76 protein-coding genes and 1 tRNA gene (1 of these 77 cut by a window edge) are annotated in these 102,681 nt (G+C 50.9%); 46 read left to right on the forward strand and 31 right to left on the reverse strand.

Annotated elements, in window-relative coordinates:
* The 5 genes in view from ABD852_RS17265 to ABD852_RS17285 are tightly spaced (at most 59 nt apart) and all read right to left on the reverse strand, a layout consistent with a single transcriptional unit that may run on beyond the window.
* Positions 1-1,010, reverse strand: partial view of an ATP-binding protein gene (locus tag ABD852_RS17265; protein ID WP_345031172.1) — the 5' portion only. 1,606 nt of this gene lie to the left of the window's left edge; 1,010 of the gene's 2,616 nt are visible here — the first part of the coding sequence; it begins with the start codon at positions 1,008-1,010; the stop codon falls past the left edge of the window.
* A gap of 59 nt (positions 1,011-1,069) precedes the next feature.
* Positions 1,070-5,518 carry a carbohydrate-binding protein gene (locus ABD852_RS17270; protein WP_345031173.1) on the reverse strand — a complete coding sequence of 1,483 codons (4,449 nt, stop codon included), beginning with the start codon at positions 5,516-5,518 and terminating at the stop codon, positions 1,070-1,072.
* Between the two features lie 33 nt (positions 5,519-5,551).
* Entirely contained in the window at positions 5,552-6,319 is a 768-nt protein-coding gene (locus tag ABD852_RS17275; protein ID WP_345031175.1) for a glycosyltransferase, read from the reverse strand.
* A 10-nt stretch (positions 6,320-6,329) separates the two neighbouring features.
* The gene (locus ABD852_RS17280) at positions 6,330-7,220 is read right to left on the reverse strand and encodes a glycosyltransferase family 8 protein (protein ID WP_345031177.1); all 891 of its coding nucleotides are present in this window, start codon (positions 7,218-7,220) and stop codon (positions 6,330-6,332) included.
* Between the two features lie 31 nt (positions 7,221-7,251).
* Positions 7,252-8,103 carry a glycosyltransferase family 2 protein gene (locus ABD852_RS17285; RefSeq protein WP_345031178.1) on the reverse strand — a complete coding sequence of 284 codons (852 nt, stop codon included), beginning with the start codon at positions 8,101-8,103 and terminating at the stop codon, positions 7,252-7,254.
* A 398-nt stretch (positions 8,104-8,501) separates the two neighbouring features.
* On the opposite strand from ABD852_RS17285, the gene ABD852_RS17290 reads away from it, so the two are divergent.
* The 3 genes from ABD852_RS17290 (at position 8,502) to ABD852_RS17300 (ending at position 11,471) form a co-directional block, all read left to right on the forward strand.
* Positions 8,502-9,422 (forward strand): glycosyltransferase family 2 protein, encoded by a 921-nt coding sequence (locus ABD852_RS17290; protein WP_345031179.1) that lies wholly within the window; start codon positions 8,502-8,504, stop codon positions 9,420-9,422.
* 65 nt (positions 9,423-9,487) lie between these two features.
* Positions 9,488-10,672, forward strand: a complete 1,185-nt coding sequence (locus ABD852_RS17295) for a glycosyltransferase family 2 protein (RefSeq protein ID WP_345031180.1) — start codon at positions 9,488-9,490, stop codon at positions 10,670-10,672.
* A 550-nt stretch (positions 10,673-11,222) separates the two neighbouring features.
* A complete protein-coding gene (locus tag ABD852_RS17300; protein WP_345031181.1) occupies positions 11,223-11,471 on the forward strand; it encodes a hypothetical protein in 249 nt (82 codons plus the stop codon).
* 166 nt (positions 11,472-11,637) lie between these two features.
* Here ABD852_RS17300 and ABD852_RS17305 read toward each other — a convergent pair whose 3' ends face one another.
* A complete protein-coding gene (locus ABD852_RS17305) occupies positions 11,638-15,258 on the reverse strand; it encodes a DUF6923 family protein (protein WP_345031182.1) in 3,621 nt (1,206 codons plus the stop codon).
* Between the two features lie 488 nt (positions 15,259-15,746).
* Between ABD852_RS17305 and ABD852_RS17310 the strand changes: the two genes are divergently transcribed.
* Positions 15,747-19,634, forward strand: coding sequence for a BspA family leucine-rich repeat surface protein (locus ABD852_RS17310; protein WP_345031184.1), 3,888 nt, complete (start codon positions 15,747-15,749; stop codon positions 19,632-19,634).
* A gap of 135 nt (positions 19,635-19,769) precedes the next feature.
* On the opposite strand, the gene ABD852_RS17315 is transcribed toward ABD852_RS17310, so the two are convergent.
* Positions 19,770-20,756 (reverse strand): virulence RhuM family protein/type II toxin-antitoxin system death-on-curing family toxin, encoded by a 987-nt coding sequence (locus tag ABD852_RS17315; RefSeq protein WP_345031186.1) that lies wholly within the window; start codon positions 20,754-20,756, stop codon positions 19,770-19,772.
* A gap of 486 nt (positions 20,757-21,242) precedes the next feature.
* Positions 21,243-21,315 (reverse strand) — tRNA-Phe (locus tag ABD852_RS17320).
* Between the two features lie 212 nt (positions 21,316-21,527).
* Between ABD852_RS17320 and ABD852_RS17325 the strand changes: the two genes are divergently transcribed.
* The 10 genes from ABD852_RS17325 to ABD852_RS17370 all read left to right on the forward strand — a co-directional run bounded on the left by ABD852_RS17325 (position 21,528) and on the right by ABD852_RS17370 (position 29,782).
* The gene (locus ABD852_RS17325) at positions 21,528-22,886 is read left to right on the forward strand and encodes a 4Fe-4S dicluster domain-containing protein (protein ID WP_345031187.1); all 1,359 of its coding nucleotides are present in this window, start codon (positions 21,528-21,530) and stop codon (positions 22,884-22,886) included.
* Between the two features lie 5 nt (positions 22,887-22,891).
* Complete coding sequence (locus ABD852_RS17330) at positions 22,892-23,671, forward strand: (Fe-S)-binding protein (RefSeq protein WP_345031189.1); 780 nt, start codon at positions 22,892-22,894, stop codon at positions 23,669-23,671.
* 83 nt (positions 23,672-23,754) lie between these two features.
* Positions 23,755-24,264 (forward strand): hypothetical protein, encoded by a 510-nt coding sequence (locus ABD852_RS17335; protein WP_345031190.1) that lies wholly within the window; start codon positions 23,755-23,757, stop codon positions 24,262-24,264.
* A 2-nt stretch (positions 24,265-24,266) separates the two neighbouring features.
* Positions 24,267-24,752, forward strand: a complete 486-nt coding sequence (locus ABD852_RS17340) for a gliding motility lipoprotein GldH (protein ID WP_345031192.1) — start codon at positions 24,267-24,269, stop codon at positions 24,750-24,752.
* Between the two features lie 98 nt (positions 24,753-24,850).
* Positions 24,851-25,975, forward strand: coding sequence for a bifunctional histidinol-phosphatase/imidazoleglycerol-phosphate dehydratase HisB (hisB, locus tag ABD852_RS17345; protein ID WP_345031194.1), 1,125 nt, complete (start codon positions 24,851-24,853; stop codon positions 25,973-25,975).
* A 242-nt stretch (positions 25,976-26,217) separates the two neighbouring features.
* Complete coding sequence (locus ABD852_RS17350; protein ID WP_345031195.1) at positions 26,218-26,523, forward strand: hypothetical protein; 306 nt, start codon at positions 26,218-26,220, stop codon at positions 26,521-26,523.
* Positions 26,524-26,812: 289 nt separating this feature from the next.
* The gene (gene can / locus ABD852_RS17355; protein ID WP_345031198.1) at positions 26,813-27,472 is read left to right on the forward strand and encodes a carbonate dehydratase; all 660 of its coding nucleotides are present in this window, start codon (positions 26,813-26,815) and stop codon (positions 27,470-27,472) included.
* Positions 27,473-27,541: 69 nt separating this feature from the next.
* Positions 27,542-27,712, forward strand: coding sequence for a hypothetical protein (locus tag ABD852_RS17360; protein WP_345031199.1), 171 nt, complete (start codon positions 27,542-27,544; stop codon positions 27,710-27,712).
* A 69-nt stretch (positions 27,713-27,781) separates the two neighbouring features.
* Complete coding sequence (locus tag ABD852_RS17365; protein ID WP_345031201.1) at positions 27,782-27,928, forward strand: hypothetical protein; 147 nt, start codon at positions 27,782-27,784, stop codon at positions 27,926-27,928.
* A gap of 276 nt (positions 27,929-28,204) precedes the next feature.
* Positions 28,205-29,782, forward strand: a complete 1,578-nt coding sequence (locus ABD852_RS17370) for a SulP family inorganic anion transporter (RefSeq protein WP_345031203.1) — start codon at positions 28,205-28,207, stop codon at positions 29,780-29,782.
* 70 nt (positions 29,783-29,852) lie between these two features.
* Here the strand turns inward: ABD852_RS17370 and hslV are convergent, their stop codons facing one another.
* On the reverse strand, positions 29,853-30,401 hold the full coding sequence (gene hslV / locus ABD852_RS17375; protein ID WP_345031204.1) for an ATP-dependent protease subunit HslV: 549 nt from the start codon (positions 30,399-30,401) through the stop codon (positions 29,853-29,855).
* A 255-nt stretch (positions 30,402-30,656) separates the two neighbouring features.
* On the opposite strand from hslV, the gene pyrG reads away from it, so the two are divergent.
* The 4 genes from pyrG (at position 30,657) to ABD852_RS17395 (ending at position 36,910) form a co-directional block, all read left to right on the forward strand.
* Positions 30,657-32,297: a CTP synthase gene (pyrG, locus tag ABD852_RS17380; protein ID WP_345031205.1), complete on the forward strand. Its 1,641-nt coding sequence runs from the start codon at positions 30,657-30,659 to the stop codon at positions 32,295-32,297.
* 128 nt (positions 32,298-32,425) lie between these two features.
* Positions 32,426-34,261: a membrane protein insertase YidC gene (gene yidC, locus ABD852_RS17385; RefSeq protein WP_345031206.1), complete on the forward strand. Its 1,836-nt coding sequence runs from the start codon at positions 32,426-32,428 to the stop codon at positions 34,259-34,261.
* Positions 34,262-34,353: 92 nt separating this feature from the next.
* Positions 34,354-36,084: an ABC transporter substrate-binding protein gene (locus ABD852_RS17390; protein ID WP_345031208.1), complete on the forward strand. Its 1,731-nt coding sequence runs from the start codon at positions 34,354-34,356 to the stop codon at positions 36,082-36,084.
* A gap of 115 nt (positions 36,085-36,199) precedes the next feature.
* Positions 36,200-36,910: a DUF1361 domain-containing protein gene (locus ABD852_RS17395; protein ID WP_345031210.1), complete on the forward strand. Its 711-nt coding sequence runs from the start codon at positions 36,200-36,202 to the stop codon at positions 36,908-36,910.
* Positions 36,911-36,920: 10 nt separating this feature from the next.
* Here ABD852_RS17395 and ABD852_RS17400 read toward each other — a convergent pair whose 3' ends face one another.
* Together ABD852_RS17400 and ABD852_RS17405 are read right to left on the reverse strand one after the other, a co-directional pair.
* On the reverse strand, positions 36,921-37,352 hold the full coding sequence (locus ABD852_RS17400; RefSeq protein WP_345031211.1) for a hypothetical protein: 432 nt from the start codon (positions 37,350-37,352) through the stop codon (positions 36,921-36,923).
* A 59-nt stretch (positions 37,353-37,411) separates the two neighbouring features.
* Positions 37,412-39,796, reverse strand: coding sequence for a TonB-dependent receptor domain-containing protein (locus ABD852_RS17405; protein ID WP_345031212.1), 2,385 nt, complete (start codon positions 39,794-39,796; stop codon positions 37,412-37,414).
* Between the two features lie 307 nt (positions 39,797-40,103).
* Here ABD852_RS17405 and lepA point away from each other — a divergent pair, with 307 nt between their 5' ends.
* The 6 genes from lepA (at position 40,104) to ABD852_RS17435 (ending at position 50,425) form a co-directional block, all read left to right on the forward strand.
* Entirely contained in the window at positions 40,104-41,891 is a 1,788-nt protein-coding gene (gene lepA, locus ABD852_RS17410; protein ID WP_345031213.1) for a translation elongation factor 4, read from the forward strand.
* A gap of 3 nt (positions 41,892-41,894) precedes the next feature.
* Complete coding sequence (folK, locus tag ABD852_RS17415; protein WP_345031215.1) at positions 41,895-42,395, forward strand: 2-amino-4-hydroxy-6-hydroxymethyldihydropteridine diphosphokinase; 501 nt, start codon at positions 41,895-41,897, stop codon at positions 42,393-42,395.
* Between the two features lie 80 nt (positions 42,396-42,475).
* On the forward strand, positions 42,476-43,909 hold the full coding sequence (gene uxaC / locus ABD852_RS17420) for a glucuronate isomerase (RefSeq protein ID WP_345031217.1): 1,434 nt from the start codon (positions 42,476-42,478) through the stop codon (positions 43,907-43,909).
* 306 nt (positions 43,910-44,215) lie between these two features.
* The gene (locus ABD852_RS17425) at positions 44,216-47,368 is read left to right on the forward strand and encodes a SusC/RagA family TonB-linked outer membrane protein (RefSeq protein WP_345031218.1); all 3,153 of its coding nucleotides are present in this window, start codon (positions 44,216-44,218) and stop codon (positions 47,366-47,368) included.
* Between the two features lie 101 nt (positions 47,369-47,469).
* Positions 47,470-48,954 (forward strand): SusD/RagB family nutrient-binding outer membrane lipoprotein, encoded by a 1,485-nt coding sequence (locus ABD852_RS17430; protein WP_345031219.1) that lies wholly within the window; start codon positions 47,470-47,472, stop codon positions 48,952-48,954.
* A gap of 175 nt (positions 48,955-49,129) precedes the next feature.
* A complete protein-coding gene (locus ABD852_RS17435; RefSeq protein WP_345031221.1) occupies positions 49,130-50,425 on the forward strand; it encodes an MFS transporter in 1,296 nt (431 codons plus the stop codon).
* 5 nt (positions 50,426-50,430) lie between these two features.
* Here the strand turns inward: ABD852_RS17435 and ABD852_RS17440 are convergent, their stop codons facing one another.
* The 9 genes from ABD852_RS17440 to ABD852_RS17480 all read right to left on the reverse strand — a co-directional run bounded on the left by ABD852_RS17440 (position 50,431) and on the right by ABD852_RS17480 (position 66,554).
* Entirely contained in the window at positions 50,431-52,773 is a 2,343-nt protein-coding gene (locus tag ABD852_RS17440) for a hypothetical protein (protein ID WP_345031224.1), read from the reverse strand.
* Between the two features lie 24 nt (positions 52,774-52,797).
* Positions 52,798-54,945: a c-type cytochrome domain-containing protein gene (locus ABD852_RS17445; protein WP_345031226.1), complete on the reverse strand. Its 2,148-nt coding sequence runs from the start codon at positions 54,943-54,945 to the stop codon at positions 52,798-52,800.
* Between the two features lie 29 nt (positions 54,946-54,974).
* A complete protein-coding gene (locus ABD852_RS17450) occupies positions 54,975-56,429 on the reverse strand; it encodes a DUF1501 domain-containing protein (RefSeq protein ID WP_345031228.1) in 1,455 nt (484 codons plus the stop codon).
* A 7-nt stretch (positions 56,430-56,436) separates the two neighbouring features.
* Positions 56,437-58,803, reverse strand: a complete 2,367-nt coding sequence (locus tag ABD852_RS17455; RefSeq protein ID WP_345031230.1) for a DUF1553 domain-containing protein — start codon at positions 58,801-58,803, stop codon at positions 56,437-56,439.
* 174 nt (positions 58,804-58,977) lie between these two features.
* Positions 58,978-59,841, reverse strand: coding sequence for a DMT family transporter (locus ABD852_RS17460; protein WP_345031318.1), 864 nt, complete (start codon positions 59,839-59,841; stop codon positions 58,978-58,980).
* A 106-nt stretch (positions 59,842-59,947) separates the two neighbouring features.
* Positions 59,948-60,412 (reverse strand): META domain-containing protein, encoded by a 465-nt coding sequence (locus tag ABD852_RS17465; RefSeq protein ID WP_345031232.1) that lies wholly within the window; start codon positions 60,410-60,412, stop codon positions 59,948-59,950.
* 287 nt (positions 60,413-60,699) lie between these two features.
* Positions 60,700-62,121: an HmuY family protein gene (locus ABD852_RS17470; protein ID WP_345031233.1), complete on the reverse strand. Its 1,422-nt coding sequence runs from the start codon at positions 62,119-62,121 to the stop codon at positions 60,700-60,702.
* Between the two features lie 41 nt (positions 62,122-62,162).
* A complete protein-coding gene (locus ABD852_RS17475) occupies positions 62,163-64,490 on the reverse strand; it encodes a TonB-dependent receptor (protein WP_345031234.1) in 2,328 nt (775 codons plus the stop codon).
* Between the two features lie 243 nt (positions 64,491-64,733).
* Positions 64,734-66,554, reverse strand: coding sequence for a glycosyltransferase (locus tag ABD852_RS17480; RefSeq protein ID WP_345031235.1), 1,821 nt, complete (start codon positions 66,552-66,554; stop codon positions 64,734-64,736).
* Between the two features lie 224 nt (positions 66,555-66,778).
* Between ABD852_RS17480 and ABD852_RS17485 the strand changes: the two genes are divergently transcribed.
* Positions 66,779-68,371: a glycoside hydrolase family 10-like protein gene (locus ABD852_RS17485; RefSeq protein WP_345031236.1), complete on the forward strand. Its 1,593-nt coding sequence runs from the start codon at positions 66,779-66,781 to the stop codon at positions 68,369-68,371.
* Between the two features lie 84 nt (positions 68,372-68,455).
* On the opposite strand, the gene ABD852_RS17490 is transcribed toward ABD852_RS17485, so the two are convergent.
* Complete coding sequence (locus tag ABD852_RS17490; protein WP_345031237.1) at positions 68,456-68,839, reverse strand: TraR/DksA family transcriptional regulator; 384 nt, start codon at positions 68,837-68,839, stop codon at positions 68,456-68,458.
* A gap of 337 nt (positions 68,840-69,176) precedes the next feature.
* Between ABD852_RS17490 and ABD852_RS17495 the strand changes: the two genes are divergently transcribed.
* Positions 69,177-70,451, forward strand: a complete 1,275-nt coding sequence (locus ABD852_RS17495) for a Glu/Leu/Phe/Val family dehydrogenase (RefSeq protein ID WP_345031239.1) — start codon at positions 69,177-69,179, stop codon at positions 70,449-70,451.
* A gap of 69 nt (positions 70,452-70,520) precedes the next feature.
* On the opposite strand, the gene ABD852_RS17500 is transcribed toward ABD852_RS17495, so the two are convergent.
* Positions 70,521-71,696 carry an acetyl-CoA C-acyltransferase gene (locus ABD852_RS17500; RefSeq protein ID WP_345031240.1) on the reverse strand — a complete coding sequence of 392 codons (1,176 nt, stop codon included), beginning with the start codon at positions 71,694-71,696 and terminating at the stop codon, positions 70,521-70,523.
* 198 nt (positions 71,697-71,894) lie between these two features.
* Between ABD852_RS17500 and ABD852_RS17505 the strand changes: the two genes are divergently transcribed.
* A complete protein-coding gene (locus tag ABD852_RS17505; RefSeq protein ID WP_345031243.1) occupies positions 71,895-72,848 on the forward strand; it encodes a D-2-hydroxyacid dehydrogenase in 954 nt (317 codons plus the stop codon).
* 37 nt (positions 72,849-72,885) lie between these two features.
* Here the strand turns inward: ABD852_RS17505 and ABD852_RS17510 are convergent, their stop codons facing one another.
* Together ABD852_RS17510 and ABD852_RS17515 are read right to left on the reverse strand one after the other, a co-directional pair.
* Positions 72,886-73,971 carry a glycoside hydrolase family 18 protein gene (locus ABD852_RS17510; RefSeq protein WP_345031246.1) on the reverse strand — a complete coding sequence of 362 codons (1,086 nt, stop codon included), beginning with the start codon at positions 73,969-73,971 and terminating at the stop codon, positions 72,886-72,888.
* Positions 73,972-74,192: 221 nt separating this feature from the next.
* A complete protein-coding gene (locus tag ABD852_RS17515; protein WP_345031249.1) occupies positions 74,193-75,425 on the reverse strand; it encodes a sialidase family protein in 1,233 nt (410 codons plus the stop codon).
* A 635-nt stretch (positions 75,426-76,060) separates the two neighbouring features.
* On the opposite strand from ABD852_RS17515, the gene rnk reads away from it, so the two are divergent.
* Positions 76,061-76,468: a nucleoside diphosphate kinase regulator gene (gene rnk, locus ABD852_RS17520; RefSeq protein WP_345031252.1), complete on the forward strand. Its 408-nt coding sequence runs from the start codon at positions 76,061-76,063 to the stop codon at positions 76,466-76,468.
* A 72-nt stretch (positions 76,469-76,540) separates the two neighbouring features.
* The gene (gene yidD, locus ABD852_RS17525) at positions 76,541-76,768 is read left to right on the forward strand and encodes a membrane protein insertion efficiency factor YidD (RefSeq protein ID WP_345031255.1); all 228 of its coding nucleotides are present in this window, start codon (positions 76,541-76,543) and stop codon (positions 76,766-76,768) included.
* Here the strand turns inward: yidD and ABD852_RS17530 are convergent, their stop codons facing one another.
* Positions 76,769-77,422, reverse strand: coding sequence for a carbonic anhydrase (locus tag ABD852_RS17530; protein WP_345031258.1), 654 nt, complete (start codon positions 77,420-77,422; stop codon positions 76,769-76,771).
* A gap of 149 nt (positions 77,423-77,571) precedes the next feature.
* Here ABD852_RS17530 and ABD852_RS17535 point away from each other — a divergent pair, with 149 nt between their 5' ends.
* The 8 genes from ABD852_RS17535 (at position 77,572) to ABD852_RS17570 (ending at position 86,717) form a co-directional block, all read left to right on the forward strand.
* On the forward strand, positions 77,572-79,347 hold the full coding sequence (locus ABD852_RS17535) for an ABC transporter ATP-binding protein (protein ID WP_345031261.1): 1,776 nt from the start codon (positions 77,572-77,574) through the stop codon (positions 79,345-79,347).
* A 16-nt stretch (positions 79,348-79,363) separates the two neighbouring features.
* Entirely contained in the window at positions 79,364-79,924 is a 561-nt protein-coding gene (locus tag ABD852_RS17540; protein WP_345031263.1) for a DUF4126 domain-containing protein, read from the forward strand.
* A 139-nt stretch (positions 79,925-80,063) separates the two neighbouring features.
* Positions 80,064-80,978 carry an AraC family transcriptional regulator gene (locus tag ABD852_RS17545; RefSeq protein ID WP_345031265.1) on the forward strand — a complete coding sequence of 305 codons (915 nt, stop codon included), beginning with the start codon at positions 80,064-80,066 and terminating at the stop codon, positions 80,976-80,978.
* Positions 80,979-81,087: 109 nt separating this feature from the next.
* Positions 81,088-82,476, forward strand: coding sequence for a glycosyl hydrolase (locus ABD852_RS17550; protein WP_345031268.1), 1,389 nt, complete (start codon positions 81,088-81,090; stop codon positions 82,474-82,476).
* 35 nt (positions 82,477-82,511) lie between these two features.
* Positions 82,512-83,327 carry a sugar phosphate isomerase/epimerase family protein gene (locus tag ABD852_RS17555; RefSeq protein ID WP_345031271.1) on the forward strand — a complete coding sequence of 272 codons (816 nt, stop codon included), beginning with the start codon at positions 82,512-82,514 and terminating at the stop codon, positions 83,325-83,327.
* A 170-nt stretch (positions 83,328-83,497) separates the two neighbouring features.
* A complete protein-coding gene (locus ABD852_RS17560; protein WP_345031275.1) occupies positions 83,498-84,640 on the forward strand; it encodes a Gfo/Idh/MocA family protein in 1,143 nt (380 codons plus the stop codon).
* A gap of 9 nt (positions 84,641-84,649) precedes the next feature.
* Positions 84,650-85,423, forward strand: coding sequence for a 3-ketoacyl-ACP reductase (locus ABD852_RS17565; protein WP_345031278.1), 774 nt, complete (start codon positions 84,650-84,652; stop codon positions 85,421-85,423).
* Between the two features lie 34 nt (positions 85,424-85,457).
* Positions 85,458-86,717, forward strand: a complete 1,260-nt coding sequence (locus ABD852_RS17570; protein ID WP_345031281.1) for an MFS transporter — start codon at positions 85,458-85,460, stop codon at positions 86,715-86,717.
* Positions 86,718-86,759: 42 nt separating this feature from the next.
* Here the strand turns inward: ABD852_RS17570 and ABD852_RS17575 are convergent, their stop codons facing one another.
* Entirely contained in the window at positions 86,760-87,680 is a 921-nt protein-coding gene (locus tag ABD852_RS17575; protein ID WP_345031283.1) for a sugar phosphate isomerase/epimerase family protein, read from the reverse strand.
* 11 nt (positions 87,681-87,691) lie between these two features.
* Positions 87,692-88,585 carry a 1-aminocyclopropane-1-carboxylate deaminase/D-cysteine desulfhydrase gene (locus ABD852_RS17580; protein ID WP_345031285.1) on the reverse strand — a complete coding sequence of 298 codons (894 nt, stop codon included), beginning with the start codon at positions 88,583-88,585 and terminating at the stop codon, positions 87,692-87,694.
* A 29-nt stretch (positions 88,586-88,614) separates the two neighbouring features.
* On the opposite strand from ABD852_RS17580, the gene xerD reads away from it, so the two are divergent.
* The 5 genes from xerD to ABD852_RS17605 all read left to right on the forward strand — a co-directional run bounded on the left by xerD (position 88,615) and on the right by ABD852_RS17605 (position 93,305).
* The gene (gene xerD, locus ABD852_RS17585; protein WP_345031287.1) at positions 88,615-89,508 is read left to right on the forward strand and encodes a site-specific tyrosine recombinase XerD; all 894 of its coding nucleotides are present in this window, start codon (positions 88,615-88,617) and stop codon (positions 89,506-89,508) included.
* 215 nt (positions 89,509-89,723) lie between these two features.
* Complete coding sequence (locus ABD852_RS17590) at positions 89,724-90,512, forward strand: PhzF family phenazine biosynthesis protein (RefSeq protein ID WP_345031290.1); 789 nt, start codon at positions 89,724-89,726, stop codon at positions 90,510-90,512.
* A gap of 214 nt (positions 90,513-90,726) precedes the next feature.
* The gene (locus ABD852_RS17595; RefSeq protein ID WP_345031292.1) at positions 90,727-91,512 is read left to right on the forward strand and encodes a LiaF transmembrane domain-containing protein; all 786 of its coding nucleotides are present in this window, start codon (positions 90,727-90,729) and stop codon (positions 91,510-91,512) included.
* 16 nt (positions 91,513-91,528) lie between these two features.
* On the forward strand, positions 91,529-92,563 hold the full coding sequence (locus ABD852_RS17600) for a sensor histidine kinase (RefSeq protein ID WP_345031294.1): 1,035 nt from the start codon (positions 91,529-91,531) through the stop codon (positions 92,561-92,563).
* A 4-nt stretch (positions 92,564-92,567) separates the two neighbouring features.
* Positions 92,568-93,305 carry a LytR/AlgR family response regulator transcription factor gene (locus ABD852_RS17605; RefSeq protein ID WP_345031297.1) on the forward strand — a complete coding sequence of 246 codons (738 nt, stop codon included), beginning with the start codon at positions 92,568-92,570 and terminating at the stop codon, positions 93,303-93,305.
* A gap of 4 nt (positions 93,306-93,309) precedes the next feature.
* On the opposite strand, the gene ABD852_RS17610 is transcribed toward ABD852_RS17605, so the two are convergent.
* On the reverse strand, positions 93,310-94,110 hold the full coding sequence (locus ABD852_RS17610; protein WP_345031299.1) for a phosphatidylinositol-specific phospholipase C/glycerophosphodiester phosphodiesterase family protein: 801 nt from the start codon (positions 94,108-94,110) through the stop codon (positions 93,310-93,312).
* Between the two features lie 467 nt (positions 94,111-94,577).
* Here ABD852_RS17610 and ABD852_RS17615 point away from each other — a divergent pair, with 467 nt between their 5' ends.
* A complete protein-coding gene (locus tag ABD852_RS17615) occupies positions 94,578-96,929 on the forward strand; it encodes a TonB-dependent receptor (protein ID WP_345031302.1) in 2,352 nt (783 codons plus the stop codon).
* A gap of 26 nt (positions 96,930-96,955) precedes the next feature.
* Positions 96,956-97,867 (forward strand): DUF4249 domain-containing protein, encoded by a 912-nt coding sequence (locus ABD852_RS17620; protein ID WP_345031304.1) that lies wholly within the window; start codon positions 96,956-96,958, stop codon positions 97,865-97,867.
* Between the two features lie 17 nt (positions 97,868-97,884).
* On the opposite strand, the gene ABD852_RS17625 is transcribed toward ABD852_RS17620, so the two are convergent.
* The gene (locus ABD852_RS17625; protein ID WP_345031307.1) at positions 97,885-99,957 is read right to left on the reverse strand and encodes a ComEA family DNA-binding protein; all 2,073 of its coding nucleotides are present in this window, start codon (positions 99,955-99,957) and stop codon (positions 97,885-97,887) included.
* Positions 99,958-100,058: 101 nt separating this feature from the next.
* Between ABD852_RS17625 and ABD852_RS17630 the strand changes: the two genes are divergently transcribed.
* Together ABD852_RS17630 and ABD852_RS17635 are read left to right on the forward strand one after the other, a co-directional pair.
* On the forward strand, positions 100,059-101,114 hold the full coding sequence (locus ABD852_RS17630) for an NHL repeat-containing protein (protein ID WP_345031310.1): 1,056 nt from the start codon (positions 100,059-100,061) through the stop codon (positions 101,112-101,114).
* Between the two features lie 56 nt (positions 101,115-101,170).
* Positions 101,171-102,088 (forward strand): PfkB family carbohydrate kinase, encoded by a 918-nt coding sequence (locus tag ABD852_RS17635; RefSeq protein ID WP_345031311.1) that lies wholly within the window; start codon positions 101,171-101,173, stop codon positions 102,086-102,088.
* Positions 102,089-102,220: 132 nt separating this feature from the next.
* Here the strand turns inward: ABD852_RS17635 and ABD852_RS17640 are convergent, their stop codons facing one another.
* Both ABD852_RS17640 and ABD852_RS17645 read right to left on the reverse strand, forming a co-directional pair.
* Positions 102,221-102,373: a hypothetical protein gene (locus ABD852_RS17640; RefSeq protein ID WP_345031313.1), complete on the reverse strand. Its 153-nt coding sequence runs from the start codon at positions 102,371-102,373 to the stop codon at positions 102,221-102,223.
* A 69-nt stretch (positions 102,374-102,442) separates the two neighbouring features.
* A complete protein-coding gene (locus tag ABD852_RS17645) occupies positions 102,443-102,577 on the reverse strand; it encodes a hypothetical protein (protein WP_345031314.1) in 135 nt (44 codons plus the stop codon).
* Between the last annotated feature and the right edge of the window lie 104 nt (positions 102,578-102,681).

Here is a 102,681-nt window from a genome sequence, read left to right on the forward strand (position 1 = left end):
ATGATTTCCCCGTTGTAGTCGCAGATGGGCCTGATATTGCTCTCGAATACAATTAATTCTCCATTCCTGACGAGGTGTGTTTTTTTGCCTACAAGCTCGGCGCCGTTCAGGGCGGCGGAAAGGCTCAGGTTGTTCGAATTATAGCGGTGGTTGTCGTTTACATCGGTCAGTGTAATCCGGGTGGTAAGGGCCTCAAGGTCAGGCGGTGTATCCTCCGTGATACCCAGCATTTTTTTTCCGCTGCCGTTAAGCATCAGGATTTCCTTTTGGTTGTTGATCACCATCACACCATCGGGAATTGCCTCTATGTACTGGTTCAGCATCCGCTCTTTCCTATAAATTTCCCGCTTGAGCGCGCGTTGCCTTCGTTGGTCTCTCGACAAGAAAACAATGGACAGAATCGTTATGAAAAAGCCGGTGATACCCGTCCCGATCATAAACAGGATGGTATGGTGCCGGCTTTGTGACGAAAGCAGCTTGTGATATCCCATGCGCCTGCCCTCGATTTCCTGGATCTCGCTGATTTTGGTTCCCAGTCGTTTGAAAAGCGTAATTCCCGCTCCGCCCCTGATCAATGCGGCTGCGCTGTCGAGCCCGTACTGATCGTACACATCGGTAGAAAGCTCGGTAAAGGCGATAATCTGCGAGGTGATTTCCCTGACTTCATTTACCCGTGCAATCTGGTCGGGGGAATGGCTTACCAGGTTATAGAGCGTGTCGCCGATGGCCGTGATCTGGCTTTTCAGAGATTTGTTGGAAGTTAACAGCTCCGTATTGCCGGTCACGATATAGCCCCGTACGTTAGACTGCAGGTCCTTTGTCTTCAGCGCAAAGTTGGCCGTTTGATTGAGAACACTGATTGTATTGTTTACGCCGTTGTTCTGTGAGGCCAACTCTTCAAGGCTGGTATAAGAAAAGTAAAGCGATATGAAGACGAGAATCATCCCGAATGCGATGCTTATCACACCGGACCATCTTCTGACTAACTTGACAAAGCTCGACATTTGCATCAACCAAGAGGGTTAACAAAGTATTTCAGTCACAAAGGTAAACAGGGAATTGCGGGCTATCAGTTGGCGGACTTTACAATTTTGCGGTAGGCGATGGCCTGGCCCTGTTTCAGCTCGACAACATATATCCCTTCGGGTATGTCGGTAACATCGATGCGGGATCCCTTTATCCGGGCGCCCCGGAGCGCTGTAGATTTGTACAGGCGGCCGGCCGCAGGGTCGAAGATACGCACCTGCAAATCGCCGGCGGATTCGTTTTCAAGACCTATCGTGATATGGGTCGTTGCGATGTTCGGGTATACAATGAGCTTATCGCTGAAGTCCTTGCGAGCATCGGTGCCGTCTTCGGCTAGTCGTGCAGCAGACCGCTGCTCGAAAACGCCAACCCCGGTATCTTCATAAGCGGGCACGACAAAGACGGGAGTTTCACCGACCGAAACGGTAAGCTGGCCGTTCTGGACATTGGCTTCTAGCATGGTCATGTTTTCTTGTCCGGGGGTAGGCGTGTAGATCCTGGCTTTGGGGTACCCGCTGAGCGAAAGTGTATAGCTGCCCGTCAGCCCGCTTTCAGTCGGCATTACCAGGACATACATGCCTTTACCGTTGTCGGAATACCGGTCAACCAACGGATATTGCGAGATCGTTTCGTCAAAATGATATTCACCGAACAGCTTCCGGGTTTGGTACAGGAAGTCTGCCGCCGGCCGGCGGGTAAGGTTCGAGGCTTCGATCAGGCCGGAAGTCCCGAAAATTCCTCCCGTCGAATTGTCGTCGAACATCTGGTAGAAAAAGACTTTGCCTATTCCATGCCGTGCCGAAAACAGCGACATGCGCAGTATCCAGTCCGCCTGGGTTTCCAGTGCAGTTTTGTTCCCTATCGGAATTGCTTTCAGCGGGCTGTCCTGGTGGGTGTCAAAACCGGTTTCGGTAATCCAGACCGGCATGCCGTAGCAAAGTTCCTTCGCAACCTGTATGAAAGCGTCGGTCTTGACGTTTGCGTTGGTTACCTCTACGGCGGCGCCCCGGTCGGAAGTGCCGCTTTGCGATGACGACGTGTTGTCGGTGTAGATATGATAGTTGATCACGTCCCAGCAAAGGTTCACTTCGCCGTTGGTTTTGTAGCCTCGGAATTCCTTACACCAGTCGACCATGGCGCGGATATACTCAGGACCGGAAACAAGCCCGGCCACTACTACTTTCATAGACGGATCTGCATTTTTTACACCCACACCCTGGCCCATGGTATTTTTATGGCCATCGTAGAAAGCAGACAGGTTGGCCGCATACTCCCGGGCGGTCTGATAGGCCGGACGACCCTTCCACCATTTGTCGCGTTCGTTATCGCACTCCATGTATTTGACCAGGTCTGTACCGATCTTGATGGTGTTCGGGTTGTCGCCGGGCCACCTGGGTATGCTGTAAACGCTCAGCAGGGTAGAGTCTACCTGGGTATTGCTGCCGTAGCGCGCTGCAAACTGGAAAGCAACCCGCGCCTGCTGTATGTAGGATTGTGGTAGTGAAATGTCGCTTCCGTATAGCGCCGGGATGTTTTCATGATCTCTTATGTTCTGAGGGTATGAGCTGGCCATCCAGCCGGGGAGGGTTTTGATACAGGCCAGCACCTCGATGCCTTCCAGCCGGCACCTTTCGTAAATCTGGTCGTAATGCCAGCCGCCGCTAAGGGTCGGATTGAAGCTATACACCCCCTCCGACGATTCGAGTTTTTCCCAGTCGATATAATGACGGATGCCGGAGAAGCTTTTCGCCATATTCATTTTGTCTTCATTGATCTGCCAGGGGGTGTTGCCGTCCTGGAAATTCCATTCATAGGCGTTGACCCCCAGCATATCTTTCAACTTCGCCTGCGCGTTCCCGGCCACAGGAGCCGGCGGTGTTCCGGGGGTATGGGTGCCGTAGAACTCAAGCTCGGTTGGGAGGCCGCTTCTTATCTTAAGCACCAGGTAGCGGATATTGGTAACGGCAGAATCAAGGTTAAAGCGTGCTTCACCGCCGGTGTTCCGGTCGGGGTAGGGACCGGTCCAGGATCCGTAGCTTTCTCCCGTGAAAGTAGCGACCGGTATGCGTTGCCACTGGTCGTTGATCACTGATATGGTCATGGGTTTATCCGCAAATATGCCTTCGAAATCAAACATCCTGATCTTTTCAAGGGTCATGGTTTCATTGTCATAGAGCGGGTAGTAGGCTTCGTATTCTTCCATCACCATTCCCCATCCTATATTTACGTTTGCGTTTGTAACCCCGTCAAAAAGGTCATCCAATCCTTTTTCAGCGTTGTTCAGAATGTACCATCTGGCAGGGTCCAGCGTAATTTTCTGCGCGCCGGCGCTGTTGGCAGGCAGAATGGTAACGGGCCTGGAGACCGGGTCCGCGGCCAGGTAATGGGTGCTCGTTCCTTGCGTGACGGTAAGCGTGGCTGTTCCCGCCGCAACAGGCGTTGCGTACCAGGCCCCGCCGGAGAGATGGACGGTTGCTACCGTGGTGTCTGAAGAGGCGACTTGTATGGGGCTTTCCGTATTGTTGCTTGAAATACCAAGGTCGAACGGCGCAGTACCCGCTTCTTTGTCGGCCGGGGCGGGAAATACAATTACCGAGGCGGTTTGCGGAATGCTTCCGTAAGCGACGTCAGCCCAGTTGAAGTTGAAGGCTCCTCTTTTGGCATGGAAGCGCAGAAGCTGGTTCCCGGCGGGCAGCGTTGCCGTCGTGCTGACACTGCTCCAGTTTTGCCAGCCCCCGGTTTGGGGAACATTCACTTCTCCGAGGACAGTTCCATTGCTGTTCCTGATTTCAATAATACCATTGCCGTAGGCGTTGGCGATACGGAAGTTGAAAACGTGGCTTCCGGCCTGCGCTACCGACACGTTGTATTCCATCCAGTCATTGTCATCGATAGAATGGATGTTTACCCCGTTGTCCTGGTCGCTGTTTTGCTCGGTACCGACGTCCGATGCCAGGTCGAAAGATTCTGCTTCGATACGTCCGGGAATTGCTTTGATATTCTGCTGCGCTTCAAACCAGTTGAGGCTGAAAAGCCCTTTGGGGATGTCAATCCTCAATATCCGGTTGCCTGCAGAAAGCCAAACCATTAAAGGGACCGTCTTCCAGTTATTCATACCGCCCGTTCGGGGAACGGCAAGCCGTGCCAGTTCGGCGTGGTCAGCAGACAAAACCCGCAGAGCAGCCTCGTCGCTGAAGCCGTTGGCTACTCTGAAAGTGAAAGTATAATACCCGGAGACCGGGATATGTACAGGGTAATCCAGCCAGTTATTATCGCCTATCCAGCCTATGTCCTGGTTTCCGTTGTCGTCTGAAGTATTGCCTGCGGAAAGGCCGCTTGATGCATAAAAATTTTCAGCTTCAATCCGGCCGGGGAGCGAAAGGTAGACGGGAGGCGTAAGGATCTGGATCGGTTGTGAAGCCGTGGCCGCCTGAAAATGGGTTCCTGCTGCCTGCGAGGCGGTAATCGTGGCATTTCCAGCCTGTCGGGGCGTGGCTTTCCAGGACCCGTTTTCAAAAGCAACTGAAATTATAGTGGTGTCGGAGGATGAGAAAACCAATGGACTTTCTGTGTTGTTGCTGGAAGCGCTGAGTGTAAAGGGGGTGTCAGTCACGAATTTTGAAGCGAGGGGGGCAAAGGTGATCACGGTAGGAGCAAGCAGGCGGTCGGTTTCCAACCAGTTGAGGTTAAAGGCGCCTCTGCCGGCGAAAATCCTGAGCACCTGCTGACCGGCTGTCAGTGAGGCCGTTGTTTCGATCGAGCTCCAGCTTTGCCAGCCCCCGGTTTGGGGTACATTTACGGTAGCGAGCGTGTCGCCCTGTAGGTTGATCACCTTGATAATGCCGTAGCCATAAGCATTGGCCACCCGGAAACGAAGGGTATAATCGGCGGTTTCAGTGATGTTAATGAGGTAGTCCATCCATTCGCCGTCATCGATGTTGTTGACATTGAGCCCGCCGCCGGCATCGGAAGTATTTTCGGTATTTACCTGGTAGGAAAGGTCAAAATCCTCTGCCTCAATTCTGCCGGGCACCGGCTTTAGCGGTTGGCTCACCTCAAACCAGTTCAGGCTGAAAACACCCTTATAAGTAAAAAGGCGGAGCGACTGGTTGCCGGCAGGGAGCCAGGTAAGCAGCGCAACGGTTTTCCACTCATTCATGCCGCCGGTGCGCGGTACGGGGGTATGCGCCAGTACCGATCCGGCTGTATTTCGGATTTGGAGCGCGGCATTATCGCTAAAGCCATTGGCTACGCGGAATTCAAATTTGTAGTATCCGGCAGCTGCAACCGAAACCGCATATTCCATCCAGGTGCTGTCGCTCATCCAGCCTATCTGCATGCTGTTTTCTTCGCTGGCCGCAGAAGGCGTTACCCCGCTGCCGGCAGTAAAATTTTCGGCTTCAATGCGGCCCGGAAGAGGTACCGCAGATTGGCAAAATCCCTTCAGCGTTACCAGAAGGAATAAAAGAACAGAGGTAAAATTTTTTTTCATAAACATTGAGGTTGAGAATTGAAAGGTCCGGGCTCAGACCCTTTTGGTAAACAGGTAATCCAGGTTAAACCGTGTGTACCGGTAGAGGTGCCGGACGCCGGAGATCAGCGGGTTTTCGGATTCCCGCCAGAAGTTGCGCCTGACAGTACTCGGTTCGGAGGTAGAGTTGATTTGTTCAAAAACGGTAGTATAGCGATCGTAAAAAAGGGCCTTCCCTTTGTTGGCAAGGAAAGACATCATCATCCGGTATTCAGTGGCTTCGACTTTAATACCTTCGCGGTATCTTCCGAACCTGGAAAAGAAAGTGCTTCTCCGCAAGTGAGGGTGGTCGCTGTAGTAGTAAAACTTCCGGTATCCCGGCAGGGTCCATTTGAAAATCATTTCGGAGAACCCGTTGCGGACGGGTTCCAGGTAAGGGTAGACAAAATAGGCATAGAACCTCACGACATCGAGGTCCGGCTTCTCCCGGATCAGTTCCATTGCGTCAGAAAAAACACGCGGGAATATTTCCTGCGGAACAAAATCTTCCTGTACATACAGGGTATAAGGCGTAGCGACGGCATCCTGCCCCTTATTGATATTGTTCCCCAGCCCTTTGTTGACCGGTGTGGTAACGAGGTGGAAGGCGTAGTGCGCCTGCATGGACCTGATATGCGCCAGGTGCTCTGGTCTGCTGCCGTCGTCTGACACGACTATGTTTTCAAAAGAGCAGTCCAGCTGCCTGAAGGCGGCGAGGAGCCGTTCGAGCGAAGCGCTCCGGTTATAGTGGGTCACAAGCAGAGTAACATCCGGGAAGTGCATGATGCGGCGATTATTTCAGGAGTCCTAGTACGTTTTTTCTGAGCTTGTTATAGGCTTTCCTGGCAAGCCGGCGGTAATCGCTTACCGGTTCGAAATCCTTCCAGGGGGTAAGGCGGAGGTATTTGTAAAATTCTTCGCGGTAGAGAGGATTGGAACGATAGGTTTTGAAAATAGGCTTGATGTCCAGGAAGTGGATCAGGTAAGGGGCCTTGATATCCAGTGCCGAGAACGCGTTCCATCTTTCGTCCAGCGGAAGCCATTGGTTATTGAGCACTACGTTCAGCCCGTACTGATCCGCCAGGTTCACTTCATCGAGGTTGTCGGTGATGGCTTGTATCACCTTGTTCGAGATGTCCTCTTTCCGCCACCTGATCGGATCGCCTATGATCAACCCGGCATTGAAATAGAGGTCGTCGGCTTTGAAACCGAATTTTTCGTAGCGCGGTATTCCGCCCCAATCCGAACCGACGGTTTTGGACAGATCCTGTACCGCTCCCAGCAACTTTCCCTGCAGGTCTGTGTGCCAAAGTTTCGAGATGTCCTCGAGCACGATCATGTCGACATCCAGGTAAATAAACCGGCGGGCTTCCGCGGGTATAATGTAAGGTGCAAATAACCTCAGGTAAGTAGTGATCGGAAAAGCGGATTTGTCTACCGGGATCCGGATACCCGGAGGCAGTACTTCGCGGGTCTTGAACCAGAAAAGCGTAGTGACCGCGGGCGTAACCGACTCGCTGATGCGTTTCCGGTTGGAATCCGAAACGCCGTCATCTATAATATAGAGGTCAATTTTTTCTGAAGTCTTATGATTTTCCTCAATAGACTTTATAAGTGCGCCGAGCAGAATTGCATAGTGGTTGTCGGTAGCAACTACGAGTGTGATGTTGTCTGGGTGACTCATACCGGGGCGGTAATTTATTGAGCTGTCGTATTTATTTGTTTTCGAGCTGTCTTCTGAACCTGTTTATAAACGCTTTCCATATGCTCCCGTCATCTATCAGGCGGCGCGAAGACGTGAATACGGTTGCTTTTTTGGCGGTTACCCTGTGAAGCCGGCCGTACGACATAAGATTGAGCGCCATTCGTCCGTCTTCGCTTTCATTTATAAAATCGCTTCCTTTAATATTGTCGTATTTCCGGGGGCCGCTTATCCTGAACCCTCCGCTTTGCAGTCCTTTTTGCGTTTCAAAACCCATATTGAAACCATAGGCATTTACAAATTCATTTCCTTGCTGACGAAGCCGGGTGACCATTTCTCCTGCCAGCTCGTAGAGGGCAAGACCCAGTCTGCCCTGGCCTTCCGGGGGGAGAAAAGCGTAATTTCCATACACACATGAAACCCGTTTGTCGGTCATCAAAGGTTTGATCATACAGTTAATCCATTCCGGAGGGTAAATAGTATCAGAGTCAGCGCATAAATGATATTTTCCCCTTGCTTTTTCCAGTCCCATCTGCCTGGCATGCTGGGTGCCCTGGAGGGTCTGGACATAAGTTTTTACGCCCAGGGTGTCCAGCACTTGTTGGGTACTGTCGGTCGAGTTATTGTTGATGACAATAATTTCCGTAGGGAGGTGGGGACCGTTAGCAGCCAGTGAAGAAAGGGTCCGGTGAATATTGTTTTCTTCATTCCAGGCTGGAATAACTACTGAAATCTCAGGATCCGGCCTGTTGAAGGGTTGTAATTTCTGCCTGAGCGTTTCGATCTCAGAAGGCGTAAGGTCGGAGAACCGCTTCCGGTTGTAGAGGATCGGTTCAATCCAACGGGGAAGTTGGAATAAGTTCATTCGTTTTAAAAAGAATCGGAATGTGAAATCATTGAGCGAATCCGGCCGGTGGAAAGTCTTTCATCGGAGCAAAGGCTGTCAATCTTCAGGAGTCGGTCGTGCAATACGAAAACCTGCTTCGTCAACCGCAGAAACGCTGCTGCCTGCCGACCTCCGATTTCCGACTACTGATTTCCGATTTCCGACCTCCGACTACCAGCTTCCAATCACCGTTGGCTCCCGGCTGTTTTTTTGAATGTTACGTTGAGTTACTGTTTCTTATAGCGGGCGGTTGCTTATTGATAGCCGTTCCGCTTTAAAAACAGTTTAAAATTATACATAAATGGCTATTTTTGAAAACGGCCGAAACCAGTTTTCCCGGTTGCCGGGCAGGCCCGTACTCAACGTTTGAAAATTGAATGAAGCTTGTCTCCATTATTACGGTTAATTTTAACCAGCACCTGGTCACGGAAGCATTGCTCGAATCTGTTATGGGTGAGAACTTGTATGAAAATATCGAGCTCATCGTGGTTGATAACGGAAGCCGGTACAACCCGGTGCCAGCCTGGGAGCTGAAGTACCCGCAGTTCCGTTTCATCAGGTCCGATATCAACCTGGGCTTTGCCGGCGGGAATAACCTGGCAATCCGGATGGCCGGGGGAGCCTATGTATTCCTGGTAAATAATGACACGGTTGTCACTGCAGATCTGGTATCGAAGCTCGTACGGGTATTGGATTCTTCTGAAAATGCCGGTGCGGTTTCGCCTCTTATCCACTATTATGATCAGCCGAAGACCATTCAATATGCGGGGTACACACCTGTGAACTTCTTCACGGGCAGGAATTCGTGTATCGGTCAATTCGAAACGGATACGGGCCAGTATGATGGCCCTCCGCGTGAGACTGCCTATGCGCATGGAGCCGCCATGATGGTACGCCGGGAGGTACTGGAAAAAGTCGGGTTGATGGACGAGCGTTATTTCCTGTACTACGAAGAACTGGATTGGTGTGAGCGGATCAGGCGGGCCGGTTACAGGATATTCATTGAGCCGTCGGCGCTGATCTACCATAAGGAATCAGTTTCCGTCGGGAAAGCCACCGGGTTAAAGGAGTTTTTTATGCACCGTAACCGCATCCTGTTTGTACGGAAAAATGCAGGCACTCCGGTCTTTGTTCTATTTTTTATGTACTACCTGATCGCAGTAGTTCCTAAATGTGTGATCCGCTATATGGTTGGCGGGCGCGGCGACCTTGTGCCGTTGATGTTCAGGGCAATCGGCTGGCATTTGACACACCATAAGGAAAGTGCCGATCCCGGCTACTCCATTCCGGTTGCCTGACGGAAATGGCCGGGGAGATTCCTTTCCGTAAATTTTTAATCGATTATATACCGTGTAAATAAAGGATGAAGCTTATATTCTGGTTGTCTCTCGGTTTGGTATTTTACACCTTTTTAGGCTATGGTATAGTGCTGTATATTCTGGTAAGGCTGAAGCGGGTGCTGGGGTTTTCCGGGCGTAAACCTCGCCGGGCAGACGATCTGTTACCTTCCCTATCGCTTGTTGTTGCGGCGTATAACGAGGAAAGTATCATTGAAACGAAAATCCGGAACACGCTGGCGCTTGATTATCCCGCCGACCGCCTCCGTATTATTTTCGTAACCGACGGCTCTTCCGATCTTACCCCGCAGATTGTTTCTTCTTACCCGGAGGTGGAGCTGATGCACGCGCCGGAGCGTAAGGGAAAGATTCATGCCATTCACCGGGTTATGGAAATGGTCGATTCCGAAATTGTCGTGTTTACCGACGCGAACGCAATACTTAATCAGCCGGCGCTGGTACTGATTGCGGGGCATTATGCGGATCCGCTTGTAGGGGCGGTTTCCGGTGAAAAACGTGTCAGTCTCGAGCGTTCGGCTGATGCAACGGCTGGGGAGGGGTTTTACTGGAAATATGAATCGTTGCTGAAGAAGTGGGATTCCGAGCTCTATTCGGTCGTGGGAGCCGCTGGCGAGCTGTTCAGCGTACGCCGTGCCCTTTACAACCCTGTTCCCGGTGATACGATACTTGACGATTTTATGATATCGATGCTTATTGCCGGTCAGGGGTATCGCATCGTATATGAACCGGATGCCTACGCGGTGGAAGATACATCGGATAGTATAAAGGAGGAGCTCAAGCGTAAAGTGAGAATTGCGGCCGGCGGGATACAGTCGGTATTGCGCCTGTTGCCGTTATTGAATCCGCTGAAGTTTCCCGTGTTGTTTTTCCAGTATGTAAGCCACCGGGTGCTGAGGTGGACGGTTACACCGTTTGCGTTAGTACTGGCGCTTGCGACCAATATCCTGATTTGCCTGGGTAGCCCGGAGCCTGTGTATCGGTTGCTGCTGGCAGGACAGGTCCTTTTCTACGCGATGGCACTGCTTGGCTGGTGGTTAGAGCGTCGAGCGGTCAAGATCAAGGCGTTTTTTGTGCCTTATTACTTTTGCATGATGAATTACTCCGTACTGGCCGGGATTTTTCGCTTTTTGTCAGGGAACCAAAGTGCAGTATGGGAAAAGGCGAAGCGGAGAGACGGCGCGGGGGGCTAGAAAGGCCGGGCATCGCCCCTCAAATGTCCGGATTTGAAGACGCTTTTTTAGAATGCTGATAATGGATTGTAAGCCAGCCTGTTGTTATGGCGCCTGCTAATCATTTCGATACAGGTAAATGTTCGTGACGCAAAGTAGCAGAACGGATACATGAAGTTTTATCATGCGTTCATATACTACCGATCGCTATAAGTACTGGATACTTTTGTAATATTGCATTTTCCTCTATCATAATTAACTCACTAGATGAACTTATTACACGGCCTTTTAGACGCCCAGGGTAGATATTGTACATATATCGTTTAGCCTTGACAGGGCCAAAACTTCCCTGGTGAAGAGGTAATTTTTTCCTGGTTTTATTACGCCACAAAGGTTGACCTGTTTAGAGAAAACAGGCTTTGTGATGAAGAATTTATGGCAGACAGGTTGAAGTTCTTCGGAACCTGAACGTGATCTGTATACCTGTGGTACGAGAAATATAAATTAAGCGTGAAAGCTTCTTTTTACGACTTAATAGTCTGATTGAATATAATGTAAACAACCTCAAACAATGAAAACTTCAAGAAAAATTGCATTGATTTCGTTACTGTTTTTTATCCTGTTTATAGTCTTTGCTTTTGTGTTACCTCCGTATACCTTATTTCCCAGAATGGCTGCCGAGGAATATGGAGGTGTATCTAAACAAAAATTAATAGGGAGAGTGTTTTTCCTGGTAGCTTTTACCGGTATGTTTATTCTGCTCCCTGTTTCTTCTGCACTAAGAAAAATGAAAAGAAGAATGAAAGACCGGCGGGTATAATACTGCAGGTCTATTTAAAGACAAGCAGGAAATCCGAAAGGGTTTCCTGCTTGTCACTACCGCCATAATAGCGTTTTAGAAGATTTTCAACAGCCTTGAGGTTCGACAGCGCCGCCGCTGGTCAACTTCAAGGCTGTCGTAATTTACTGGTTATTGGTCCAGGTTTTTACTGCACCACAAAAGTACTGGTCTGAACTTCACCGCCCGGAGCCTTGATACGCAGCACATACATGCCTGATACCAGGTTCCCTACATTCAGTTCATTGTTTTGCCCGAGATCCGATTGTAATACGCGTAAACCGCTCAGGTTGTATACCTCTACCTTGCGCGTACCCGTACCCGGTGCACCTCCTATCGAAAGTTTACCGTTGACGACCGGGTTGGGATAGGCAAACATAGTTTTTTGGCCTCCTTCTCCCCGCAGCGCATCGATGTGGCTATAGGTATAGGTACCATCCAGGTCCACCATTTTCAGGCGATAGTAATTCCATCCTGCGAGCGGTTGTGGATCGGTAAAGTTGTAATTCAGTTGGCTTACGCTTTGACCTTTCTGCGACTGCGTTTCTACGAACCCGATTTTTGTCCAGTCAGAGGCGGTAGCGCTGCGCTCAATTTCGAAGCCTTTGCTGTTTACTTCGCTGGCGGTAGACCACCTCAGGGTAGCAACCTTCCCTTCACGGCTGGCTTTGAAGCTTATGAGCGTAACCGGTAATGCCGGCGACGACGCCAAAGAACAGAACGCACCGTCATTGTTGCCGGACGGGGAGGCAGCAACGTTAGTGAATGTGGTCGCGGTTTTGGTTGTGATATTGATGAGGTAGAAATTTCCCGTTGTGTTACCGAAGACAATGAAGTTTCCGCTGCCGTCGATAATGGAAGATCCGAAGCTCTGGTCACCGGTTTGCAACCCGCTACCCGTTACCTGTCCGGGCTGAAGCGTGGTGGCTCCCGTAAGCGGATTGACTTGAAGAACGCGATACGGAGTAGCACTATTGCCGTCTGTCAGCGCATAGATCTGGCCATCTGAAATATTGAACGACCAGTCGGAAATTCCCTGGGCGCCGCCTGAGAGTGCAGTGCCCCAGGGCGCTGCCGTTTTAATGGCGAAGCCTGCTGTCGGATCCACCACTTTCAGGTACGTTTCTGCATTTGCAGGGTTAATATCAATTGTGATGTATTGTGACGCGTTCTTTTCATACAAATACAGGTAGCCGTTTGCACCTACAGTACCCACACTGTAACCGTCGGGATGTGTCGTAGCCGGGATATTGGAGATGCCGAACCGTTGAATAACGCCGTTTGCACCCAATTTGAAAACCTGGCCCGAGGCGTTGTCATACCCCCAGAGGAAGTTATCGGTCGTGCTGTAGCCTATCGCATCCAGGCTGCCTGACAACGACGCCACCAATGAACGTGTTCCGTTACCATCGATGCTGTAGAGCTCATCCGTTTCCACCTGGTAATAAAGGTTGTTACAAGTGAATGACGTCGGCGCGGTAAACTGAAGGCATGTTGCTCCGTCGTTGCCAAGTGAAAGCGGCTCCGACTTTGATCCGAGGTCTGTCACTTCGTTAGTCACCGGGTTAACCGAGTACCAACGGCTTGCATAATACACAATCAAATTGCCATTTGGATCAAAAAATTGTGAGTCGTAGATCGCATTACTGGTGGTGATGGTCCCGTTTACCGCAGTAGCGGACAGGGTTGAAGTGCCCGTAACCGGGTTGAGCGACGAAATATAAAAAGCGTTGCTTCCGCCGCCATTGATCAGTGCATGGATCTGGCCGGTAGCGGGGTTGTACGCCCAGTCGGATATGTTCCGGGGTGTTGTAGCGGTTCCCCAGGGTGCCGCGGTTTTAGCGGTATAGGAATTGGTCGGATCTACGATCTTCAGATAGGTGGCGGCGCGCGCGGGATTAATATCTACGGTGATATATTGTGCCGCATTCGGTTCATAGAGATACAGATAGCCATTCAAATCGACGGTCCCTACCGTTCTGCTTTTATTGGTGGCGGGAGCCGGCATATTGGGTATTGCATAGAGTTCCGAGCCGTTTGCCCCGAGTTTAAACACCTGATCCGTGGCACGGTCATAGCCCCATAGAAAATTGTCGAGCGTACTGTATCCTACTGCGTTGAAATCACCGGTCAGGTTTTGGATGATGGTGGTTGATCCGCTGCCTATGTGTCTGAGGGTACCAATATTAGGTTGAAAATAATTGATTTGATAATACCCGTCGGTACAGGCAAGAGGGTTCAAAGCGGTGGTCCAGGCGGCACTGGCTTCGCGGTACGGCTTGGGGTTGTTTCCCTGCCGGATGCCCAGGAAGCCCTGATTTTCATCTTTCGGATAATCGTCACATGGTTCATAGACCAGGAGATTATTGATGTTCCAGAAATTTGATTGATTGTACAGGACGCGTAAGGTAGCGGTTCCGGCTGACGCATTGGTTACCGAAACTGTAGCGGAGGCCGGTGAGGATGCAAAAGTAATGGTTTTGTTTCCGGCGTTATAAGTCACACCCGTACCGGTGGCTGAATTAATGGTGACGCCGGCGGGAACTTCCAGTGTGAATACCATCGGGCCTGTGCCCGGATTTGTGAGATTGACTGTAAAGTTTTGCGCGCTGCCCGCAGAAACGGTAGACCCGGGACCGGTAACGGAAAAATCCGGTTCTACAGGAGAAGGAAGGGAAGGTATCGCATCCTGAGCGTCTCCGGCAAGCCCACTCAGATCACCATTGGGGTTGTCGCTTAACTGATCTATTGCGCTCTGTACTGCCATATAGTTGGCCTCTACCGAAATCGGTTGAGGGGCATTGGATATTACATACAGCATACGGGCTGCAGTAAGTTGGTCGATAGGCTGAACGGAGCCATTTTCATCAAAATCGGTGCGTACGGTAGGATGAAAAATCATCTGGCCAGGGTACTCATTACCCAAAAGAGGGGCGCCCTGCCCGTAGTCTACGCAAAAGGATATCTCAGAAGAAACCAGCTGCTTGGACTCATTAAAGTACGCGATTGCAATGGGCACGGCGTGGTCCGGATGTGAGTCAATGAAGACGGGGGCATTCGGTGTTATAAAGCTTTTCCAGTACGCCACCTGAAAGCCAAAGGGCGATGTGATGACCTGATCGCCGGTGGTATATACGATGTCGATATCGAAATTGCCGCTCGCTGCCGCTATAGGGCTTTCAAAGGTAATCGTAACGGGCCCTGCATAGGTTCGGGTCGTCCACAGGTAGGAGGCCGTGTTGTCATTGTTAATGGTTTCCGCCGGGGTACCCGTAGCTGTTAGTCCCGGGTAGACTTTGATAAGGGCGCCCGGTGTCATTCCCAACTGGTTGAACCTGATGACAGCGCTGCCGACGGTCCCGTCCGTAAACTCGGGATTTATGGTAACGGTGCGCAGGGGATAGGAAACCGTTTTTGTAGCGTCATTGAACAAATGACCCGCGGTAGCCCGATCTGAACCGGTTTTTCCGGGTGGTAACGCTGCCGGGAAAAGCACGTCGTTGGGTGAAGATCCGAAATGGAAATAACCGTAACCTCCTCCCGGGGAAGGACATTCTGTCTGCGCTTTTGCAAAAGTCAGCGTAGCTGTCAATAAAAGGAGCGTGCAAGTGATCTTCTTGAACCAATTGATTGAATCTTTCAGGGGATTCCCGTCGCCTGGAGCAGGCAGTTCACCGCGGTTATTTCCGTTGCGTGTGTACCCGTCTGGAACGGGTTTCCCGACAAACCTTTTACTATAAAGGAATTGAGGAGGAAAGTTTTTTGTCATGAGATATGTTTGATTGTGAATTTTGTATAGGGGGGCAAAATCATTAGGGGAGTTCTGTTGAGGAAATTTGAAAACCTTTCCTCAACAGGCCAGTAAATACAATTCCTTAAGCATATATATAGCTTTCTGGCCATGGCTTTTTCGGCTGCCAGGATACTCGTGCAATTCGTGGCGTGAGTTGCACGGTTCACTTTGAACGCAGGGTGTTTTTTCTTGTCATTTAAGGTAGAGAAAGCTGTCTCCGGGTTTTGAAGATTGCTTTTACCTGTTTTTCTTTTGGAATTGGTCGGTTTTGCGGGGTTTTGTTTACCAGTCAGTCAGTTGCAGCTGATTTTTTCCTTTCACCGGTAAGCCAGTTCGTATTCAGGTCGTGTCAGATTTCCCGGGCTTTGAACTGGCAGGAGAGGTTTGTGTGGAGTGTATATCACCCCTCATCCCCCCCACATGAGGGATACCCCCGTATTGACTAATTCCTTCTCTTTGCCGGTATGAAAAGACTTCTGCTACTACGCGTCAGGCACCTTGCGGCTTCATTCTTAATTCTGCTGACCGTTTCGGCCACCATGGCGCTTCATGCCCAGCGCCCTTTCATCACCACCTGGAAAACCGAGGCAGCGAACGAAACAATCACCATTCCCGTACACAGCGAGGTAACGGGTTATAACTATGCCGTAAACTGGGGAGACGGTACAACGTCCGCCGCGCAAACCGGGAATGCTACCCACACCTACGCGGAGGCTGGCACCTATACCGTATCTGTCAGCGGGAATTTTCCCGCTATAAACTTCGAGAGCTCTGCCAGCAATGATGCAAATGATGCCAGGCTGCTTACCGTTGAACAATGGGGAGACCAGGTGTGGCAGGGTATGAGATGGGCCTTTTTCAAGTGCAAAAACCTGACGACCGTTTCCGGTACGGACGCTCCGGTTTTCGCCGCTGGAAGTTCTCTGGACGGGATGTTTGCAAGATGCGGCTCGTTTAACTCGAACCTCAATCATTGGGATATGTCAAATGTAGTCAATACCGCCTGGATGTTTAACTATGCGACCTCTTTTACCGGGGCGATCGGACAGTGGAATGTCAGTGCGGTCATCACGATGGAAGCCATGTTTGAGGAGGCCCATAGCTTCAATTCCGATATTTCGGGTTGGAACGTTTCAAACGTGACCAACATGAGCAGGATGTTTTTCATGGCAAAAAAGTTCAACCAGCCAATTGGTGGTTGGGATGTCTCGAAGGTCACGACCATGTACGGTTTGTTCGATAAAGCAGAGGTCTTCAATCAGGACATAGGTGACTGGAATGTTGCCAACGTTGAGGTGATGAGTTATATGTTTATCGGAGCGAAGGCTTTCAACCGGAACATAGGTGACTGGAATGTGTCGAAGGTCACCATCATGATGGCCATGTTTGCCGAGACGGACGCGTTCAACCAATATATAGGTGACTGGGACGTGTCGAAGGTAACTGATTTCAGCTGGATGTTTTCGTACGCGAAAGCATTTAATCAGGATCTTGACTGGGATGTCTCCAGGGTAACCAATTTTCAAGGAATGTTCAGGGGGGCTCAGCAGTTCAATGGAAATATAAGCAACTGGAATTTAGCCAATGCACAGCGTGTATCTTGGATGTTCAATGAAGCGGTTCTCTTTAACCAGGATTTGAGCAGCTGGAACCTGGCGCGTGTCAACACCACAGAGAGGATGTTCATGGGGGCGTCTTCGTTTGACAAAAGTTTGGGCCAATGGAATTTGTCGAACGTAAGCGACGTAAGGAATATGCTGAGCAACTCCGGCTTATCGCGCGAAAGTTACGACGCTACCCTCATGGGTTGGGTGGAAACCGGCAATCTGCGTACCAATCTTAATTTAGGCGCCGCCGGCTTGAAGTACTGTCTGGGGGAGGCGGCCAGACAGCGCCTGATTGACGATTTTAACTGGACTATTACCGGAGACGCCCTGAATTGTCCACCGGTCATAACGCCCGGCGAGCACCTTGTACTCTATGTAGATTTAAATGTCAATACCGAGGCGCCGGCCTATACCGGAAGCGGCAACTCCTGGTCAAATGCTATTCCGCAACTGGCTGAGGCCTTGAAGTGGGCGCGCGAGCAGTATGCCGGCGGTAACCCGGGCTGGGATGGAGCCGATCCGCTGAAAATATATGTCGCCTCCGGGACTTATCTCCCGGCCTTTCATGCCGGAGATGAAAGCTATACCACAGGCGGCGGCCGGCATAACGCCTTTGTGCTTGTTCCCGACGTTCAGCTCTACGGTGGGTTTGACCCGGCCAACGGCGTGCAAACCCTGGAAGACGAGCGATTGCTGCCGCAGCCGGTAAACGTTACCCGGGGAACTGTCCTGAGCGGTGATCTCGGAAGAAACGACCACGCAACTGATTTTAGCGGGCATACCGAAAATGCGCATCACGTCGTGATCGCCGCCGGTACGCTTGGTGTAGCGAAGATGGATGGCTTTATCATCACTGCCGGTGCTGCCACGGAAGAGGGAGCGTCGTTGACCGTGAACGGGCAGTCCGTATCGGCCGCCGCTGGTGGAGGAACCGCCGTCGTGTTTTCGCGTCTGTGGCAGAATGATTGCCTCTTTTTCCGAAATACCTCTATTCGGGGCGGCGGGATGAGCAATGTTGGTGGGAATTTCCATTCGGTCTTCACCAAAACTGTCTTCTTGCAGAACGCTGCCGGAGCGCGCGGGGGCGCCCTCTATAGTAACCAGGCGTCCGTTACCCTGGAGAATAGTAAAATAATGAACAACACCGCGGCAGAAGGCGGCGGTGTGTACAATGAATTGAGTCCTTCAGTTTTGTTGTCCAATTTTGTGTTCTCCGGTAACTCTGCGATAACCGGCGGAGCTATGGTGAACGCGAACTGCGGTTCAACGAAGTTGATCAATGGTACCGTTACCGGAAACGCCGCTACGCTGTCGGGGGGAGCTTTGGTGAAGCTTCAGTCACCAGCTGTCCTGACCAATCTCATCATCTGGGACAATGAAATTGGCGGCATCGCGACTTCTCCCGAAGCCTCTGTCTACACAATATCCGGAGACCTGCCGGTCGTCTCGCACAGTCTTGTTGCCAACTGGGGCGGAAGTGACCGATGGAATCCGGGACTTGGGACAGATGGCGGCGGAAATATGGATACAGATCCGGTTTTCACCGACGCGGCCGGCGGCGACTATACCCTGCAGGCTTGTAGCCCGGCTATCAACAGCGGCGATAACAGCGATATTCCCGGTGAGTCAGTCGATATAACCGGGCGTCCGCGAATGGTACACACGATTGTAGATCTGGGTGCTTTTGAGTTCCAGGATGCGGTACAGCACGGAGGCCTTGCCCAGTCTGAAGATGAAAGTACAACACCAATTAATGGCGTTACGAGCTTTTACGGAAACGGGGAGGCCTGCCGGTTGATCGCGCGTATAGCTCCGGCCGGGGTCAATCCTGTCAGTGGCAGCGTGACGGTCCGGGTAAGTCTTGACCCGGAAGTAGCCTTTCATAACAATTCCCCGTATGTGCAGCGGCACTATCTGATCAGTGCGCCGGCGGGAGGATCGGCGAAGGTTACCCTCTATTTTACACAGGAAGAATTTGACAGCTTCAATGAAGTTCTGCCGGAGGGCCCGCTGCCTGCCAACGCCTCGGATGCCGTCAATAAGAAAAACCTGAGGGTTTTTAAATATGAAGGGACGAATGGAACGAGTCCGGGCGACTATGAAGGGGCGCCGCTGGCGATCATTCCAAACGAAGAAAATATTCTCTGGAATGCCGTGAGTCATCGTTGGGAAGTTACAATTGACGTCGACGGTTTCAGCGGCTTCTTCATCGGGTCGGCGGCGAAACCGCTGCCGGTGAAACTGGTCTCGTTTGCCGGCTCTTCCGATGAGCACCAGGCGGTGGCGCTTCGCTGGGGGGTGACGGAGCAGCAAAATATGTTCGCCTATGACGTTGAACACAGCCGCGACGGGCGGACCTTTGTGCGCGTGGGAACTGTGCCCGCTTCCAAGGAAAGCGAAGACTCCTTTGCCTTCAGGCATCTTCCGCCGGCGGGAGGCATTGCCTATTACAGGCTCCGTCTCCTGGAAGCGGACGGGCGTAGCAACTACAGCAAAATCATCAGCGTGCACCTGGCACAGCGCCCCGGGGTATCGGCTTACCCCCTTCCGGCCGGTGATGTGCTGTGGATAGAAGCCAGACAGATCGCCGGTACCACCGGGACACTCCTCAACGTGCAGGGGTTGGTATTAAAAACATTGACTTTCCATTCGGACAAGCAACAGGTAGATCTCGGCTTGCTACCGCAGGGAATGTATTTCATCCGTTTACACGATGGGACTTCTCTGAAGGTGGTGAAGAAGTAGGTTGAGACATCTGTCAAAAAAGGCCTGTCGCGGAAAAATTCCCTGTGACAGGCCTTGATGCTCAAATGAGACCTGGTATTATCAGGAAAAAGAAGTCAATCTTCGGCGCGATCCAGTTGCTTCCAATCCGCAAACCTACTCAGATGCTAACCACCACGACCGTTGATTCCTGTTCAGTACGCTTATAATCAGCTTTTTGACTGTTTCCATTTCTTCTGGTTTGCTGGAGGCAATAAATAGCGTCAGGCTGGCCAATGCCTCGTTGCTAACGAGGGCATGGCCACCCTTGCCGTAGAGCCCATCATTGGCATTGAGAAACAAAAGGAAGCAGGCGGCGGCAATGCGTTTGTTGCCATCTGCAAATGCGTGGTTTTTCACGACCAGATAAAGCAGTGTGGCGGCTTTTTCTTCGATTGAGGGGTAAAAATCTTCGCCTTCAAACCCTTTTGCAATTTGGGCGATAGCGCTTTGAAAGCCCTGATCCTTTTCCTTCCCAAATATGGGGGATTCGAAATCGGCCTTCATTGACTCAATCACGGCGAAATATTGCTTTAGAGCGGGATAAATCGTTTCTCGTTTGGTTAGTCCTCTTTCATCAAGCCGCTCGTGATCATAGTCATCCAATAGTTCAAGTCCTATCGCATATTGGTTTAGCCAATTGAGCTCGCCTGTGGTGCTTTGACTTTCAATAGCCCGGCTAAGTATACGGATGCCTTCTTTAAGGGTTTGGATTTCTAGCTGTTTTTGGGCCAGGCGTTTTTCGTTAATGGCGTAGCCTTTCACCAGAAAATCCTTTAGCCGTCCCGTAGCCCACTGGCGGAACTGGGTTGCTTTAGGGGAATTAACGCGATAACCTACCGAAATAATCATATCCAGATTATACAGGTTCATCTTTCGTTTCTTTCCATCTGAAGCAACCTGTTCCGAAATAGAACAGGTTGCTTCAGCAATCAATTCGCCCGATTTATAAATGTTCCCAATATGTTTAACAACAGCGGGCCTTTGAACATCAAAAATAGCGGACATGGCGTGCGCATCCAGCCACACAGTGTCCTGTTCAAACCTTACTTCAATATTCAGTTGGCCGTCACCACTCTGATAAATCTCTATTTGCTTGTCCATATTCCTGTCCGAAATTTTATTAAATCAGAGAAGATGTACAGCCACCCGATATTCAGGCCGTCTCTCTGGAATGTAGCACAAAAAAAAGAGGTTAGAAAATACTAAAAAATTCCATTTCGGAATATCTTACCAGGCGAACTGCTGCTGGGCTCCATTTTTCTCAATACCGATATTCGTCACGACAGCACTGTCGCATTTTATAGTGGAACAACGGGGATTGGTTACGACCAAACCGGCTGTCAATGGTCAAAGAGATGGATGTGCAGCCTTTCAAGCTGGTATTCTTTTAAAGTGATCGTATGTAGCTTTACTATTTTGGATTAACGTGGATTTTGAAGCTTTTTTAGTTTGTCAGGTCGATGGAGTTCCACGACTTTTACGCTTGATCCAACTTTTCAGCTTGATCCCCTTTTTTACCTGACATAAAAATGTTGCCCAAAAACAAAGAAGCCGGTTACAATTTTCATCGTAACCGGCTTCTTTTTGTGGTGATGGACGGAATCGAACCGCCGACACAAGGATTTTCAGTCCTTTGCTCTACCGACTGAGCTACATCACCAAAACCCTTTTTCTTTGCGTTTGGGACTGCAAAGGTAGAAAACGATTTTGCTAATCCAAGCGAAGCGCGAAAAAAAATCGCATAAATTTATTTTTTTAAAATAGTATGCTTGCATAACAAATTGGTTTGGGATATTTTTACCTAACTTTCGTCTGTGGCCGCCATGATATATGTAACACCATCCGGCCAGGCCGATATTGTTAACCTGACCTATGAAAGTTTTCCAGCAACTGTTGTTTCTCATCGCGCTCGGCACGGCCGCATTACTGCTCTACAGGCGCGCCTCGATGATCTACAAGGCGATTCGCCTGGGTAAAGCAGAAGACCTCTCTGACCGGCCTTCAGAACGGTTTGGCACCATGCTGCGGGTCGCATTCGCCCAGAAGAAAATGTTCGACCGGCCTTTTGCCGCCACGCTGCACCTATTGGTGTACATCGGTTTTGTGCTGATCAATATCGAACTCCTGGAAATTGTACTCGACGGTCTTCTGGGGGCGCATCGCCTGTTTGCTGCTTCTCTTGGCGGATTTTACCCGGTTCTGATCAGCTTTTATGAACTCCTCGCACTAGGCGTAATAGTGGGATGTACGATTTTTCTGTTCCGGAGAGCGCCCGGAGGTGTCGATCGCCTGCAGGCGCAGCGCCACCGTGAGCTTAAAGGCTGGCCCGCCCTGGATGCACGTGTCATCCTGTCGCTCGAAATCGTACTGATGCTTGCACTTTTCACAATGAACGCGTCTGATCTGGTGCTTCAAAGCAGGGGAGAGGCGCATTATGCGGCAACCGGTGACTTTCTTGTCAGCAGCTTCATCAAACCGTTGTTCGAAGGGCTGAGCACCACAACGTTGGTCGTTGTTGAACGAATTGCCTGGTGGCTGCACATTCTGGGAATCTTTTGCTTTGCAGTGTACGTCACCTATTCCAAACACCTGCATATCCTGCTCGCCTTTCCCAATACTTATTTTTCGAGGCTGACGCCGAAGGGACAAATGAAGAATATGCCTGAAATCACCAAAGAAGTCAGGCTAATGCTCGGCCTGGAGCAGGCAACCCCTCATGAGCCTCCAGCAGAAATGAACCGTTTCGGGGCAAAGGACGTCAATGACCTGAGCTGGAAAAACCTGCTTGATTCTTATTCGTGCACGGAATGCGGCAGGTGCACTTCCGCTTGCCCGGCCAACCAGACGGGCAAGCTGCTGTCACCCCGCAAAATTATGATGGATACCCGTGATCGCCTGGAAGAAGTGGCGCGGAGCATGCACGAGTCAGGCGGCGTATTCAGGGAAGATGGAAAGAGCCTCCTCGGTGACTATATCACGCAGGAAGAACTGCTGGCGTGTACTACCTGCAATGCGTGCGTAGAGGAGTGCCCCATCCTGATAAACCCATTGGATATTATCTTGCAGCTCAGGCGTTACAAGGTCATGGACGAAGCGCAGGCGCCCGCTTCCTGGAACATGATGTTTCAGAATATGGAGACCAACCAGGCACCCTGGAAATTTTCTCCTGCTGATCGCTTCAATTGGGCGGATACTGTCTCCGCGACTTTTCCGGACCATCCAAAAGAATAAACTTTATGTCAGCAAACGTAAAAACAATGGCCGATTTTGCGGCAGAAGGGAAAATGCCCGAAATTCTGTTTTGGGTAGGCTGCGCCGGCGCCTTTGATGACCGGTATAAAAAAGTCACCGCGGCATTTGCCACGCTACTGAACCATGTAGGGGTTTCTTACGCAGTGCTCGGTACTGAAGAGGGGTGTACCGGTGATCCGGCGCGACGGGCGGGTAATGAATTCCTTTTCCAGATGCAGGCGACGGCCAATATTGAAGTGCTCAACGGCTACGGGATAAAAAAGATCGTGACCGCATGCCCGCATTGCTTTAATACGATCAGGAATGAGTATCCGGATCTGGGCGGCCAATATGAAGTAATTCACCATACTCAGTTTCTGCAGCAACTGATTGCCGAAGGACGGATCAGAATTCGCGAAGACCGTCAGAAGGGGAGTGTCACCTATCATGATTCCTGCTATCTCGGGCGGGCCAACAATGTTTATGAAGCGCCGCGGGAAGTCATTACGGCGCTTAACATGGAGTTGAAGGAGATGAAGAGGAGCAGGGCGAAAGGCTTTTGCTGCGGCGCGGGCGGGGCACAGATGTTTAAAGAGCCGGAAAAAGGGAATAAGGATGTGAATGTCGCCCGAACGGAAGAAGCGCTGGAAACGGGCGCCGGAACAATCGCGGTAGCCTGCCCGTTCTGCATGGTGATGATGACCGACGGAATAAAAAACAAGGAAAAGGAAAACACTGTGGCCGTAATGGATATCGCAGAGCTCGTTCTCAAGCAATTGTCCTAAACTGTTTCAGGCGTAATAGTTTTAATAAATGCACTTTTCTATATTAGACGCAGTTTTTACCATTAAGAAACGGAAATTGCCTTATGTATATCCCTTTTGACGAAATTGATTTTGAAGCACGGATCTGGATTTACCAGGCCAATAAAGTGCTCAACCATGATCAGGCCGGTACCCTTCTTGAGACACTCAAGGCTGCAACCAACAACTGGGACGCACACGGTAAGCCCCTGGTGGCATCCGCAAAGATTTTTTATAACCGGTTTGTGGTGCTGGCTGTGGATGAGGCCAATGAACTGCCATCCGGGTGCGCAATAGATAAATCGGTGAGCTGGATGCGGGAGGCTGGAATTGCTATGAATATAGACTTTTTCGACCGCTCGGTGGCCTGGATAGACGGGCATGGGGACATCCAGTTAACCGCCCTTCCGGCTGTCAGGGACCTGATTTTCCAGGAGGATATTCTCCCGAACACGCAGGTTTTCGACAACCTGGTAAAAACCAAGGCCGAATGGATGACCCGCTGGAAAGTTCCCGCCGCCTCAACCTGGCTGAAAAAATATTTTGAAGAGAAAAACGCGCAGATTCCCGGGTAGTTATGCTGTTAAAAAGTGCTTGGGGGATATTGTTTTCGCTGGTATTGCCGGGCCTGGCGCTGGTGGGATGCGACCGGAAGACTATTTATAAATCCCACGAAGAAATTAAGGATGCGCAATGGTACGCAGACGTAAAGCCCAGATTTACGGTCAATATTGAGGATACCACTGCCCGGTACAACGTTTATTACCTTTTGCGGAATGCAGTGCAATACCCCTACTATAACCTGTATCTGACCCGGAAGATCTCCGGTCCCGATAACCGGGTATTGTCGCATGACCTGGTTGAGCTGAAAATATCAGATGAAATCACCGGAAAACCCTATGGGAAGGGCTTGGGGGACCTTTTCGATCAAAAGATCCCGTTTCTTGAAAACCATACTTTTCCCGCGTCAGGTCAGTATACCTTTGAAATCAGCCAGTCGATGCGGCAGAACCCCTTGCCTTTTATTATGAGTATCGGGATTTGTGTAGAGAAGGCCAAATGAACAGGGGCGGCTCCGCGGAAGTTTGTGCGACAGAATTCCCGTTTTAAAGTTATTGGTACTATTTTTGCTCACCTTTGTGTGTGAATTAATCAGAGATAGTGAAAAAAGTACTTTTTATAGATCGCGACGGAACGATCATCTGGGAACCGCCAACCGATTTCCAGATTGATTCGCTTGAAAAACTTGAATTTCTTCCGAAAGTCATTTCCAACCTGCGCCGCATTGCCGAAGAAGGTGAATTTGAATTGGTGATGGTGACCAACCAGGACGGATTGGGAACAGCGTCTTTTCCGGAAGACACTTTCTGGCCGGCCCAGGAAAAAATGCTGAAAACGCTGGCAAACGAAAATGTTCATTTTGCCGCCATCCATATTGACCGCCACTTCCCTGAGGATAATTCCCCGGATCGCAAGCCGGGCACGGGCCTGCTGCAGCAGTATTTCAGCGGAGATTATGACCTGGCCGGAAGCTATGTGATCGGCGACCGGTTAACCGATGTGCAGTTGGCTGTGAATTTGGGGGCGAAAGCTATTTTTATAGGCGCAGATTCGGCTGTGGACGAAATGGACGAGCGTCAAAGGCAGGCGCTGAGTTTCGTGACAACAGACTGGGATGAGATTTACGGGCGGCTCAAAGTGTCGGACCGGGTATCGCGCGTGACGCGCAACACGAAAGAAACGCAAATTAATATAGAGCTGAACCTTGACGGTACCGGAAAGGCAAATATTCACACCGGGCTCGGCTTCTTTGATCATATGCTTGACCAGGTGGCGCGACACGGCGGGCTGGACCTTTCGATTGAGGTGAAAGGCGATCTCCATATCGACGAGCACCACACCATTGAAGACACCGGCCTGGCACTAGGCGAGGCTTTCAGGCAGGCATTGGGCGACAAACGGGGTGTAGCACGGTATGGTTTCCTGCTTCCGATGGATGAAGCACTGGCCCAGGTAGCGGTAGATTTTTCGGGCCGCCCATGGATGGTCTGGGATGCGGAATTCAAAAGGGAGAAGATCGGGGATATGCCGACAGAAATGTTTCACCATTTCTTTAAATCCTTTAGTGATACTTCACTTTCCAACCTGAATATCAAAGCGGAAGGGAGCAATGAGCACCACAAAATAGAGTCCGTTTTCAAAGCATTTGCAAAAGCCGTAAAAATGGCTGTGAAGCGTGATTTGGCGGCTTTGGATGTGCTTCCTTCTACGAAAGGAGTACTATGATTTTTTTGTTAATGCGATGTTAAAATGGTAGCCTGTTCGCATTTTTATGCTACTTTTGTAAAGTGTTAAACTAAATTTTCGTTGAGTGTTATGGGAATGACTATCATCATGATCGTCTTTTACGTAGTGTTACTATCGGTTGCTTTTATGGTAGGTCGCTGGTTAGAGCGGCACGAAAGAAGCTACAAGCCCTGACCGGGGCTTTGGTTGCCGGACCCAATCCACACTAATCTTTTTCTCTTGTGAAACTTATCAGGCCACTTACTTACATAGCGATGATGCTGTACTTCCTGGGTGTTGTAACCGGGGGTGTACAGGCATTGGCTGCGAAGTATAAAGTGGCTTGCAATTTTGTTTTGGAAGGGGAAGATGAGACCAGTAGTGCGCGGAAAGCGCCCCCCCTCCTTGAGGAAGACGTAATTGTTCACGAGAACTATTTTACGCTTGCCTCTTTCCTGGAATTTACCCCTTTAAATTCCGCTTACAACTCCGCAGACGTCCCCGACGTGCTGTTGACCATGGTTGCCCCGCCTCCTGAACGGGCCTAGCTATTCTTTCTTTGTTTTTTGGGGTTCATAATCTGAACAGGTAGTGCTTTGCCGCACTGTTTCCCGCTTATCGCGTCATGGGAGAATTGAATTCAAACTGCATTCAGCACTCATCCGACGGCGTAACCCCATTTACAGTTTCATTTTATTTGAAATAGCTGTCAGCTTTCTGCAATCGGCGTTCTATCTGACTACAGACAGAAAAGCTCCGGTCACGATTTCCGACGTCCGAATTCTGATTTCCGACTTCCGATTCCCCAAACTGCTGCAGCGCTAAACAACCAGAATTATGGCTAAGTCATTAAAGGATCTATTCCTGAATAATAAAAAATGGGTCGCAAACAAATTGGAGCAGGACCCGACTTATTTCGAAAAGCTAGCAAAAGGCCAGGCGCCTAATTTCCTTTGGATCGGCTGTTCGGACAGCAGGGTCCCGGCAAACGAAATTACCGGGACTGAATCCGGTGAGATCTTTGTCCACAGGAATATTGCCAATATGGTAGTTCACACCGATATGAACCTGTTAAGTGTGCTCGATTATTCTGTGAATGTTTTGAAAGTGAAGCATGTCATGGTAGTCGGGCATTACGGCTGCGGCGGGGTAAACGCCGCTTTGGGAAACCAGCAGGTCGGGTTGATTGACAACTGGCTGCGGAATATCAAAGACGTGGCCCGGCTGCACAAAGACGAGCTGGATCAGATCCTGGACGTGCAGGAGAAGAGCAACCGGCTGGTTGAGCTCAATGTACAGGAACAGGTATTTAACCTTTCCAAGACCTCAATTGTCCAGAATGCCTGGGCGCAGGGCAATGAGCTCGCCGTCCACGGGATCGTGTATGATGTAAAGAACGGGATTTTGAAGGACCTTGGAATTTCGATGGGCGACGTAGGTGCGCTGGATAATGTATATGTATTTAACGTTGAACAGGCGTCTTCCGGCGCGGCATAGCCAGAACGGCTGTTTGTGTGCCCGTCATTCCGAGAAAGAAGTTTTTTGCGAAAACACCTTGTAGCGGAGATGACAAATAGATGTTGTCAATGGAAGTCAATGGTAGCCGGAGGTTACCACCCGGACGGTCATCCTGAAGCGCAGCGCAACGGAGTCGAAGGATCTCCTGTTTTTATAAAAAGTCCTCTGAAAGGGATTGGGTACTGGGAGCGGGAGATCCCTCCGCTGCGGTCGGGATGACGTTCCGGTTGGTGCGGCTCCAAACCTGTTGTTGTCAATGGTAGCGCATCTGCCGGACGGTCATCCTGAATGGAACGCAGTGGAACTGAAGGATCTCCTGTTGCTATAAAAAAGCCCTCTGAAAGGGATTGGGTACCGGGAGCGGGAGATCCCTCCGCTGCGGTCGGGATGACGGTCCGATTGGTGCGGCGCCAAACTTGTTGTTGTCAATGGTAGCGCATCTGCCGGATGGTCATCCTGAATGGAACGCAGTGGAACTGAAGGATCTCCTGTTGCAAGAAAAAAGTCCTCTGAAAGGGATTCGGTACGGGGAGAGGGAGATCCCTCCGCTACGGTCGGGATGACGGTCGGGTAGCGCAACGCAGTGAAGCCGGGGGATCTCTCAGTGTTAGCGGTTTTATAAGAGATCTCACCGTTCCGCTGCGCTTCAGTCGAGATGACGGTTGGTACCCTCAGCAAATTTTGAAATAACTACAAGTCAACAAGAACATCATGTCTGTGAATAAAAATAAATTGCTATCGAATTTAAAGTCCGATTTCCCGGCAGGTATCGTGGTATCCCTGGTGGCGCTTCCACTCTGTCTCGGGGTGGCGCTTGCCTCGACCGGACGACCCGATTTACTGTTTTCCGGATTGATAGCCGGTATTGTGGGTGGAGTTGTGGTCGGGTTCACCAGCCAGTCATCGCTGGGGGTCTCCGGTCCGGCCGCGGGTTTGGTCGTGATCGTACTGAATGCCATTGCAACGCTGGGTAGCTTTGAAGCCTTCCTGCTGGCGGTTGTGCTGGCCGGGCTGCTCCAGATACTGGCCGGCTTTTTGAAAGCCGGTATTATAGGGTATTACTTCCCTTCCTCTGTAATCAAGGGGATGCTGGCTGCAATCGGACTAATCCTTATCCTGAAGCAAATTCCGCACGCACTCGGCTTTGATGCGGAGTTTATGGGCAACCAGGCCTTTGATGCGCCGGAAGGAAAAAATACTTTTACCGAACTCTGGTACGCCGTGAAGTACAGCACCACCGGAGCCATTATCATTTCAGTGATCTCCCTGGCCGTGCTGCTGCTCTTCGACCGGCCGTTCATGAAGTCCATACAGCTGTTTAAATTCGTGCCCGGAGCACTGATTGTCGTACTTCTCGGGATCGGGATCAATTTGCTTTTTGGAGCAGTAGCGCCGCAGCTGGCTTTGGAGGGGCAGCACCTGGTACAATTGCCGGTAGCCGGCAGCGCAGAGGAATTTTTCGGCTTTTTCCGGCTCCCGGACTGGTCGGCTTTTACCAACCCTGCCGTATACACTGTAGCCATTACGCTTGCCATAGTAGCGAGCCTTGAATCGCTGTTGTCAGTTGAAGCAACCGATAAACTGGATCCTTACAAGAGAAATACACCGACGAACCGGGAATTGATCGCCCAGGGGCTGGGTAATGTAACGTCCGGCCTGATCGGCGGCTTACCGGTCACCCAGGTAATTGTACGAAGCTCGGCAAATGTTGAAGCCGGCGGAAAAACCCGTATGGCCACCATCACCCACGGGTTGATCCTGTTGGTTTCCGTGATTTTGATCCCCAAATTTCTGAATCTGATCCCATTGTCTACGCTGGCGGCTATCCTGCTGCTGGTAGGCTTTAAACTGGCCAAGCCGGCTTTGTTCAAAGGCATGTACAGGCTGGGGTGGGAACAATTTATACCGTTTGTCGTAACGGTGACGGCTATTTTGATGACTGATCTCTTAAAGGGAATTGCGATCGGGATGGTAGTGGCAGTCTATTTCATTCTTAGAAAGAATTATCAGCACTCTTATTCTTACAGGAAGGAGAATAGCCAGTCCGGCGATGTAATTACGCTGGTTCTGTCAGAAGAGGTAACTTTCCTGAACAAGGGGAGCATCGGGCAGACGCTTGACAACCTGCCTTCGGATTCAACAGTAGTGATTGACGGAAGTCGTTCGGTGGATATTGACTATGATGTCCTGGAAATTATCCAGAATTTCAAAAGTCACACGGCTCCGTTGCGCAATATTACCGTCCACACCAAGGGGATTTCGGAAGTGAACTCCGTGGGCGGACATTAGTAAGTCTGGTAATTTTGTTGACAGGTAGTGTGGACAGCCGGAGAGGGGGCTCCTTCTCCGGCTGTCTTAGTCACGCGCCCAGCTCCTCTATCACGAAATTGTGATTGGTGTAAATGCAGAGATCGGCTGCGATGGTGAGCCCTTCTCTGACCATGGCGGGCGCAGACAGGTGCGGTGCATGCTTTTTCAATGCACTAGCCGCCGAAAGGGCGTAGTTGCCGCCTGAGCCTATGGCTGCAATGCCGTTTTCAGGTTCCAGCACGTCGCCGGTACCTGAAATAATAAGTATTTCGGAGCTGTTGGCTACGATCAGCATGGCTTCCAGTTTTCTCAGGTAACGGTCGGTCCGCCAATCCTTCGCCAGTTCAATGGCCGCGCGTTTCATATTGCCCCCGAAAGCGTTGAGCTTCTCTTCAAATTTTTCCAGTAGGGTAAAAGCGTCTGCTGTACTTCCCGCAAAGCCCGCCAGTATTTTGCCGTTCTGAAGCTTTCTCACTTTTTGAACATTGCTTTTCGCTACCGTATTGCCCATGGTCGCCTGCCCGTCGGCGCCGACAGCCACGGCGCCATTATGGACAATTCCAAGAACCGTTGTGGCGTGTATGGTTTGATTCGACATTCTGATTTGAAGTAATGTTTGACACAATGATAAAACGTTTTGACGACAAACGCAGGTAAAATTTATAAACCCGGTACGGGGCTGCGAAAGTGCTTGTCCGGCAACCGGCAGAAGATGAGACCGCTAAAGCCGGGGCACCGAAACCAGAATTACCCTGCCGGAAAAAAAGAAGCAGGTTTACCCCGGCGACCCGGTTCGGGAATCGCTTTTTTGCCTACCTTTGTATCCCGTAATCTAATTTATAGCATTCGTCTGATGGCTTCCAAAAAGCAAAAGACCGCAAAGTATATTTTCGTTACGGGCGGTGTAACTTCTTCATTGGGTAAAGGTATTATTGCCTCTTCTCTTGCCAAACTTCTCCAGTCCAGGGGATTTTCGGTCACTATTCAGAAATTTGATCCCTATATCAACGTCGATCCGGGAACCCTTAATCCCTACGAGCATGGCGAGTGCTATGTGACAGACGACGGGGCTGAAACCGATCTTGATCTCGGGCACTATGAAAGGTTTCTGAACGTCAATACCTCTCAGGCCAACAACGTTACGACCGGCCGGATCTATTACAATGTGATCAGCAAGGAGCGCGCGGGAGATTACCTCGGTAAAACCGTTCAGGTGGTGCCGCACATTACCGATGAAATCAAGCGCAACATGCTGCTTCTCGGCAAGTCCGGGAATTACGATATCGTGATCACGGAAATAGGCGGTTGTATAGGTGACATCGAGTCGCTTCCCTTCGTGGAAACGGTCAGGCAGATCAAGTTTGAGATGCCCAAGCAGGATACGCTGGTCATTCACCTCACGCTGATCCCCTACCTGACGTCCGCCGGGGAGCTTAAAACCAAGCCTACGCAGCATTCGGTAAAGATGCTGAATGAAGCGGGCCTGCAGCCCGACATCCTGGTTTGCAGGACCGAGCATCATCTGCCGACTGAGCTTAGAAATAAAATCGCGCGTTTCTGTAATGTGCAGGAAAGCTCGGTTATAGAGGCGATGGACGCACCCACCATTTACGATGTGCCCATGCTGATGCGGCAGGAACGCCTCGATCAGCGGGCTTTGTATATGCTGGACATGTACTCCGAAAAAGACGCCGAATTGAAAGACTGGGAAGGGTTCCTGTCCAGGCTGAAATATCCGAAGCATACCATCCGCATTGGTCTTGTCGGCAAATACGTTGAGCTCAGAGATGCCTATAAGTCAATCGTAGAATCGTTTATCCACGCAGGCGCAGAGAATGAGACGAAGGTGATCATCGAGTGGATCCACTCCGAATCGCTCAAGAAGGAAAATGTGGAGCAAACCTTTGCGAACCTGGACGGCGTATTGGTAGCCCCCGGTTTCGGAGAGCGTGGAATTGAAGGTAAAATTGAAGCCATCCAGTATGTCAGGGAAAACGGGATTCCTTTCGTGGGGATCTGCCTGGGGATGCAGATGGCGGTTATCGAATATGCGCGGAACGTGCTCGGCCTTGCCCAGGCCCATTCGGTGGAAATGAATGAAAATACGCCGGAACCTGTGATTGCGCTAATGGAAGACCAGAAAAAGGTAACCAACAAGGGCGGTACCATGAGGCTGGGAGCATTCAATTGCAGGATCAAGAAAAATACACTTGCGTTTTCTGTCTACGGAAAACAAAATATTTCGGAGCGTCACCGTCACCGGTATGAGTTCAACAACCAATACCTCGAGCGTTTTGAAAAAGCAGGTATGAAGGCCGTCGGCGTAAACCCGGATACCAACCTGGTAGAAATAGTGGAGCTTGAAGGGCATCCGTTTTTCATCGGGGTTCAATTCCACCCGGAGCTGAAAAGTACCGTTCAGAACCCGCATCCGTTGTTCGTGAATTTTGTCAAATATGCATTGGAGTATCATTTGAAAAAGCAGATGAAGTAGTTTCGGCCTCATACCTGGCTCCGCATCGCTTACACCTTATAAAAAATAGTGTAATTTTGCCTCCTCAAAAAATGCAGAACACCTTGGGGCGTCTTGTTAGTGGGGATCTTTTCAATCGATTGAGTTAAATGGATAAAAACAATATTATTGGAATTGTAATCATATTCCTGATGCTGATAGGGTATACCTATCTGGCGCCAAATCCGGAACCGCAAGTGTCGACCGAGACCAGCGGGCAGGTAGTGGAACCAAAGGAAAAGACACTTGCCGATGCGGGCACGGCTGATTCGGTTACGGTTCAGAGCGGAGATACTACCCGGCGCGTACCGGTAGCATTTTCGGACGTGAAAGTCAAGACCAAAGACCTTGAAGTCGTTTTTTCTGATAAAGGCGGGGTGATCAGGGAGGTCAGGCTGAACCAGTACAAGACCTATGACCAAAAGCCGCTGTACCTTGTGGCGGAAGGGCATAACCGTTTTCAGTTGGAATACCCGACGGCCTCGGGCACGATCAACCTGGAGAATGCCTATTTTGCTGCTGATCAGAAAGGTGAAATCCAGTTGGGAGAAGCCGATTCATTGCAGCTGAAATTCAGACACCAGCTTCCCAACAATGAATGGGTAGAGCAAAGCTACGTTGTGAGAGGGTCGGGATATCTTATCGGATATTCGTTGAAGTCGTCGTCAGGAGCGGGGCAATACGATAAATCTCTGCGGTTTGTGTGGACCAATGACATGCTCCAGTTGGAGAATGACATGAAGGAGAACCGCAAGGTAGTTACGGTCAACTATTATACGGACGCCCTGGATGATCTCGGGATTTCGCCTGACGGCGCTCTGGAGGAGTCCACTGCAAACCCGGTCAAATGGTTTACCATCAAACACAAATATTTCCTGTCGGGTCTTATCGCTGATAATACGCCGTTCCAGTCGTTTCGTGCAGGGAGCAGTGTAAATCCTGCCAGCCTGGATGTTGTGAAAACCGTGAATGTGGAAACCGCTATTCCGGTGGCTGATATCCAGAAGGGGAACGCCAATTTCCAATACTACTTCGGGCCGAATGACTACCATGTAGTCGGAAAGGTGAATGCCGAAAATTTTGAGCAGAATGTATACCTCGGCTACGCTTTCCTGAAGCCGATCAACAAGTATTTCCTGGTTCCGCTCTTTAATTTCCTGGAGCGTTTCTTCTCCAATTACGGGCTGCTCATTATCTGCCTGGTATTGATTGTGAAAACCATCCTGATGCCACTTACCTACAAATCGTATGTAAGTATGGCCAAGATGAAAGTGATGGCGCCCGAGATAGAAGAAATCAGGAGCAAGTACCCTGACGACATGGCGAAACAGCAGCAGGAGCAGATGAAGCTGTACCAGCAGGTAGGTGTTAGCCCCTTAAGCGGCTGTATTCCTGTCCTGGCTACCATGCCGATTTTGTTCTCCCTGTTTTTCCTGTTCCCGAACCTGATCGAATTGCGCCAGAAAGCATTTCTCTGGGCAACCGACCTTTCGACCTATGATGCCTTTGTCAAATTCCCGTTCACCATTCCGTTTTATGGTGACCACCTGAGTTTGTTTACAGTGCTGATGACGGTTTCAAGTATCGGGTATGCCTATTACAGCAACCAGATGACGCCTGCACAGCCGGGCCCGATCAACATGAAGTACCTGAGCTACGTGATGCCGGTAATGTTCATGTTTTTCCTGAACTCGTTCCCGGCCGGACTTACCTTCTATTATTTCGTCTCCAACCTGGTCACCATTGTTCAGCAGCTGATCATCAGGAGAATGGTCGACGACGACAAAATCAGGGCGATCCTTGACGGCAACCGTCAGAAGTTCAAAGACAAACCTCAGAAACAGTCCAAATTCAGGAATTATATAGAGAAGTCCCTGCAGGCAGCGGAAGAAGCCAAAAAGAAGCAGGAAGAAGCGCAGCGCAAGGCAGGAGGGAAGAAGAAATGAGCAGTAGATTCAGGAGTTTTTCCCGGATAACAGGGAAAAACTCCTGGTTTTTTTTATCCACATCACAGCGACCGGCTCGGAATTAGAAAGGAATGAACAGACTAACCGGAATACTGTTTTTTTTAGCGCTGGCCTATACCGCATCAGCGCAGACTACCAGAAAAAAAGGCGGTGACGCTGAATACAGCGCAGCAATACAGGCCTTTAAAGCGGGCCGTTATGGTGAGGCGATGAACAAATTTGCGCCTCTTGCCCGCGATTATACCAACCAGGAACGCAGCGTATTTGCCCACTACTACTATGCAAATGCCGCGCAGCGCCTGGATAAGGACAAGGAAAGTTTTGGCATGCTCCAGCAGCTGATGAACCGCTACCCGGGTTGGGGAAGGCGTGACGAAGTCTATTACCTGGCAGGCCTGGTTAATTTTAAAATGAAAAATTATTACCGGGCACTCGATTACCTCGGGAAAATCTCGGTATCGTCGTTTCAGAACGACGTCGCGGGCCTGAAACAGAAATTCCTGGCCAATGTCACCGACATGCCGACGCTCAAAGGGCTATTTAAGCAATTCCCCGATGACCGGGTGGTGGCCAGCTACCTGGTGAAGGCAATCCGGGAAAGAAAAAGTGCGACCGCCCAGGACCGGGAAATGGCGGAGAATCTGGTTCAGCAATTCAAGCTGAGCGAGGAACAGCCGCGCACCAAAGAAAAGGCCGGCAGCAAGACGGACTGGGTCCGGAAAGCCAGGGAGGAGAAGAAGTATTACGACGTAGCGGTTCTTTTGCCGTTTCGCGTTAGTGCCTTCGATGCGTCAAGCAGGAACCGGAATAATCAATACGTATTTGATTACTACACGGGGCTGCTGATGGCTCAGAAAGCGCTGCTTAAGGAAAAAATTGATGTCAGGCTGACGCCATTCGATATCGGGAATGTGCGGAATTCCGTTTCCGGCCTCGCAAGCGATGAGGCTTTCGGTCACGCAGACCTGGTGCTAGGGCCGCTGTATCCGGAAACCAGTGAGGAAGCCGCAGAGTTTTCACGTAAATCGGGCGTCCCGGTGATTAACCCGCTTTCTACCGACAGTAAGCTGCTGGCGGAAAAATCCAGCCATTACTACCTGGCGCATGCCAGCCTGGATCTTCAGTCGAGGCAGGTTGCGGATGTAGCAAAAAGCATTGATCCGAACGTGACGGCGGTAATTTATTGGGGCGATTCGTCCAAAGATTCCACGCTGGCGGCACTGTACGCGAAGGAGGTACAGGCAGTTGGGGGCAAAGTGCTTGCCTTGAAGAAGATAGGCGGGAGCGGGGAGACCATCAACCCCTCTATCGCAAATGACGGTGCTTTGAAACCGAGCCACGTCGCTTTCTTTTCTACCGACCCGAGGTCAGGAAGGGCCCTGCTGAACGCCATGCGAAGCGCCGGGTATGAAACGACGCCGGTGATCGCAACCGCTACCAGCTTTGACCGGTATAATACCGATTTTGATATCTATGGACGGGATTTGTACCTGCTCGATACCGATTTTGTGGATTACGGAAGACCGGAAGTGAAAAGGTTTCAATACGATTATTTCCTGGCCAACGGTACACTGCCCTCCGTTTACGCTTTCCAGGGATATGATCAGCTTCTTTTCTTCGGACGGAAGCTGGATAAATTTAAGGACAAGATCACTGAAGGTATTTCCCAATCGTCGGCGTCTGACGCGGAGGGGTACCTGATCGCCGGCTTTGATTACCGGAAAACCCGGGAGAACGCTATATTCTCCGTTCGGAAACACCAGGGCAATAATAGCTGGGTACCGGTCGCAATACACCGTTAACAGTTTTTGCCGTTTGCAGGCCTCCCCTTTGAGAGAATGTGCTAAAGTTTGGCAGGCCGGAACACCACTTTGACGGGTTTTACGTTATGTGTAGGTATCAGCCATCCAAGACATTTTGTTTTTCTCCAGGTACAGGCTTTCCCGCATTGATTTCCATCGCGACAAGGAGTCGGTTGTCACCATTGAGGGGGTGGTAGCCCTGCTTTTGTTGTTGATATTGAGCCTTGCTGCGGTAGTTTACCACCTGATCAGGATTCAGTATAACGGCGCGGTCGATTTTTCGCTCGACTGGAATCTTTTCCTGAGCTGGATTCCGCTGCTGATCGCCTATGTGGCGCGGGTCCACTCCAGGGCGCGCCCCAAGCAGTACCCTGTTACCATTTTACTGAGCTTTTCGTGGCTGCTGTTCTTCCCGAATGCGCCTTACATGATTACCGACCTCATACATTTGAGCGTCGATTATGGCAGAAACATTACCTGGCACGATGCGATTATGTTGTTTTACTATGCCCAGGTCAGTCTCATCAACGGGCTGATTTCGTTGTATTGGGTGCACCACGCCTGGCTTCGTGTTTTTGGCGGCAGAATCGGAAATATACTGCTGTTGCTCTCGCTGCCCCTGGCAGGGTACGGAATCTACCTGGGGCGGATCAAACGGCTGAACAGCTGGGACATTATTACGGATCCTGTCCGTCATCTCGGGCTGGTGGTGAAGGACATAACGGAAAAGACGGCTATCCTGTTTGCCGCTGAGTTCGCGCTTCTGCTCGGAATGCTCTACCTTGTATTATGGGTATTGTTACGGTACCGGATACGCAAGGTATAATAAACCCGGCCTATTGATCTCTGAAACGGAGAAAATCCCAGAAACCACTTTTAGACAACTGCTGCAGTTTGTGCTGTTGCTCGTAATCGAGTACGGCAATCATCCTTTCTCTTTTTTCTTTTTGTAAAGCGCGCAGGTGTTTTCGCTTGGTTGAGGGCCGGCTGGCCATTTTGGCTTCTTTCCTGCTGTATTTACGCTCAATCTTATTGATCTTGCGGACCTGCTTCGGCCGTAATTCCAGCTCGGCGGCAAACTTCTCGAGATTTTTCTGAAAGTTACGGTTGTTCAGTCTGGAAGGCTTGCTGATTTCCTGGTCCGAAGCAAGGGTTTCCTGTTCATACCTGCTCTGCGAAAACACAGTCGCGGGAGCAACGAGACAAAGTAAAAGCAGCATCCCGAAAGAAAGCATCGGGAAAGAAACCGGGAACCTGGATGGGCGCATATTGAAGCTGGTTGATTTAACCCTCAATTAACGAAGCACCGCCTTAAAACGTATTCCTCCTAGCCTTGCTGTGCCATAATTTTTCCGAACTTGTAATTGGCTGTTATCCCGATGTACCGGTTGGTCCTGTGCCATTCCGAATGCTGGATATAGGTAGGGGTAGCGAGGTTATTTCTGTAACGACGCGACAGGAAGATGTCCTGGATGTTGAGAGAAATAAAGGCCCGCTTTTCAAAGAAGCTTTTGCGTATGCTCGCATTGCCCTGAAATACCCCCATCCGCGTACCTTGGGCAATTGCTTTCGGCCCGTCATAGTTCACATAAACAGAGCCTCGTAGTCCGGCAGGAAGCTGGAAAAAAGTATTCAGGTTACCGGAAAAGGACCATCTGCGGTTGTCGATTTGGGCAGGCACCGATACAATCTCATTCCTGAAAAAACGTCCGCTGGTATTGATTTTGAGTTTATCGCCCAGCAGCTTGAGCGAAAGGTCTGTTTCAACGCCGTATGAAAGGTCGCGGCCCACGTTATCAAAGCTGGTATAGGAGATCCCCTCCTCGTCGATTGTCCGGATGGTGGTAATGGCATTGTTCGAATAGCTGGTAAACAGCGATGAGCCGATACCTAGAACTTCTTTGTAATTGCTGTATCCAAGGTCCATGCGGTGTGTAAACTCGGGGCTCAGGTTCGGATTTCCGGTCCTGATATTTCTCGGGTCGGTGATGTCGGTATAGGGGTTAAGCCAGTCGGCATTGGGGCGTTGCACGCGCCTGCTATAGTTGAGTTTGACGAGAGAAGCGTCGTCGATTTTTCTCGATACTGAAAAAGACGGGATCATGTTCAGGAAATGAACCGAAAATTTGCGGTTCATACTGACCTGGTCGAGGTACTGGGTCATATTGCTCAGCCGCAGCCCGGCACGGAACCCCCAGTCTTTCCACTTTTGCGTGGCGCTCACATAGCCGGAGTACAGGGCATCGCGGTAACCGAAAATGTTACTGATCCTTTCGTCGTAGATAAAATCCCCGGTTTCGCTGTCGTAGGTATAAAGCAGGTTGTTGTTGTTCCGGGTATTTTGGCGGGTATGGCCGCCCGCAATCAGGGTAAGGTTTTCATTGACGGGCCATGAGAAATCAATTTTGCCATGCAGCGACCGGCTGTTATTGTCGCGCTGGTTGTATTGTTGCCGCTGCAGTTTGATCTCGTCACTTTCCTGGATCAGGTCGGAACGGCCGTCGGAACCGCCGGTTGTATAGTTCAGGCTGGCGGTGAGGTTGTGTTCGCGCTGCGAGAATTCCTGCCTGAAATCCAATCCGTAAGTGATGTTCTGACCATCGGTATTCCCCCGGTTAATCCGGTTGAATTTTTGTTTCACGACGTCATCGGGATAAACGGTCCGGTTGGCAGTGAACCCGCTGCTTTCGTTTTGATTATTACTGAAGTTGATCGAAGCCCCCACATTGGTTTTGGGCGAAAAGTCATAGCCGGCCTGGATCCGTCCGAACCCGTTGGCGTTTTTGTTGACCCCGTTGCCTTCCTGGAAAAGTGTTGAAGGTACCTCACCCAGCAGATTCTGGCGGTTCAGCCGGCGGGTGTTCAGTACCTGGGAGGTCTGGTAGCTTCCGGAAGCCCTCAAAACAAGTTTCTCTGATTTGTAGTTAAAGTTTCCGCCCGCATTATAATGGTCGTAGTTCCCCGCGCTCAGCCTTACGTTACCGTTCATACCTACGATGGTGGCCTTTTTCGTGATGATATCAATTACCCCGCTGGCGCCGTCTGCTTCGTATTTGGCAGAAGGCGAGGTGATTACGTCAATTCTTTCAATCAGGTCCGAAGGAAAGCTCTGCAGAACGGTGGCCAGGTCGCTCCCGTACTGGCTGGAAGGTTTTCCGTCGATCAGCACAACAATGTTCGACATCCCCCTTATCATCGGCGAGCCGTTTTCATCCATGGACACGGCCGGGAGCTTTTCAAGCAGCTCGCTCGCATTGTTGCTGGAAGCCAGCAGGTCCTGGCCTATGTTGATGGAAGTTTTGTCTATATCGGTGACAATCATCGATTTCTCTGCGACAATCTTTACCTCCTGTAACTGGTTGGCCTCGTTCCTAACCTGGATAACACCCAGGTTAATCAGCCTGGACTCTACCGGTACCTGAACATTCGGCACCACTTCCGGCTCAAACCCGATAGAAGATACTTTGACCAGGTAGTTGCCCGGAGCTACGCTGACGAGTTCAAATACACCATTCTCATCGGCGGAAACACCCATTACCACCGATGAATCAGGGCGCAGGAGCGCAATGGTGGCAAAGGGTACCGACTCGCTGCCGCCTTTTTCGACTACCCGGCCGGTCACTTTAGCGCCATTCGCCTGAAAGGCCGACACTGGAGCAGAAATCAAAAGCAGGAAAATCAAAAAAGCCAGGGGAGTTTGAAAAAACTTCACTTTAATTGGGGCTGTTACAAAAGAAACTATCATGACTAACGAAGCACGTCGTATCTAGCTTAAACGCATGGAAACGACGATCATACTCAATTGCTTAGTTAAAGGTAGCGAAAAAAAGGGAAACCCGGCCAACCGCAGGGTAATTGCGGCTTAAAATATATGCGGCTCAATGTCAATACTATGAATCGCTACAGGTAAATTTGTAGGAAAAAACGGCTTTTTTTATTTTATAATTGCAGCGTGATTGCTGACTCACTGGTTTTTTAACAAAAAAGTATATCCCCCGGGATTGGTATTGAATTATTGAATGAAGAATATTCGCAACTTCTGTATTATCGCGCATATTGACCATGGTAAGAGTACCCTGGCCGATCGTCTGTTAGAATTTACCAAAACGGTTTCTGACCGCGATATGCAGGCGCAGTTATTGGACAATATGGACCTTGAGCGTGAGCGTGGCATCACCATCAAGAGCCATGCTATTCAGATGGATTACCAATACAAGGGAGAGAAGTATACACTCAACCTGATTGACACGCCCGGGCACGTTGACTTTTCCTATGAAGTTTCGCGGTCTATCGCAGCCTGTGAAGGAGCGCTTCTGCTCGTGGACGCCGCGCAGGGAACAGAAGCTCAAACCATTTCCAACCTGTATCTCGCTATGGGATACGACCTGGTGATTATTCCCGTATTGAATAAAATTGATCTTCCGGGAGCGATGGTCGAGGAAGTGAAGGATGAAATGGTGGATTTGCTGGGGTGCTCACGTGAGGAAATTATCCCTGCCAGTGGTAAGGCGGGGATTGGTATCGAAGACATCCTGAATGCTATCGTGGAACGCATCCCACCGCCGCAAGGCGACCCCAAAGCAGCTTTGCAGGCGCTTATTTTTGATTCGGTTTTTAACTCTTTCCGGGGAATAGAAGTTATTTTCAGGGTAAAGAACGGGAGTATCAGGAAGGGTGACAAAGTAAAATTTATGGCTACCGGGCGGGAATATGAAGCCGATGAAATTGGCACCCTGCGCCTTCAGAAGGAACCCAAAGAGGTAATTGAATGCGGTGATGTAGGATATCTCATTTCCGGCATCAAGGTGGCAAAAGAAGTAAAGGTAGGGGATACCATCACGCATACCCAGCGGTCGGCGGCAGCTCCTATACAGGGTTTTTCAGAGGTCAAACCTATGGTTTTTGCCGGTATTTACCCGGTTGATACCAGCGAGTTTGAAGAGCTGCGCGAAGCGATGGAGAAGTTGCAGCTCAACGACGCAGCCCTGGTTTGGGAACCTGAGACCTCGGCTGCACTCGGCTTCGGTTTCAGGTGCGGCTTCTTGGGGATGCTGCACATGGAGATCGTGCAGGAACGCCTGGAACGCGAGTTTGATATGACCGTTATCACCACGGTTCCATCCGTTCAGTTTGAGGTCATTACAACACGGGGCGAGCACCTTAAAGTAAGTGCACCCTCCGAGATGCCCGAGCCTACCTACATTGACTGGATCGAAGAGCCTTTTATCAACGCTCAGATTATTACCAAGTCGGAGTACATCGGCGGGATTATGTCGCTTTGTATGGACAAGCGGGGGACCTTGAAAAACCAGGTTTACCTGACTGCCGAACGCGTCGAGATCCAGTTTTCTATGCCGCTTGCGGAGGTGGTTTTTGACTTCTTCGACAAATTGAAAACGATTTCGAGAGGGTATGCGTCGCTTGATTATGAGCTGGCCGGCTACCAGGAGTCAGACATGGTGAAGCTCGATATTATGCTCAACGGGGAACGCGTAGATGCGCTCTCGGCCATTGTTCACCGGACCAAAGCCTACGACTGGGGGAAAAAGCTGTGCGAGAAATTGAGGGAGCTTTTACCAAGGCAAATGTTCGAAATTGCCATCCAGGCAGCCATCGGTCAAAAAATTATCGCGCGTGAAACGGTGAAAGCCATGCGGAAAGACGTTTTGGCCAAATGTTACGGCGGTGATATTTCAAGGAAGCGCAAGCTGCTCGAGAAGCAGAAAAAAGGAAAGAAACGGATGCGCCAGGTAGGAAACGTAGAGATTCCCCAGGAGGCTTTTATGGCAGTTCTCAAAATTAATTAATCCTTGCAGGAGACTGAGACGACCGCTTATCTGCTGCTCGGGACGAACCAGGGTGATCGCGAACACCACCTTGAAAGTGCCCGGCACGCGATTATGCGCCTGCCAGGCGTAATAACAGGGGTGTCAGGTATATATGAAACAGAAGCCTGGGGAACGGTGGGACAATCGCCGTTCCTCAACCAGGCGATCGCTTTTAGAACTTCACAGGACCCGGAGGCGCTCCTCGGGCGCCTTCTTCAGATTGAAAGGGAGCTGGGCCGTGTGCGGCGCGAACGGTGGGGAGACCGGACGCTTGATATCGACATCATCTATTACGGTTCCCGTGTTTGGCACAGCCCTACGCTCGAAATCCCGCATCCCAGGCTCCATTTGAGGAACTTTGCGCTCTACCCGCTCGCCGAACTGGCCCCGGACTTTCTGCACCCCGTTTTTAATAAAAGCAATGCCGAACTTTTAAGGGAGTCCGTTGATACGCTGCGCTGCTGCCTTTGTTCGGCCGGATAGTTGGCGGTCTTGTTAAGGGCGTATTGGCGAAATTTCGTCCTTAACATATACGGATTAAGAAAAAACTACCAATACAATACATGATGCATACAGCGAAAGAATCCAGGTTGACCACGGCGAAAGCTTTCATGGATGATGACTTTTTGCTACAAACGGAAAGCGCACGTGTACTCTACCACGAGTTCGCGGGCAGGATGCCCATAATCGACTATCATTGCCACCTGCCGCCGGATGAAATAGCAGAAGATAAGGTTTTCGAAAATCTTAGCCGCATCTGGCTGTACGGCGACCATTATAAGTGGCGCGCCATGCGAAGTAACGGGGTGGGCGAGCACTACTGTACAGGTGGGGCGTCTGATCGCGAGAAGTTTCTGAAATGGGCTGAAACCGTACCTTATACGATGCGGAACCCGCTCTATCACTGGACACACCTGGAGTTGAGGAGGTATTTCGATGAATACGAGTTGCTGTCGCCCGCGAACGCGGAACGTATTTACAATGCGTGCAGCGAGAAAGTGAATACCCCCGGCTTTTCGGTACGCAACCTGTTGAAGCGTATGGACGTTAGGGTGGTATGCACGACCGATGATCCGCTCGACAGCCTGGAGCATCACCGCCAGATCAGGTCGGAGGGGCTGGATTTGCAAGTCCTCCCGACATTTCGTCCCGATAAATTTATTTTGATTGAAAACCCCGCCTATACCCGGTTCATATCGGCATTGGGAGAGATTGTTAACGAGGAAATCGCATCATTCGAAGCGCTGACCAAGGCACTTCGGCAACGCGCGGATTTTTTTGCTTCGCTGGGCGGGCGCCTGGCCGATCATGGCCTTGAACGGCTTTCGGCCGTGGACTTCACCCCTGAAGAAGCAGACCGGATCTTGAAGAAACGGCTCGCGGGAAATATCCCGGCCCCGGACGAAACGGAAGTCTTTAAATCTGCTCTCCTCCATGAATTGGGTAAGATGTACCATGCCCTTGGCTGGACACAGCAGTTTCATATAGGCGCGATGCGCAATAACAACCGGCGGGCGCTCCGCACGCTTGGGCCCGACACGGGCTGGGATAGCATCGGGGATTATCCGCAGGCGCTTTCACTGTCGCGCTTCCTCGGACGTCTTGATGAGCACGACCAGCTGGCAAAAACCGTGATCTATAACCTGAACCCCGCCGACAACGATGTGATTGCCACCATGATCGGGAATTTTAACGACGGTTCAGTAGCCGGGAAAATCCAGTTCGGGTCAGGCTGGTGGTTCATGGATCAGAAACAGGGAATGGAAAACCAAATGAATGCGCTGTCCAATATGGGCCTGCTGAGCCGCTTTGTCGGCATGCTGACCGACTCCAGAAGTTTCCTTTCCTTCCCGCGGCACGAATATTTCCGACGCATCCTCTGTAACCTGTACGGCAACGATATCGAGAACGGAGAACTTCCCAACGACCTCGAATGGATCGGGCAGACCGTACAGAATATCTGCTACAACAACGCGAAGAATTTCTTCGGCTTTTGAGGGAAATCAGGAGGAGGAATCGGAAATCGGAAATCAGAAATCAGAAATCGGAAATCGGGCCGGCAGGATGCTGACTTCCGATTTCCGATTTCCGATTTCAATCCCCTGTTGTTTTCCTTACTTACTTATCAAATTAACATTCAGGAAATATCTGCCTAACATCGGAAGGTTAGCTTTGCCGCCGGTTTTATACAAATTGATGGACGAATAGTCCGTACGGTATAATATTTTGTATTATTCATAACAAACGTATATATTAACACAGGAAATCCTATTCTATAAATTTTTGTCCCAAGAAAAATGCTTATGAGGAAATCTTTTCTATTGCTCGGAGTCTTCATGTCTCTTTGCTGCGGCATTTCATTTGCCCAGATTGAGATAAAAGGCACTGTCACCAGCTCGCAAGGCGCCAAATTGCCCGGTGTCAGCATTATGCTCAAAAGTACGAACCAGGGAACGATTACCGACCAGGAAGGCCGGTATGCGATCGATGCCGGAGAAAATGCAGTTCTGGTTTTCTCCTTTATCGGGTTTGAATCACAGGAGATTATGGTCAATGGACGCAGCACTATTGATGTGTCGCTTAAGGAAGATTTTAAAAACCTTGAGGAAGTGGTCGTTACGGCGATTGGTATCAAGCAGCAAAAGAGAAGACTGGGATTTACCACCCAGGAGGTAAACACCGAGCAGCTCGCGAACTCACGTACGATGAACCTCGGTAATGCACTTTCGGGGCAGATCGCCGGTCTGACCGTCACGAACCCTACCGGGATGTTCCAGGCGCCATCGTTTACACTACGTGGTAAAACTCCACTGATTGTTATTGACGGTGTACCGGTGGAAACCGATTTTTTCGACGTTACAGGTGAAGACATTGAAAATATTAACGTTCTGAAGGGGATTGCCGCTTCGGCGCTTTACGGTTCGCGCGGTAAGAACGGCGCGATCCTGATCACCACCAAAATGGCCAGCCAGGAAGGTCTTTCAATCAATGTTTCGACCAATAATATGGTCACGGCAGGCTTTACCGTATGGCCCAAAACCCAGACCGAATACGGCAGCGGATCCAACGGCCAGTACGAGTTTTGGGATGGCGCCGACGGCGGAATCTCGGACGGGGACATGACCTGGGGGCCCAAGCTTAACGCAGGGGTGAAAGTGCCGCAGTGGAACAGCCCGATACGCAATAAAGTAACCGGGGAAACTATTGAATGGTACGGAGATGTGAAGGGTACCGTATATGATGACCGTTCAAAGTACGAGCGTGTCCCGACTGATTTCGTTGCGCACGACAACCTCAGGGATTTCCTGAGAACGGGTGTAGTGAGCACCAATACTTTCTCGGTTGCCTACAAAGGAGACAGGGCCCGGTATTACGCCTCCGGAAAATATGCCTATCAGCAGGGACAGGTACCCAATATGTCGCTTAATACCGGAAGCGTTAACTTTAATGCTTCTTTTGATCTGACCAAGAAACTGAACCTGGAGACCTCCCTGTCTTACAACAAGGTGTTTTCTCCCAACTACCCCAGGTACGGATACGGGCCGAAAAACCATATCTATACCATACTCCTCTGGATGAGCGATGACGTAAACGGGGAGGACCTGCGCAAACATCTTTATCGACCCGGTTCGGAAGGGTTTGTACAGGCCAATTATAACTATGCCTGGTACAACAACCCATATTTTGCTTCTTATGAGCTCGAACAAAGCCAGAACCGCAACGTGGTAGACTCGCAGATGAAGCTGTTGTGGAAAGCGAATGACAATTTTAATATCCAGGCCAGGGGTTCCGTCAGGAATGTCAACCGGCTCGACGCTATGAAAAGCCCGAAGTCGTACATGAACTACGGCGATTCGAGAAATGGCGATTATAAAATCTGGAATACTCACCAGGTCAATTTCGATGCCGACGTACTGGCTTCTTATGTAAAGGATGTTTCAGATAACTTCCAGCTGGGACTAAATGCGGGGGCATCCGTTTTCAATCGCTCCTACTCCGACCAGTACCAGTCTACTGACGGTCTTATTGTTCCTTTCGTATACAGTCTCAATAATACAGCCGGCCCCGTTCAGGCAGCCAACTCTCTTTACGAGAAGTCGATCCGAAGCGTTTATGGCGCCGCAAATGCAGACTTCTACAATACTGTTTTCGTTAGCTTCACAGCCCGGAATGACTGGTCCTCGACTTTGCCGAAGAAAGGTAACTCGTATTTCTATCCTTCTGTGTCACTCAGCACAATGATTTCCGAGATCCTTCCGATGCCCAAAGCGATTGATTACCTGAAGCTTTACACCTCATGGGCGCAGGTTTCGAGCGATCTGGCGCCATACAGTATTTTTTCTGCCTACAACAAGGGAGTTACCTACGGCGCCACGCCATCGGTTTACTATCCCTCCGGAATTATCAACCCGAATATCCTGCCGGAAAAATCGTCGTCTTATGAAATCGGCCTTTCATCCGCGCTCTTTAAAAACCGGCTCACACTCGATCTCACCTATTATAACATCATAGATGAGAACCAGATTATGGACCTCGAGATATCGGAAGCTTCCGGCTTTACTTCAAGAAAGGTAAATGGCAACGTGTATAAAACGAATGGCTTCGAGATCGTAGCCGGCCTGAAAGCAATGCGCAAGAAAGACTTCTCCTGGGATGTAAGCGCCAACTGGTCGAGATACGTACGGAAAATTACCGAGATATACGGTGATAAAGCCCGTTTTGGCAACCTCAAGCTGGGTGACCGGACCGACAGCTATTATGCTCAGGTGTGGATGAAAAGTGCAGACGGACAGTTGATTTTGGACAAAAAGGGGCTTCCCATCCGGGATTCGTACCTGCAGAACCTGGGTCATTTCGATCCGTCCTGGCGTCTGGGTATCCAGAACAAATTCAAGATCAAAGGTTTTGACGTAGGTGTGGATATTGACGGTGTGTGGGGAGGTATTATGAACTCCAGCACCATCGAAAAGATGTGGTGGGCCGGGAAGCACCCGTCTTCCACAGAATTCCGCGCAGCTGAATATGCAGCCGGCAAGCCGGTATACGTTCCCACCGGTGTAGTGGTTGAAGGCGGTGAGCTGGTAAGGGATGTGCTGGGTAACGTTACTACCGATACCCGTACCTACACCCCAAATACAACCGCAGTGAGCTGGCAGACATGGGGGCAGCAATACCCTTATCGTGCCCGGGTAACGGAGAGCGAAAACAAGAAATTTGCCAATACTTTTGACCGGTCTTTCTTCAAGTTGAGAAGGGTAGCCATCGGTTACGATCTTGGTAAAATCATTAACCTGGGGTCGAAGATAAAAGGGTTGAATGCGCAGGTGTTCGCCTATAACCTGGCGATGTGGAAGAAGATGCCGATTCTCGATCCGGACTTCAAAGAAGGTAATGACTCTGATTTGCAGGATCCGTCGCCAAGGTACCTTGGGGTAGCCCTGAATCTTAAACTGTAGTTGTCGAAACGTCTATCATGATCCTGGAACGAGCAGGAGGGCGGAGACACCGGTAGCAATGCGCCGACACCTCACCGCTCATCGCTCAAAACTTTATACAAATGAAAAAAATATTCTTATCGACTGCGCTGCTGCTCCTGTGTATGACGGGCTGCCAGGACCTGGCCGAAATAAACGTCGACCCGAACCGGGCTACCGAAACCCACCCACAGCTTCAGCTTACTCAGATCCAGTGGAGCGCTTTTCAATATAATGGCGGCACGGGGCCGCTCTATGTCATGAAGATGCTCGTGCAGACCGACGGCGAAAGCTCAGGCCAGTACTACAAATGGGACCGGTCAGATTTTCAGGCCTATTCACGCATGCGCGATGTAACGAAAATGATGGAAGAGGCCGAGCGTATCAATGCTCCGGCATACATTGCATTGGGTAAGTTTTTCAGGGCGTACTACTTTTTTGCGCTTACCATGACCTTTGGTGACGTCCCTTATTCGGAAGCGCTGAAAGGTGAGAAGCAAGAAATCTATTCGCCGCCCGTTTATGACCCTCAGAAAGAGGTATTCAAAGGGATCCTGGTCGAGCTGGAGGAAGCGAATTCGATTCTTGCAGGACAGAACACCATTATTTCCGGCGATATTATTTACGGCGGCAGCGTAGCAAAATGGCAGAAACTGGTGAACGCCTTCCGCCTGAAAGTGCTCCTGATGCTTTCAGGAAAAGAAGGTGACGCCGACCTCAATATCAAATCGGCATTTGCCGGTATTGTGGGCAGCCAGCCGCTTTTCAGCAGCAACGACGACGACGCGCAGCTTGTGTTCCGTGATCAGCAGGGAAACCGTTATCCTGACTTTAACTCTTCAGGCTTTGGTTCCGGGATGTACATGGACTCCACGTTTATCCGCCGCTTGCAGGACCGGAAAGATCCCCGGTTGTTTATCTATTGCACGCAAACCAAAAATGCGGAAGACGCCGGCAAAGATGTTGCTGACTTTTCCGCCTACGAAGGGGGAGATCCCGCTGCTCCCTATGCCGAGGTAAATACGAAGGCCGCAAAAGGAAATACTTCCAAAGTGAAAGAAAGGTATCATAAAGACGCCACGACCGAACCATACGTACTTCTCGGGTACTCGGAACAGCAGCTTATTATTGCCGAGGCCATCGTAAGGGGGTGGGTCACAGGCGACGCTGCCAAGTACTATAAGGAAGGTGTGAAGGCCTCTTTCAAATTCTATGAAACTTATGCAAAGGGCCTGTCTGCTTTCGTAGCGCCGGAAAAGGCAGATGCATACCTTTCCGAACCGATCAATGATTTTTCGAAAGCAACTACCACGGCTGAGAAAATTGAAAAAATCATCATGCAACGGTACCTGCGGTCTTATTTCCAGTCCGGTCTGACGGCCTTTTTCGATCATCTGAGAACCGGTTACCCGTCGTTCAGGCGCCCCGCCGGTGTTGCCATTCCTTTCCGTTGGATGTATCCGCAGGCAGAATACAACACCAACACCGAAAATGTGTCTGCGGCTATCAAAACTCAGTTTGGTGAAGGAAACGACCGGATAAGCTCCAAACCCTGGTGGTTGAAATAGTTCTGGCGTATCGTTCATAAGGGCAAGGCTGCCCCGGGATAACCCCGGGACAGCCTTTGCTATTTGTCGGGTGGATTTTTTAGCTATATTCGGAGGTGTAAAGCGTAGCCCTTCTCATTGATCCAACCGACCCGTCAATGATGGGGGGACCCACCGGTAATCAATAAATGCACTTATGGAAAAAAAGACCAACTTCAGATGGACGGTAGTAGCGTTGCTCTTCTTCGCCACCACGATCAATTATCTCGACCGCCAGGTATTGGGCCTGCTCAAACCCGCGCTGGAAGTAGAGTTTGGCTGGACTGAGACCGACTATGCCACCATCGTGATGGCCTTTTCGGCCGCCTATGCGGTTGGGTTGCTTTTTTATGGCGGGTTTGTCGATAAAATCGGGACCAAGCTCGGATATGCCATTTCAATAACCGTCTGGAGTATAGCGGCTATTTTTCACGCAGCGGCGCAGTCCACCATGGGCTTTATTGCGGCACGCGCGTCACTGGGCCTTGGTGAAGCCGGGAACTTTCCTGTTGCCATCAAGGCTACAGCCGAGTGGTTCCCGAAAAAGGAACGGGCCCTCGCCACCGGTATTTTTAACTCCGGGGCGAATATCGGCGCTGTCGTTGCGCCCATCATGGTCCCCTGGATCCTGGGCGCTTACGGCTGGCAGGAAGCATTTATTATCACGGGGGCTATCGGGTTTATCTGGCTCGGGTTCTGGTGGTTTCTATACGAAGTGCCTTCCCGGAAAAAGGGAATTTCAAAAGATGAGTATGATCATATTCACAGCGATGATGACGAGGAGACAGAACAGGCTCAGGAGAGCCGCCCCGAAGAAAAAGGCGGCTGGCTCAAACTCTTCCGTATCCGCCAAACCTGGGCTTTTGTTTTCGGGAAATTCCTGACCGACCCGGTTTGGTGGTTTTTCCTGTTCTGGCTGCCTTCTTATTTCGCAAGCAACTTCGACCTGGATCTGAAGAAGCCAAGTTTGCACCTGGCGATCCTGTATACCGCTACTACTATCGGGAGCATCGGCGGCGGCTACCTGTCGGGTTATTTTATCAGGAAAGGAATGCCTGTTTTTAAGGCGAGGAAAACCGCGATGCTGTTGTTTGCAATAATCGTTGTGCCTATTGTGTTTGCGCAGTATTGTACCAATATCTGGCAGGCTGTGGCGCTCATCAGCCTGGCTGCTGCGGCCCATCAGGCCTGGAGCGCCAATATTTTTACAACTGCTTCCGACATGTTCCCCAAAAAGGCCGTAAGTTCGGTGGTGGGCATCGGGGGGATGGCGGGTTCTGTGGGCGGAATCCTTTTTCCACTGCTGGTAGGCAATCTGCTTGACGCGGCCAAAGCCGCCGGAAATATCAATACCGGTTACAACCTGATATTTATCATCTGCGGATTTGCATACCTGCTAGCCTGGGGAATTATGCATTTGTTTGCACCCCGTATGGAAAAAGTGAAGCTGTAGGAAGCTTAATCGTCCTCCAGTTCGTGGTGATTCCTGATCCCCTCGAGGAATTTCCTGTTCAGCCGGGTCTTGCTCTTCGACAGGTGATTCAAAATATCACCGCCAAGCCGGGTATTGAGGTGGTTGAATCGCACAACCCCGTTGACAGACAGCATTTCCAGGCGGTCGAGATACTCCGGAACGGGTTTCCCGTTCTGCAACGGCAGGTTGATTTCGCAATTGGTGAAGCTGATACCGTAGCGGGTCTTCCATAGAAACATCGGGAGGGCAGAATTGCCGGGGACGCTTCCCTGGAACCGGCAGCGGTCGTAGAAAATACGGCCTTCGAACCCTTTGGGTCCGCCGGCTCTGAATTGCCGTACAATGGAAAGATCTATGCTGATCAGTGCTTTTACTGACCCCAGCTCTACATTCAGGTAATCACAGCCGATAATACGCACAAACGGATACAGCGCTTTGTCGTCCGCGTAAGGAGCCGGAAGATCAATCCTGAGATTGGGTACGTCCGGATCATCATCAAGCGCTATATTTTCGAAGATCAGGTTGGCATTCGTTTTGAGTGTTCCATCCCCATCTCCGCCTTTGCGGGATTCATTCAGAAAGGATGAAACGTCGGGCAGGTCCAGAAGCTGGAAACCCCTGGCCCTGCCGTGGACCCTTACGTTCCGGAATTCGGTGTGGTCGGGAAACACGAGGCGAAGCCCCTCTTTGGTTTTAGAAAATTTAGGCAATCGTATGAGGTTGTACCGGGCGTTGGACCACTCTTCTCTCGAGTCTGCCACGAAATCATTTACCACAATCTGCCTGCCGAAAACTACGGGGTATCCATAGTCAAAATCACCGGCGAGCATTGAAAGTATCCAGGCCGGGCCATCGTTTTGCGGAATCATCCGGCTATTCGAGATCCGGATCGGACCGTCCCATTTAGCGCCGTAATCCTGGCGCAGGTTGAGGAAGACGTTATTGAAGACGCGGGTGTTTTCGATCAGCAATTCGCCCCCGCCTGTCAGTGTAAGCCCGTTCGCCCCTATTTCGGAGTCTTTGATGGTGATATTCCAACCATGAAAATGCACGTCTACCCGATTGAGCCTGCAGTTTTCGATCCTGAAATTCTTGTACAGGTTGGTGCCGAACACACCCCAGTGAATGGGGCTTCCTTCCGCAGTGATGTTTCGGAAAGTGCCTGAAAGCACGCGTGACCCGCCTATGCCGTAGGTGCCGGCCCAGAGATCCCGGTCCGTTCCCGGCCGGTTCTTTTCCCAGGGAATCAGCCTGACGTTCTCAAGCAGGATATCATAGGTGTGGCTGAAAGAATAAAATCCCGATCTCGGGGTCATTGAGATGTCGGAGCGCCCCTTTTCAAGCCCCACCCATTGGTTGCGTATGATGGTGCGGCTGCGCCGTACGGTGATGCCTTCGTCGTGGTAGGGGCCGCGTGCAGCGCCCGGGTTGTCGCCAGACAACAGGAAGACGCCGCCTTCGATGGTCAGATAGCTTTTGTCGCAGGGATAGGCGGTAAGTTCGGTATAATCTGAAAAGACCCACGCGATATCGCCGATAACCCGACCGAATTCTTCTACGTAAAAGAACTCTTCTTTTGCCCAGCCTTTAGGGCTATAGTCCACGCCGAAGCGACGGCCTATCCGGTCGGTTTCATCTTTTACGATGATCAGGCAGTTTTTATAGGCGGCCAGCTCCGGGATGAGCTTCGCGCCGGGGCGTAGTTGTTTAACCAGTGCGGCTTTATCGGCAGCAGAAAGCCTGACGGGCATCGGCCCTTCGGCCGGGAGCACTTCGAAGTGGGGTTCCCTGGGAACGTTTTTTGATTCGTCAAGGTGAAAAACGGTGCTGCCCCAGTGAACATCGGTTTGTACAGGGATGGACCGGGTGTCGCCGACCCAGAACGATCCGGACGCATTTACTACCGGTGTCCCGGTCAGGTTGGCAAAGTGATGTGCCTTTTTAATTGCGATGCCGTCGTCCGATTTCCCGTCGGCTCGGGCCCCGAACATCCGGTAGTTGACGGATGAGCCGGGGAGCATCCTGACGGAATGACCGGTTGGAAGTTGTCCGGCGTCTGTTTCAAGCGTATCCCGCGTGATTTTATAGATGGCGCCGCCGGTATCGCCAGGCTCATAGTAGCCGAGTGTTTCTACCAGGGTTCCCGGTTGCAGTGTAGTTTCCGATAAAAGGGCAGTGAAGGTGGCGAGGGTTTTAATACTTTCCTGTTTTTTTTCAGCACCTGTATCGGGTGCTGCAGCTTTTGCCACGCCGGTTGAGAATACGCCGACGCCTAACGCGGCCAATAGATTTCTTCTGGTGGGTAAGCTGGTTTTGATTTCGGTCATTAGGTAGGATTAAGGCCGTTCGGGCTAGTTAATAAGTATTTCATCAATAAAAAACCAGGCGGGTTGTCCGTGCCTGGCATGCCAGCCCGGCATTTTAGGAAGCGGTGTAACGATGACCCGCAGGTGCCCGAAAGTGCCGGAAGCCGGCAGTGGACAGCGAATTATTTGTTTTTCAACAGGGGCTTTTTTCTGAGGGAGATTGGGGGTAACCCTGGCGATCAGTATGGTGTCACCTCCCGGACCCGACGCCCTGATTTCAACCGAAGCCGGCGGGAATGCATCCAGTGCCACGCTGGTGAGGGTACTGAGCAATATTTCCCGGGCGCCGACCGGCTTGTCGAATTTCAGATCGGCAATGAAGGGTTGAGATTGGTAACCCAGCCACTTTCCGTCGCTCGCGTAGAGTATATCCGGACTGCCGTCCTGCAGATCAAAAAGGCTGGCCGCGCCGTTTCCTTTGTGGAGTGGATGCGGTTGGGTAGCCAGCGAAAATGACGTCGGAATCATAGCGCCCCGCTGGTAAGTCTTTTCGACAATCTCGCTTCCCGTCCATCCGTCTTTGAACGCCTGCGCTTTTACTACCGTATTTTGGGTAATGGTAACGGGTTTTTTATTGACGACCTGGTCAGCGGGACCGGGATCTGCTCCGTTTACCGTGTATCGGATGGCAGCGCCGTATACCGGATGACTGATTGACAATGCGAATGGCTCCCTGAAAAAGGAATTGGAGGGCACAAAAAGCGGCGGGTTGAGTTGTAACAGGGTGCTGTCACGGTTTTCGGGCCCTACGTCAAATTTCGGGCCGTTTTTTTGCAGACGGTCGGCTTCCGTCCTGGCAAGTCGGGTATTCCAGGCATAAACGCGTTTCAAATTCGGGAGCTTTGCCAGCTTTTCGAATGCGCCTGGCGAGAGGTTGGTGCCCGTCAGCATAATCACCTCCAGTTTTTTTAATTTCTGCAGCTCCGGTATTGCCTTATCCGTAATAGCGGTTTGATTGAGGTTGAGTGTGCGGAGGTTGATAAATGGGGTGACCAAAGCCATGTCCGGGTCTCCTACCGGCATGCCGGACAAATTGATGGAAACGATCTGCTCGCCTACGCGGGTCAGGGTTTCCAGCGTTTTTTTGTTGAAGTTACTTCGTCCGAAAAACGATGCATCAAGACCCGGCGAATTGTAGCTAACCGGTGCGAGCAACAGGTTGCTGGTAGCGAGCCCGGCAACTACTTCGGGGTCGGCGGGGGCGAAGTCATAACCCGGTTCCCGGGTTTCTCCGTAAATGCTTGCAGCAAATGCGCTGATTGCGCTTGCTTGCGACGACGTTTTCAAGCTGCTCCGAAAGTCGGCTCCGTCATCAATCCATGCTTTGATAAGGCCAATTTCCGCTTCGGTAAGCTGCGGTTTCCCTTTGGGGGGCATCCGGTGTTTGTGGTTGAGATCCAGGAGCAGGCGTTCCGTCAGAAGGCTGCCGGAAGCATTGCCGGCTATAAAAAGCTTGCCGTTTTCACCGCCCTTGACCATAGCAGCAGTATCGGTAAGAACGAGCCCGCCCTTGGCTTTGTCAGGATTGTGGCAGCTTATGCATTTCTGTTTCAGGACCGGCGCAACCAGGTCGGGGTAGATCAGCGCTTTTGAAAGGTCTTGTATGCCGGTAGATTTCGGCCGGATGGGTTCCAATATGAAGTTTTCGCCATGCGTAATGGCCGCGCCATAATGCCCGGCTCCCGTCAGTGCGATAGCCATTACGGCCATCGAGATTACCGCCGCCGTTCTGCCAAGGCGGCTGTAGCCGATACAAAGCCCGGCAGAAAGCCAGCAGGTAACTACACCCAGCCATTTGTGGTATAAGACGAGTTCCCCGGAATACCCGTCTTCCTTCGAAAGGAAAAGGCCGAAAATAACCGTCACAGCTGCGGAAATGGCGCCTGCGTAGAGAAAAAAGCGGACCAGCCATGTGGAGACTGCGCCCTCCCATGGGAATTTTTCCCGGGCGAGCTCGAATAACACGGCCAGTAGAAGCAGTACAATCGGAAAATGAAGTATCAGCGGGTGCAGCCTGCCCACCGTTTCCAAAATAGGGGGCGCAGAAATACGCGCTTCGAAAAAGAGAAAAAAAAGGATGAATGAATTAAGTCCGATGATCAGATGGATGGGCAGACTCTTTATGTAATTCATACTTCCGTTAATATGGATGGGACTGATGATCAGGCAAGTATTCCCTGAACTATTTTTCCGTGAACATCGGTAAGGCGGTATCGCCTCCCCAGGTGTTTGTAGATGAGTTTTTCGTGATCTATACCCATCTGGTGAAGAATGGTAGCTTGGAAGTCATGTACGTGCACGGGGTCTCTGGTTATGTTGTATCCGAAGTCGTCGGTTTCACCGAAAACTATACCGGTTTTTACACCGCCGCCGGTCAGCCAGACGCTGAAAGCGCGCGGATGGTGGTCGCGTCCATACTCGTTATGCGCGAGTTTTCCCTGGCAATAGTTGGTACGGCCGAATTCCCCGCCCCATATCAGAAGGGTGTCTTCCAGTAACCCGCGCTGTTTCAGATCCTGTACGAGCGCCGCCGACGCCTGGTCTACGTCTTTGGCCTGTCCGGTCATTTCTGTCGGCAGGTTGCCATGCTGGTCCCAGCCCTGGTGATAAAGCTGTATAAAACGCACGCCGTTCTCCGCCAATTTCCTGGCGAGGAGACAGTTGGCGGCATAGGTGCCGGGCACGAGGCAATCGGGGCCATATAACTTGATAATATGGTCGGGCTCGCGGGACAAATCGGTAACCTCGGGAACCGAAGTTTGCATCCGGTAGGCCATTTCATATTGCTTGATCCGGGCCAGTATCTCCGGATCCCCGAGTTCTTCGTAGCGCATTTGGTTGAGCTGTTCCAGGTTGTCCAGCATTTTCCTGCGGCTTGTCCCGTCTGTTCCCCCGGGATTGCCCAGGTATAGCACGGGGTCGGCCCCCGGCATAAACTGAACGCCCTGGTGAATGGAATCCAGGAAGCCGTTGCTCCAAAGTTTGGCATACACCCCCTGTCCGTTCCCCTTGCCTTTGGACACCAGCACGCAAAACGCCGGCAGGTTCTGGTTCTCGCTCCCCAGGCCATAGCTCATCCATGCGCCCATGCTCGGCCTGTTCCCCTGCTGTGCACCCGTCTGGAAAAATGTAATGGCCGGATCGTGATTAATAGCTTCGGTAAAAAGCGACTTGATAATACAGATGTCATCGACTACGCTGGCTGTATGGGGGAAAAGCTCGCTGACCCAGGCCCGTGCCTGTCCGTACTGCTGGAATTCGAATAGTGAGCCGACAAGCGGGAACCGCGCCTGGTTGGCGGTCATCCCCGTCAGCCTTTGCCCGCCGCGTATGGATTCAGGCAGGTCTTCCCCCATTTTTTGACGAAGCAGCGGCTTGTAGTCAAACGATTCCAGTTGTGAAGGCGCTCCGCTTTGAAACAAATAAATAATGCGCTTGGCTTTGGGGGCGAAATGTGGCTTGCCCGGCAAAAAAGCTTCGCCGGACCCCGCTGATCCTGAAAATAAGTCCGGGATGAGGAGAGAACCCAAAGCCGCACCACCTATGCCGGTGCTCAGCCTGGAGAAAAATTGCCGGCGGTTGATGTTCAGACTCGTTTCTTTTAGGATATCGTGCATAACCGGCCTAGTTTTTGGTAATGGTTTCTTCCAGGTTGTAAAGCGAGTGGACAACAGACATCAGTGCTGCCTGCCTGGTTTTATCGGGGTTGGGGGTGGCAGGATACTCGCCCGCGTTGAGAAATTTCTCCGCAAGCGCGGGATTTTTCCCATAACGGACCGCTTCGGATTCCAGGTAGGCGAGGAGCAGCTCTTTCTCCTTTTCCTGCGGAGGCCTGCACAGAATCCTGCGAAAAGCTTCGGTAATCCTGTCGGTATCCGTCTGGTTCCGGTTGGCGAGCAGCTGCCCTGCCAGAACCCGGGAGGCCTCCAGGACGACAGGGTCGTTCATCATAACCAGGGCTTGCAGGGGCGTATTGGTGCGAATTCTGGCTACCTCACACTGATCCCGGTTGCTCGCATCGAAAATCAGCATATTGGGAGGCGGAACGGTCAGCTTGATAAAGGTGTAAAGGCCGCGGCGGTATAAATCCGCGCCGTGGTCCTGCACGTAGCGTTTGAGGTTGCCTCTCCCGGAGCTGGTTACTTCCCAGATTCCGTTGGGTTGATAAGGCTTGAAGCTTGGTCCCCCGACGCGGTCCGTCAAAAGGCCGCTGCTGGCCAGTACGTGGTCGCGGATAAGCTCGGCCGGGAGCCTGATGCGGTTGGCGCGGGAAAGATAAATGTTGTCGGGATCCCGTTCCTTCTGCGCAGGGCTTTGCCGGGCAGACTGCCGGTAAGTTGCCGAGGTAACGATTTGTTTCACAAGTCGTTTGATGTTCCAGCCATGCTGCACAAAATCTACCGAAAGCCAGTCCAGCAGCTCCGGGTGGGAGGGGAGGCTACCCTGGCTGCCGAAATCGCCAACGGTTGATACGAGGCCCCGTCCGAAAATCTGCTCCCAAAGTTGGTTGACCAACACCCGGCTGGTTAGCGGATTCTGCGAATCGACGGTCCATTTTGCCAATCCCAGCCTGTTCCGGGGATACTTGTCCGGATTCATCTCCAGGATGGACGGCGGTGTAGAAGGGGCTACTTCATCACCGGGAGCGTCATAAACGCCCCGGTTAAGGACGAAGGTTTTCCGCTGTTCGGGCAGCTCTTCCATCACCGAAACGGCAACAGCCGAAGTGTCGGGCATGTTGACAAACTTCAGAAGGCTGGAGGCTTCGGCCCCGGATATTTCCAGGAATGGATACTTGCGGGGTTTGGACTCCCTGGAATTTGCAATTTCGATTCCTTTTTCGGGTGTATTATTGAAAAACGCGAATAGTTCGTAGTAATTCTTCTGCGAAAACGGGTCGTACTTGTGGTCGTGGCATTGCGCACATTCCATTGTAACGCCCAGGATACCCTTGGCGTAGGTGTTGGTACGGTCGAGTACGTAAGTAACCCGGTATTCCTCGTCGATGACACCCTGCTCTTCCGTAATTTTATGGTTGCGTCCGAAACCGGTAGCGAGTATTTGTTCCATCGAGGCGCCCGGCAGCATATCACCGGCAAGCTGCCAGGTGAGAAACCGGTCATATGACAAATTCTTGTTAAAAGCATGGATCACCCAATCCCGCCAGGGCCACTGTGTTCTTAACTGGTCATCCTGGTATCCGTAAGAATCTGCATAACGCGCGATATCCATCCAGTGAAGCGCCATTTTTTCCCCGAAATGAGGGGAGCGCAGAAGCTGGTCAACCATCTTGTCGTACGCATCGGGAGAATCATCGGCAAGAAATGCCTCCATCTGCTTTAAATCCGGCGGCAGCCCCGTAATATCTGTGCAGATCCGCCGGAGCAGGGTAGCTTTATCCGCTTCGGGATTGGGCTTCAGTCCTTTTTCCTGCATTTTGGCCCATACAAAACGATCAATGCTTCCTGTGGCCCAGCCCGCATCGTCGGCAGGAGGAGGCGTTACCTTTCGGGGCGGGATAAAGGCCCAGTGTTTTTCATATTTCGCGCCCTGTTTGATCCATTTTCCGATCAGTTTTATTTCATGTGGAGTAAGCGTGAGGTTGGACGCGACAGGGGGCATCCTCTGGTCGGGGTCATCGGTGACAATTCTTTGGTACACACCGCTCAAGTCTGGTTTTCCGGGTACAATTCCATGTAGCCCCGGCGTGTCTTTCAAAACGCGGTAGGCGTCTTCGGCAAGATCGAGACGAAGACCGGCTTCACGGTGATTCTGGTCTGGGCCATGGCAAGCAAAGCAACGGTCGGATAAAATAGGTTTGATATGGAAATTGAAGCTGACCGTCTCCGGCATTGCCTGTTCTCCTATCTCAGTGGTAGCGCCTTTTCCCTGGAAATAATAATAGAAACCACCGGCCGTCAGTATGGTCAATGCCGTTATCAGCGCTATTTTTCCAAAGCGAAAGACAGCTCTTTTTTTGTGTGGGTTCATATTCGCCAATCCTCCGGAACGTCCCGCCAGTAAATCCACCTGGGAGCGGGATCCGCCTGTTTTGCTTAATTGGGCTTAACTTATAAAAAACTTTGAAATTTTTAGTTATTTATCACCAATTATTTCCGCCCCTCACCCCTCATCCCCCATCCCTCAAACCTCAAACCTCATACCTCAAACCTCCCCCCTCGGAAACGCCGTTACTAAAACGCCGCCGCCTACGATCAGCGCCATGCCTGTTATGGTTGCCGGGTCAGGAATGGACTCGCCGAGGGCGATGCCGATAATTGTCGAAAAGAAGATGCTGGAATAGCCGATAGGCGCGACCCGGGTAACGCTGCCGGCAGCGAAGGCATGGGTCATCAACACCTGACCTGCGAGGGCGGTAAGCCCCATTGATAGGAAAAGAAGCCAGTGAAATCCATTTTCGGGCCATTTGAAATGCCCGATAAAAAAGCCGGCATCACTGCTTGCGAAGGCTTGCCCGCCGATGAACGACAGTATGGGTAAAGCGAGGCCGCTCAGCATAAAGGAAAGTACAATGTACCGGGCATCGTAGTAGCTGCTGAGCTGTTTGATGGCGAGATAGGCAAAGGTGGTAAGGAGCGCATTGGCCAGTCCGATCATGTGGCTTTCGGGGGGCATGGTCATGTCCGGCTTGAAAATAAACCAGACTCCCGCCATGCCGATCACAATGGCTGCTACTTCTCTTTTAGCCGGTTTGTCAGCAGTAAAAAGGTAGGAGAAAAGCGCCATTAAAAGCGGGTAAGTATATTGATATGTGATGGATCGGGCCATTCCAAGCGTGCTGACCGCGTAGAAAAGGAGATATAGAGAGATGGTGCCGATGATTCCGCGCGATACGAGCAGCAGCGGTCTGCCGCCGACATGGCGGGCGGGTCTCCGGACAAGGCTTCCCAGTACGAAAATCACGCCGATCAGGTTTCTGAAAAACACCTGCTGCGGCGTGTCGTAGGTAGCACCCAGCACCTTTGATGTAGCGACCATTGCCGAGAAGCATAAACAAGCCCCCAGCATTAACAATGTAGCCCTGTTAGTTGCGCGGAAGGAACTCAATGGAGTAATAAATTGGCCGGGCCGGCCACGTAAGGCTGTCGGCGCCGGCCATCTGTATTAAGGATAACTACTGTGCTGTAAGCTTTGCCGTAACTTTTTGGTTGTCGTCTTTGAGCGTCAGCAGGCCGTTTTCTACCTCGAACGTTTTGGCTCCCTGCAGCACTTCCGTAAAGGCCTTCTCCACCTCCAGGTTGGCACAAGCCATTTGCGTGGATAGAATATTTGAAATGGCAATCGTTCCGTCTTCCTTTATTTTGTAAACGCCGCCGAAACCGTTGCAGCCCAGGTTGCCACTGAGGTTGTCGTCTTTTTCAAACACCAGGACCGGCTTTTTAGGGAAATTCGGATCAAGTACAATGGGAGCCCCGTTCAGTTCCTGAAGACTCCATTCCTTACCGAGAAGATCGCTTACCGACACCTGTTTGACTGGTTTTTCTTCTGCGACCTGCTGTTCTTCCCGGCCTGGTTTTTCTCTGCTGGCGCAAGCCGATGCAACAATAACTGCGAGAAAGATGAAGATGTTTTTTTTCATGTGTATAAAAAGGTTTGAGCCGCAGCGGCGGACCGCTGTGAGCTGTGAGGGGTGAGCTATTTATTCATCAGCCGTTTGTGTGCCGCTTGTAGCTAATACCTCAAAGCTCATGGCTATTTCATGATACGGAATATTTAATGATAGCTTGTTGCCCGCCCGCAAAGGCTGGTTCATGCAGCCGGCGACATGCGCCCGGATCAGTAAATGTATCATTTTTTATTGTAACCGGTGGCTACCTGGCGGCAGGGATGCCGGGAACCCGTAGTGATCCCGGCATCCCATATGCCTTACACACCTTTTTTGACCAATTTGTACTCGGTTTCGGGCTTGCCGCGGGTCCCGCCTTCATCACCGTGGAAACGAATAAATTTCAGCTTGTACACATTCCCGGAGGGGTCTTTGATGACATAAAAGCGGTCGGATTTAACAGCAGATGCACCTGAGGTTGCACTGGCTGTCCGCCAGGCTGTACCGATTACGTCGAAGTTGGATTTGAACTGAACCGCAGCGAGGTGCGATTCTCCAAAGGCGTCGTAACTCACGGTACTGGTGAGAACTTCTGCCGCCTGAACGCCGCCCCGATTATTGATGGCAACAAAATCGGAGCTGCCGTAAGGGATCATCTCGGTCGGCGATAGCGCGGTCTGAATAAGCTGGTATCCCCATTTGATGTCCCATTGTGATTTTTGGGGCTCTGCATTTACTTTTTTGACAACTGTTCCGTCAAAACCTGCATACACAAAATTGAATGAGGCGTCCTTGGTAACGTCGATTTCTCTGACGGTCGTGTCTTCTATACGTGCATATTGAAGCTTATAGCCGGTCGCGCCATTTCTAAGTACGCGTATTTTTAACCAGGGACGTGGTTTCAATCCGCCGCCAATGCCCCGGTTGATGATGTAGACTTTGTTGGTTGCATCGTCAGCGGCTATTTCAGCGATAATTGTCTTGGTAAGATCGCCGGTTACATTGTCAACAAGACCCATTTCTTTCGGGTTGTACGCGCCCACCGTCCAGTCGGCGGCCGGGATGGTGTCAGCGGCGGTGACTGCTTTCAGATCGGTTTTGTTGAGCATCTTTGCCGACGCGCTGGTTGTGTTGTTGAGGATGACTCTGAATTCGCTGCCGCAGTAGAAGCCCAGGTCCCAGGAAGAGCGCAGTACCGCCGTTTGCGAGTTGTTGCTGAAATCGACGTAAACGCTATTGGCGGCCGAGCTTCCCGGTTCGGAGCCTGCCAGACCGTTAATGGTCATTTGCGATCCGGTGGAAATGATTTGTGCAAACTTGAGGCTTAACTGGTTCATTTTCCCGGCCAGTACCGGTGCGGTGGCTGACTTGAGGGTAAGTTCAAGCGTTTCCGTCCCGCCTAACAGCACCCCCTGTGCTTTAACAATTTTGAGCGATCCTTCCGTGCTCCCGGCCGGAAGCGGGAGTGAAACACTGTTGTTGGCCGCCTCCGGTACCGTGGTAAATTCCTTCCCGTAGGTGATGCCTGTGGGTTTCAGATCAACGACAACGGTAGTGGCCGCTTCCGTGGCCCGCGAGAGCTTTACCTTGACTGTAACTTCCTGTTCAGTTTCCGGCACACCCTGCTGTGAAGCTTCGAACTGGATGAGGTTATCAGGTAGTGGCGGCTCGTCGTCTTTGCAGGCGTTGGCGGCAAATAGGAAAATCAGGGTCAAAAGAGCGCCGGTTATCTTGTTTTTCATCTGGCAATTAAATTATTATGAATTGATATTGTGTCCAAAAGTTATTTTCCCCTGGCCCAGTTGAAAGTCAGCCCGCAAAAGTAGGACCTGCCGTAGGACATGGGCACGCTGCCATTGCCGGTATGCGCGCCGCCGGTCGGGGTGGAGTCGGCAAGTTGGGTAATGTTAAACAAATTTCTTACGCCGGCGTTCAGGACGAGCAATTTACCCAGGGCTTTGTTCAGGGAAAGGTCTGCTATCTGGTATGAAGAAACAGATGTTTTCTGAACGACGACCGGGTCGGATGAAACCAGGAAGTGCCCCGGTTTGGCGCCCGTATACTTGTAAGCAATATGAATGCCCGTTTTGATCGGGGTGATGGTATAGGTCAGGTTGAAATTTATTTCCGGGGTCCATTCGAAAGACTGCCGGCTTTCGGGAGAAAGCTCCGCATACTGGTTATAGGCGCCCAGCCACTGGAAGCCAAGGGAGGTTTGCAGTGATTTATGATTGAAAGCGGCGTTCAGATTAGCGCCTGTCGTCTTGAATTTCGCCAGGTTGAAATAAGACCAGTCAGTTGGCAGGGAAGGGTCCTGGGCCTCGGCGATCCGGTCTTTGAAATGGTTGTAAAAGGCCCCCAGTACGAAGTTTAGCCCGGCGGTTTTCAACGAAGTTACCCGGTAAGTCAGGAAACCGTTGACGCTGTTGGATGACTCAGCCTTCAGGTTCGGGTTGCCTTTGATGGAATGAGAGGCGTCGTAGAACCAGAAAAACAATTCCCGCAGGGTAGGAGCCCGGAACCCTTTGGCATAGGCTATGCGCAGATCCAGGTTGCCGGATAACTTCCATTTGGCATTCAGGCTGGGAACGGCCGGAGGTGCATTGTAAATGGAATTATGTATCAGCCTGACGCCCGGTATCAGGTTGATTTTATCATTGACCAGCCGGATTTCCGGCGCCAGGAAAACTGCATAGTCATGAATTTCCGGAGTAGCTTGTATACGTTCACCGGCGGCTTTGTTGAAGTTATATTCCAGTCCGCCGGTCATGTGTACCGAAGCAGAAAGCTTATAGTTGACAATAGCCCGCCCGAACACCGATTTGAAGATGCTTTTGTCCTGCGATCCGGGCTCAACGCTCAGGGTGGTCCTGCCGGTGGTAAGATTGGTAACGGTACTCTGAGTCCTTCTTGAATAATCGGTATAGGCGCCTGAAACATTGATAAAAAGACGGTTGCCGGGCCGAAAGTCGGACCTGAGCTGATGAAACCATCGATAGGTAAGGTATTTTTTGTCAGCCGCCACCAGCTCGTTGTCGATCTGCCTGGTAGCTCCGAGTTTGTTCAGGGATTCATCGGTCCCGTTGAACCGGTGGGAGAGGTTGAACCCGTTCTTCCGGAAACCGGCAGAAGCGTTAAAAAGCCACTGTTCCTTCGGCATCCAGGTTTTGGCGCGACCGGCGCTGTCCCCCTGCCATCCGCCGAAATTGTTTCTTGTAGCACCACCTGAAGCTTCCCAAGCCGATTTCCTTAGTGCGAGATTTATACTTTGGTTGTGTATTCCGTTGCCGCTCAATGGATGATATTCCCTTTGGACGGTCTCTTCCTGAAGCCGCGCAGTCAGGGAAACATGCTGATCTTCCCGGTTTTTTTTGGTAATAAGGTTGATTACACCGGCCAGGGCATCCGTTCCGTAGATGACCGACATGGGACCTTCTACAATTTCTATCCGATCGATAGTATTGATGTCAACTTGTCCCAGGCTTTCTCTTATCTCACCCCGGTCGAGCAACGGAACGCCATCCAGGAGTATTTTTACACTTTGTCCGTTCATGCCCAATAGCTGGATATCACTGGTTCCGAGGGTCATATCGTTGGATAACCTGATGCCGAGCTCTGTGTTCAGGACCGTTTGAAGGTTGGTGGCGCCCCTTAGCCTGATGCGCTCGCTACTGATCGTTCGGACCTGGTAAACCGATTTTTTCAGGGCGGTTGGTTCGGATTGCCCCGTTACCACCACCTCCGAAAGGTCCCGGGCGCTGATAGACAGGATGGCTTTCGCAATACTGGTTTCGCCCGCTACTACAAGGACTGAATCTCCGCCGCTTCTATGTCCCAGCATCTGGTAGCTCAGATAATGAAGACCGGTATTCAGGCCGGTAAGAACAAATTCGCCCTGGTTGTCGGTTAACGTAGTTGCGTTTCCCGGATTGCAGACCACCGCGGCAAACGCGGCGGGGCTTCCGTCAGAGAGGCTGACAGACCCTCTTATGCTTCCGGTCTGCGCTCCGGCCGGGCCTCCCGTTACCAGGAAGAGAACGCCGGGAATAAAAAGAAGGCAGCGTTTCAGACGCGAAAGCTTCGGCGGGGAGTATTTAGCCTGCCGGTACAAACCCGGTATATGTCGTAAAAAGCACACCCAAATAAGATTGTTATAATTTAGACTAGTTATAGGTAATGGCAAAAGTAAACCTTATTTATAATTAGTCAAAATTAAAATGATTTTTTGTGATTGCTGAAACCGGTAGCCTGGGAGTGATTCATCAGGCAACAGATACGAAAAAACGACCGGGCTCCTGCCGAAAATGAAATTTCAGTTTCGGCAGGAGCCCGGTCGTTCATTCAGGGCCTGTTTTCAGGCGCCGGGTTTCTTTCGTCTGGCGGCCAGGTCATGGGCCGTATCGTAGTAAGAGCGGAGGCTGTTCCAGTCAAACACGTCAGCAATATTCTCAACGCGGTTTCGCTGGCTGATCCGTTCCCGGCGGGTCATTCTTACGAAGCGGAACAGGATATTAGCCATCTGTTCAGCGGCCTCCGAAAAGGTCTGGGATTTCCTGTTAATCACGTAAATGCCACGATTTTCGAAATCCCGCATGATCTGCATGATGTAGTCGCCGAACCCGGAAAGATCGCTCGTTACCGTCGGTACGCCCCGCACCACGCATTCAAGAGGAGTATATCCCCAAGGTTCGTAATAACTCGGGAAAACGCCAAGGTGGCACCCCCTTACGAACTGGCCGTAATCCAGCCCGAACAAGGGGTTGGTGTAGGTAATGAAATCAGGGTGGTATACGATTTTTACGCGGTCCTGCTCGTTGTTGGTGAGCCCGGCTTTTTCGCAATAATCCACAATATCATCACGATTTACCAGGTCATGGGTCACGAAGGCGGGTTTGCGCGGGGTTTTCCAGGTTTGTATAGTGCGTCTCAGCCGTAAGCGCCAATACTCATCAACAAACTGGTTCAGGTCGGGCAGGTGGTTATCGTCGCCGGAAGCGGCCGATAAAAAGAGGCGTTCGCCTACCTGTTTTTCAATAGCGGTGCAGGTCTGGTGAATCTCTTCCAGCATGGCCCGCGACTGAAGCACATCAGGATTGATGGAATGGTAAGGCTGTTTGGTCACAATAAAAAGGACAACCGTGGTGTCCATATTGGCCTGTACCATTTTCCAGTTCAGACGGGCCATGGCCTCAAGTGTCAGATCGTAGCCTTTGTTGCTGAATTCAAACCGGCCTGAGGTAAAAAAGTAAAGTGTTTTGTCAAGATCGAAACTGTAGTTCTGGAAGAAATGACCCATTACGAATTCGTGGATCTTTTCCTTGTATTTAACATGAAGATTGTGAAATTCATGGTCGGCCTGGAACCTTTGCACATTAAGCCCGTTGGGCGTAACCAGGTCGGGTTTCCGGCCGAGAAAAACCTCACATTCACGTGCGGTTACATCAGAGACGGTTGTCAGTACCTGTGCCGACTGCGCTGCCTTCCGTTCAATGCCGGCCTGTGCTTCTATCCCGAAGTTTTTAGCTTCCTGCTGCCAGTCAAAGAAAGGAAGCTTGCTGTAGAAGCCCTGCACGTTCTGGGCGAGATAGCGGCCCAGCATGGTGGCATGGGTGGTGAACGTTGATGCCATGCGGGTATCGTCGGCCACCAGGTCAGGCAGGGAGCTGCTGGCCATCCATTCATGAAACTGGGAGAGAATCTCCTGCTTCTTGTAGTTGTCGGCACAGTAAACTTTCAGGAACTCCCGGATACACTCTCCAAAGAGAACCACCTGGTTAACCAGGTCTTCCGAATGAAGCGTAGAGATTTTGTGGTTTTCCCATAGGCGGAATTTGATGTCTTCGAGGCGGGTGCGTATGGAATTAAAATCGAAAAGCAGCACGCGCGGTTTACCCGTCACCAGCCAGTATCCGTAATGCACATCGATGCCGCTGTCGTGCAGTTTTTTAGCTGCTTTTCCGGCCGGCGAGTCATTCCAGTCGGTAATGGGTTCAAATTCCGAAGCGGCTTTCGCTGCAAAGTAGGGGCCAAGCAAAAAATAGTTTTCTCCCCATTTTTCGACCATAGACGGTACTTTGGTTCGAATAACGGTATAGATCCCTCCAACCTGGTTGCACACCTCCCAGGCGGCTTCAAACAGTACTTGAACTCTTGGTGTTTTTACAAATGGCTCCAATAGACGTCAACAGGTTAATAGAATTTGCACAATAAAAAAGGGATGAGTAAGGTACTATTATTTGCTATAATAGCAAAAAACGTACATTTTTTTTTATATTTTTTGCTGCTATGCACTCATCTCGGATTTCGCGGGGTATTTTTGGAGAAAAATATTCTGTCAGCAGAATCAGGAGTGTTAAGTTGAAGTATTCGTTTCGCGTCCGTTTGTCAATGCCCCGTTACTTGAGTAAGAATATAAAAAAAGTTGCCCTGAGGCAGACGGTTCCCGTTTTGTGTACATGGCTGCTGATCCTGACACTTTTTAACGGCAGAACCAGGTTTGAAGACGAAACGGGGCCGGCGACGGCGCCCAAACGGGAATTCAGAGGGGTCTGGATTGCCACCGTCGACAATATCGACTGGCCAAGCCAGAAAAACCTGAAACCCGAAAAACAGCGGGAAGAGTTTAAGGCGCTGCTTGATTTCCACCGTGGCAACGGGTTAAACGCTGTGTTCGTACAGGTAAGAGCAGCAGGTGATGCTTTTTATGCGAAGAGTGCCGAACCGTGGAGCGAGTGGCTTACCGGCCGGCAGGGAAAAGAACCTGTGCCATTCTATGACCCGCTTGAATTCATGATCGAGGAAAGTCATTCGCGGGGGCTGGAGTTTCATGCCTGGCTCAACCTGAACAGGCTGGTACACAAATCGTCGGTAAGTGTTTCGCAATACAACCTCTGTTACCTGAAACCGGAATGGGTGCTGGAGTATGACGGCTATAAGCTGTTTGATTTCGGCATACCGGAGGTCCGGGATTTTATTGTAGAATCGGTGGTGAATGTGGTGCGCAACTATGATGTTGACGGCATCCATTTCGACGATTATTTTTATCCCTACCAGGTAGCAGGGAAGACGCTAAGGGACGACGGTACATTCAGAACCTACGGCAAGGGGTTTTCCAATAAGGCGGACTGGCGGCGGGATAACGTCGATAAGCTGATAAAAGCCGTGCACGATGGGATTCAGCAAACCAATGCCAGGGTAAAGTTCGGCGTAAGCCCGTTTGGGGTCTGGCGCAACAAACGCGACACCCCGGAAGGCTCGGAGACCTTCGGCGGCATGACCTCTTATGATCACTTGTACGCCGATGCGAGAAAATGGCTCCGGGAAGGGTGGCTCGACTACATAGTTCCGCAAGTTTATTTTTCTTTCGGGTTCGGCAGGGTTCCGTATGCCAACCTGGTGGACTGGTGGACGGAAAATGCTTTTGGAAAACACCTCTATATCGGGCATGCGGCCTACCGGGTCGGCGCCGAGGACGTGGACAGGAACTGGAACAGTAAAGTAGAGCTTCCGAACCAGCTTCGGTTCCTGAGAGAAAAAGGTGCGCTGGGCAGCGCATTCTTTAGTTCAAGATCACTGAAACGCAATACCTACGGCATTACTGACTCACTGCGGAATGAGTTTTACCGGCTTCCGGCCTTGGTACCGACGATGCCCTGGAAGGACAATATCCCGCCGCAGCCCCCGCTGAACCTGCGAGCGGAAATTAACGAGAACGATGTCCTGGAACTGGAGTGGGACACCCCCGAAGCAGCACGTGACAATGAAAAGCCATGGTACTACGTATTGTATCGCTTTGATGCCGACGAACGTCCTACCAACCATGACCCGGCCAAAATAAAGGGTATCGCCTATAAGGGCAATAAAATTACCGACCCGGATGCACGTCCGGGGGGGCGCTACCAGTATTTTCTCACGGCGGTGGACAGGCTGCACAATGAAAGCCGTCCGGCCGGGCCGCTTAAACTGAGGCTCCAGGCAGCTGACAAAGAGTGAAAAGGGTCACTTTCCATAACCGAAGGCGATGCTATACCAGGATGCCGGTGTGCGCGTAATCCTGTCTGCTGTATGCGGTTCGCTTCAGGATTTTCGCTTCAGTTTTGCCTCAATGGTCTGCTGGGTGTGAGGGACCACTCTCAGCCTTTCTTTCGGAATTAATTTTCCGGTATCGATGCAAACGCCATAGGTCCCGTTTTTTATACGGATCAGTGCGTTTTCTAATTGGGAGGAATACTTCTGAAGACGTGCAGCTAACTGGCTCAGGTTTTCCCTTTCGCTCGTATCGGCCCCGTCTTCGAGCAATTTAGCCGTCCCGGCAGTATTGTCGGTACCGCTGTCATTCTTTTTGCTAAGCGACTCCTTAATGTAATTTAACTCACTTTTTGTCCCTTCGAGTTTCTCAAGGATAATTCCTTCGAACTCCTTCAGCTCGTCCTCAGAATATCTCAATCTTTCGTCTTGCATAGTACCAGGTTAAAAAAAACGGTGCTCTAATAAATCGACGCAAAAATAAGTTATTAATCTGAAACTTGGAGGGAACCGTTCAACAGAAGAAGGAAAACTGATTATTTTTTGATTTCTTTTTAGCGGTCTATCCTGAAATATACTTCTAGTTTTTAGGAAGCTTATTTTCTTTTCATTGGAGTTGTTAAGGAATTGTAAAATTTTGTTTCGGGTTGTTCCCGGGCGTCCGGAAGGTGGGGCCAGCCGGGAAAGTGGGAAATTTGAACAAAAGATTTAGTTTTGTGGACTTTATATATATAGGCATTCAACAAGCTTTAAATCAAATATTTAATTCGCAATGGGATACATAGAGCCTGCTCCAATTAAGGACAAGGAAAATCCTCTGGAGTCGATGATGCAGCGCTTTGACAAAGCGGTGGAACTGCTCGGAATCACTGAAGAAATGTACAATATTCTGAAGGTTCCGAGAAAGCAGGTAATTGTTGGTTTGCCGGTTACGCTCGACAACGGGCGGATACATACATTTGAAGGCTACCGAGTGATTCACTCCACGATCCTCGGGCCCGGAAAAGGAGGGATCAGGTTTGACCCGGATGTCAATCTCGACGAAGTAAGAGCGCTCGCCGCCTGGATGACCTGGAAGTGCGCTGTTGTAGACATCCCTTACGGGGGTGCAAAGGGCGGTGTGGCCTGCGATCCCCGGTCTATGTCGGCGGGAGAAATAGAACGCCTGATGCGCGCCTACACAACTGCTATGCTGGACGTATTCGGGCCTGACCAGGATATCCCGGCGCCCGATATGGGAACCGGGTCCCGGGAAATGGCCTGGTTAATGGACGAGTATTCCAAGGCCAAAGGTATGACCATCCAGGGCGTTGTGACCGGGAAGCCGCTCGTATTGGGGGGCTCGCTCGGCCGGACGGAGGCGACCGGCCGGGGTGTGATGGTATCGGCACTTGCCGCGATGGAAAAGCTGCGGCTCAATCCGTACAAAGCTACTGCCGCAGTGCAGGGCTTTGGTAATGTAGGCTCATATGCCGCTGCGCTGCTGCGGGAAAGGGGGGTGAAAGTGCTGGCAGTCAGTGATATTACGGGGGTTTATTACAATGAAAACGGGCTTGATATCGAGGATGCGCTCGCCTACCGTACCCGCAATAATGGTATCCTGGAAGGATATAAGGAAGCAGAGGTGCTGCCTGCTGAAGAGTTGTTCAGGTTGCCGGTGGATGTATTGGTACCGGCGGCCAAAGAAGATGTGATTACCCGGAAAAATGCCGCCGATATCCAGGCCAGGCTAATTGTTGAAGGGGCAAACGGACCCACTTCGGCGCTGGCAGACGACATTATCAACGATAAGGGAATTATGGTTGTGCCGGACATCCTGGCAAATGCCGGCGGGGTGACCGTATCCTATTTCGAGTGGGTACAGAACCGTATCGGTTACAAATGGACATTGGAGCGAATCAACAGGAGAACGGACCGGATTATGAAGGATGCTTTCAACCACGTTTATGAAACATCGCAGAAGTATAACGTCTCGCTCCGGATAGCGGCTTATGTGGTAGCCATAGACAAAGTAGCAAGTACTTACAAATACCGCGGCGGTTACTGATTTTCATCAAGAAACAAGGGGCGGGTCGGCATATGCCGGCCCGCCCCTTGTTTGTTGATGAAGTTTAATTTAAAGCAATTCGTATATGCCCGCAACTCCCTGCCCGCCGCCTACGCAGGCTGTGACCATGCCGTAGCGCTGATTCCGCTTGCGCATTTCATTCAGGAGCTGTACAGAAAGCCGCGCGCCCGTAGAGCCGAGTGCATGTCCTAGTGCAATTGCGCCTCCATTCGGGTTGACAATCGCAGGATCCAGGCCTGCTTCCTGTATAACGGCCAGCGCCTGAGCTGCAAAAGCTTCGTTCAGTTCAATCTGCTGGATATCCGCCAGCTTCAGACCGGCCTGGCGAAGGGCCATCGGAATGGCCGCAACCGGCCCTATACCCATAATACGGGGATCGACGCCCGCAGTAGCATACGAAAGCATCCGCGCGATCGGTTTGAGATTCAGCTCGTTGACGAGCCGCTCCGACATCACCAGCACAAAGGCGGCGCCGTCTGATGTTTGCGATGAATTACCGGCCGTTACCGAGCCACCGGCAGCAAAAACAGGTTTCAGCTTTGCAAGCGCATCCAGGGTAGTATCTTCCCGCGGGCCTTCGTCTTTACTGACTACATATTCCTTTGTTTTTTTCTTGCCGGTGTTTTTGTCGAAAAAAGTTTCTTTCACCGCTATCGGCACGATCTGCTCTTCAAATGAACCGTTCTTCTGGGCTTCGAGGGCCTTTCGGTGGGAGTTAAAGGAAAATTCGTCCTGTGCTTCGCGGCTCACCTTATAGTCTTTGGCAACCTGCTCGGCTGTAAGCCCCATGCTCAGGTAATATTGGGGATTGGTATGGGCGATCTCGTAGTTCAAGGCAGTTTTCCACCCCATTACCGGCACCAGCGACATTGATTCGGTGCCGCCGGCCACGATACAATCCGCCATGCCCGCAGCAATTTTTGCAGCTGCGATGGCAATCGTCTCAATACCTGAGCCGCAATACCGGTTGACAATCATGCCCGACACGTTTTCGGGTAGGGCCAGCAGTGAAATGTATCGTCCCATTTGCATGCCCTGCTCCGCTTCGGGTACGGCATTCCCTACTATCACATCATCTATCCGTTTGGGATCGAGGGCCGGAACCTGCCCGATCAGGTGTTTGATTACACTAACGGCCAGATCGTCGGGCCGCGTGAATCTCAGCCCGCCGCGGCCGGCTTTCCCGACAGCTGTCCGATACCCGGAAACAATATATGCGTTCATAACGAATGATCTCGATCTAGTAAGTAATGGGGTTGATACTCATAGTATGCAAGCATACCAATTGTAAAATTACCCACTTTATTGAAATATTAAAATTTTCAGCGAGCTTTTTATGGTCGCTCCTTCTTAATTTCAGGGTTTCAAACAAGTACCTTCGGGTTGCTGCCCTTGTTTAACCCGGATAAATCAGATAAAATTATGAATATCGTTGTATTGGATGGTTATACGCTGAACCCCGGCGACCTGAACTGGTCCGCGCTGGAAGCGTTGGGTTCGCTTTCTGTTTATGACAGGACAGCTCCGCAAGAGGTAGTCGAAAGAGCCGGGGAGGCTGATGCTGTCATCGTCAACAAACAGAAGCTGTCGGCCGAAACGCTGGAGATGTTGCCGAACCTCAAGTATATTGGTGTAAGCGCTACCGGCGTCAATAATGTTGACCTGGACGCGGCGAAAAGCCGGGGAATACGCGTGACCAACGTTGGGGGGTACAGTACTTTTTCGGTGGCGCAGCACACTTTCGGCCTGATCCTGGCACTCGCCAATCATCTCGAGCTCCACGGGCAATCGGTGCAACGCGGGGAGTGGGTGAGTGCGAAAGACTGGTGTTATAAACTGACCCCGCTGGTTGAGTTGAACGGAAAAACGCTTGGGCTGGTGGGCCTGGGGGCGATAGGAGAGGCCGTGGCTCATATCGGGCGCAGCTTTGGTATGAGAGTAGTCGCGTACAGAAGGAATGCGGCTAAAGGTTTCCCAGACGGAATCGAGCCGGTATCGCTCGAAGAACTGTTCGCGACAAGCGATGTCGTAAGCCTTCATTGTCCGCTTACCCCGGAAACGCAGGGACTCGTCAATGAAAATACGCTGGCACTTATGAAAGAAAGCGCTTACCTGATTAATACGGGCCGCGGACCGCTCATCGTCGAAGAAGCGCTGGCGAATGCCTTGCGGGAAGGGAAAATAGCAGGCGCAGGGCTCGACGTTTTGTCGGAGGAACCGCCTCGCGCAGACAATCCGCTTCTGAAGGCGCCGAACTGTATCATCACTCCTCACATTGCGTGGTCTACTTTTGAAGCCCGTACCCGCCTGATGAAAACGGTTGCTGAAAACCTGGAGCACTTTATTGCAGGAAACCCCCGGAACATCGTCGTATGACGTGTACCGGGGGTTTCCTGCCCAATTATATGACTGGTTAAAGTGCATCCGATATCGCCTGCAACATTCCGTCCTTCGGCGTATCGAGCGTTAATTCCCAGAACATAATTCCGCCAAGTTTCTTTTTGCGCGCGTATTCGGTTTTCAGCCGGACAGATTTCGGGTTGTCACCGGTGGCGAACCTTTTTTCAGCTGCATTGTACCAGAACGGCGCCTGCGCCTGGTCATCCCAATGGTAGGCCCAGCCTTTTTCCGGGGTCAGCTGGGCGGCATAATTCCTGAAATTAATTCCGTTGGTATGCTCGCCGCTCTGGTACAGGCCATTCCCGGTAGCGGCAACGTCTTTCCATACCCGGGTATAAAAGGCTGCACCGATTACCAGTTTGTTTGCGGGTATGCCCAGGTCAAGCAGGTATTTAACGGCTCTTTCGGTCGATTCCTCATTGGGCCGGGCACCATAAATCGGTGTGTGGTGGCCGGTTACCTTGGAGTAGCCATTCACCAGATCATAGCTCATGATGTTGACGCGGTCGACAAGCGGCATTACTTTCTTCCAGTCGACCGAATGATCCAGGAACTTCTTGAAACCGCCTGCTGCAAAGCTCAGTTCGTTTTTGGAGCCCAGTTGCTTGCGAAGTTCCCGGACCAGCTCCGTGAAATTGTTATAGTCCTGCGGCTGGAAAAGGTGTCCCGGGTGCCCCTCGATGGTGGGGTATTCCCAATCGAGATCAATACCATCAGTTTTGAAATAGGCGTTGGTTTTTTTGACGGACGCCGCAAATTTTACCCGGCCGGCCTCCGTTGAAAAAGCTTCCGAACAGGGGGCACATCCTCCCCAGCCGCCCAGCGAAAGCATAATCTTCAGGCGCGGATTTTTCTTTTTCAGTGAAACCAGGTGCCGGATGGTCGATGAATCCTGCCCGCTGTCAACGGAGAGTAAACCGTCTTTTAAATGACAGAAGCTGAAAATAATATGCGTCAGATGCTGTACATTATATTGGTCAATGGTGGCAGCATCGCCCATGTAATAGGCAATAACCGAAAAATCTTTGGGAACGGGCGGCTTCGACCAGCCATTCAGAGAAATCGAAAACAAGAAGACAAGAGTAAGCCAATGTTTCATTTGGTTGGTGTTTGAGAGGTGTGAGGTAAGGTATGAGGTGTGAGGTGTGAGGCGTGAGGGCGGAGAACCGGCCTGGCTTGCCTTTACACCCTTCAAATCTCATACCTGTTTCGCCCGGAAAGATAGAGGTAATTTTTAAAAAAATTTATAAAGTTAACCTCGCTCTTTAAACCTCACCCCTCAAACCTCACTACTCATCCCTCACTACTCATCCCTCACTACTAAATACCTACCCTCGTCACTTTAAGCGACGATTTCTGGTTTTCCCCTTTGGTTTCATAAGCCACAATAAGCGACTTGCCGCTGGCGACGCCCGTGAAATTAGCGCCCTGTCCGAGTATTGAAGTGGTCTCGCTGGCTGAATTCAGGCCGGTCGAGAGCTTTTTATATACAATGTTGGTAATGGGCTGGCTGTCGCTTTCCTGGACTTTGTTTTCATACAGGACCCAGGCACTGTTTTTATCCCCGGCAAGCCACGGGTTGGCTGCGGAAGCCTCAAGTGTCATCAGCTTTTTACCTTGCTGGGTGGCTATGCGTACGCCGGGGGCATGGGTTGTGCCGGAAAACCAGCCTATAATATTGTTGCCGGCCAGGCCGAGGGAGACTGGTCCGGAATGCGGGCATCCCTTGATCTCCCATTTGTCGTCAAGGATGGACTTGCTTTTGGAGAAAGTTTTACCGTTGTCGGAGGAGGTCATTACGGCCATGTCCCTGATATTCTGGATGTTGGCTCGGTAGTATACATTAAGTTTTCCCTGTCTGTCGACCAGGAGGCTTACATTGCAGCAGTCGCAGACAAACGGGTCTATTACCTTTTCCTCTCCGAAAATCCCATTCACCGTAGTGGTAAGGCGGAGGTCTCTTTCGTGGGGTTTACCCGTATCTTTCAGAAAGGCAACTGCGATTTCATCGTTGGCCAGGACGGTAGCGTCGTAAAAGCCGCGGATTACATTAGGGGCAAGGTCGCGGTGCACAGGCAATGGCGAAGACCAGCTCTTTCCATTGTCTTTTGACACGGCGTAGTGAATTTGCAAATCAGTAGGCCGCTTGCTTTTCTCCGCCGGCTTCTTTTCTCCGCCGGTACCATGATGGTGGCTGTGATCGGCGGCAGCCGGCTGAACCGGTGCGGCAGCCGGCCTCAAGCCAAAAATAGCAACCATTGCGCCATCTTTTTTGTAAAGTACCTTAGCCCGCATCAATCGTGAATTTGCAATTCCATTCGCTTTGTAAATCAGGTTTTTGCTGCCGAAGCTCACGCCCTGGTCCTTTGACTCGGCCCAATAGAAATAGTTGACCCCATCGTTGTCGGTTTCGGTCCACGACATACCCACGGTTCCCCGGGGCGTGGTGGAAAGGTGCGGAAAAGCATAAGTACGGGTGGTGTCAGTAAAATCATTACCTGCCTGCGCGTAGGCTGAAATAAAGAAGAAAGAAATCCAAAAAAGGTATTTCATGTAGATAAAGTTTGAGTAATTAGCCACAGCCGCTGTATATATAAAGATGTGCCGTAAGCCATCTGTGGTCACTGCCCGGCGGGGCAGGCGGACTGGCGGTCAATTCTTGCTGATGTTTGATTAATTTAGACTAATGCAAATTTAAGCGAAAGACTTTATTTCCTTTCTACTTTGTCGGATTTATGTTTTAGTATTACGGTGCCGGGGGGCCGGATAAAAACGGCAGACGGGTTCCATTTCGGCCCGGTTGGCTTGGTTATCTGAAAAATACAAAGGATATTTAGAACTTTCGGGCAGACCTTGCTGTTTACCCATCTATAGAATTTGAAAATGAAAGGAAGGCTCGCTTGTCATGCGCTAAGAGTATCTTCCGGGCATATTTTGCCCGGAACGAGCGCGGTATTGCCCGGCGTCATCCTGGATTGCGGTTGTCTTTTCAAAAAGACCCGTTTTTATCCTTCTCACAAGGATTTTGTTCTTTAATCCCGAACTAAGGTAAGGTCTTTACGTTGTTCGGGAACTCCCGCTTATTTTTCTTTATAGAAGTTCTTTTCCCTGGCCGGGGCCGGGGCGAGAGGCATTTCAGCGAGAAAAACGTTACAAAAAATTGTTATACAAAACATCCAAATCCAATCATGAACGCGGAAAATAACCAGGTAATTCTGAGCGAAGACGATTTCAGACAGCTATCCAGCTTGACAGAAAATGTTTCGGCTCAGGGAAACAAGCAGGAAATGACCTTGTCCTATGAACTTTCACGGGCAAAGGTTTTAAAAAATGAAAAAATGCCAGAGCAGGTAGTCCGGCTGAATTCACGGGTAAAGGTAAAAGACCTCGACAGCAAGCGTGAAATGGTCTTTGATATTGTACTCCCTCAGTTTTCGGATGTTAAAGCCAATAAAATTTCGGTATTGACGCCTATGGGCTCGGCGTTGATCGGCCTGGCGGCCGGGAGCAAAATCGCCTGGAAAATGCCGGCCGGAATCAGGAATCTCGAAGTGATGGAGGCAATCTACCTTGGCGAGCAGGCGCAAAACGCTTGAGATGAGATTTTCGTCGGGGTGTGAACCCGGTCGGTTCGTGGTGCGTTATCAGATAAAATAAAACGGCACAGTGTGTTAAAATGGTTGGTTATCGGGCCGGTGAAATTCTACCAGTGGTGTATTTCACCTTTTTTGCCTTCTTCATGCAGGCATTCGCCAACCTGTTCGGAATATATGATCCAGGCCGTAAGGGAATGGGGCATTTTGAAGGGCACCCGCCTGGGGCTGAAACGCCTTTCAAAATGCCATCCCTGGGGTACGCATGGCTATGACCCCGTTCCCAAAAAGGAAGAAAACTGATTATGCCTGGTTTTCAGGTGCGTCGCCCAGGTTATAAATCTGCCGGATTTCGGAAAGTATCTTTTTGAAATCCAGTTCCAGGTCTTTCAGCAGCCCGGTTCGAACGTCAAAAACCCATCCGTGAACGGAAAAATCCTTGTTTTTCAGGTAAGCTTTCTGTACGACTGCGAGTTTGGAGACGTTGATGCATTGCTCCTGTACGTTGAGTTCAACGAGGCGGTCGTAGCGCGCTTCGGGGTCTTCGATAGCGTTCAGTTCGGTCATATGCAGCCGGTACACATCCCTGATGTTGCGCAGCCAGGGGTTCAGAATTCCCATATCGCTTTGCTGCATGGCGGCTTTCACACCGCCGCAATTGTAGTGCCCGCATACAATGATGTGCTTGACGTCAAGGTATTTCACCGCATAGGAGATCACTGAAATGGTGTTAAGATCGATGGTCGCCACAATATTGGCAATATTCCGGTGTACGAACACTTCGCCGGGACCCGCTCCCATCAGTTCCTCCGCCGTAACCCGGCTGTCACTGCAGCCTATATAGAGGTAATCCGGATTCTGATTAGCGGCCAGCTTCTCAAAAAAGGCGGGGTTGTCGCCTATTTTTTCGCGCGCCCAATTTCTGTTATTTGCAAAAATTTCATCGTAGGTGATCATTCGGTTGGTAGTAATAAGAATTGCGTGAATTTAAAGGGTACTGTTTGTAAAGGCTTTCTGGTACATAAGCGTTATGTTGTACGCCGGTTCTGTAACTTTTCCTTTAATTTTGTTGTTAAGCCCAGACGGGAGAAAGTAAAAATACACAAGTGAACGAAGAAACCAAAAGCGGCCAGATTTTTGATTTGCCCACGCTGAAGCGACTGTACAAGTTTGTAAAACCCTATCAGAAACAGTTCTTTCTTTTGATAGGAGTGATCATCGTCAGCGCAGTTCTGTCGCCGCTTTTGCCGCTGCTGATTAAGTATACCGTCGACGGCCCTATTGCCGAGAGAAATCTCGGGGGGCTGCTGACGATGATGGCTTTAATGGTGGCGACTCTTGTTTTGCGTGGTATCGTGCAGTTCTCCAATACCTATCTCTCGGGCTGGCTGGGCCAGAATGTGATCATGGACGTGCGGATGCAGGTATATGAAAAAATCATTAGCCTGAGGCTCAAATACTTCGACAATACGCCGGTCGGGCGACTGGTCACCCGTACCATTTCCGATGTGGAGACGCTATCCGATGTTTTCAGCGAAGGAATGGCGGCCATCGTAGGAGATATTCTCCAGTTGATCCTGATCATCGGCGTGATGTTTTACACGGACTGGAAGCTGTCGCTGGTCAGTCTCTCCATGATCCCGCTGATGCTTTTCAGTACCTATGTATTTAAAGAAAAAATAAAGGATTCTTTTAACGAGGTGCGTGCGGCGGTGGCCAATCTCAATACGTTTGTACAGGAACATATTTCCGGTATGAATATTGTCCAGATTTTCAGCAATGAAGACCAGGAGTACCGGAAGTTCGTGGATATCAATACCAAACACCGCAAGGCCCATATCCGGTCAATCCTGTATTATTCCGTGTATTACCCGGTAGCCGATGTCATTTCGTCGGCGGGCATCGGCCTGATCGTTTGGTACGGGGCCAACCAGATCATGGACCTTCAGATGAGCTTCGGTACGGTGCTGGCGTTCGTAATGTTTAACAACCTGTTCTTTATGCCGATCCGTCAGCTGGCCGACCGGTTCAATACGCTGCAGATGGGCATAGTGAGCACTGACAGAATTTTGAAAATCCTGGACACCGACGAGATAACTCCCAATACGGGTACCCACATACCCGGGAAAGTGGAAGGGAGTGTCGCTTTTGAAAATGTATGGTTTGCCTATAATGACGAACAGTATGTATTAAAGAATATTAATTTCAGCGCGCGCTCAGGAGAAACGGTAGCCCTGGTGGGTGCAACCGGCGCGGGCAAGTCGTCCGTAATCAACATCCTGTCGCGGTTCTACGATATCAACAAGGGTGAAATCAGGATCGACGATCTTCCTATAAAAACCTACGATCTGGATGCACTGCGCAGATCGATCGGCATTGTTCTCCAGGATGTTTTTCTTTTTTCGGACACGATCGAGAATAACATCCGGATGGGCGACCAGTCCATTACCCATGATCAGATCGTGGAAGCGGCCAAATTGGTAGGGGTTCATGATTTTATTGAACGACTGCCCGGCGGCTACACCTACAACGTGCGGGAAAGAGGAAGCAGCCTGTCAGTAGGGCAGCGCCAGCTGATTTCATTTGTGCGGGCGATGGTCCATGATCCGAAGATCCTGGTTCTTGACGAAGCCACGTCGTCGGTAGATTCAGAGACCGAAACGCTTATTCAGCAGGCCATCGAAAAACTGATGAAGGGCAGGACCGCCCTCGTGATCGCTCACCGGCTCAGCACGATCCAGGAAGCCGATAAAATCCTGGTATTCGATAAAGGTGAAATTGTGGAATCCGGTAGTCACGCAGAGCTGCTCGAAAAGGGTGGCGTCTATGCGGAGCTTCACAAGATGCAATACAAAGAGGTGGAAAAGGTCAATTTGGATTAGTCAACCGGCACATGAAATGGAGCTGTTTATCAGTATTTGCCTCGGGATAGGGCTCAGCGCCGCTACCGGCTTCCGGGTTTTTGTTCCCGCATTGATTGCCAATGTCGCGACCATGAACGGCTGGATCAGCCCCTCGGATGGCTTTGCCTGGCTCGGCACCTGGACGGCCTTTATCGTGCTCCTTTCTGCTACTGTGGCAGAAATCGCTGCCTTTTATATTCCTTTTGTTGATAATTTACTGGACGCCGTAGCGGTACCGGTTTCCGTCATCGCCGGGACGCTGTTGACAACCTCTTTTATAGAAGTAGACCAACCGGTGCTGCAATGGGTGTTGGGGATCATTGTGGGAGGCGGTACGGCCGGTGTTGTGCAGGCGGGTACGGGATTGCTGCGCGTATTTTCGTCGAAAATGACGGCAGGAGTCGGAAACCCCGTAGTTTCAACGACGGAAAACGTAGCTGCTTTCGGCCTTTCAAGCCTGGCGGTCATGGTACCGGTAGTTGCTATGCTGTGCGCAGTCTTTCTGCTCATCCGGATCGTCCGGGGCTTCAGAAGGTTTGGGGGAAGAAGGGGGTAAATCGGAAATCGGAAATCAGAAATCGGAAATCGGAAAATGAGATTGGAAAATAGGAATTGGAAAAAGACAGGCCGTTAGTAGTCAGAAGTCAGCACCTGATTTCTGATTTCCGATCTCCGATTTCCAAACAGTAAACTTCATGGAAAACATACCGGTACACTTTCTTCCTGAGCTTATGTCTGATCTGCCTGACCTGCAGATTTTCAGATTTAAGAACACGCCTCAGATGCCGGGAAGCCTGCCGATTATGCAGTTGCCTGTGACGCCGTTACCCACCGATCTCCCTCACCGGCATTCCTATTGCGAGATTCTTTTCTTTGAAACAGGGAGCGGTTTTCATGAAATTGACTTTCATACCCATGCTATACAGGCCCCCAGTGTCCATTTTGTGGCGCCCGGGAAAGTCCATCTGCTAACGCCGACCGAAGATTGTGTCGGGTATATTATTACTTTTCCCAAGGACTACTCCGCCTTTTACGGAGCGGTGAAATTGACAAAATCTACGGTTTCCGGGCATTGGAATTCCGAATGGCGGCAGCCGGTGATCGACCTGGAAGCCTCGTCATATCCCTATTTCAGGAACCTGTTGGAAAACATGCTTTCGGATTACCTGGGTGGCGGAGGCGGGAAAAACATGGCGTTGGCGTCGTACCTGCATATCTTTCTGGGCAAATGCCAGCAATTGGCTGGAGATTCCAGCGAAGTGCAGCCCGATCCGGCCAATGATGTGCCGACGCTTTTCAAAGAATTGGTCGAACTGCATTATAAGGAAAAGCACAGCGTCCAGGAGTACTCCGAGCTGCTATCTGTCACCGCTGATTATCTCGGTAAAACCGTCAAACGGGCGTTGAATGTGACGGCCAGTGATTATATTCTCGACCGTCTATTGCTTGAAGCCAAACGCCTGGTGGTCTATACCAACCTATCGAGCAAAGAAATTGCTTACCAGCTCCATATAGAAGATCCTTCCTATTTTAGCCGTATGTTCAAGAGGAAAACCGGGCTCTCGCCCAACGAATATCGTTCCTCGATGCGGAAAAGTGCCACTAAATGACAATATTATACCTTGTTGTGTGAGGTTGTCTTCGGTATTTTTGTATTTTCCGATTACTAAAAAGTATTTAGTAAAGTATAGCCGGTGCCCGGCAATATAATCAGCAAGTATGAAAATAGACGAGCAACTTCAGGCCGGTGACCTGAAGAAAGGTATCGACAGATTCTGGGATCTGTCCGGTGAAAAAATCAACCTCATCAACAAAGAATATGACACCACGCAGGGATCCCCGGTGTTCACCGTAAACGGCAAGTACTCGGTACGCGGCTGGACGGAATGGACAGAAGGGTTTCGCTATGGTTCGGAGGTCTTACAGTTCGATGCTACCGGTGAGGAAAAATTCCTCCAGTCGGCAAAAGCCCAGACCGTGGCCAGGATGGCGTTCCACGTCGGGCATTTCGGTGTACATGACCACGGTTTCAATAACGTGAGCACCTACGGGAATCTGCTCCGCCTGATGAATGAGGGCCGGATAGGGGAGAATGAGTGGGAACGTAATTTTTACGAGGTAGCGCTGAAAGTGTCCGGTGCCGTTCAGGCTGACCGGTGGACGGCCATTAAAGACGGCGGCTATATTTATTCTTTCAACGGGCCGCATTCGTTGTTTGTAGATACCATTCGTTCCGTACGCGCCCTGATGGTGAGTCACTTGCTCGGGCATGCGCTGATGGGCGAAAATGACAAGAAAATAAGCCTGCTGGAGCGGGGAATCTGGCACTGTTTCAATACCGCCCGCTACTCGGTATATTATGGGGAAGGACGCGACCAGTATGACCAGTGGGGACGGACTGCTCACGAGAGTATTTTCAATATTAACGACAAGAATTACCGTTGTCCTAACTCCCAGCAGGGGTTCTCGGGTTTTACAACCTGGACCCGCGGGCTCGCCTGGGCAATGACCGGTTTCGCAGAACAACTGGAAACGCTGCCGCTTTTTACCGATGATGAATTGAACGCCTTTGGCGGTAGAAAAACGGTAGAGGAAATTTTCCTGAAAGCAGCCCGGGCAACCTGCGATTTTTATATCGATCACTCTTCACTCGACGGCGTACCTTACTGGGATACGGGCGCTCCTAATCTTCATAAGCTCGGCGATTACGCCGCCAAATTGTCGGATCCTTACAACGATTTCGAGCCGATTGACAGCTCGGCGGCCGCCATCGGCGCACAGGGCCTGCTCCGGCTGGGCCGTTACCTGTCTGAAGGCGGGGATACCCAAAACGGGAACCGGTATTACCAGGCCGGCCTGACGGTCGTCAAAACCTTGCTTCAGGAGCCGTACCTGTCGGTAGACCCTGCTCATCAGGGACTTTTGCTCCATACGATTTATCACCATCCGAACGGCTGGGACCATACCCCCGAAGGCGCGAAAATACCTGCCGGGGAATCCTGTATGTGGGGTGACTACCATATTCGGGAAGTGGTGCTTTACCTGCAAAGGCTGATTGAAAACAGGCCGTATTACCGGTATACGGGAAGTGTGCGGTCTTCGCATTGAGCTTATTGTCAGACAGGTATAAACGAGTAAATCAAATGGAATTAAACCGTTGCTGTATCCATAGCATCACCAACAAGCCGTGGAAACTGGATGAAGCGCTTGATAAGTATGCCCGTGCCGGAATTGGCGGCGTGAGCGTATGGCAGAGCAGCCTGGAGGGATTTGGCGCCAAAAAAGCCGCTTCACTCGTAAAGGAGGCTGGGTTGGAGGTGGTTTCTTACGTAAGAGGCGGCTTTTTTGCGCATCCGTCAGGCGCCGAACGACAGAAGGCAGTCGATACCAACAAGCGCCAGTTGGAAGAGGCCGCTGAACTTGGGGCGCCGCTGATCGTCCTGGTTTGCGGAGCGTCGCCTGAACAATCGTTGGACGCTTCGCGTGAGCAAATCAGGGCTGGGATTGAGGCCATTCTTCCCGAGGCGGAATCATTGAATGTCAGGCTGGCGATCGAGCCGCTTCACCCGATGTATGCCGCCGACCGGTCAGCCATCAATACCCTGGGGCAAGCCAACGATATGGCCGAGAAAATCCAGTCCGATTTTGTTGGTGTAGCAGTGGATGTTTACCACCTCTGGTGGGATGAACATCTGAAACAAGAGATCCTCCGCTGTGGAAAAAACGGAAATCTGCTTGCTTATCACGTCTGCGACTGGAAGACACAAACCGCCGACCTGCTAAACGACCGGGGACTGATGGGTGAGGGGTGCATTGACCTCAAACTGATCCGTTCCTGGGTAGAAGAAGCCGGTTTCCAGGGCTTTCATGAAGTGGAAATTTTCTCTAACCACTACTGGCAGATGGACCAGGATATCTACCTGGAAAAGATTACACAAGCTTTTTTGAAGAGTTGTTGAAAATGAAAAAGGGAGGGCGGACGTCGGAAATCGGAGGTCGGAAATCGGACGTCGGGCCGGGTCGCTGAGACCCGGTCGCGGAGAACGGGCCGAATAAACGGGGCTGATTTCCGACTTCCGATTTCCAATTTCCCGCATAACAAAGAAATTAAATCTATAAACTGATCATAATGGTTCATAAAATTGGAATTATAATGAACGGCGTTACGGGCCGTATGGGGACGAATCAGCACTTGATGCGTTCGATCAAACCGATCATGGAGCAGGGGGGGATTAAGCTTCCGTCCGGAGATGTGATTGAGGTAGACGCTGTGTTGGTGGGCCGGAGCGAAGCAAAGCTTGCGGCGCTCAGCCGGGCGTCCGGAGTAAAAAAATACACCACCGACCTCGATTCCGTCATGTCGGACCCCGCCTACCAGGTTTATTTTGACGCGCAGGTTACGGGAAGAAGGGCTGCAGCGGTAAAAAAGGCCATTGAAGCAGGAAAGCACGTGTACTGCGAAAAGCCAACCGGCACCACTACGGAAGAAGCGTTGGAATTGTATGCGCTGGCTACGCAGGCAGGCGTAAAGAACGGGGTTGTGCAGGACAAGCTATGGCTCCCCGGACTGCTTAAAGTAAAGCGCCTGATTGAAAGCGGCTTTTTTGGTGAAATACTATCCGTTCGCGGCGAGTTTGGATACTGGGTATTTGAAGGACATTCGATTCCCGCCCAACGGCCTTCCTGGAATTACCGCAAGGAAGACGATGGTGGTATTATCGTCGACATGCTGTGCCACTGGCGCTATGTGCTGGATAACCTCTTCGGCGAAGTAAAAGCAGTGTCCTGTTTGGGCGCAACGCATATTAAAGAAAGGATTGACGAAGCCGGAAAACCTTACGCCTGTACCGCAGATGACGCCTGCTATGCCACTTTTGAGCTGGACGGCGGCGTGATTGCCCATTTTAATTCGTCATGGACGGTCCGTGTGCGCCGGGACGATCTGTTGACGCTGCAAATCGACGGTACGAAAGGCTCGGCAGTAGCCGGACTCCGCGAATGTTACATCCAGCATTATGGCAACACACCGAAGCCGGTCTGGAATCCGGATATCAAGCAACCGATCGATTTTTATGAAGGCTGGTCGCTTGTTCCGGAACAGGAAGCTTTTGACAATGCTTTCAAAGTTCAGTGGGAATTATTCCTCAAACATATCGTGCTTGATACACCATTCCCCTGGAACCTGAAAGCGGGTGCGAAAGGGGTCCAACTGGCTGAAAAAGGACTGGAAAGCTGGGAGAAACGGGCGTGGGTGAATGTAGAAGCTCTTTAAAATAATAGCATGAGTAATTCGTGTGCGCTTATTACAGGGGGAAGCCGGGGCATTGGCCTCGGCATCGCCCATTCGCTGGCTAAAGCCGGTTTTAATCTGGTTATCAACGGGGTAAGGCCCGAAGCCGATGTCAGGGAAACGCTGGAGGAGCTCCGGTTGCACGGGGTAAAGGTGGTGTATGCCCGCGGCAGTATTTCGTCAAGGGAAGATCATGAAAGTATTATCGGGGTTGCGACGGAAGCTTTCGGAAGCATCAACGTGCTGGTCAACAACGCGGGTGTGGCGCCGAAACAGCGGCTGGACCTGCTTGAGACTACGCCCGAAAGCTACCGGCACGTGATGGATACGAATCTGGAGGGGCCATTCTTCCTGACCCAGGCCATTGCCCGTCATATGGCAGAGAAAAAAGCCGCTGACCCCGGTTTTGAGGCATCGATCGTTTTTGTAACTTCCATATCTTCTACCGTAACTTCGATTAACCGGGGTGAGTATTGTGTTTCCAAAGCGGGACTCTCAATGGTTTCGAGCCTTTTTGCAGTCAGGATGGCGGAATATGAAATTCCGGTTTACGAAATACGGCCGGGGGTCATTGCTACCGACATGACCGCTAAAGTGCAATCTAAATACGACCAGCTGTTTGAAGGCGGAATGGCCTTGCAGCGCAGGTGGGGCACGCCTGAAGATGTGGGTAAGGCCGTGTCGGCAGTAGTCACCGGTTCGTTCCCGTATTCCACCGGGCAGGTCATCCTGGTCGATGGCGGAATGAATATCCCACGATTGTAAAACCACTTCCCAACCGATACCCATAAGCCCGAACATGAATTCCGATACCACAACCGCCTTTCAGTCCGCTGCCAGAAGTTCACAGACTTATATCATTGTCACAACATTTCTGGCGCTCTTCGCCGTTGTGGGATTTGGTATTTACGGATTGCCCTTCTTTTATGATTTTATCATGGAGGAACGGGGCTGGTCCAGGGCGGTAATTACTTCCGGAAATGCAGTAGGAAAGCTTATCGTAGCCCCTTTGTTCGGCTTTCTGGCGGGTTGGCTGATCGATAAATACGGCCCGAGGAGCCTGATGATGACCGGAGCCCTCATGCTGTTTATCGCGTTTGCGGGTATCGCTTTTTCCAGTTCGCTGGAAATGTTTTATGTATTTTATGTTTTTAACGCGCTGGGTTATGTTTTTGCCGGGCCTTTGCCCTCCCAGGTACTGATTTCCCGTTGGTTTGACAAGAACAGGGGCAAAGCCATGGGCATTGCCTATCTCGGCATCGGGGCCGGGGGGGCGGTGGTCCCTATTCTGGCCGCCCGGTTGGTGGCCATGTATGACTGGCATACTGCGTTGGCTATATTGGGTGGAATCGGTTTTGTACTGGTATTTGGCGTTGCCTTCTTCATCCGGGATAATGCGCGTAAACAAAATGTTGTCACGCAGAAGGGCGCGGCGCCGGCGGTCGAAGGAACACCCATGAAGGAGATTCTGAGGAACCGCAATTTCTATTTGCTGGCCATAGGAAGCATGTGTTCCATCGGCGTTGTCGGCGGGATTAACCAGCACATTAAGCTCTACCTGAGAGACCTTGATTACACGCAGGTGGAAGCTGCGCGGGTGATGTCGTTTGTGCTGCTTTCCAGCCTGGTCGGCAGGGTCGTGATGGGCTACCTGGCCGATATTTTCAACAGGAAATATGTGATGCTGCTGATCTACCTGATCGTAGCATCAGCCATACCCCTGCTTTTGGTCCCCGATTTTGGCGGGCGTATTTATATTTTTGCCATTATCTTCGGCATTGGACTCGGCGGAGATTACATGATCATACCGTTGATGGCCGGGGATCTATTCGGTTTAAAAGCGCTGGGCAGGACCATGGGGATCATCCTGGTGGCCGACGGAGTAGCCGAGGCGCTTTTCCCGGTTCTTTTGGGGCTCATGTATAACGAACAAACCCAGAGCTATGCCCTGGGCTTTTCGGTGTTGATCGCAGTTGCCCTGCTGGGGGCTGTTTTTATCTATTTTCTCCCCAAAACCAACCAGCACAAAGGCATGGAAGGAATGGTGGAGAACGGGTAGCGGTGACTCTCGGTAGAAAAACGGTAGCTGAGCCTGTCGAAGCTATCCTAAAAACTGGGTTACATAATTCCGGCTGGTAAGAATGGCGGATTTTACGTCATTGATATGTCCCTCATAGGCCTTGTCTTCTACTTCAATCACTACCGGCCCGCGATAGCGTACGTCGGTGAGTGCTGTAAAGAACCCGCGCCAGTTTACATCGCCCAGCCCGGGAAGTTTTGGAGAATGATACTCCAGCGGGTTAGCCATAATGCCTACCCGGTTCAGCTTGTCACGGTAGATTTTTACATCTTTAAGGTGGATATGGTGCAGGCGGTCTTTGTAGTCGTAAATGGGTTTGATCTCATCCATCATCTGCCACACCATGTGTGAGGGGTCATAGTTGAGACCGAAATTGGGGCTAGGGATAATGTCAAACAGCTTGTCCCAGATAGCCGGCGAAGTTGCCAGGTTTTTGCCGCCCGGCCATTCGTCATCGGTAAAGAACATCGGGCAGTTCTCAATTCCGATCTTGATCCGTTTCTGTTCGGCGTATTTTACAACGTCGGGCCAGACTTCTTTAAAGCGCGCCAGGTTATCGGCAAGGTTTCGGGAAGGGTCCCGCCCGATAAAGGTATTCACCACCGGGATTTTCAACTTGACGGCCGCGTCGATTACCTTCCGGATATGGTCGATATAAAACTTGGATTTATCCGGGTCCGGATCCAGCGGGTTGGGGTAGTAGCCCAGCGCCGAAGCGAATACACCTGAGTTGCGAAACATATACCCGATTTGTTTCAGTTCTTTTTCGCCCAGCGCATCTACATTGATATGGGAAACCCCCGCATAGCGGCGGTTATCGGCATTGTTTTTAGGCCAGCACATGATTTCCACGCATTTGAAACCGTGGTTGTGCGCAAAGGTCAGGACGTGGTCCAACGAAAAATCTGCCAGGATGGCGCTAACGAAGCCAAGTTGTAACATTTTAGAAGAGATTATAATTCAAGTTTTCCCTGCAGCCCGCCCGTGTGAACGGCCAGCAATGTAGTTCCCCGTGCAAAATAGCCCCTTTTAGCCAAATCGTATAACGCGAACATCATTTTTCCGGTATAGACCTGCTCCAACAGTATTCCGTGCGCCGATTCAAACCGGTGAATAAATGAGCGCAGTTCTTCCGTATGCTTTCCATACCCGCCAAAATGGTAGTCCGTGAGCAGATCAAGGCGCTCGGATTGCTGGGGAGAAATCCACTTCTCTATGTCTCTTTGCAGGAACCCCGCATTTTTTAAAACCGCTACTGCAAGTACTTTCCGATCGCGGGCAAGCAGCCCGGCTGCGGTGCCGCCGGTTCCGGCAGGCACGACATAAATATCCGGTTGTATACCGGCGCTTTCCACCTCGTCGGTCATTTCCCCGACACCCCGGAGGGCCATTGCATTGGTGCCGCCTTCCGGTATTAGAAAGGTGTTCGCAGGCAATCCCGTGAAATGCCGGAATTCCGGAGATTTTTCTTTTTCGCGGTAGGCGGTCCGGCTGATAAAATGGAGTTCCATTCCTTCGCGGGCACAATGGCGGAGTGTGGCCGATGATTCCGGGCCGAGCTCATCGCCGCGTACAAAGCCGATGGTTTTGATTTTCCAAAGCCTGCCGACGGTAGCGAGCGCGTAGAGGTGGTTGGAAAATGCACCCCCGAAAGATACCAGCGCTTCAGCCTTTTGCTCCAATGCATGGAGCAGGTTGTACTTCAGTTTGCGCCACTTGTTGCCCGATATGGCCGGGTGGATCAGATCGTCCCGTTTCAGGTATACCTGTATGCCTGCCTGCTCAAAAACCGGGTCAATAAGCTGAAACACCTGCGAAGGGAGCTTCAGGTCTGCGTATTTCGTCATAAATTTGTAGCGGAATGCTCCTGTGCAATATGCAAAAATATATCGTCGATTTCCGGAATTTCCTGCTCCTGGAGCGTTCTATGTCGGCCCACACGATTGATGCCTACATCCGTGATGTCGAAAAGCTGGCTGAGTTCCTGGAGATGACCGGCGTGGATTGTGCGGTGGACGAGGTCAATGAGCAGCACCTGCTGCATTTCCTGCGATATGTTGCCGAACTGGGTATGACGCCGTCTTCACAATCCCGCATTTTGTCGGGAAACCGGGCATTTTTTAAGTTTTTGCTGAACGAAGAAATCATCCGCGAAGACCCCACCGAATTGATAGAATCGCCCAGGTTATCGCGGAAACTCCCGGAAGTGCTGGATTACGAGGAGATTGTCAGTATACTGGAAGGCATTGACCATAGTACCGCCGAAGGCACCCGAAACCGCGCCATGATCGAGGTTCTGTACAGTTGCGGACTTCGTGTAAGCGAACTCACCGGGCTTAGAATCACCGATTGCTTTTTTGATGAAGGTTTTATCAAAGTCACCGGGAAAGGGAGTAAAACCCGCCTGGTGCCTATCGGAAGGGATGCGGTCCGGTACGTAACGGTGTATATGGAACATTACCGGCGACTAATGACGGTTAAGAAAGGAGCGGAAGATATCGTTTTTGTGAACCGCAGGGGAGGTGCGCTTAGCCGGGTTATGGTATTCCTGGTGGTAAAAGAAGCATGCGCCGCCGCCGGTATAGCCAAGACGGTCAGCCCGCATACTTTCCGGCATTCATTTGCCACACACCTCATTGAAGGGGGAGCCGGGCTGAGAGCGGTACAGGAAATGCTTGGCCATGAATCGATTACGACTACCGAGATTTATACCCACCTCGACCGCGATTACCTGAGGCAGGTCATTACTGAATTTCATCCCCGTGCATAAATCAAAGCGATATTGTGAAGTTTTTGTATTTTTTTGTGACCGCATTTGAAAAATTGAACAATACTTGTTTAATTGCTGATGCGGGCGTGAGGTGTAAGCGAAGGACCATAAGGTGTTGGTTCAAACTGCACGATTAAGGTTAAAAGCTTATTCTCCGAAGCTCAAAGCTCACACTTCAAAGCGGCCCGCCGCTGCGGCTCAAACCTTTTATACACATGAAAATACCTATCTATCAGCTCGATGCATTTACAGATAAGCTTTTTGGAGGAAACCCGGCTGCGGTGGTTCCACTCGAAGAGTGGCTCTCCGACGAAATTCTTCAAAAGATTGCATCCGAGAATATGGTGCCTGAAACGGCATTTTATGTGAAGGATGGTGCCCGGTATGCTTTGAGGTGGTTTACTCCGGAGCTTGAAGTGGACCTCTGCGGTCATGCAACACTGGCTGCGGCATATGTGGAGTTTTCCAAACTGGATGGCGAGGTAACGCAACTTTTTTTTGATTCCAGAAGCGGCGTTTTGAGTGTAACGAAAGAACCTGACGGCTGGCTTACCCTCGACTTCCCCGCCGACACTTACCAGGTAGCCGTACCCCCGCCCGCATTGCAGGAGGCCATCTCCCCGGTTCTGGCAGTAGGGGTTTACCGCGGACAGTCAGACTATATGGTGGTATTGGAATCGGAAAAAGAGCTTGCTGAATTAAAGCCCGATATTATCGTGCTTTCTACCGTTCCTACCCGCGGTATTATTTTTACGGCGCCCGGTGAAGAAGTAGATTTTGTTTCCCGCTTTTTTGCCCCACAGTCAGGGATTGACGAGGACCCGGTCACCGGATCGGCTCACACTACCCTGGTACCTTACTGGGCGCATCAGCTCGAGAAAACCAAATTTACGGCGGCCCAGATTTCCAAGCGGGGCGGAAAGCTCCGCTGCCGGTTAAACGAAGACCGGGTGTTGATTTCGGGCCAGGTACGGGCCTATTTGCGCGGGGAAATCGAAATTTGAACGTCGCCGGTTCTATCCCGGTCGTTCGTCTACCGGAGATAATCCGTATTTTACCGGTAATCACAAGTGTTTGACCCGGCACATATTGGAACCGCGCCCGCTTTCCACTAGTTTTGACTCGTTAACCAGAGGACATAAGCAGTGAGCAGCGAGGTGTGAGGCGGTAAACCCGCGCCCGGATCTCACCCCTCATGCCTCATACCTTTTATACATTATGAGAGATTTTGAACCCGGCGGAGGTCCGGCTTTTGACGGAGAGCGAAAGAAGTTCAGCAATAACAAAATCACAGGCGGTATCCTGCTGGTGGTGGGCGTAGCCATTTTACTGAGAAACGTGTTCCCTGATTTCCCGAGGTGGGTCTTCAGGTGGGAAATGATCCTGGTAACGATAGGACTCATCGTCGGCATCAGGCAACAGTTCCGGGGAGCGGGCTGGTTTGTTTTGGTGGCAATCGGCACGATCTCCCTTCTGGACGAAATTATCCCCGCTTTTAACCGCCCCCAGTTTACCTGGGCAACCATTGCGATTGCCTGCGGTATTTACCTGATCCTTAAACCCGGGTTAAGGCTAAGGGCGCTACGGGAAGCAAATCCTCCGGCTGATGGGATTCCGCCGTCAAGAGATCGTGACTTTTTCGGCAAGGGAACCGGGTATGTGAGAACAGACGTAATCGATGCAACTTCTATTTTCGGAAGTGTTAAAAAAGTAGTGGTTACCAAGAATTTTCGTGGCGGTGAAGTCGTCACCATTATGGGGGGAACTGAAATAGATCTTTCCAAAGCAGATATTACCGGAACCGTGCGGCTGGATGCAACCAATATTATGGGGGGCACCGAATTGGTCGTGCCGGCTACCTGGGATGTACAATCGGATGTCGTAGCGGTGCTGGGTGGAGTGGAAGATAAGCGGGATCCCCATTTCCTCAGAACAGAACCGGGAAAACTGTTAATACTTGAAGGAGTATGCCTGTTGGGAGGCATAGAAATCAAGAGCTACTGAGCCGACCGCCCGCGCCATGCAATCTCCATTTTCCATACTCCGCTTTCGACTGGCATTTGCCGGTATCTGGGTGATCTGGATAGCCGGTCACGCTGCTATTCTGTATTGGTACGACTTTTCGGTCAGGGCGGCTCTCATCGACAGCGTGGCGAGCAACACCCTGCTTATGCTGGCTTGCATAGCAGTAAGCAATAATCTCCGTTATTTTCAACCTTCGCAGAAAAGGTACAGCTACATTTTCTGGCTTTGCTTTGTGATGACGCTGATCTGGTTTTTCGTCAGCAGGTTTTTGATCACGCTGCTGCTGGAAAACTCCTTCGAGTATGTGAGCTTTTTCGCGCAGTCGACGCCGGTCAGGGCTTTATTTGGCTTTTTTATTATCGGTATCGCCGGCCTGAGCAGCGTGCTGTGGTACAGTTTGCAGAACCAGCAGGAGGCGGAAAGAAGAAAGAAAGAGGCTGAAAACCTGGCAATCGAAGCAGAACTTTACAACCTGCGGCAACAATTACAGCCGCATTTTTTGTTCAATAGCCTTAATTCGATTAATGCGCTTATCGGGTTCGAGCCCGATATGGCCCGGAAAATGATCCAGCAGCTTTCGGATTTCCTGAGGGGAACGCTCCGGAAGGAAAGCCGGCAATGGAGTACCCTCGCAGAGGAACTGACCCATTTGCAACTGTACCTGGAAATTGAAAAAGTCCGTTTCGGGCACCGCCTGTCTACCCGTGTGGAGAGCAATGACATCACTGATAACATGCGGTTGCCCGCCATGTTATTGCAGCCGGTTGTTGAGAATGCGATCAAATACGGGCTTTATGACACCATGGGGGATATAGAAATTACCATTGTTGCGGAGGCCCGATCGGGGAAGGAGCTTGTTATTACGGTAACAAACCCTTACGATCCCAAAAATAAAGGTAAAGGAACCGGGTTCGGACTGAGTTCTATACAGCGCAGGCTTTATTTGCTGTTTGCCGGACAACAGTTGCTGAAAACTTACGGGGAAAATGGTATTTTTACAACCGTCATGAATATTCCGCAAATAGCTTGATCCGATGCCGAATGTATTGCTGATAGACGATGAGCCGTTAGCGAGAAGGGTAGTACGTGAATACCTGAAGGATTTTCCGGAATTGGTGGTCTGTGGTGAGTGCGGGGACGGGTTTGACGGATTAAAAAGTATCAGGCAACTCCAGCCTGACCTGGTTTTCCTGGATGTACAGATGCCGAAAATCAACGGTTTCGAGATGCTGGAGCTATTGGAACAACCGCCGCCCGTTATTTTTACCACTGCTTTTGATGAGTATGCCATGCGGGCTTTTGAAGCCCACGCTGTAGATTACCTGTTGAAACCTTTCAGCCAGGAGCGCTTCGCCCGCGCTGTTCAAAAATGGCAGACGCAACAGCCCGGACAAGCGGTAAAGGTTGCAGAAATGCTCGGCCAGTCTCCGGCGTCCCCGGTTCAGGCAGAACGGATCGTGGTTAGAAACGACGGTAAAATAAAGATTATCCCGCTGGAAGAAGTTCATTTCCTGGAAGCGGCAGACGACTATGTAAACATCGTTACCGCCGAAGGCAGTTTCCCGAAGAACAAAACCATGTCCGACTTTGAGAAGTCGCTGCCGGCCCATTTGTTTGTACGCTGCCACCGGTCCTACACCGTCCAGGTCCGACTGATCACCCGGATAGAACCCTACGAAAAAGACAACTATACGGTCAGCCTGAGCACCGGGGAAAGGGTGCCGGTCAGCCGGAGCGGGTATATTCGCCTGAAGGAGGTACTGGGGCTTTGACCGGTTAGTTTCCGGGGGCGGCAAGAAACGCTGACAGCTCTTCTATTTTGTCGGTATTGAGAAAATCCGCCCCGATCATCAATAGCGTTTTCCACGTATTTTTATTATCCGGGCTTGCCCAGAAACGGAAAGGCTTGCCTTTTTTATGAGCTTCCCCGACTATTTTTTGAAGCTTTGCCAAATCTTCGGCAGGAATTTGCCCGTCTCCGTCCCAATTGCTGTACTTCCGGAAGGTTTGACTGATTAAGCCCAGCCTGGCAAGGGCGGGTGCGGGGTAGTCGATCTCCGGCCGGCCGTCAAAAAAAATATAATCGGGGTATTGCCCGAACGCTGAGGGCGGCGGTGTGTTGCCGCTGACGACGATTTTTACTTTACCTGCAGGGGACAGGAATTCACGGTACGGCGCCAGTTTCCGGACCAACAGCGCGAGGGTTTCCCCGTAAGGTGTTTTCATGTCAATTAATAACTGGAGGCGGCGGGATGAATCCGCGGCTATGTTGCCGTTGTTTTCGCGACAGATCCTGATGATCGGGTCAAGGTAAAGCGATTCGAAAGTGCGGTCTGGCGAGATTTCCCTTTTTTCATGAGCAACAAAGAGCGAGTCGTTGCGATAAAACAGATCAGCTTCAACAGAGCCGAATCCGTGGTTGTATGCCGACCGAAACGGCTGTTGCTGCAGGTACTCGTTGTGCGAGTGGGCACGCGACATCGTCCTGTTCTGGGCGAATCCCGAAATACAGCCTGATAGTAAAAAAATACAGGTTGCAACCGACAGCCGGTTTTGGTTGGTGTGGAATGGTTTCATATTCTCTGGTAGCCTGATAGCAAGATCGGGATTTTTATCAAACTTTATCGCGGCAACCTGTTTATCCCGAAATCCCGTAAGCGGTTTGCCGTTTACCATTCTTAATGATCTTTTATCACTTTTTGTTTTCGGAGATCGGGGCGAATGGCTTCTTTTGTTTGAAAATTGAATCGCCGCCTAAAAATCAAAAAAATAGAGATTGTATTTTTCTGATAGATTGAGAAATACGAGACGCTGCGGTACGTTGTTAGGTTTGAGTCGTGAGGTTTGAGGTTTTGGAGATGTAGGGATCCCAAAGCCGACGAGCTGGCTTTTGTGCTCAAACCGTGAATTAAATTTATATCTGTGAAATAGCCATGAATCAAAAAGTCTTAGGGGTCAGCACAAAAGGACCGGTTTGCCGCCCTCCGACCCGTTGTAAACAGAATCGCACAACTCATCACTCTTTGCTCACACCTTTTATGCAAATGAAATATTTTTTACTTCTGATTTTCAGTATTGGTTTTCTTGATGTAGCAGCGCAGGACCGGCGTACGGTGAGTGGCTACGTGCGCGACGGCGGGAATGGAGAAGGGCTTATCGGAGTCTCCGTTTTTGTGAGGGAAACCAGTTCAGGGGTTACCACCAATCCATACGGCTTTTACTCCATTACGCTTCCGGAAGGGAGTTATACGCTGGTTTTTTCTTACGTGGGCTATGACAATCAGGAGAAGTCCATCACGCTCAACCAGGACCTGAAGCAGGATCTTGAACTCGCTCAGACTTCGAAAGAATTGGCAGAAGTGCTGGTGTCTGCCCGGCGTGAAGACGAAAACGTAAAGAGCATCGAGATGTCGGTCAACAAGGTGGAAATGAAAACCATTCGGAAGATGCCGGCACTTTTGGGGGAAGTGGACCTCATCAAGAGTATCCAGCTGTTGCCGGGCGTGAGCACGGTAGGCGAAGGATCGTCGGGATTCAATGTGCGGGGCGGAGATATTTCACAAAACCTGGTTTTGCTGGACGAAGCGCCCGTTTATAATTCATCGCACCTCTTTGGTTTTTTTTCCATTTTTAATCCGGATGCGGTCAAGGATGTGAAGCTGATCAAGGGCGGAATTGCCGCGCAGTATGGCGGGCGTATTTCCTCTATCCTGGACGTGCGTATGAAAGAAGGGAATAATAAAAAGCGGGAAGTGAGCGGCGGTATCGGTACGATTTTTTCCCGGCTTACCTACGAACAGCCCTTTGCCAAGGGGAAAGGATCGTTTATAGTGGCAGGGCGAAGGTCTTATCTGGATGTGCTTGCCAAGCCGTTTCTCAATAAGGACCTGAGAGATTCCAAGTTTTATTATTATGACCTGACCACCAAAGTCAACTACCGGCTGGGTGATAAAGATACTTTTTTTGCGTCGGGGTATTTTGGACGCGATGTTTTTGGCGGCGGCGGTTTTGGCTTCGAATGGGGCAATGCCACTGCAACAGCACGATGGAACCATGTATTTTCAAACCGGTTGTTCATGAACCTCACCGGGTATTACAGCAACTATGACTACAGTTTGCGGGTAGGTGAAGAAACCGAAGCAGATGCTTTCCGTTGGAATTCAAGAATTATCAGTTCAAGCTTTAAGCCTGATTTTACATTTTATCTCTCTCCGGGTAACCAGATTACTTTCGGCGGACAGTATATCAACTACAACGCGAAGCCTGCGAACGCTGTCGCCATTTCGGAAAACGAGCGCATCGACCTGAGCCAGCAACCCAAGCATGCCGACGAATCAGCGCTGTATATCGGTAGCGAACAAAAACTGGGTGAGCGGCTTGCTCTGCAATACGGTATCCGCTATTCTTTGTTCAGGAGCCTTGGGCCGGGGACCTACTATGATTTTGTTGACGTTGAACCGGGTACGCGAAAAGACCCGGTATTGCCCGGGAAAGAGTACGCCAAAGGAAGCGTCGTCAAACAGTACGGCAACTGGGAGCCGAGAGCGTCCGTCAATATCGGCGTCAGCGACCGGTCGTCATTGAAGGTAAGCTACAACCGTACTGCCCAGTATTTGCACCTGCTTTCCAATACAGCAGCCAGTACGCCGCTGGATGTATGGACGCTTTCGTCCAACAATATCAAGCCGCAGGTAGCAGACCAGGTTGCCCTCGGGTGGTTCCAGAACCTGGCCGGCAATGCCTATGAGTTTTCTGTTGAGGTTTACTATAAGAAACTGTTCAACCAGATCGACTATGTACCAAGCTCGAGCCTGCTGCTCAACCAATTTGTGGAAGGTGATCTCCTGTTTGGAAAGGGGCGTGCCTACGGAGCGGAGTTTTATGCCAAGAAAAACAACGGCAAGCTGACTGGCTGGGTCAGCTATACCCTAGCGCGGACCGAAAGGAAAGTAAATACGATCAGCAACAACCAATGGTTCCCTACGCGGTTTGACAAGCCGCATAACCTGAATGTTGTAGCCATTTACGAGCCCGGAGGCAGGCTCTCATTCTCGGGGAATTTTGTACTTACCTCAGGAACCCCGGCGACTTTTCCTACCGCCAGGTTCGAATTTAATGGCTGGCCATTGCCCTACAACCACGGTAATCTCAGGAACAACAACCGGATCGGGACGTACCACCGGCTCGACCTGTCGGCAACTCTGAAAGCAAAGAAGAAGCTTTTCGGAAAAGGTGAGCAGGAAGTCGTATTCTCGGTTTATAATGTTTACAACCGCAGAAACCCCTTCTCCGTTTTCGGCCGGATCAACGAGGAAAATGTGATGAAAACGGAAGCGGTCCGGTACGCGGTCATGGGTAGCATAATACCTGCCGTTACCTACAATTTTGAGTTTTAGATCAAGAGATGATTAAAGTGATAACCATGGATTTTTTAAAAGTTAACTGGTTAAAGAGCGGCCTGGTACTGGCTATAGTGCCTTTCCTGTGGGGCTGTGAGGATGTGATTGATTTGGAAACACAAACCGGGCCGCCACTGCTGGTAGTAGACGGTTGGATATACAATCAGCCGGGGCCGCAGGAAATCAGGCTCAGCAAAACCGGCGCCTATTTCGACAACGCTCCTGCTACCCCGGCTCTCAATGCCCGGGTGTGGGTCCAGGACAACCGGGGAGCGATTTATGAATTCAAGGACGTTTCGTCAAACGGCCGGTATGTTTGGGAAGTCGCAGATTCGACTATGGGCGCAATCGGTCGTCAATATACCCTCCATATTGAGCACGAGGGTGAAAAGTATACGGCTCAGAATGAAATAAAACGAGTACCGCGGGTAGACTCCCTGATTTTTACGCACGAATCCTGGCCTACCAAACCTGAAAAAGGCCCTAAAGACGGCTTTATCGCCGAGTTTTATGCCCGGGACCTGGAAGGGGCCGGGGACACTTACTGGATAAAACCGCTACGGGACGGAAAGCCTTATAAAAGCAACCCGGTTAATATTTCCATCGCTTATGATGCGGCCGGCTCCAAGGAGTCTGCTACAGACGGTCTTATATTTATACTTCCGATCAGGCAGTCGCTTACGATCGGCGAATTATTCAACGATAAAGATTCCGTCGGCGTTGAGTTGCTCAGCATTAACGAATCTGCCTTCCGGTTCCTGGAGCAGGTCCGTACGGAAGCCAGTAACGGCGGGTTGTTCGCGGTTCCCTTTGCCAACATACCCGGCAATATTAAAAGTGAAAGCGGAACAAAGGCCCTGGGCTTTTTCGGGGCGTCGGCGGTTAGCAGACTTGAAGGCAGGGTAGATGCGAATACCGCCCGGCCGAGGCGCTGACCGGGTCGGTAGTTCGGTTAAAGCTGGTACATGATTTGGAGCTTGGCTTCGCTCCTGGTATTGCCGCCGGATTCGTCCAGTCCGCTGCCTACGGTATTTAACCGGTTGTACCGGGTTTGTGACCAGCGTAACCAGACTTGCGCCGCCCGAAAAACCTGGTAACGCACCATCAGGTAATGCCGGGTGCCGTGATCATAGTAAGACGGAAGCGAAAAAGCGTAACGCACATCCCGTTCAAAAGCGTACTGGCGGCTATCGTAGTCGTCGGTGCGGAAAAATGCGAACCTGCCGCTGATTTCAAATCTCCGAAGCCTGATCGATGCGTCCTGGATCAGGGCGAAGCCTAATGAAGGAGCCTGTTCGCCAAAGCGATAACGAACGCCCTGGAGCCTCGTCCTGAGGGTATAGCGCATGGGTTTGCTCCAGTCGAGGCTGATAGCTGCCGTATTCCTGATTGTTTTGGCCAGCGGAAGCGCAGGAACATCTGCGCCCTTGTTGTTTTTCTGCTTGCGCTCCCGTTGAAACGAGGCGTACGCCCGGAAAGTTTTCCGGGGCTTCCAGAGTGTGTGAAGCAGAAAGCCGTTTCCGCCGGAAGCGGTGTCAACGAGGTATTTTCTCCGGGGGAACCTGAATAAGTCGAGATATGCGCTGTGACGCCATTTTCCCGATGGAGCGAAACGTATCCCGCCATAAAGTCCTTTCTCGTTAATCGGACGGGAGCCTTCTTTAAAGGCATTCCCGTATATAGTGTGGAAGTTGTGCCGGTAATGACGGTAAAGCAGAGCGGCATCCCAGTGTTTGTTCAACGCGATAATGGCGCCCGTTACCGTACCGGTTCCCCCGCTGGACGATCGCGCGGATTCGGCAAAAAAATGCTGGTTTTTCAACCGGTAGGTGCCATGTAAACCCACAATCAGGTTATTTCTCCCTTTGAATTCAAACCGGTTATAAGGCAGATCTCTTTTTTCAACCGGCAAGCTATAGCCGGTAAAAAGGGTGGTAATACCTAACTGTAGCGGTATTTTCCCGGAATGATAGACCAACTGTGAGCCGCTGTTCCGCTCTGCTACGTTTCCCTGCTTGTTCCTTTCACTGGTAGTCCGGTGGTAGCCGTCGGTCGGAAACGAAGTGATGACGGTGCCGTTCTTTTCCGAGAGGGTGGCGTCGGTCCGCCTGAGGGAAACAAAAACCGTGTAGTGAAGCCGTCGGGTAAGTTCAATCGTGGCGGCTGCCCCGCGGAAAAAACGATGCTCGATCGCGGAAGTGTAAGGGCGGATTCCTGTGGAGCTTCTGCCTGAGATTTGAATTACTTCGGCGCTTTTCCCGAGTGAGAGGCCGGACGAGAGTACCAGTCCCTGGCCAAATTGCACCTGGAAGTCGCCAAGGATCAGATTTTTTAACCTTCCCCGGTTCAGTAGCTGGATATGGAATGACGTGAAGTCAACGCCGTAGACCTGTCTTGCGGGGGACCAGCGCCAAACTTCGCCGGCGTCCTTCTCCAGTGATACGCCCGTACTGAAGACCCCGGTCCGCGCATAACGGTAGCGCAGGTACAGATGATAGGGGTTTCCGGCATAACGGCTGGCTCCGGGCCGGTCGGGAGCGGTATATCCTTTTTGCTTTTCGAGCGTTCGCCGGGCCCGTGCCAGAAGAAAATGCTGTGTTGGCGAGCCCAGTGATTTTTTTAGGGACACGGTCTTTTCGGTGACGGTCAAAAACGGTGCCAGTCGTTTGATGGTCGCCAGGTCCCATTCCGGTATCGCCTGCAATTCGTAAATGGAAATAAAGCGGCCTGCTTTTTGCCGGTGCTCAAAAAATGAAGTAATCTGGCGCTCACCCGGGATCATGGTAGAGCGGAGCTGCTCCGGGGTCATCAGGTTCAGGTCCAGCGGGTCGTTTAAAAGTTGGGAAAAGTGCTCGAAGAGCTCTTCCGGATCAATATCCTCAGGAATTACAGGGAAGATTTCCTGCAGGATAAGTTCGGGGTCAGTTTCTGCAGGGGACGTATCCTGGGCGGAAATGGGAGTTAACGGAACAAGGCAGCAAAGGAACAGCGTCAGTCGCCGGCCGACAGAAGGCAGTAAATTCATAAGTATAGTAGTCTTTAAACTTAAAGTATGTATAGATGACAATTAAAGTCGGAGTAAATATAATATATTGCCTGATAAATAGGAATTAACCGACAAGTATAATGAAGCTTAAAAGAAGGGAGTTCCTGCGGAACACCGCCCTGGGATTTACAGCATTATCTACAATACCTGAATTCATGAATCCAATGACAACGCCTGTGGACGGAGAAATTCTCGGCCATGGAAGCCATCGCTACAAATTGAAGCTCGAATGGGGGAAGCTGGACGCCTCCAGTTTCCCGGTTAATAACTGTCACGAAATGGTTCAGGATGCCAAAGGCAGGCTGATCATGCTCGGTGATGAAGTTAAAAACAACGTTCTGATTTATGACCGGTCCGGTAAGCTGCTCGATAGCTGGGGGCACGAATACCCTGGCGGACATGGTTTGTCGCTCTGGAATGCGAACGGAGAGGAGTTTCTTTTTATAACGGATGTAAACCATGGGAAGGTTTTCAAAACCGATCTGAAAGGAAAGGTGCTGATGACCATTGAGCATCCTTCTTCCCAGGGCGGTTATGAAAAGGAATGGCCTTTCAAACCGACAGAAACAGCAGTCGGCCCTGACGGAACCATCTATGTTGCCGACGGGTACGGGTCTAATTTCGTGCTTCGCTACACACCGAAAGGCGAGTTTATCGATAAATTCGGTGGTGCCGGCGATGCCGATCACCAGTTTTCCACCGCCCATGGCGTGGCCATCGATACCCGGAACAAGGCAAATCCTACTGTTCTGGTGACTTCGAGAGCGCATAACTCTTTCAAGCGTTTTACGCTTGACGGTAAATACCTCGCTACGATTTTTCTGCCGGGAGCCTATGTTTGCAGACCGGTGATCAAAGGCGAAAACCTGTATGCCGGTGTATGCTGGTCGCGGCTGCGCTACCTCAACCAAACGCCCAGTTCCGGATTTGTTACCATACTGGACAAAAATGACCGGGTGATTTCCAACCCGGGCGGCACGGCCCCGGAATACCGTAACGGGAAACTACAGCTTATGGTACAGGAAAAACCGCTGTTTCACCATTGTCACGATGTATGCGTGGATCAGGACGAGAACATTTATGTTTGTCAATGGAATGCTAAAAAAGCTTATCCCAGCAAGTTGGAACGTGTATAAGGCGGAGTATTTACTATATTCGCGGCGTCTTTCATTTTGGGATTAATCACTTTTTTATGAGTTTATTGACAGTCGGTTCCGTTGCATTCGATGCTTTGGAAACGCCTTACGGGAAAACAGACAAAATAATTGGTGGCGCTGCCACTTACGCCACCCTGGCGGCTTCCTATTTTACAAAAGCGAACAACCTGGTTGCCGTAGTAGGCGATGACTTTCCGCAATCGATGATTGATCTCCTGGAAACGCAGGGAGTGAACACAGAGGGCTTGGAAATAAGGAAAGGGGAGAAGACCTTCTTCTGGTCAGGGCGGTACCACGAAAATATGAACAGCCGCGATACGGTTGAGGTCCAGCTGAATGTAATGGGGGATTTTAATCCGAAAATTCCGGATTCCTACCAGGGGGCGACCTATCTGCTCCTGGGAAATACCTCCCCTGAAATACAGAAAATGGTGCTCGACAGGCTTGCCACCCGGCCCAGGCTGGTAGTGCTCGATACAATGAATCTTTGGATTGACATTGCGCTGGACAGCCTGAAGACAGTACTGAAAGAGGTAGATCTGCTTACCATTAACGATGAGGAGGCCAGGCTTCTTTCAGGTGAATACTCGCTGCGGAAGGCAGCCAAAAAAATCCTGACGATGGGGCCGAAAACGCTCATCATCAAGAAAGGGGAGCATGGCGCACTGCTGTTTCACCGCGACGAAGTGTTTTTTGCTCCGGCGCTTCCACTGGAAGAAGTGTTTGACCCGACCGGTGCGGGCGATAGCTTCGCGGGCGGTTTTATAGGCTACCTGGCCAGAACAGATGATATTTCCTTTGAAAACCTGAAGCGCGCGCTTATTTACGGGTCGGTAATGGCTTCGTTCTGCGTTGAAAAGTTCGGAGTCGAAAGACTGGTCGGCCTTTCTGAAACGGAAATAAACGAGCGCCTTGCTGAATTCGTGAAGCTCGCTATATTTAAAGTGGACTAAGGGGATTTTCAGTATAAAGGACGGTCTCCGAAAAAGCCGTCATTCCTTGAGGAGCGCAATGCAGCCGGGGAATGACGGCTTTCGTCGTTTGAATGAGAGAATTGGTGATTCCGCTTCGCACCGGTTTCTTTGCTAACAACAAGGATGGCGGCACCATCCGGATGGTCCCTCCGGCCGGACGGTCATCCCGACCGAAGTGGAGGGATCTCCCGGTCCCTGCACCCAATCCCTTTCAGAGGACTTTTTTATAGCAACAGGAGATCCTTCAGTTCCACTGCGTTCCATTCAGGATGACCATCCGGCAGATGCGCTACCATTGACAACAACAGGTTTGGAGCCGCTCCCACCGGACGGTCATCCCGACCGCAGTGGAGGGATCTCCCGGTCCCTGCACCCAATCCCTTTCAGAAGACTTTTTTCTACCAACAGGAGATCCTTCAGTTCCACTTCGTTCCATTCAGGATGACCATCCGGCAGATGCGCTACCATTGACAACAACAGGTTTGGCGCCGCACCAACCGGAGGGTCATCCCGACCGCAGCGGAGGGATCTCCCGCTCCCTGCACCTAATCCATTTCAGAAGACTTTTTTAT

Source organism: Ravibacter arvi, from assembly GCF_039540405.1.
In the GTDB taxonomy this organism is placed as follows: Bacteria; Bacteroidota; Bacteroidia; order Cytophagales; family Spirosomataceae; genus Ravibacter; species Ravibacter arvi.

What these genes read in the sequence shown, in the direction of transcription:
- ABD852_RS17270 (WP_345031173.1), bottom strand. Translation starts at nt 5,518, where the DNA reads ATGAAAAAAAATTTTACCTCTGTTCTTTTATTCCTTCTGGTAACGCTG.
- ABD852_RS17275 (WP_345031175.1), bottom strand. Translation starts at nt 6,319, where the DNA reads ATGCACTTCCCGGATGTTACTCTGCTTGTGACCCACTATAACCGGAGC.
- ABD852_RS17280 (WP_345031177.1), bottom strand. Translation starts at nt 7,220, where the DNA reads ATGAGTCACCCAGACAACATCACACTCGTAGTTGCTACCGACAACCAC.
- ABD852_RS17285 (WP_345031178.1), bottom strand. Translation starts at nt 8,103, where the DNA reads ATGAACTTATTCCAACTTCCCCGTTGGATTGAACCGATCCTCTACAAC.
- ABD852_RS17290 (WP_345031179.1), top strand. Translation starts at nt 8,502, where the DNA reads ATGAAGCTTGTCTCCATTATTACGGTTAATTTTAACCAGCACCTGGTC.
- ABD852_RS17295 (WP_345031180.1), top strand. Translation starts at nt 9,488, where the DNA reads ATGAAGCTTATATTCTGGTTGTCTCTCGGTTTGGTATTTTACACCTTT.
- ABD852_RS17300 (WP_345031181.1), top strand. Translation starts at nt 11,223, where the DNA reads ATGAAAACTTCAAGAAAAATTGCATTGATTTCGTTACTGTTTTTTATC.
- ABD852_RS17305 (WP_345031182.1), bottom strand. Translation starts at nt 15,258, where the DNA reads ATGACAAAAAACTTTCCTCCTCAATTCCTTTATAGTAAAAGGTTTGTC.
- ABD852_RS17310 (WP_345031184.1), top strand. Translation starts at nt 15,747, where the DNA reads ATGAAAAGACTTCTGCTACTACGCGTCAGGCACCTTGCGGCTTCATTC.
- ABD852_RS17315 (WP_345031186.1), bottom strand. Translation starts at nt 20,756, where the DNA reads ATGGACAAGCAAATAGAGATTTATCAGAGTGGTGACGGCCAACTGAAT.
- ABD852_RS17325 (WP_345031187.1), top strand. Translation starts at nt 21,528, where the DNA reads ATGAAAGTTTTCCAGCAACTGTTGTTTCTCATCGCGCTCGGCACGGCC.
- ABD852_RS17330 (WP_345031189.1), top strand. Translation starts at nt 22,892, where the DNA reads ATGTCAGCAAACGTAAAAACAATGGCCGATTTTGCGGCAGAAGGGAAA.
- ABD852_RS17335 (WP_345031190.1), top strand. Translation starts at nt 23,755, where the DNA reads ATGTATATCCCTTTTGACGAAATTGATTTTGAAGCACGGATCTGGATT.
- ABD852_RS17340 (WP_345031192.1), top strand. Translation starts at nt 24,267, where the DNA reads ATGCTGTTAAAAAGTGCTTGGGGGATATTGTTTTCGCTGGTATTGCCG.
- can (WP_345031198.1), top strand. Translation starts at nt 26,813, where the DNA reads ATGGCTAAGTCATTAAAGGATCTATTCCTGAATAATAAAAAATGGGTC.
- ABD852_RS17360 (WP_345031199.1), top strand. Translation starts at nt 27,542, where the DNA reads ATGACAAATAGATGTTGTCAATGGAAGTCAATGGTAGCCGGAGGTTAC.
- ABD852_RS17365 (WP_345031201.1), top strand. Translation starts at nt 27,782, where the DNA reads ATGGAACGCAGTGGAACTGAAGGATCTCCTGTTGCTATAAAAAAGCCC.
- ABD852_RS17370 (WP_345031203.1), top strand. Translation starts at nt 28,205, where the DNA reads ATGTCTGTGAATAAAAATAAATTGCTATCGAATTTAAAGTCCGATTTC.
- hslV (WP_345031204.1), bottom strand. Translation starts at nt 30,401, where the DNA reads ATGTCGAATCAAACCATACACGCCACAACGGTTCTTGGAATTGTCCAT.
- pyrG (WP_345031205.1), top strand. Translation starts at nt 30,657, where the DNA reads ATGGCTTCCAAAAAGCAAAAGACCGCAAAGTATATTTTCGTTACGGGC.
- yidC (WP_345031206.1), top strand. Translation starts at nt 32,426, where the DNA reads ATGGATAAAAACAATATTATTGGAATTGTAATCATATTCCTGATGCTG.
- ABD852_RS17390 (WP_345031208.1), top strand. Translation starts at nt 34,354, where the DNA reads ATGAACAGACTAACCGGAATACTGTTTTTTTTAGCGCTGGCCTATACC.
- ABD852_RS17400 (WP_345031211.1), bottom strand. Translation starts at nt 37,352, where the DNA reads ATGCGCCCATCCAGGTTCCCGGTTTCTTTCCCGATGCTTTCTTTCGGG.
- lepA (WP_345031213.1), top strand. Translation starts at nt 40,104, where the DNA reads ATGAAGAATATTCGCAACTTCTGTATTATCGCGCATATTGACCATGGT.
- uxaC (WP_345031217.1), top strand. Translation starts at nt 42,476, where the DNA reads ATGATGCATACAGCGAAAGAATCCAGGTTGACCACGGCGAAAGCTTTC.
- ABD852_RS17425 (WP_345031218.1), top strand. Translation starts at nt 44,216, where the DNA reads ATGAGGAAATCTTTTCTATTGCTCGGAGTCTTCATGTCTCTTTGCTGC.
- ABD852_RS17430 (WP_345031219.1), top strand. Translation starts at nt 47,470, where the DNA reads ATGAAAAAAATATTCTTATCGACTGCGCTGCTGCTCCTGTGTATGACG.
- ABD852_RS17435 (WP_345031221.1), top strand. Translation starts at nt 49,130, where the DNA reads ATGGAAAAAAAGACCAACTTCAGATGGACGGTAGTAGCGTTGCTCTTC.
- ABD852_RS17440 (WP_345031224.1), bottom strand. Translation starts at nt 52,773, where the DNA reads ATGACCGAAATCAAAACCAGCTTACCCACCAGAAGAAATCTATTGGCC.
- ABD852_RS17445 (WP_345031226.1), bottom strand. Translation starts at nt 54,945, where the DNA reads ATGAATTACATAAAGAGTCTGCCCATCCATCTGATCATCGGACTTAAT.
- ABD852_RS17450 (WP_345031228.1), bottom strand. Translation starts at nt 56,429, where the DNA reads ATGCACGATATCCTAAAAGAAACGAGTCTGAACATCAACCGCCGGCAA.
- ABD852_RS17455 (WP_345031230.1), bottom strand. Translation starts at nt 58,803, where the DNA reads ATGAACCCACACAAAAAAAGAGCTGTCTTTCGCTTTGGAAAAATAGCG.
- ABD852_RS17460 (WP_345031318.1), bottom strand. Translation starts at nt 59,841, where the DNA reads ATGCTGGGGGCTTGTTTATGCTTCTCGGCAATGGTCGCTACATCAAAG.
- ABD852_RS17465 (WP_345031232.1), bottom strand. Translation starts at nt 60,412, where the DNA reads ATGAAAAAAAACATCTTCATCTTTCTCGCAGTTATTGTTGCATCGGCT.
- ABD852_RS17470 (WP_345031233.1), bottom strand. Translation starts at nt 62,121, where the DNA reads ATGAAAAACAAGATAACCGGCGCTCTTTTGACCCTGATTTTCCTATTT.
- ABD852_RS17490 (WP_345031237.1), bottom strand. Translation starts at nt 68,839, where the DNA reads ATGCAAGACGAAAGATTGAGATATTCTGAGGACGAGCTGAAGGAGTTC.
- ABD852_RS17495 (WP_345031239.1), top strand. Translation starts at nt 69,177, where the DNA reads ATGGGATACATAGAGCCTGCTCCAATTAAGGACAAGGAAAATCCTCTG.
- ABD852_RS17500 (WP_345031240.1), bottom strand. Translation starts at nt 71,696, where the DNA reads ATGAACGCATATATTGTTTCCGGGTATCGGACAGCTGTCGGGAAAGCC.
- ABD852_RS17505 (WP_345031243.1), top strand. Translation starts at nt 71,895, where the DNA reads ATGAATATCGTTGTATTGGATGGTTATACGCTGAACCCCGGCGACCTG.
- ABD852_RS17510 (WP_345031246.1), bottom strand. Translation starts at nt 73,971, where the DNA reads ATGAAACATTGGCTTACTCTTGTCTTCTTGTTTTCGATTTCTCTGAAT.
- ABD852_RS17515 (WP_345031249.1), bottom strand. Translation starts at nt 75,425, where the DNA reads ATGAAATACCTTTTTTGGATTTCTTTCTTCTTTATTTCAGCCTACGCG.
- rnk (WP_345031252.1), top strand. Translation starts at nt 76,061, where the DNA reads ATGAACGCGGAAAATAACCAGGTAATTCTGAGCGAAGACGATTTCAGA.
- ABD852_RS17530 (WP_345031258.1), bottom strand. Translation starts at nt 77,422, where the DNA reads ATGATCACCTACGATGAAATTTTTGCAAATAACAGAAATTGGGCGCGC.
- ABD852_RS17540 (WP_345031263.1), top strand. Translation starts at nt 79,364, where the DNA reads ATGGAGCTGTTTATCAGTATTTGCCTCGGGATAGGGCTCAGCGCCGCT.
- ABD852_RS17545 (WP_345031265.1), top strand. Translation starts at nt 80,064, where the DNA reads ATGGAAAACATACCGGTACACTTTCTTCCTGAGCTTATGTCTGATCTG.
- ABD852_RS17550 (WP_345031268.1), top strand. Translation starts at nt 81,088, where the DNA reads ATGAAAATAGACGAGCAACTTCAGGCCGGTGACCTGAAGAAAGGTATC.
- ABD852_RS17555 (WP_345031271.1), top strand. Translation starts at nt 82,512, where the DNA reads ATGGAATTAAACCGTTGCTGTATCCATAGCATCACCAACAAGCCGTGG.
- ABD852_RS17560 (WP_345031275.1), top strand. Translation starts at nt 83,498, where the DNA reads ATGGTTCATAAAATTGGAATTATAATGAACGGCGTTACGGGCCGTATG.
- ABD852_RS17565 (WP_345031278.1), top strand. Translation starts at nt 84,650, where the DNA reads ATGAGTAATTCGTGTGCGCTTATTACAGGGGGAAGCCGGGGCATTGGC.
- ABD852_RS17570 (WP_345031281.1), top strand. Translation starts at nt 85,458, where the DNA reads ATGAATTCCGATACCACAACCGCCTTTCAGTCCGCTGCCAGAAGTTCA.
- ABD852_RS17575 (WP_345031283.1), bottom strand. Translation starts at nt 87,680, where the DNA reads ATGTTACAACTTGGCTTCGTTAGCGCCATCCTGGCAGATTTTTCGTTG.
- ABD852_RS17580 (WP_345031285.1), bottom strand. Translation starts at nt 88,585, where the DNA reads ATGACGAAATACGCAGACCTGAAGCTCCCTTCGCAGGTGTTTCAGCTT.
- xerD (WP_345031287.1), top strand. Translation starts at nt 88,615, where the DNA reads ATGCAAAAATATATCGTCGATTTCCGGAATTTCCTGCTCCTGGAGCGT.
- ABD852_RS17590 (WP_345031290.1), top strand. Translation starts at nt 89,724, where the DNA reads ATGAAAATACCTATCTATCAGCTCGATGCATTTACAGATAAGCTTTTT.
- ABD852_RS17595 (WP_345031292.1), top strand. Translation starts at nt 90,727, where the DNA reads ATGAGAGATTTTGAACCCGGCGGAGGTCCGGCTTTTGACGGAGAGCGA.
- ABD852_RS17600 (WP_345031294.1), top strand. Translation starts at nt 91,529, where the DNA reads ATGCAATCTCCATTTTCCATACTCCGCTTTCGACTGGCATTTGCCGGT.
- ABD852_RS17605 (WP_345031297.1), top strand. Translation starts at nt 92,568, where the DNA reads ATGCCGAATGTATTGCTGATAGACGATGAGCCGTTAGCGAGAAGGGTA.
- ABD852_RS17610 (WP_345031299.1), bottom strand. Translation starts at nt 94,110, where the DNA reads ATGAAACCATTCCACACCAACCAAAACCGGCTGTCGGTTGCAACCTGT.
- ABD852_RS17615 (WP_345031302.1), top strand. Translation starts at nt 94,578, where the DNA reads ATGAAATATTTTTTACTTCTGATTTTCAGTATTGGTTTTCTTGATGTA.
- ABD852_RS17620 (WP_345031304.1), top strand. Translation starts at nt 96,956, where the DNA reads ATGGATTTTTTAAAAGTTAACTGGTTAAAGAGCGGCCTGGTACTGGCT.
- ABD852_RS17625 (WP_345031307.1), bottom strand. Translation starts at nt 99,957, where the DNA reads ATGAATTTACTGCCTTCTGTCGGCCGGCGACTGACGCTGTTCCTTTGC.
- ABD852_RS17630 (WP_345031310.1), top strand. Translation starts at nt 100,059, where the DNA reads ATGAAGCTTAAAAGAAGGGAGTTCCTGCGGAACACCGCCCTGGGATTT.
- ABD852_RS17635 (WP_345031311.1), top strand. Translation starts at nt 101,171, where the DNA reads ATGAGTTTATTGACAGTCGGTTCCGTTGCATTCGATGCTTTGGAAACG.
- ABD852_RS17640 (WP_345031313.1), bottom strand. Translation starts at nt 102,373, where the DNA reads ATGGAACGCAGTGGAACTGAAGGATCTCCTGTTGCTATAAAAAAGTCC.
- ABD852_RS17645 (WP_345031314.1), bottom strand. Translation starts at nt 102,577, where the DNA reads ATGGTAGCGCATCTGCCGGATGGTCATCCTGAATGGAACGAAGTGGAA.